The following is a 113,459-nucleotide window of genomic DNA, read 5'->3' on the forward strand; positions in this document are numbered from 1 at the left end:
CCGCTGGACGAGAATAGCGAGCGGCATCTGGTGCGCGAACTCAGCCAATGGCTGGGGGACCGCACGCTGAATCGTCACGACCAACCGGTCCGGACTGCTCGGACTGGTCGATCGCATCATCGTGATAGAGCGCGGTGCGGTGGTCATGGACGGCCCCAGGGACAAGGTGATCGCCACGCTGGCCGGGCCCAGGGCCGGCGCCCGCGTCACGGGAAGGGCACAGGCATGACGACGCAAACGAAGACGGCGTCCCCCCTGCTGCGCGATGCGGCCGGGAAGGAGAGCGACTGGCTGGCCTTCGCGGAGAAGCTGAGGGTCATTCCCATCATTTCCCTGGGCGTGACGGCCTTTCTGATCTGGGCGTGGTTCGGCACGCTGGACGAAGTCGCGGTCGGTCCCGGCAAGGTGACGCCTCCGTCGCGTTCCCAGGTCATCCAGAGCCTGGAAGGCGGCATCGTCGACGGCATCTTCGTCCATGAAGGGGACATCGTCCAGCCGCGCCAGAAGCTGGCGACGCTCGACCGCGCGCGGTTCAGTTCCACCCTGGGCGAGTCCGTCGCCAAGGCGCGCTCGCTGGAGGCCGCGGCAGCCCGGCTGGAGGCGGAGATCACTGGCGGAGAGCCCCGGTTCGGCGCGGAAGTCCGCCAGACTCCGGGACTGGTCGAGCGGGAGATGGAATTGCTCCGTTCCCGGCGCCAGAATCTTCAGGTCGCCACGGCCAGCCTGCGGGAATCGCTCGCGCTCGTCCGCCGCCAGCTTCAGATGACCACGCCACTGGTCGAACTGGGCGCGGCCAACAAGGTCGAGGTCATCCAGCTCCAGCGGCAGGAAAATGAACTGCAGGCCAAGCTCGATTCCCTGCGCAACCAGTTCATCATCGAGGCCAATGACGATTATGCGAAGACGAAGGCCGAACTGGAAGTGGTCGATCAGGTGATGAGCGGCCGGCGCGATCAGTTGAACCGCACCATCTTGACCTCTCCAGTGCGGGGGATCGTCAAGAATCTGGAGGTGACGACCATTGGCGGCGTGCTCCAGCCCGGCGGTTCGCTGATGGAGATCGTGCCGCTGGAGGACAAGCTGCTCATCGAAGCGCGCATCAGCCCGCGCGACATCGCCTTCATTCGTCCGGGGTTGCCCGCGACGGTCAAGATCACCGCCTATGATCCGTCCATCTACGGCACGCTGGACGGCACGGTCGACCGCATCTCCCCCGACACCCTGCAGGATGAGGTCAATCGCGATCAGGTCTTCTACCGCGTCTATGTCCGCACCCGGCATTCCAGCCTGCGGACCAAAGACGGCAAGGACCACGCCATCATGCCCGGCATGGTCGCGACGGTCGAAATCCGCACCGGCCGCAAGACCGTGCTCGATTATCTGATGAAGCCGATCAACAAGGCCAAGGAAGCCATGCGCGAGAGATAGGGTCGGAAAAAGGTCCTCCAAAAAACGACGGCACATGCACTTTCCCGTCATCTGGCCCTGCTATCGAGAAGCGGGGCCTGCCTGGACCTGCGCGGCAATGGTGCGGCCACCTGTCATCAAAATGAAATATTACTGTCATCCCATTGTCGCTGAAATGCCATAGCCGCCGCACCCAGTGGACATAGGGGGAGTCAGTCGGTGCGGGTGAAGATGTTCAAAAGCAGGGTTATGATGGTAAGCCTGCTGGCGCTGATGCCGGAGGTAGCGCACGCCCAGAGCAATGTGGAACTGCAACGCCAGATCGATGAACTGAAGGCGCAGGTGCAGGCGCTGACATCCGCGCTCGCCGCCAGCAGGTCCGCGCCCGCCGCCGCGGAGCCCGCTGCGGCCGTTCCTGTCTCTGCCGCTACGCCATCGGCCGCGCTGGCCAGTGCACCCGTCCAGCCGCCGGCCGCCGCGCCCGCATCGGCCCCGGAATCCAAGTCGAAGGCGTGGTACGAACGGCTCTCGCTTCGGGGCTATACCCAGATGCGCTACAATGCCTTCCTGTCGGGCGACGATAGCGCGCCTGCCGGCGTTTCCCGCCTTCGATCGGTCCATGACAGTTCGATCTCGGACCGAGGCAGCTTTTCGCTGCGTCGTGCGCGGCTGGTGCTCCAGGGCGATATTTCCGATCGCGTGTCGCTCTATCTTCAATCCGATTTCGCCACCGCGGTGAACAACCAGGCGGGGAGCGAGCGGCGGGAGGGCTTCGCTCAATTGCGGGACGCCTATGCCGACGTCTTCCTTGACAAGGGGAAGAGTTTCCGGCTGCGTTTCGGCCAGTCGAAGGTGCCTTTTGGCTGGGAGAATATGCAATCCTCGTCCAACCGCCTGACGCTCGATCGCAGCGATGCAATTAACAGCGCGGTGCCGAGCGAACGAGACCTTGGCATTGTCGGCTATTATACTCCACCTTCGGTGCAGAAGATCTGGGATCGGCTGTCGCATGACGGCCAGAAGCTGTTCGGCAATTACGGCGCATTCGGCATAGGCGCCTTTAACGGGCAGGGCACCAACAGGACGGAACAGAATCGGGGTCTGATGAAGGTCGCCTTCGCTACCTGGCCTTTCGAACTGGATGGCCTGGGCGAAGCTTTGGCCGGGCAGGTGTTCGAAATCGGCGGCTCTGCAATGATGAATGACGTGCAACCCGAACTGCGCAGCGGCTCGGTCAGTTCCGTGGCCTATGATGACGATCGCCTTGGCATCCACGCCATGCTCTACCCGCAGCCCTTTGGTATCCAGGCAGAATGGAATTGGGGCAAGGGGCCGGAATATGATCGCGCCAGCCAATCCATCCTGACTAGGAAGCTGAACGGCGGTTATGTCCAGATGATGTACCGCATGCCCACGGACTCGATCGGTACGCTGATGCCCTATGGCCGCTGGCAATATTATCGCGGCGGGTGGAAGGCGGGCACGAATGCGCCGCGTCTGGAAACCGACGAATTGGAACTGGGCGTCGAATGGCAGCCGTGGAAAGCGCTGGAATTCACCCTTGCCTTCGCCCGAATGAAGCGCGCCGAAGCCGACGAACGCCGTACAGGTCGTGCGGAAGGCAATCTTATCCGTACACAGGTGCAATGGAATTACTGAGGCATGGGGGAGGGTGCTCTTAAACGCTCTTCCTGCGGGATTAGAGGCAGGTGGGCGACGGACGCCGTATCTTGCAGCGCTCTATCTCACCATCTCACCATTGAAGCGACGCCAGCGCCCTGTTCCGGTTGAGCAAGTCCATGCCCGAACCGTAAGAGGGGAAGTCCATCCCATGTCCGATTTTCAGCTATGTGGCACGAGCGACTGACTGGCCCGACATGGTCGACTGCGGGGGCGATTGCTTTCTCGACAGGAATGGCGTCGTCGGTGAAGAGTGCCCATAACCCCTCAAAATAGCGGCGAAAGGATGAACTGCCGATCTGGAAGAGGGGTGCCGCGTTGCGACGGGGCGCTCCCGTTTTGCAATGGTGGTTCAGCGTTGGCGGTTCAAGACTGACCGCCTGAGCCGCGCACGCGCAGCGTTGGAAAAGCTGCCCCATGGAGCGTCCGCAACGCATGGCGGAGTTGACGGATGTTGAGAGGCAGTCGCTTCCTCATATTCTCCATCCCTTCACCGGATTTTTGCGATGGGAAGACGCGGGGTCGGGCGTCCCCTCATAAAGCTGGTCACGCCTGATGGAGAGTATCTGCAACGAGAAGCCTGATTGGCACCGCTCTCCGGCTTTCGGCATCGTCAGCGCTGCAGAACCCAGGAAAGGGTGGTGCCCAGGACGAATCCAAGCTCGCCGACTTATAACCTGAAATCCGTTCCATCGGCCTGGATGGCGGACAGATCGCTTACGACTATCGGCGCCCACCATTCTCACGAAGCCCGGCCGCTTTGCTATAAACGGCCGGGGATTCGCGAGCATAAGACCAAATACGGCCACCGCTCTGTCAAGCGGCAATCAACTCGGATTAAGGCCGATCATCGCCGTCACTTCGATCTCCACCAGCATCTCAGGGACTGCCAGGGAGGAGATTTCAAGGAAGGTATGTGGCGGGCGGGGAGCGCCGTCCAGTTCTTCGCCCTGAACCTCGAAATAGGTCCAAATATTCGCGCGATCGGTGACATAGGCCGTCATCCGCACGACATCGGCCAAGGTGGCGCCATGTGCCGCCAGCACGGTCTTGATCTTCCGAAATGCGATCTGGGTCTGCTTGCGGAAATCGCCATCACCCAGGATAGTCACCGAATGAAGATCGGTGGCTTCCGGATCCTCAGCCGACACACCTGACAGGAACAGGTACTTCGCGCCTGCCGGGGCCTCGACGATGGAAACGTCGCTGAACAAGTCGCGTGCCCAGCCCTTGTTATGATTGACGTTCGTCTTGTTGAAATTACGGTCGGTCATGATTTCCTCAACGAGCTCCAACAAGATCTTGCGGGTCGACTGCCGCGGCCAACGGCCGGAGCGCTTCGATGCAGTGGCGATATGCCAGGCACAGCGGCACCGAAAGTACCCCATGGCTGGATTGCTGCGCCTTGGCCTTCTCGACAAGCGGCGTTACCGCTTCCAGCGCGTAGAGCGCAGGTTCCAGCGGAAGTTCAGCGATCGAAGCGGCCATCGCACGCCGGACATTGGCGGGATCCAGACCGGCTTCCAGTCCGTCCTTGCCGGCAGACTGCAAGCCCGAACGCGTGGCGCTCAATGCGTCCACAAGCGCCCGCGAATGGGTTGCGACCGCATTGATCTCATCGGTGGTCAGGTCAGTGGCCGCCACCTGCTCGATCAGGATGTCGAGCTGCTGCGTAGCCTGTAGAAGCTGCCTTGAATACATCCTCAGGTCGATTGTCGTTGACATTGGGTACTCCGTAAATGCGGGGATCAGCGGGACGTGGCGTTCTCGAAGAAGGTCAGATATCTGATCATCTCCGGATCGTCATAGGTGAGGCTGGAAGTGTTCTCGCAGAAGAGAGTGGCGGCCGCGTCCATCGCCCATGCCGCAGACAGGAGCAGCTTTCCTGAAGCCGCACGATTCTTGCGGAGCGCAGCCGGCGCGAAGTCGACCTTCTCCAGATAGTCGCGTGCCGTCAGGAGCAGCTTGCCTGCCGTCAATCTCTGCTTCGCGCCGCGCCAGGTGTTGGAGATCACGGAGATCCAGGGCCATGCAGCGACGGTGGCGGGATCCAGCAGTTCCAGATCCTGCTTCCAGATCACTGCCATGATGTCGACGAGCCACTGCCCCTTATCGACGAATTGCTCGCCCCGGTACCTCAGTTTTTCCTTCAGCACCCGGATCTCTTCCGGCTCGCCCAGCCCTTCCATGAAGAGGATGCCCGCGCCGGCGACGGCGCTCAGGGGACTCAGATCGCCGCAACCGCATGCGGTGCTGCGCGGGTGGGAGGTGTCGAAGGGAGCAGTTGCGAGCGGCTCCGGCTCCCGCTGCCAATAGTCCCCGAAAACCTTCAGCCTGTTCGCCTCACGGCTGATGTCGGCCGCGATCTCGAGCAGCAGCGTCGCGTTGAACCGCATATGGTCGCGGTGATACAAGGCGATGTTGTGCCGAGTGTGCAGCGCTGAGTCCTCTCCTACGGCGTGATTCTCATTGTTCGGTTGCATTACAACTCCTTAGGGGGTGAAAGGATGGGAGGTGAAAGCTCGGAAGCTATTGGATTGCAGTATGAGCGATCGGTGTCCTGACGGGTTGGAATATGTTCACTACAAACGATTGCATATCGCCATTGCGTTGTCAACGAAAGCCGATTTTTGATCCGGTGCAGGCGCCTGCAATGAGGTTTCCGGCGAGCAAGAAGGGATTTCCGCTTTGGATCCCACTCATTGCCGGGCTGATTGGCCCTCGAGTGCCTCAGGCATCATCCGCATTCTTACTATAACAAACGATTGCAAAATTTTGATGGCAATCGATAAAAGCTGGATCGCTGGTCCCATATTACAGCGCGCGCGTAGGTCTTATCTGCTGACTTCCGCCAAATGCAGGTCGTGTCCCCGGTGATGGTGTAGCTCGACGGTTAGCGAAGCTGACCGGACGCGCGCTCATCGATTAAGCGCAGTAGCGGCCGGTCAGTTTCGCGGGTGGCCATCGGCGATCTCGGATAGATTTGGGTTACCACACTCAAAGCTACGGAGATTCCGATGACCAAGGAGATGATGGACGTTCAGGCACTTCTGGGGAAGAGTGCCGACAGCGATTTTCTGCGCGAGATGATTGGCTTTGCCGCGCAACGGCTGATGGAGCTGGAGGTCGGTGGGCTGACCGGCGCCGCCTATGGCGAGAAGAGCGCGGAGCGGCAGGCGCAGCGTAATGGCTACCGCGATCGGGATTGGGAGACGCGCGCGGGCACCGTCGAGCTGCGCATCCCCAAGCTGCGCACCGGCAGCTATTTTCCCGGCTTTCTGGAACCCCGCCGGCTGGCCGAGAAGGCGCTGACGGCGGTGATCCAGGAGGCGTATATTCAGGGCATCTCGACGCGCTCGGTCGATGATCTGGTCAAGGCGCTTGGCATGAGCGGCATCTCCAAGAGCCAGGTCAGCCGCCTTTGCCAGGAGATCGACCAGCGGGTGAAGGCATTCCTCGATCGGCCCATCGAAGGCGACTGGCCTTATCTCTGGGTCGATGCCACCTACCTCAAGGTCCGGCAGGCGGGGCGGATCGTCTCGGTGGCGGTCACCATCGCGGTCGGCGTCAACAGCGATGGCCGCCGCGAGGTGCTGGGCATGGCGATCGGTGCTTCTGAAGCCGAGACTTTCTGGACCGACTTCCTGCGCAATCTGGCGCGGCGGGGCCTGCGCGGCGTGAAGCTCGTCATCTCCGACGCCCATGAGGGTATCAAGGCGGCGGTGTCCCGCGTCTTCAATGCCACCTGGCAGCGCTGCCGCGTGCATTTTGCCCGCAATGCCATCGCTCATGCCGGGCGGAGCCGGAACCGTGTCGTCTCCGCGCTGATCGCCACTGCGTACGCCCAGGAAACCGCCGAGGCCGCCACGATCCAGTGGCGCAAGGTCGCTGATCAGCTTCGACCGGCGGTGCCCAAGCTGGCCAAACTGATGGACGACGCCGAGCAGGACGTGCTGGCTTACATGTCCTTCCCGCCGCAGCATCGCACGAAGTTGCACTCGACCAACCCGCTCGAGCGCCTCAACGGCGAAATCAAGCGGCGCACAGAGGTGGTCGGCATCTTCCCCAACGAGGATGCCATCACCCGCCTCGTGGGCGCTATCCTGCTGGAACAGAATGACGAATGGGCGGTCCAGCGCTCCCGCTACATGACACTGGAAAGCGTCGCCCAAATCGGCGATGATCCGCTCGTCACGCTGCCCCCCATGGCCGCGTGATCAACCCGGCTCTAGCCGGAGATCGCTATGGCTACGCCGGAGAACCTACACCACGCAGTGGGACACGATCCAAATGCACGCCAAATTGCCGTTGGGACCGTCTGCTGTTGTCCAACATCGAAAAGCCGCAAACTTCGCAGGATCTTTGGTCTGAGAGTTTGCTGGATGAGAGCTTCCTCCTCAAAGGCTCAGCGGAGCTTGGGAAGCTATCGATGCCAATGGTAAGTGCCGGCTTCTGGTGCTTCCACGGCAGTACATGACAGCGCTTCTTCGCTTCGCTGTAGCTGTATTAGCAGGAGTAAAGCAGCCAGCACGGACTTTGTGCTTTTTAGGAGGTTGGTGACCCCTACGGGCACCCGGCAATCGAGGCAAGGTATTGATTTGCAGTCAGTTTTTGACCTGACGAGAAAATTGTACCATCACAAGTGCCAACTGTCTATCGGGATCGGGTGGGTTTGGATGGTAGTTGATGGGCCAAATGCCTCAACCTGGCGATGGGGGCATTTCGCGATCGTGGGGAGCACATGATGCTGATCCGCCGGCATGGGAGGATTCTGCCAAACAGCTTGAGTACGCCACGGGCCTTGACTTTTTGACGGTGAAAGCGCATGTGAGCCCCTGCAGTACGGCTCTACACTTTTCTGTCGTGCTGCAACCTACAAGGGGTCCCTGCGGGGGCCCCTTACTACTTTCTAGGGTGCAAAATGACATATAGTGCTGTTTTTGTCGATGCTGGCTACCTGTTTGCGCAAGGCTCGGTAGCGCTTACCGGAGCGAAAAGACATCGCTCGGAGTTGAGGCTAAACGAGGCTGCTGCAATTGCAGCCCTCCAGAAGCTGGCACATGACAAGAGTGAGGGCGCGCGCCTCCTTCGAATATACTGGTATGATGCTCCCCTTCATAGGGGCATGAGCGCTCAGCAAAGCAGTTTGGCGGTTTTGGACCGAGTTAAGCTGCGTCTTGGTGTCTTGAATGGGCAAGGTGAGCAAAAAGGCGTCGATTCCCTTATCGTCACTGATCTCATCGAGCTAGCCCGCAACCGATCAATCACCGATGCTCTTCTCGTCTCAGGCGATGAAGATGTCCGTATTGGTGCTCAGATCGCGCAGAACTACGGCGTCAGCATTCACCTTCTTGGAATCCATCCGGCCCGAGGTTCACAGTCTCCTCTTTTGCGGCAAGAAGCCGATACGACAACGGAGTGGGACGGGGCTATGGTGGCGACTTTCCTTTCCACCGTTGCCGCACCAGCAGCGGCGGTAGCCGCTGTTCCCGCGCAAACTCAACCTGCTGGCCCCGATGGAAAGGCCGATGATGCCGCAGTCATTAGAGGCGTCATCGACGGCTTGCTTGCTGGGTTGAGCACGGATGACCTGAATGACCTTCGAACTTTTTGGATGTCTCGTCAGGGTTTGCCGCCAGAGCTTGATCGGCCAATGCTTGGTCGTTGCCGCGATGGATTGTCGCGCGATTTGACGCCTGATGAAAGGCGGTCGGCACGGGCTGATTTCGTCAAAGCGATTAAGGCACTTCCCGCTTACATCGCAACCGCAAGTTAATTTCGCAGAGCGAATCCGGATGGCGGCGCGCTTCTCATATAGCGCTGTAACAGCCAGCCGGGTTCGCACGGTTTTCCAAGCGCTCGGTCAGGGTTGCGACGGTCCTATCCTAATCGTGCATCGCACCGGCTTTTTGGCTTTTTCAGCGGTCTTTTCGCACGCAGCGATGGCATCCCGGTTCTCGCGGGCTAGGTTGGCAGCCTCCACGATCGCTTGCCAGCCTTCCGGGTTCCCAGCGCGCATGAGCCGGATACCAGCATCCCATAGGGTTGGTTCGCCCATAGTGCGGCGCGCGACCCGTTCGGGCCAGCGCCAGCCTTGCGGGCCTATATCCGCCGCCCAGCCCGGATATACCAGCCACAGGAGCGATACGGTCAGCGCGGTACCGATGCCGGTATAGAGCATGTGCCAGCGCTGCTCCGTTCGCGTGCGGACCTTGCCGATGGCCTCACCAAGATCGGCATGAGCGCGGCGATGAAGATCGAGCGATTGGCCGATGGTGGCCTTGTCTGTCTCTCGCGCGGCTTTCGCCGCCTCAGCGATCCGCCCGGCCATGCTCTCCGGCGTCAACTGCATGGTGGGTGCGTCCGCAAGTCTCTTCATCTGCGGCGCAAGCGTCGCCAAATGCCCGCCGATCTTGGCAAGGGTCGGGGTATAATCGGGTATTTCGATGCTCTGCCTCTCGATGGCGATATGCTCGAGCGCGCGGGTGATCATCGCCATGCGCCCATCCAGCCGTTCCTCCATCCCGGCCACGCGCTGCGACAATGCCGCGAACGCCTCGGCCGCCGCGTCAGGGCGGGCTACAGGTTCCGGGACATTGAGCAGTGATTGTTCTTCGTCGTCCATATCATCGTCTCCTTGGGGTTAGCGGCTCATGCCCAGACCGCGACTGATCTCGCGGGGAATGCTATCGGCAAGGGCGCTGGACAGGCTGCGACCGAAACGTTCGCTGGCTTCCAACCCGAGGTCGCGGCGGTCGCGACCTGACAGCACCGATTCAAGCTGAGGATCGCGCTCCAGACTTTTCGCCATGCCGGCCATCTGCTGCGCGGCACGCCCCGCACCCCGGAAATTGCCGTCGCGGACAAGCTCGTCATGGGCGCGCTGCAATTGCAGCCAGCCTTCCACGAACCGATCCGCGCGTTGGAACGGGTCCATCCGGATTTCCGTCTCCAACTGCATCGCGCGCATCGCGGCCTGGCCGCGCCCCTCGGCGGCCTCGCGGACAAGCTCTGGGCTGCCCTTAAACGCGCTGTCGAGGTCGGACGCGCCTTCGGGCCGCACGGCGTTCAGAGCGTCGCGCGCCCGGTCCAGTGCCTCGCGCTGGTGCGGCATGGCCTTCAATCCTTGCGCGCGGGTCTGCTGGATGGCGTCCACCGCCTTGGCGTAACGCTCGACAGCGCCGCGCACGCCGCCCACGCGCAATGGTTGCGGATCACGCTGCATGTCTGGCAGCTTCTCGCGTCCTCGGTCCTGTTCCGGGCGCTCCGCGCGCTCCGCGCTCGGGCGGAACCCCGCAAACATACCGCGCTCCCGCGCCGGGATCTCGGGCGTGACGTTGGGTCGGAAATTATCGAAGATCCCTCGCGCCTTCTCGACCACCGGACGGACGATCTCGGCGACACGCTCGCGGAAGGTGATGCCGCGCCGTTCGGCGAAGTCGCGGGCCGGGTCCGCCTTCTCGTAATCGGTCGCCATGTCCTTGGCGCGCTCGCGGCCGAGCACGGCGGCAAGGCGGCGCTCGTCCTTGAAGTCGTCGCGGCCATAATGAAGGTCCACGCCATCGCGGTGGCGCGACAGCGCGACATAGGAGCCGTGGCGATCCATCCCCGGCGTCGCCAAAACATGCGCCCGATCCACGGTCATGCCCTGCGCCTTGTGGATGGTGGCGGCATAGCCGTGGTCGATGGCGCGATAGTCTTTTGTGTCGAACGCGACGCTGCGCCCGTCATCGGTGCGCACCGCCATATGGCCTTTGTCCACCTGTTCGACGGTCGCGAGCGTACCGTTCTTTACTTCCATGCTGCGCTCGTTGCGCAGGAACATGATGCGGTCGCCGCTGGCAAAGGCGCGGTCGCCGCGTTCGGTTTTCACTTGGCTTTCGTCGCCCAACTCGCCTGCATTCCGCATCGCCTCACGCGCCGCGTCGTTCAAATCGCGCACCTCGGCATTGGTATGGGTGAGGATGATGCGGCTGGCGTCGGGGTCGGCCTGCCGTTCGCGGTCCCAGCGCTCGACAAGCTCACCGCGCGCCTGCTCGCGCGTCTCGGCCTGGTGTACCATCCCCTTGTCGGCATAGGCATGGATGGCCTCGCTGGTTCGGCCGGTGGCGAGATGGCGGGTGGCGTCGCGCTGCCATTCCTCATGCTGACGACGAACCTCGGTGATCTCGACGCCGCCATGACGCTCATGGACCGACCGGAACGCCGCGCCTGCCTCGATCGACTGCAATTGCTCAGCGTCGCCGACAAGAACGACCTTCGCGCCCGCATCGGCGGCGTGGGACAGGACGCGCTCTATCTGGCGCGTACCGACCATGCCCGCCTCATCGATCACCAGCACGTCGCCGGCGGAGAGAAGATCACGGCCCTGCGCCCAACCATGTTCCATGCTCGCGAGCGTGCGCGAGGCGATGCCAGAGCCGTTCTCCAGCCCTTCGGCGGCGATGCCAGCCAGTGCCGCGCCGCGCACGTTGAACCCGGCATCTTCCCATGCCTCGCGCGCCACCCCCAGCATCGCGCTCTTGCCGGTCCCGGCGTAGCCGACGACGACGCTGAGGTCGCGCCCATCGGTTGCATGGTCGAATGCCGCGCGCTGCTCGCCCGACAGGTCCAGCCCGCGCGCCGCCGCCGCGCGAAGCGCGCCCTCCCGGTCCCCCTCCGAAACGCGATGCCGCTCGCGCTCGGCCATCAACTCCGCCGCGAGCTGCAACCGCTGCTCGGCCTCTATCATCTCGCGCGACGTGAACCGATCCTCGCCGCGCCCGTCCTTACCCAGCGCGATCAGGTCGGGCGAGCCGCGCACCGCGCTCATCGCGGCGTTGAACTGGTCCTGTCCGTCCGAATGGCGATGCACGAACATCGCCATGTCGCGGGTGGTGAACGTGGCCTGCTGGTGGGTGATCGCGTCGAGCGCGATGCCGGGATTGGCGATGATGCGTTCCCCATTCTCCCGCGCGATCTCGCGATGAAGCTCGGCTCGGTCGGCAAGATGTCCCGCTTGCTCTATCCGCTGCGCGGGACCGCCGATCTTGCTTTGCGGTTCAAGGTCGATGCCCTGTTCCGCCAAGCTGCGATGGTCGATGCGCGCGTCTATGTCGAGTTCGGCAAGGCGGGCGTTGACGTAATCGGCCCAGCGTTCGCGCCAGCGCTCGACATTCTCATGGTCGTTCCAATCGCGGACCTTTGCCCCAAACCCCTCCGGGGTGGCTTCGCGCATGGTGAGCATGACATGGGCATGGGGTTTGGGCCGACCGTCCGCGCCTATGTCCCAATGCACGTTCAGGTCTGCGATCATGCCGCGATCGACAAATTCAGTCTGAACGAAATCGCGGGCAAGTTCGATGCCCTCGGCCTTGCTCATCTCGCGCGGGATGGCAAACTCCACCTCGCGGGCAAGCTGCGCGTCCTTGCGCTTCTCGAACTCCTCGACATCGTTCCAGAGGCGTTCGCGGTCGCGCCACTCTTCCGGCGCATTCTCCGGCAGCATGATTTCGCTATGCTCGACGCCAGCGCGAGCGCGGAAATCATGGTCGCGGTCAAGGCGTTCGTCGTGCAGCCGCTCGCCCGCGCGATAGGCCGCCGCCGATACGGCGGAGCGGCCGGAAGCGCGGCCGATGACTTGCACGCTGAAATGGTATATCGCCATAGCGGCATACCATTTACACTTCTGAGCGCACGTCGGAACGACGTATAAGCGCGCCCTTCTCGAATTTTTCTCGGAAGGGACTAGGTGGTGTCAGACTGTCCCGGCGACTCTACTGCGCGGTGGCGAGGTTTATCTTATCATCGCTCCATCGTCACTCAATGGAGACTTTGCGATGCGTAAGCCCCGCGATTTTGATTCGGAGATCAAGGCGCTGGCCGACAAGGCACGCCAGCTTAAGGAACGGCGCGTGCGCCAGCTGGGCGAACTGGTGGCGGCGTGCGGAGCCGATGCCCTCGACGCCGATCTGCTGGCAGGCGCACTGCTGCACGCCGTCGCGGTAAAGGACGCCGCCACAAAGGAGGGCTGGCGCAAGACGGGCGCGGCTTTCTTTCGCGGTGAAAAACGCCAGCCTGCGAGCGGAGTTGAACGCAGCCCGAGCGGCACTCTCCCGCTTGAAGGCGGCGCGGCATCGGCTTGAGGCACGAAAGGCGCGAACCGACATGCGCGAATGGGCCATCAAGCGCCGCGAACGCACGCGGCACCTGATCGAGCTGGGCGGCCTCGTCACCAAGGCCGGATTGGTCGATCTGACCGACGATGATCGCGCCATCCTCTACGGCGCCTTCCTCACCGTCGCCGACAGGTTGCGCGGGCCAGAGCGGAGCAACGCGCTGGCGTTGTGGCAACGCAAAGGCAAACGCGCGTTCGAGGCGGAGAAGCCATCGGCTAATTGATCGTCGCAGGTTCCGAGGCCCTATCGCGCAACCACTGTTCGAACCGGTCCGGGCCTCGCGCGATATGGCGAATGGCGCGGAGCATACGATGCCGCACTATCCATTGGAACGTCCCCATGCGTTCAGCAATCTGCACGTAGTTCAGTTGCTCGACGCGATTGAGAATAAAGGTGTCATGGACGCGGGGAGGCATGGCGGCGACAATCACCCGCATGAAGGTCTGGTCGTCGTCGCCATCCTCGGTCCATGGGATCAGATCGGCGATACGCAGTGCCTGCAAAGCTTCCTCGCAATAGGCGCGATGGCGCCGATGCAGATCAGCCTCGGCAGCGGCGATGCGCGGATCATCCCTGCGTGAGGGCGTGTTACCATCGAGCATCCTGCGGATCATGCCGAGCGCCTCGACGAGGCAGGATTCCACCGCCTGCGCGTCGATGGACAATCGGCGGGCGATTTCATCATAGGACAGGGCCTCCAGACGAACGAGCAGGAATATGACGCGCGTCAGGACCGGCAGGCGGTCGACGGCTTTCCGGTAGGCGGCGAGCCGCTCGGTGTCGGGGTCAGGCGCATCGGTCATGATAGGTCTCCTCATGACCGGGCGTCCCGATGTTCGCGGCGCCAGCCGTTCGGGCGGCGATGGCCGGTAACGTCATGGACGCGGTCGAGCAAGGCACGCAGCAGCGGGCGAACCTCGTCCACCGTGAACCCGCCATCATCGGGTTCCGGTTCCCCGAAGAGGCGAGGCTGGTTCCACTTCCAATAAGGGGTGAGAACCATCGCCAGCCGGGTCATGTCGGGGCAGTCATGCCCGAGGCCCGTGACGTTCGCATAGGCCAGCGATTTGGCGACGCGCAGACCGATATGACGGGCGCACCAGCCATCAGGAAAACCCACGTCCAGCAGATGGGAGGAAAGCCCAAGCTGGGCAGCGATCCCGGCGCGATAGAGAAATTGGTGCCAGTCACGGTTCAAACCCGGCTCGCGATCCGGCAAGAAGGACTCCGCATTGTGATAGCGGAAGCGGCTCAGGCTTCGTCCTTCCTTGGTCCGAACAAGGGTTGCCGGTGAATCGCCATAACGCTTGTGAAGATCGGCCAGGGCCTCACCCCATGGCGAAACGACAGCGGTAGAAACGGCGATTGGCGTGGCGGTCAGCGCCCGCAACAATGCGCGGCGCGATGTGACAGGAGCGGTCTTACCCATATGCACCTCCGGTCCGCATCCATGCGGGTCAGGCGGAAGTGGTGGGGCGGATGCGGCACGGTCCCGAACTCCCGCGCACTGAGCGCGGAAGTTGCCGGGGCTGGTAACATGCGAACACACATGCGCCGCCGTTTTTAGCCCGAGGGCTTGGACATATACGACGGCACCCCGGACAACAGGTGTTGCCGAGTTATCTGTGTTCGCGGGATTACCAGTCCCGGCACTGCCCTTTGCGCAGCGCCTGATCATGTTAGCAGAAAAGGGAGAGCTGCGCCAACCCGCTGGCGAATCAGTGGAAATCCAGACGTTCAGGTGTCGCGACTGACACAAAAGAACCGGAGCTACCGCCCCGGTTCCGGAAGTCGAACAAATAGTGAGGGCTGCTGGCGCGTCAGTCCTGTACAGTCTCCTGACCGGCTGGGGTGGTATCCGTCAGCCCCGCAACCGCGTTCCACTGCTCGACGCTGCCAACGCCGCCCCGGTCGGAATAGGCGCTGGGCGGAAAAGCCATCCAGCGCGGTACCCAGTTTTCTTGCCTTGCGCGCCCGCCTGTTCCCGCAAGGGTGTCCCGGACGATCTGGCGCTGCACCTTGACGCTTTCCTCGGCATTAGCCACCGCTACGGTCTTGCCCGCCACCTCCGCGACGAGATGACCGACCACCTCCCGGTCGCGGACAAGATCGAGCAGGACATCGTCGGCCTGCCAGACCTTTGCCATATCGACGTTGAGCAGCACGCCCAGCAATTCGACCGTGGCGCTGCCCGCTTCCAGCGTCTCGCCCATGACGATGGTGAGAATGTCCAGCACCGCGTCATCGGTCAACGCCATCAACTGGCGGAACAGGCCGGGCACGCCGTGATCGCCCGCATAACCGTTGGTGACGGTCGGCGTATTGGCATCGAAGTCCAGCAGGGCCAGCACTGCGCGGCGCTGGGTGTCGAACAGTGCTTCCGACGCGCTGCTTTCCATGCTCTCGGCAATCGCATCATTATGGGCACGCTGCCGCTCCACATCGATCCGCCATAGCGACGATCCGGCAATGGCATGGGCGACCATCAGGCGCAGAGCGGTGGAAGGCTGCGAAAGCAGCGAGGCGCGCACGGCGGCATGGCGATGGAGATCGACATAGTTCTGGATCGGGGCACTGATCTCCGGGCGAACCGGCTTGGCGATGGTCTCGCCTTTCTCCCGCTTCCGCGCCTCCTTGATGGTGATGTAGCCTTCATGGAAAGTCACCTCGCCGCGATGGCCGATCACGACATAGACCTTGCCGCCCTTCCTCTTGGGGCAGCGCTCATGTTCCCATGTGTGGAAATAGTCTCCCCGCTCCAGAATGACGACCTCCGGCCATCCCGCTTCGCGATAGGCTTCGGCGCGCTGCTCGACCGCCGCCATTTGCGCGGTCCAGAAATCGGAAGCGCTGGCGAAATAGCTCTCTTCCCCGAACAGGTCCGAGACAATCTCACCGCCATAGCTGGCGAGGTCGAACAGGGCCGCCTTGGTGGAGATGGTAGCACCACCAAAAAGCCATGCGCGCAAATTCTGGCCGACTGGCGCGTGACGGTCATCATCGTCCAGCAGGGCCAGCCACTCGCGTTGCTGTGCCTTGGAGGCGAGGGTCAGGTGGCGGACGGTGATCGCATCGATTGCCTCGGCCCGGTAGAGATTGCGGATGCGGGGCAGGAGATTGCCCAGCGCGAGGGTGCGCTTCACCTGTAGGACGGTGAGGCCGAAGGTCAGAGAAATATGCTCCACGCTTCGCCCCTCCCGGACCAGCCGGGTGAAGGTTTCGTGCCGGGTCATCTCATCGGGGTCCAGCCGGGCGATATTCTCGATCAGCGAGGCCTCCAGCGCCGCCGCGTCGTCGCCCGCCTCCATAATGGCGCAGGGCAGGGACGCGATACCATCAGTCTCCCCCGCGACAGCCAGCGCGGCATGGTAACGCCGCTTGCCCGCGACAATCTCGTAGGTCTCCGGTGATCCATTCTGCCGGACGATCAGCGGGACCAGCACACCCCGCGCGCGCACCGAGGGCAGGATGTTGGTGAGGTCAGGCGCCTTCTTCATGCCTCGCATGTTGACGGGCGAGACCGAGAGACGGGCGATATCGATATGCTTGAGTTCCATGTTTCTTCCTCCTTGCCAAGACACCGGCCCCGGACTGCGGGGTGGGCGGCAAGAGCGCACCGGCAGGCACGCCGGCGGAGGCGGGCTGCATCCGCAGGACCGCAACGCAAGTGGAGGACCCGGCCCGAAGGGACGGGTTGCGGCCCGCCGCGGCGGGCCTAAAGGGGAGCGTCAGCCCACACCGCTGGCCGGAGGCCGCGTAACCATCATCGCGCGTGGCGCGATGGCCATCAGGAGCGGCAGGCCGCTCCCCACGTCAATGATCGTCACGCCAGGAGCGACGAGACGGCGCATGGCACCGGCTCGGTGGAGCGCAGCGGAATAGAGCATGACCGCGCGGAATGCGCGGGGACGCCCGCTATTCTGTCGTGCCGGAGACAAGGCTGGGAACGATCCATTCAACCATCCCCGTCGTTTATCTCCTGCGGCCACATGCGTGCGCCATGAATGACGCGGAGCAAGCGCACCGTGTCTCCGACGATCTGGTAAGGAACGACATAGGGGGTCCGGGCCACCACGAGTTCCCGCGTGCCTTCGACCCGGCCAGGGCGGCCACTTTCCGGAAAGTCGATAAGCCGGCGTGCCGCATCCTCCAGCCGGTCATCGACAAGCGCGGCCGCTCGTGGATCGTCTTGCGCGATCCAGGTGAAAATGGCCAGGCGATCGGCGGCCGCGTGTTGCGACCAGGCCAGTTTCATTGCGGGGGAAGGCCCTTGCGCGCCTTCTCGCGAAGCGCCGCGAATGTCGCCGAGATTTCTTCATCGGGAATGTCGGGCCGTTCGTCGTCCAGCGCCTCCTGCACCCGTGCCCTGAACCACTCGTCATAGGCTTGCTTCTCCACGAGCAGTTCCATGGGGACGATGCCCTCGCGGGCCGTTCGGGTGAGCAGGATGCGGACGGCATCGGAGACGGTCAGCCCCATCTTTTCGAAGACGGCGGCGGCTTGCTCTTTCACGTCCGCGTCGATTCGCGTCTGGATCAGCGCATTATGGGCCATGGGGACACTCCTTCGCCCGAAATGTAATGCAATCGCATGACGATTGCCAACGAGAAGCGATGGGAGACAAGCAATCGGGCGGCACTGAAATGCCCAAACAGGCATGGAAATGCGCAAAGCGGCACTTCAGTGCCTCCCCCCTTGCGAGGCAGGATCGTTTGACGCAGGCTGATCATCGGCGGCCAGACCTTCGTAATTTGGAGGAGTTGCCATGAACGAATCGACCTGAACCAAGCGCTTGGTCGCATCAAATGCGACCCCGGCAAAACGTTGAGCGCTGTGTCCTTGGGACGCGGTGAGAAAAAATCTGCGCCGTCCATTTCACGTGGCTGGCCCTACGCCGATTTCCACCCTGTTCCGCTACGGACCGCCAGAGCCCGCCAGCGTTTGCCATCCTGAACCCCAACGCTCCCAATTGATCCGTTCTGCCCTCTTGCCGGGCGAACGGAGCCGCCCGATGCTGATCTTTGGGGGCCTGTGCAGCAACATGAACTGAAAGAATTGCCCCATGAACAATCCTGATCGCATCATCCGTATGAAGACCGTTCTGGCCCGCACCGGGCTTTCCCGTTCCACCCTCTATCGCAAGATCGCGGAGGGGACGTTCCCCAGGCAAGTGCCGATCAGCGTCCACGGCGCTGGCTGGCACGAATCTGCTGTCAATCGCTGGATCGCCAATCCGGCCGCCTACCGGGAGGAGGGCTGTACCTCAGGATGATCGGCCGTGAAATCTCGAGCGCCGGCACACGTCCGACGGATGATTACTCTCCAGGATCTCAGTTGCCGGTCGGCCATGGTCAGACAGGGGATCATCTTTAACGGGTGCTTTTCCGATTGCAGTGGAGCCCGAACTGCCCGTTCGTTTGCGGCAAGGGCTGGGACTTTGTGCTCGGTCCGGTTTGGAGATGCGTTAGCGGGATAGCGGACGCTCCAGACGGCGACCTGGCACGTCGGCTTCGCGCCCTCTTATCAGACGTCCAAGGGCCCCTCGACTCTGCCCGAAAGCGGACATCCAATTCGCTGCTCTACACCATCTTCCGGCTTCGCCGTTGTGGCACTCGACGAGCCGAAGGTTTCAAATTCATGAGCGAACAAGCGTTGCGCCTGTCGCGTTCGCGACGGGCATCTTGATACCCCATGGGTAGGTCGCTGGCGATCCATTCTCATATTGATAGACGGTGAGTGCCGGCAGATTGCGCTTGTCGTAGCTGCGGCCGAAGCTGATCACCACGCTGGTCGGCGCAACAAGCACAAGGTGAACTTGCCGGACATTGGTCGCACAAAGCTGGCGCGCCAAGTCGAAGAATTGCTGCGCCCATGCCGCCTGTTTCGCCGTTGACCAGTGATGATCGATTGTCGGAGCAAGTAGCCCTAGCCGAATGACCGGCAGGCCTGGGAAGCGATGTGCGATAGCAACCCGATCCTCCGGGTAAGACACCGAGACCGCGACCACAACTTCGCTGGCATCACCGACCGTCTCGAGCCCGGTCAGCCCCAATCGCTCGCCGTCGTCTGGTTCGTCGAGACCGCGCCAGCATTCTTGAGCCCGATCCCAGTCCAGCAGGGTCACACGGCCCTCATCATCTAGAAGAACCCCCATCAGAAAGGCGAACGGCACCGCGGCCATGCCGCCGGCAACGACCGTGAGATCGCGACGGTCCCGGCCTGTCGAGTTCTGATGGATCATGTGCGGTAGGCTCTCGAGCCTGGCCAACGCCTGCTCGGGCGAAAGCAAAACGCCGTCCGCACCCTGCCGGATATCGAGTAGGAGTGAGACGCGCCGGTCCATAATCCCTGTGGGGACCGCGAAGATAAGCGGTTGTCCGCTCATGTCCCGTAGCCCTCGCAGCTCGATCGCCAGCACTTGCTTGCGGCTCTCGCGTCGCAGATCGACAAACAGCCATAGTGCTCCACCGATAATCATTAGGGAGGCGAGCGTGAGGACGAGCGCCAAAACAAAGGCCGGTGTGCCGGCACCGGAATCGAAGGACACATCGATCCGGCCGTTCTCGGTCGGGATGCCAACCGTCAGCGCGAACCCGGCAAAGGTCGCGAGGTTCAGCGTCACGCCCCATTTGATGAGCCGCATGCCCGGCAGCGGGCGCAGGAAGATGAAATCGATCCAGGAGCGAATGAAATAGTCGAAATGCTTTTTCACGTCTGGTTCCCCTTCGCGCCGTCGATGATCTCGATCGGCTCCGGTGGCGCGCCGCGCTGGAACAGCGTCGCCGACAACAACAGCCGCCGCCACCAAGCCGTGCGCACGATCAGCAGCATGGCGAAGGGAATATCGCGCTCGCCCTCGACAAGATCTTGCATCGATGCGAGGTCGGTGGAGCTCGGAATGGGTAAATGGTTTGGGTGCGAATGCCATTCGCCGAGATAGTTGAACCGCGCGAAATCCGACCCGGTTTCCTCGTAGAATCGGTCGAGCGCGCGGTGGTGATGTTCGACCGATCGCACGAAATGAGCAGCGCTACCCGTCACTTCATCAATCGTAAAGTCGGCGAGCCTGAAATGGCCGGCCTCCACCTGTTCGGCCATGAGGATACCGCCGATCTCGCGCCGTCGCGCCTTGGCCAGCGCCTGGCGCATACGTGCGCGCAGCGGCTGCGTGAACTCAACCTTCATCCGCGGCCTCCTCGGCCTTGGGGAAAAACTCGCGCAGCAAACCGCCCAACTCGTCTCGCGCATTCTCGTCGGCGTCCGGACCCCATTGCCCCTCGGGCACAAGATCGATCGGATAAGTGTCGAATGGCGCTGCGAAGATCCACTCACGCGCCATCCCGATTGCATAAACCGAATTCGGAAAGGTGGTCGCGCCACCTTTGAGCAAGTCGATCGCCATGCGTCCGGCATGAGCGGCTATGACTGAGACATCCGCGTCGTCGGCGATCAGCGGTGGCTTTTCGGCATCGATCTGCAGGCTGTATTGCTCGCCATCGCCACCGGTCCAGGGAATGCCATTGTCGTCGCACCAACGCAGTATCTGCCGCCGCGCAGCGTACGGCGGCGGATCGAGATCGGGGCGCGAGCGTGCGATCATGCCACCAATGCCGCCGGCAAAGACTTCAGTCCAGATCAACGGCTTCCGTTCGGCACATGCCACCGAGCCACAAAGGTTGAAGATCTGCGCGTCTGCTGTCGCGTCGATGATCAGATCGCACTGGCCAATTTGCTGCAGCGCCGAGTCGGTCGATGCAGAACTTTCCTGTCCGCCGAGCAGCAATCGTCTTACGATCGTCTTGGTGGACGGATTAATGTCGCGAAGCCGCGCCGCCAGCGCATCAGGTTTATTGAGGCCGACCGCGCGCCAGTCGAGTTCATTGCGCACCAGATTGCCCGGTAGCAGCAGATCACCATCGACCAGCACCAGCGTGCCGACGCCTGCACGGGTAAGGGTTGCCGCGATCTTCGATCCAACCGATCCGCAACCGACGATCGCGACGGATCGGTCCGCAAGCACCCCGTGCTCGGCAGACAGGCGTTGCTCGTTCGCCGGCGCGACAATCGTGCGGTAGACATAGACATCGCGGCTGCCGGTGCCCTGCGCGAGCGAATAGAGCCGCGCCGTCCCGCGATGAACCAGCAGCAGCGGCATCTCGGCGTCGGAAGCTGTCATGCGCTCCAGCGCCGGGGCAAAGTTCAGCACGGTCAGAATGGTGTTCAGAAAGGCGTAACTTCCTTCGAACGAAACGTTAGTTTCGTCGGGGAGCCGGATGGCAAATCCCTCGCGCGTGCGCGGCTCCGTGAGCGGCGGCGCGGCGGCCCATATCGGCGGGGCGTCGGTCGATCCAAGTCGGCGTGGATGCGCAAGCCAATGTTTCGCGAACCAATGTTCGTCGAGGGTGAAAGGCTGAGCTTGCAAGAGCGGCTGCTCCACAAGGATATCCAGCAAGGTCGTGTTGAGGATCAGGCGCAGCTTGGTGTTGCGCACCTCCTGCGCGACAGTCTGGCGATGGGCGCTGGCGACATCGGCGACCTCACCGTCTGAGGGACTTTCCCCCGACAGCAGCCGATAAGCGCTTCCGATCATCATCGCGCCCGTGAACTGCGGTTCCCAATTGTCGGGACGATATTCGAGGCAGAGCTCGCCCCCTGCGCCATATTGGTGACCCGAGATTCTCGCGCCGTCGCGCGGCGTCACCTGCGGCGGCACCGCCGGAAAAAAGTGCGGATAGGTCAGGCTGAGCGGGTAACTGGCACCGAGATGGACGATGTCGAAATCCGCGACGAACTGGAGATCGTCGGTCAGCCGCCACTTGGCGGACTGGAGCCAGTCCGCTTCTTCAGCCAGCTCGGCGATCGCCTGCCGTTCGGCGCGGGCGCGGGACGGCAGATCGGTCCACCAGATCACGCAAAGCCTTGCGGCTTGGTCGGCGTGCGCGCGGTGTTGCTAAAGCTTGGGGTCGACAGCGCACCGGCGGCGGCCGCCGTCGCCCCGCGGAGCAGCCCAGCGGGCTTACTGGCGCTCCGATCGGCTGCGCGCTTGGCCAGCTCCTGCCCGAGATGCGGCGACAGCGAGTCAGTGATTGAGTGTCGATCGGCAAGGCTCGCTGCATGGGCGAAGTCCCGCTGCGCCTGGCGCAGCCACGCATAGAAAGCCCGTTCACGCTCAGGGCATTGGGCCCATTTGTCGGCAAAATTCTCGAGCGGGTCACTCGGATTCGCGATCACTGCACGACCGCGCGTGTCACGCGCGATATAGGCTTCCATTCCGCTCAGAATCGACAGCAGCGCGTCGGCGATCTCTTCCTCGCCCTGATAGGCATGCGCCGCGAGCGTGGTGATGATGATCGAGATCGGACAGCAGTTGAGCTCATCCTTTACATACATGATATCGCGGTGCCGCTTCAGGATCATGATCGAGGATTGCAGCGGCGTGCGCACCTTATAGTCCGGGATCGCCTCGACGCTGGCCTTGACTGCATCGGCCATGGCGCGGCGGCGCTTCTCGAGCACGACGCGCATGCGGCCCTTGAACCAATCGAGATAGCCCTTGGGGTTCGAGCGTGGCCAATCATGGGTGATCTGCTGATAATCCAGCCGCTCGTTATCGGTGATCGCGATCGCGGTTGCCGCCCGGCTGGCGTCGAGACCCTTGCTATCGAGCAGGATGCGAACGTCCTGCGCATTGGGCAGCGCAGGTACCACGTCCATGTGGAATTGCGCGCCATCGGCATAGTTGAGGGTCCAGCACCGGCGCCCCTCGCGGAGCGGCTTGGCCATCGCCTGAGAGCGGCGATAACCCTCCATTTCCGAGCCGACCAGTGCCTTGAGCGTCTCCTGTGAGAGTTGCGACTTGCTGAGCACCTTCAGTTCGCAAACTGCATCGACGTCATATTCCTCGTCGGCATGCAGCGGCTTGATTACCGTTCCGAGACCGAAGGAGCCTTGGACATACACGGCGGGATCATAGTCACGCAGCGTCGAGGCAGGACGATTGAACCATCGACCGAGCGACTGATAGCTCTCCTCCGCCTGCTCATAGCGCGTATCGCTGATCTTGAGCTCATCGGCAAGCGCATCGAGATAGGTCTTGGCAATCGAGGTGGCTCTGGTCGCCATGAAATAACCCCCAAAAAATATCGCCGGGCTATTCGCCCGCTATTGCCCCCGTGGGACGACAATGTAGTTACGCAGCATTAACGATCAAGGTTTGTCGGGAAAAGGTGCGCCAGAACATGCGATCGGGCGGGCGGCGCGTAAAGGGCTGCTGGAACGGCTTTTCGCTGCCACGGGGATTGCCGTGGGCGTTTACGTTGTAATGCGCGGCCTCTCAGTTCCCATTTATCGCGGCCGAATGTCGGTTCCGCTGATCCGGCCGTCGAGCATCGATATCTTCACATCGGCAGCGGCAGCGACGTCGGAATCATGGGTCACGCATACAACAGCACGGTCCTGGTTATGAGCCAGGGCACGAAACATCTCGACGACGCGGGTGCTGTTCTGGCTGTCGAGATTACCGGTCGGTTCATCGCATAGCACGCATGGGATTGTTTTGAATCGCCCAAGCGCCCGCGCTCGCGCGCGATACGCCCCGGGGAGTCGAGGTGCATGCGCTGTTCTAAGTCTGCGCCGACGATTTGCCGGCTTGCGTGACCGGGCGCCGCTGTCGGTTGCCCTGTGATACGCAACTGCGCGCTCCCGAACTGGCTCAGTAGGCGGGCCGGTTAGGCCGGGCTCTACAGCTCATCATTTCAACACGAAATGATCTTCCGGCCGGCTATAGGAAAGCCATAATAACGCTTCGCACCATCCCAGGCTACCGTTCCCCGATCGCACTCGATTTCGCCTGATACGACCCCGCTGCCGAAGACTACCGCATATGGTTGCTACGATTACCCTCTTGCTCCTCGCCCAATCTGCCAACGTCCCACGCGACGCTCAGCATCCCTATCCATCTGGTGCAGTGGTCCAGCCGCTGCCAAAGGAACAAAGCCCCTGGCAGCGCGCGCAGAGCAGTCTTGGAGTTGCCAAAGATGCAAGCGTCGCCGCGAGGATCAGCCAGTGGCGTGCGCTTCAACGAAGCGATGGTCTGGGATTCTCCGCTTATGCCAATTTCATCATGGCAAACCCGGGCTGGCCAGGCGAGAGCCGCATGCGGCGGCTAGCGGAAACCAGTATCAATCCCAACAGCTACGATCCTACGCAGGTCGTGGCCTTCTTCGCGCGCTTTCCTGCCCGCACCGCAGTTGGTCATGCCCGTGAGGCGTTAGCGTTGATCCAGACCGGTCGGATGAATGAAGCGAGGGAGGCTGCGCGGGGCGCGTGGCTGGGCGGATCGCTTGCTCCCAACGATGAGGCGCGGCTTTTCTCTCTGTTCGGTTCGGCCTGGACCAGTGCTGAGCATGACCAGCGTGCAGACATGCTGCTCTGGGCAAATGACATTGCGGGGGCGCAGAGAATGCTGGCCTATGTCTCGCCATCGCGCCGCCCCATTTATGGAGCGCGTATCGCCTTCCGCCGAAAGGCGGCGGATGCATCAAGAACCATGCAGTTGGCCGAAGCCGCAGGCGCGAGCGATGCCGGCTACGTGGCCGACAAAACGACATGGCTACTCAATAGCGGCAACTGGATCGCCGCGAGGCAATATCTCGCCAATCGTCCGATCCTGACGTCCCGACCCGGCAATGCTGAAAAATGGTTTGAAACGCTGCTGACCCATGCGCGGGCAGCCGCCAAAGATAGCCAGTGGAGCTTTACCTACGGCATCGCCAGCAAACTGGATGACGCCTATGCACCTGGCACCGATGTGAGCAGCCGCCCGATTGGCGAGAGGGACGATTATACGAGCCTCGCCTGGCTCGCCGGGTCTACCGCCTTCTACCATCTCGACAAGCCGCTGAATGCGATGGAGATGTTCCGTCTCTACGCGACGGCGGCAAAGTCGCCGCAGACGAGGTCCAAGGGCTTTTATTGGGCCGGCCGCGCTGCACTACAGGCCGGCAAGACAGCGAGGGCAAACAGCTATTTTGTTCAAGCAGCTGCCTTCCCTGGGCAGTTTTACGGCCAACTTGCTCTTGAGCGCATAGGTCGTTCCATCCCCGCGCCCGTTGCTACCGAGCGATCAATCAAAATCTCTGCGGCCGAACGTAGAGCCTTTGCCGACCGATCCGTGGTGCGCGCGGTCAAAGCATTGGGCGAGATGGGCTATTGGGAAGACGAGAGCAAATTTGCTCGCGCCATCGCCAATGATGCCAAGAGCGAGGTAGATCATTATCTGGCCGTTGAACTGGCGAACAGCATCGGGCGGCCTGACATGGGCGTGATGGTCGGCCGCCGTGCCGTGGCGAGCGGCCTGTCCGGCTATGGGCGAAGCGCGTTTCCACGCGTGCCGGTGCCGTCTGGCGCACAATATAATTGGACCATGGTGCACGCCATTGCGCGGCAGGAAAGCCAGTTCGACAAGAAGATCGTCAGTCGAGCCGGGGCTCGGGGGCTGATGCAGCTGATGCCCGGTACGGCGCGGGAACAGGCTGGCAAGCTGGGCGTGAGCTACAACGCCAGATCGCTGGATGATCCGAGCTATAATATCATGCTGGGTTCATCCTATTTCCAGCGCATGCTTCGCTATTATAGTGGCAGCTATCCACTGGCGGTGGCGGCCTATAATGCAGGGCCGGGCAATGTAAATCGCTGGATCCGCGCCAACGGCGACCCCCGAAAGCCTGGCGCTGATATTCTGCACTGGATCGAACAGATTCCGATCTATGAGACGAAGAATTATGTGCAGCGTGTCCTGGAGAATGCGGTTGTCTATGAAGTCATGAATCCTGAACGTGCGCGTTTCGCTGGATCGAAAATCCCGCTCTCCCGATATTTGGGCAAGCAATCCGCAGGGTGAGCTACACCTTCCGGTCGTCGGGTGGGCTGGTGCTTAGTCACCCGAATAGGTAACGATGATCAAATTGATCGCGCCGCTTTTCGTTATAGCGATCGAAGCCTTTTTCTTCTTGGCGACGGCGGACAACATACCTGTTCCTCCAGATTGGAAATCTGAGGTCTTCTGCAAGCCTGCAGCTGAGAATTTATCCCGATAGAAATCCATGATGGTAGGGGCATCGTCCGACGTTTCGAGGGTCACCTCATGCACATTTTGTACGGCTTGGGAGCTATTCACAGACCTTATCGTAGAGCCGGGATATTGCGGCGCGAATTCGGGCATGGCGATGCTGGGAACCTCCATGTTTTGCGGGGAAGAGGGCCCGCTCTCATCGGGAGTGGAAGGCGAGGCCTGGTCTTCGTTGCTTCCGACACTGTTGGACTGGGGTGTCTTGTTTTCACCCAGGTTGCAGGCTCCCAGCGCTGCTAGCCCAAGCATCAGGACAAGGCGCATGGCAATTACTCCTGTTGTGGTTCCTATGAACGCATCTCTCCTTGTGGAGGCCTGCCGATGTTAAATGCAGGAGAAGGCAAAATTCAACATCACGGCGCACGGCAATAAAATCACTGAACATGCGCTCCGGTGGTGGCCTGCCGTGCGCAACATGCTATTGCCAGGCACCGATTTCGTCCGCTAGGGCGGCGGCATTCGCAAGGACCCGGTGAAAATCCGGGTGGCTATTCCGGCCGCCGATCCGCCGGACAATATCACACATGACCTGAAATGATCCGCGCCTCCCGAGCGCCATGTGCCTTGTTGTGGAACTAAAATGATCAGCAAAATCACCCCGTATCGCGAGCAATGGTTTAGCGGCGCGGTCTCTATGCGCCGCGATATACTCGCGGGCGTCGTCGTCGCGCTCGCGTTGATCCCCGAAGCCATCGGCTTTTCCATTATTGCCGGTGTCGATCCAAGCGTTGGCCTTTACGCCTCGGTGGCAATCGCCATGACGATCGCCTTTATCGGCGGCCGACCGGGAATGATCTCTGCCGCGACGGCTGCGGTTGCGGTGTTAGTGACGCCGTTGGTGCGCGATCATGGGGTGCAGTATCTGTTCGCCGCCACCATCCTCATGGGCTTTATCCAGGTGGTAGCAGGGCTGTTGCGACTGGACCTGTTGATGCAGTTCGTGTCGCGATCGGTCATCACGGGTTTCGTGAACGCGCTGGCCATCCTGATCTTTATGGCGCAGCTGCCGCAGCTGACGAATGTCGGGTGGGAGACCTATGCTATGGTCTCAGCTGGTCTCGCCATCATCTATCTGTTTCCCCGTGTCACCAAGGCAATCCCGTCGCCGCTGGTGGCAATCCTGCTGCTGACGGCGATCAGCGTCAGTTTGGGTCTGTCGGTGCATACTGTGGGGGACATGGGGAAGCTGCCCGAAGGACTGCCGAGTTTCGCGTTGCCGCAGGTGCCTCTGACGCTGGAAACGCTGCGAATTCTGCTGCCCTATTCCATAACGATGGCGGCGGTGGGTCTCCTGGAATCGCTGCTGACCGCGCAGATCGTCGACGATATGACGGATACCGACAGTGACAAGCGGCGTGAATGCCTGGGGCAGGGCGGCGCCAACATCGTTTCGGCCATGATCGGCGGCATGGGTGGCTGCGCGATGATCGGCCAGTCGGTCATCAACGTTACGTCCGGCGGGCGCGGACGTTTATCCACGTTTGTGGCAGGCGCATTCCTGTTGTTCCTGCTCGCTGTCCTTGGGCCATGGGTGGGGCAGGTGCCCATGCCTGCACTGGTTGCGGTGATGATCATGGTGTCGATTGGCACTTTCAGCTGGAATTCGATCGCCAATGTTCGCCGGCACCCGCCGACATCATCGGCCGTCATGCTGGTGACGGTGGCGGTCGTCGTGGTGACGCGCGATCTCTCGCTCGGCGTGCTGTCCGGCGTCCTGCTTTCGGGCATATTCTTCGCCGGCAAGGTGCAGCGCATGTTCGCCGTAGAGCGCAGCCTGTCCGGCGATGGGACGCAGGCGACATATCGGGTGAGTGGCCAAATCTTCTTTGCCTCGGTCGATCGTTTCACGCGCGCCTTCATGAGCGAGCAGGGCGTGGCGAATGTCATGATAGATGTATCAACGGCGCACTTCTGGGACATCTCCGGTGTCGGCGCGTTGGATAAGATCGTGGCGCGATTGCGGCGTGAAGGATGCAGAGTCAATGTTGTCGGGTACAACAAGGCGAGCGCCGATCTCGTCGATCGCTTCGCACGGCACGACAAGACAGGCGTTGAAATGGGCACGGTCCCACACTGACGATCAGGCAAGCTTGCTCAATTGCTCGCGCAATCGAGCAAGGCGTCGCTTCGGGTGAGAACCATTAACGGAAGGTCCGCGGCACGGTCGCGGCTCAGGGCCAGACCGGTGGGCGCGCCGATATCGTCGCGCGCATGCGGCAGTTTGCCAATATTGTCCTTTCTACAAGACAAAGGAAAATCGCGAGGTGGAAAGCGAAGCCACCGTCCCAGCTATTCCCGATCTGAGCCAGGGAGCCGATCAGCTTGTCAAATGCATTACGCCGCCCCACATCCTCCGGCGCGTAGCGGTTGAGTTGCTCGCGCTCTACCAGGCGAGAAGAGCGAGGAAGATCGCGGGTTCGTTAGCTTCGGTCGAAGCCGTCGCGGCGGGGAGAGGCCGAAGGACCTGATCGAGATTTTCGATCCCGCATGAACCGCAGGAAGTGTCCGTAACACTGGGCCGCACGCGAGCACGTAGCCGCGTGGCATGATGATCTGCCTGGGTGAGATGAATGATCGCATCTTGTTCGCGGTCGAGAGCGAATCCAATTGTCAAATCCGCAAATCGCCGGGAGACGCGAGCAGTACGGCATAGCCAATTCCCGTTGATCTCTATCGCCACTGGCACTTCGGCGGCGATCCAGCGAGGATCAAGGTCACGCGACCCGTCCCTCGCCACGCGCAGGAGTGGCTGTGGCGGTGGAGGAAGGACGCACTCGGCTATGCTGAGGCGGCCTCTCGCGCAGGCTCCGGGCGTTCGCGGTGCGCGAGCCGGAGGGCGACGAAGCCTAATAACCCCGAAGCGAGTGAACCGGCCAATATGCCGATCTTCGCCTCTGCCACGAGTATGGGAGAAGTCGGGAAGGCGAGAAGGGCGATGAAGAGGCTCATGGTGAAGCCGATGCCGCAGAGGAGTGCGATGCCGAACATCTGCCATCTGCTGGCATGGGCGGGCGCATCGGCGAGGCGCAGGCGGATGGCGATGGCGGAGAGGCCGAAGACGCCGAGAGGCTTGCCCAGCAGCAGCCCGGCGGCGACGCCTAGCGTGACGGGAGCGGTGAGCGCTTGCGCCGGCAAATTGAGGAAGGAGACGCCGGCATTGGCGAGGGCGAACAGGGGAACGATCAGGAAGCCGACGGGCGCATGCAGGGCATGTTCCAGCCGGTGGAGGGGGCTGGTGGCGTCGCTGTCGGACTGGGCGGGGGTTGCGTCCATCGGGATGGTGAGCGCAAGGATGACGCCCGCGAGCGTCGCATGGATGCCTGATCGAAGAACAAGCAGCCAGAGCAGGGCGCCAAGCAGCAGATAAGGCAGGAGTCGGCGCACTCCCTTACGGTTCAAGGTGAAAAGCAGCGCAACGACGGCTGCGGCAAGGTCGACGAGCGACAGATTGGCCGTGTAGAAAAGGGCGATGATGATGACCGCGCCTAGGTCGTCGATGAAGGCGAGCGCGGCGAGGAAGATGCGCAGCGAGGCGGGAACGCGACTTCCCAGCAGGGAGATCACACCAAGCGCAAAGGCGATATCGGTCGCGGCGGGAATGGCCCAGCCGCGCGCAGTGGGCCTCATGTTGAACGCGAGGTAGATCACCGCGGGCACGGCCATGCCACCCAGCGCCCCGATGCCGGGGAGGAGGCGGCGCGACCAGGTGGAAAGCTGTCCGTCCAGCATCTCCCGCTTGATCTCTAGCCCGACGAGCAGGAAGAACAGGGCCATCAACCCGTCATTGATCCAGTGCATGACGGAGAGGGGGCCGAGATGGCCGTGCAGCAGCGCCTCATAGCCCGGACCGAGCGGCGAGTTGGCGATGGCGAGCGCAACGGCGGCCGTGGCGATGAGGATCAGCCCGGCGGCGGACTGGCTGCTCAAGAACTGGCGCAGGGCGCTGGGTGGGTGTGGCGGTAATCGGGCATGGGGCACTCCGGATGAGATTCAGCGGTGCTGGCGGCCCGACCAGCACAAGTGAACCTGCCCGCTTGAGTCCCTCAAGCGAACACCCGCTCGCGCTATTGCAATCGAGGAAAGGAAGCGCAACCCCGTCCGTGCCATGAATGGCAACAATGCATTATCCTCTGTTGGGGCTAGGTTCTTCGGCTTCCGTGAGTTTCCAACGGCGCAGTAGCGGGGGCATCGTTAGTCCCTGCACAAAGATCGAAAAGGCGACGACGCCGAAGGTCAGGACGACAATCTCGCGTTGTTCGGGAACGCTGGCCGGCACCGCAAGCGCGAGCGCCAGTCCCACGGCCCCGCGCAGTCCGCCCCAGACGAGCACATGCTGGTAGGTGGCTGGAAGGCGAAGCGCAGATCGGCAGAACAGAAAGGAAATCGGGTAAACCGCCACGGCGCGTCCAAGCAGCGTGAGCAGCACGACAACCGCCAACGCTCCAGACACCAGCGCCAAAGGCTGGTGCGCCTCATGACTGCCGATCAGCAGGAAAAGCACGGAGTTAGCTAGGAACGCGGCATATTCCCAAAATCCGAGCACGTGCGGCCTGCCTTCTTCCGAAATCGGCCCCCGCCAGCCATGATTGCCGACGATCACGCCAGCGGCGAGCGCCGCGAACACGCCTGAGGCCTCGATCCGCTCGGCGACGAGGAAGCTGCCCCAGGCAATGACGGTGGTGAGCGTGATCTCCACCAGATGATCGCTCGTGCGTCCGGCCACCTTGAGCACAACGAAGGCAATAATGCAGCCCACGACCGTCCCGCCGATCACGGTCCAAAGCAGCGATGCCAGCACCGATGCCGGTGCGAAGGCTTCGCCCCCGACCAATCCGATCAGGATCGCAAATCCGACGGCGGCGACCCCGTCATTGAGCAGACTTTCGGATTCGACGACCATGCCCAGACGTGGCTGCGCCCTCATCTCCTTGAATGCGGCGACGACGGACACCGGATCAGTCGCAGCGATCAGAACGCCGATGAAGGCCGCGCCCAGCCAGCTCCAGCCGAGCAGCCAATGGAGCCCTCCCGCAACGACAGCGGCCGAGACGGCGACCCCCAGAAAAGCGAGCGTGACAGTCAGCGGCAGCTGCCGGCGAAATTGGCTCCACGGCATCTGCAAGGCTGCCTCGAAGATGAGCGGGGGCAGGAAGATGTTGAAAATGAGGTCGCGGGACAGCGGCAGGTCGAGCCCGAACGGGAGAAGGGCAAGGCTGATTCCTGCGAGTACGAGCCCAGCCGTGTAGGGCAGTCCGATCCGCCGCGAGAGCATCGCCACCAGACAAGCGATCACGAGCAACATGCCGAAGTCCAGCAGGTCGAAAGCGGCCATGAATGCTCCTCGATCCCGGCGAATGGCTTCGGTGCGCCAGTCGTTCACTTTTTGGAGGACAAGAAGCAACTACCGAGACGGTTCCTCGTTCCGTCATCATCTCGCAACGGTCCGTAGGAGATTGCACCCATCATGAACGACCCTGCGCTCGCCGATGTTTCGAGAAGTCGCACCGGATCATGGATGCAAGTCAATCCGCCGGTCTTCTTTATCTCGGCCGGGCTGATCGTGATCTTCGTACTTTTCGGCGCGGCTTTCAGTGAGCAGGCGTCGCGCCTGTTCGCCGCCGTGCAGGCGACGATCACGGTCGATATGGGCTGGTTCTACGTCGTTTCAGTAGCCGGTTTCCTCCTGTTCGTCCTCTTCCTCATGTTCAGCCGATATGGCGACGTAAAACTGGGTCAGGACGAGAGCGAGCCTGAATATAGTTATATCTCCTGGTTCGCGATGCTGTTTAGCGCGGGCATGGGCATCGGGCTCCTCTTCTTCGGGGTGGCCGAGCCGACGCAGCATTACGCGCGGCCGCCGGTCGGTGACGGGCGAACGATAGAATCCGCTCGCCAGGCGATGGTCCTCACTTTTTTCCACTGGGGCCTGCATGCCTGGGCGATCTATATCGTGGTGGGGCTCGCGCTTGCCTATTTCGCGTTCCGGCGTGGGCTGCCGCTCACCATTCGTTCGGCGCTGTTTCCCCTGATCGGCCAGCGCATTCATGGCCCCATCGGGCATGCCATCGACATATTCGCCGTGTTGGGGACGATGTTCGGAGTCGCGACCTCGCTCGGCTTCGGTGTGCTTCAGGTAAACGCCGGGTTCAGCCATCTTTTCGGCCTGCCCACTGGGCCGATGGTTCAGATCATCCTGATTGCGGCGATCACCGGCATGGCAACCCTCTCCGCCGGAATAGGGCTGGACAAGGGCGTCAAACGATTGTCGGAACTCAACATCATCCTCGCGATCGCGCTGCTCGCTTTCGTCCTGCTGGCTGGCTCCACGGTGTTCCTGCTCCAGGCCTATGTCCAGAATGTCGGCGCCTATCTGGGTAATCTCGTGCAGCGCACCTTCCGCATGTACGCCTATGAGCCCAATGAATGGTTCGGCAACTGGACGCTTTTCTACTGGGGCTGGTGGATTTCCTGGTCGCCATTTGTCGGCATGTTTATCGCCCGCATCTCGCGCGGTCGCACCATCCGTGAATTTGTGACGGGCGTGCTGCTGGCGCCATCCCTGTTCACCTTTTTGTGGATGACGGTTTTCGGCAACACCGCCATCGACATGGACCTGCGCGGCGTTGCGGGTATCGCCACCACAGCGGTCAATAACATGCCCGTCGCCCTGTTCAAGACATTGGAGCATCTTCCCTTCTCCTCCATCGCTTCGGGGCTGGCGACGCTGCTCGTCATCACCTTTTTCGTGACCTCGGCCGATTCCGGAGCCTTGGTGATCGACATGATCACCTCGGGCGCGGAGGATAATCCTCCGGTCTGGCAGCGCATCTTCTGGGCGGTTAGCGCGGGCGTTGTGGCTGCGGTTCTGCTGGTCGCCGGCGGGCTGGAGGCGCTGCAGACTGCCGCCATCGCCAGCGCGTTGCCCTTCGCAGCGATCATGATCTTCATCTGCTACGGTCTGTTGCGCGCGCTGCAGATGGAGAGCGAAGGGTCTGCGATCGACTTGTCTGCCGATGCGCATGCCGCGCCCGCGGAAGGGCTTGGCTGGCAGCAGCGCCTTGCCAGTATCACGCGCTATCATGAAAAGGGGGAGATCGCCGGGTTCCTGACGGACACCGCGCGCCCCGCGCTCGAGGCTGTAGCCTCACAGATGCGTGACAGCGGCCTCGTGCCTGATGTGACACAGGACGGAACCCATGTCGAACTTCGCGTTCCCCATGGGGAGCGTGGCGAGTTTCGCTACGCTGTGCGCGCCCGCGCCTTTCGCGCGGCCAGCTTCGCCTTTGCCGAGACGCGGCGGCGCGAGACTGATGAGCACCGCCATTATCGGGCGATGGCGCAAAGCTCGCAATCGGATCAGCCGCATGACGTTACAGGCTATACTGGCGATCAGCTGATCAATGACCTCCTCAACCGTTATGCCCGCTTCCGGCACGCGCGCCGGCTTGCATGAATGACAGCGGCGATTTCATCTGGCCTTGGGCGGGACCATGATCAGAGTCCGGCCTTCCACCCGCCAGGACGCGAGCTGGGAGAGGAAGTTCATCCCCAGCACGTCGATATTGCCGATCGCGGGAGAAATGGCGACCTTCAGCCCATGTGCTTCGATGCCGCCAAGCACCATCCGCTCGATCGTGCCGGTTTCGGCTGGAACGATCCCGTTGGCGGTCCGCATGACGATGGGCAGCAAGCCGCTGCCGCGTTCGACCGAGGCGAGCCGCGCCGTCGCTTCTGAAATGGTGGTGACGGTCGCGCCGCTATCTATCAACAGCCTTCGCTCGACCCCGTTCATCTCCGCCCGCGCCCAGAAATGCCCATCGGGCGACATGCGCACATGAACCTCTCGCCCTCTCACCTGCTGGCCATCAATGCCAAGCCGCGAGGTGATCCGGGCCAGACCAGGATCGAAGGGCGCCTGCTGGATCAGCAGGAAAAGGCAGAAAGCGAGCAGCGCGAAGGAAAAGAGGGACCGCAGCAGCCGGCCAATATAGGGGATGTTGAACAACAGGATCAGCAGGATTGCCCCGCCCACTGCGTACATCGCCATCTGCTGCCATTCGGGATTGATGGAAACGGGCATGATTGGTTTTGAACCGTTGGGCGGCAGGTTCGATCCCCGCCTATTACCGGCCGATCAGCGCAACTCCTAAACGCAATCCCACGCGAAAGGAACAGAAGCTTCCGCTTCGCATTCTCTCAGAAACATTCCGGAAATAGAGGGGGCGAACGCGCAAATCTTTCCGCCAGCCGCCGATACATGGCTACGCCTTGGTCTTGCGGCCTTGGCGATAGCGGTGTTCGGCCTGGCGCTTGGGAGCTGGGATTATGCGAAGTCTTCTTATCAGTCGCAGGTTGGATGGGTGCAGGACCAGCCAGTTCCTTTCAGTCACAAGCATCATGTGGCGGACGACGGGATTGACTGCCGCTACTGTCATACGAGCGTGGAGGTGAGCCAGCGCGCCGGACTGCCCCCCACGCACACCTGCATGACCTGCCATTCGCAATTGTGGACCGGTGCGGGGGTGCTGGAGCCCGTTCGGAAAAGTCTGCTCACCGGCAAGCCCATCCACTGGCAGCGGGTGGCACAACTGCCCGATTATGTCCAGTTCGACCATAGCATTCATATCGACCGGGGCGTCGCCTGCGTCGAATGCCATGGGCGCATCGACCGGATGCCTCTTACCTGGCGGGCCAAGCCCTTCCAGATGCAATTCTGCCTCAATTGCCACCGCGATCCCGCGCCGCATCTGCGTCCGCCCGAACTGGTGACGCGGATGGAGCCGCTCGGCTGGAGCGAGGAGCGCAGGCGCGCCTATGGCGAGCGGGTGATGCGCGCGCATCGGATCGATCCCAAGACGCTCGACAATTGCGAGATATGCCACCGATGAGCGGCGCCACCGACATGGCGGCGCTGCGGTCGCTGACTGGCAAGCGCTTCTGGCGCGCGCTCGACGAACTGGTGGACCAGCCCGGCTTTCGCGAAAAGATTGGCGCAGCCTTTCCCGCGCTGGCGCAGGGTTCCGGTGACTGGCGACGGCGCGACATATTGAAATGTCTGGGCGGCGCCATCGCGCTCGCTGGTCTAGACGGCTGCGAGCGCGGGCCGGACGAGGAGGCGCTGCCCTTTGTCGAGCAGCCCGAGGGCGAGGAACCCGGCATCGCCCGCTATTATGCCACGGCGGTGGAGATGGACGGCGTGGCGCAGCCGGTGATTGGCAAGACGCGCGAGGGCCGTCCCATCAAACTGGAGGGCAATGGCGATCATGCCGCTAGCCGTGGCGCTTCCGATCCCTTCGTCCAGGCTGCATTGCTGGACCTCTATGATCCCGCTCGCTCGGCAGCGCCCCAATATAAGGGGCAGCCGACAAGCTGGGCGCGCTATGATGCGGCGCTTGCCGGACTGCGCCGCCGGTTGGACGGGCAGGGCGGAGCGGGCTTTCATCTCGTTACTGGGCCAGTCGGATCGCCAACGCTGCGCCGGCAGATCGCGGAATTGATGGACCGCTGGCCCGAGGCGCGGTGGCATGTGCATGCGCCTGTGGGAGACCCGGGCGCTAGCGGCGAACAGCTTCACCTCGACCGGGCGCATACGATCGTCAGCTTCGATGCCGATCTCCTTGGCCCGGGGCCGCTTCAGGTCTGGCATGCGACCAGATGGGGTGGACGGCGGCGCGCTTTCCAAACGGGTAACAGCGATGCACGCCTATTTGTAACGGAACCCAGTCCGACGATTACGGGCGTCACGGCGACCCGGCGGCTGGTTGCGGGCAGCGGGCGCATAGGGATGCTCATCGAAGCGCTGGCGGCAGAAGTCGGTATGCGGGCGGTCCCCGTCCATGGGTTGGCCTCGCCCGAGCGGGCGTGGGTGGCTGAAGCCGCCGCCGCGCTTGCGAGCAATGCGGGGCAGGGGCTTGTCGTGGCCGGATCGGAGCAACCGCCCGCACTCCATGCGCTCGCCCGTGCCATAGACGCGCATCTTGGCAATATCGGCGTGACGCGGAGTCATTTCGCCAAAGCGCCCGGACCGCAACCGTTGGACATGGCGTCGCTCGCCGAAGCGATCCGAGCCGACACCGTGGACACACTCTTCCTGCTCGACACCAATCCGCTCTACACCGCCCCCGATCTCAAGCCGCTGCTCGCGCGGGTCCCGATGCGCATCCACGCAGGGCTGCATGCAGATGAAAGCGCGGGCGTTGCCAATTGGCACCTCCCCATGCCCCATTTGCTCGAAAGCTGGAGCGACGGGCGCGCCGCTGATGGGTCCGCCATACTGGTGCAGCCGCTGGTGCGGCCGTGGCTCGATGTCCGTTCCCGCCATGCGTTGCTGGAAGGGCTGATGGAAGGAAGCCGCTCGGACCGGGAGATAGTGCGGGAAAGCTGGCGCGATGTGCTGGACAACGACGGCTGGTTAAAGGCGCTGGTCAGCGGGACTATCCCGAACAGCCAGCCCGCCGCCGCCGCGTTGCCGGAGGCCGCGCCTGTTCCGGGCGAAAACAGGCCCAGCGGCAACCTTTCCCTGCTTATCCGTCCCGACCCCACCGTCTGGGACGGCCGCTTCGCCAGTAACCCCTGGCTTCAGGAACTGCCCAGGCCGCTGACGAAGATCACATGGGGCAATGCCGTCCACATCAGCCCCGCTCTGGCCCGGGAGCAGGGCCTGGCCTCGGGCGACCGGGTGCGTCTGTGGGTAGGGGACCAAAGCGTCACCGGGCCGGTGTGGATATTGCCGGGGCAGGAACGGCGTACCCTGCTCGTCCATCTCGGCCACGGGCGGCGGAGCGGCGGGCCGGTGGCGAAGGATGTGGGGTTTGATGCCTATCCGCTGCTCGGCGCGAGCGGGGGAATACGACTTGAAAAAATGGATGGCAGCGAGGAAGTCGCCACTACCCAGCATCATTTCGCGATGCAGGGGGACGAGTTCATCCGCTTCGATACGCTTTCCGACGTCTTGCCCCCCGAGCCGCCGCCAGCGAATTTCTACCCGCCCCAGCGCTCCAGCCCGGCCTGGGGCATGGCGATCGATCTTGACCTGTGCATCGGCTGCAATGCCTGCGTCGTTGCCTGCGTGGCGGAAAACAACATTCCGATGGTCGGCAAGGAGCAGGTCGCCAAAGGCCGCGAAATGCACTGGCTACGCATTGACCGCTATTATGAAGGCTCGCCCGACGATCCGCAGCATGCATTCCAGCCGGTGCCCTGCATGCATTGCGAGGACGCGCCCTGCGAGATGGGATGCCCGGTCAACGCTGCCGTGCACAGCCTCGACGGGCTCAACCTGCAAGTCTATAATCGCTGCATCGGCACGCGCACCTGTTCAGCCTATTGTCCCTACAAGGTACGACGCTTCAACTGGTTCGACCTGACCGCCAAGGACCCGCCCGAGCTGCGCGCCGCTCGCAATCCCGAGGTTTCCGTCCGCGGGCGCGGCGTCATGGAAAAATGCACCTATTGCATCCAGCGTATCAGTGCCGCGCGCATCACCGCGAAGAAGGAAGATCGCGAGATCCGTGATGGCGAGGTGATGACCGCCTGCCAGGTGGCTTGCCCGACGCAGGCCATCGTCTTTGGCGACGTATCAGACGGCACCAGCCAGGTCAGCCGCCGTAAGGCAAGCGGGCGCGATTACGACCTGCTGCCCGAAACCAACACCCGGCCGCGCACCACCTATCAGGCGCGGATCAGACGCGGGGAGGGCAAGGTGTGAGCCAAGATCTAGAGGCCGCCGATCGCGTCCTGCGCCTGCCCCCGCGCTTTCCGGCGCGGCGGGCGTGGTGGATATGTTTCGGCTTCGCGCTGGCGCTGCTGGCGATGTTCTTGCTTTCCGTCGGCTGGCTGTTCGGCCATGGTCCCGGCATCTGGGGCAACAATATTCCGGTCGGCTGGGGCTTCCCCATCGCCAATTACATCTGGTGGCTGGGCATCGGCCATGCCGGGACGCTGATTTCCGCGATGCTGCTGCTTATGGGGCAGGACTGGCGCAATTCCTTGAACCGCTTCGCCGAAGCCATGACGCTGTTCGCGGTCACCTGCGCTGGACTCTATCCGATTCTGCATCTGGGGCGGCCGTGGCTCTTCTACTGGATGGCGCCCTATTTCAACACGATGAATGTTTGGCCGCAGTTCAAGAGTCCGTTGACTTGGGATTTCTTCGCGGTCCTCACCTATCTGATCGTGTCCCTCCTGTTCTGGTATATCGGCATTATCCCCGATCTGGCGGCGGCGCGGGACCGGGCGAGGAAGATGCGCTGGAAGATCTTTTTCGGCTTGGGGGCGCTCGGCTGGCGGGGGCAGGCAACGCATTGGGCGCGCTGGCAACAGGCCTATCGCCTGACTGCCGCCATTGCTGTGCCGCTGGTCGTCTCTGTCCACTCGGAAATATCGCTGCTGTTCGCCGCCGGACCGGTGCCGGGCTGGGTGTCGACGGTGTTTCCGCCATATTTTGTGCTGGGCGCGGCCTTTTCGGGTTTTGCCGTGGTGTCGATGCTGACGGTGTGGCTGCGCTGGATGCTGGGGCTTCACACGCTGGTGACGCCGCGCCACCTCAACATGCTGGGATGCCTGCTGCTGGCGACCGGCATGATGACGGCCTATGGCTATGCCGCCGAGATGTTCACGGCCGCCTATGCCGGGGGTAAGGAAGCCGAGACGTTGTTCGACCGCTTTGGCGGTCCTTATGCCTGGAGCTATTGGGGCGCGATCCTTTTCAACTTCCTGCCCTTGCAACTGCTATGGTGGCGGCGCTGGCGAGTGCAGCCGATCGTCCTGTTCCTCATCGGCCTCAGCGTCACTGTCGGCATGTGGATGGAGCGCTATATGCTACTGGTCAGCTCGCTCTATCGTGACTGGCTCGAAAGCTCGACTGGCTTTTTCCATCCGACCTTCTGGGACTGGAGCCTGTTCGCAGGCACGATTGGCTTGTTCCTGACATTGTTCCTGCTGTTCGTTCGCTTCCTGCCCGTGATTTCCACCTTCGAGGTACGCGAGGAGGCGGTAGATGGCTGAAAGCCAGCGCCTCTTCGCGGTGCTTGCCGCCTTCGATATGCCAGAGCGGTTGGTGGAGGCCGTTCGCACTATCCGGGGGCAGGGGTTCCGCAAGATCGACGCTTTCACCCCATTCCCCGTGAAGGGACTAGAGGAAGCGCTCGACTTTCGTGACCGCCGCGTTCCCGCGGCCATGCTGATCGGCGGCCTCATCGGCGCGGCAGGTGGCTTCCTGATGCAGGTCGGCACAAATCTGGACTACCCTCTGCGCATCGGGGGTCGGCCACTGGTCGCTGTGCCGGCCTTCATGATGATCACCTTCGAGCTTCTGGTGCTGGGCGCTGTGCTGGCCTGCTTGGCCGCGATGTTCATCGCCGATCGGCTGCCTCGTTTGCATCACCCGATCTTTGACACCGACGGCTTCGATCTGTCCGCCGACGACCGCTTCTATCTCGCCATCCTTGCCGACGAGCAGTTTGACCGGGATGAGGCAGGCAAGGCCCTCGCCGCGCTCGATCCGCAGGCGATCATCGACGTGCTGGAACGAGCCCGCTCATGATGCGCATGCTGCCTTGCATCCTGTTGCTCGCGGGCTGCAACAATATGGTGCAGCAACCGCGCTACGATGCCTATGAGGAGAGTAGCCTCTTCCCCGACGGCAAGGTGATGCAGGCACCGCCGGATGGCGCGGTAGCCCTTGATGAGCCGCTGCGCGCCGCCGCTGCCCGGCGCCCGGCCGCCATCACACTGGCGCTGCTCAAACGGGGAGAAGAACGCTACGGCATTTATTGCGCCATTTGCCATGGGCAGGACGGGCGGGGCAACGGATATGTCACGACGCGCGGCTTTCCGCATCCGCCAAGCTATTTGTCGCCCCGGCTGCGCGCCGCGCCTGCGTCGCATTTCTATGACGTCATCACCAACGGCTATGGCGTCATGTACAGCTACGCCGACCGGGTGCCGCCCGCCGACCGCTGGGCCATTGCTGCGCATATTCGCGTGCTTCAGACGGCCCAACCGTTCCGTGATGCGGAGCAGGAGGCCAGACGTGCCCGCTAGGATGCTGCCCCGCGAGCGGCTGATGTTGGCGGCGGGGGCGTTCATCTGCGGCGCTGTGCTCGTGAGTTCGCTCTGGTCGCCCCGGGCTGTGCTGACCGGCTGGCTGGGCGGAGCGGTGGCCTTCGGGGCGGTGCCGTCGGGCGCGTTGCTGCTCATGATGATGATGCGCCTTATTCCCGGCGCATGGGGTGACGAACTGCGCTTGAGTGCGGAGGCCGCGACGTTGCTGACCCCGTTGGCCGCCCTTTCGATGCTGCCCGTGCTGATCGGCATGGCGGCGATTTATCCCTGGGTCGGCGATCGGTCGCTGTATCACTTTCAACTGTTCTGGCTTAGCCCGATCCCCTTTGTTCTGCGTAGCTTGCTGCAGTTTGGGGCGCAATGGAGCCTCGGCCATCGGATGCGGAGGCGGCAGCGCCAGACCGTCACGGCGGGCGTGGGCGTCGTGCTGATGCCGGTCCTCACATCGCTGGTCGCGGCCGACTGGCTGATGTCGCTAGAGCCGCGCTTTGCCTCCTCCGCCTTCGGCCTTGAATTCCTTCAGCGCGAGGTGACTATCGCTTTTTGCGCGCTCCTTCTCCTGCGACTGGCCAGCGGGCGCGTGCCAAGGCGGATTGGCGTGCTGGGCGCGTTACTACTCACGCTCCTGCTGCTGTCGGCCTACTTCCTATTCCTGCCCTTCTTCGTCATCTCGTCGAGCAATCTTGCGCCCAATGTGGAATGGTATGCCCGGCGCTGGAGTCCGGAATGGGAGGCGGTCGCCTGGGGCTTTGGCTTGTTGGGCGGCGTGCCGCTGCTGGTGCTGCTTTTCGCCAAGGCGCGGGAAAGTGCGGGTTGGCTGACGCTGCTGTCGCTCGCCGTGCTGATGTCAGCGCTCCTCCAACTCGCCTGGGTTGCGCTGCCGAGGAGGGGAGGGTTGGCGGCGCTGGCCTTTTGCGCGAGCACGGTGGGCCTTGGCCTGATTGCGGCGGCGCTGCTGCCGACGGCGTTGCGGCATCGCATAAGGGCGCGCTTGCCACGGGAGGCGCGGCCATGACGCGCCAGCTCCATGTCGAAACCAAGGTACAGCGCGGCGACCACCCGTCGGATCAGCAGCGCGAGCACGGCTATGAACCCCGCGATGCCTCGCCCGGCAAGGTGATGCTGGGCATCGCCTGCTTTCTCGGGCTGATGCTGGTTGGGCTGGCCTTCGCGGCGGGCACGCTGCGCTGGCTGAGGACGCAGGACGACCAGCCGCGCGACCTTGCGCCGGTTATGGTTATATCTCCGCCGCTGCCCCATCTGCTGGCCGAGCCCCAGCCCGCGCGCCGCCGTTATGATGCGGCGATGGAAAGGCACCTGAAGAACGTCGCCCTTACTCGCGCCCGTAGAAGGATCATCGAGCGGGGCTGGGGAGAGTTGGAACCCGCGTCGCTGCCGGAAACGGTTGCGCGGCCGCATCGCGAGGCCGCTCGATGATACTGCGCCTTCTTTTCTTTTGCCTAGCGCTGCTGACCACCGGTCCAGCCTTCGCGCAGAGCGGCTTTGATCCCTTTGGCGAGGCGCGGATCGAGGAGCGGCCGGGCGCGCGCGTGCCCGTCGATGCACCGTTCCTTGATGCGCAGGGCCGCCGCACCAGCCTGCGCGCGCTGGCGGCAGGCAAGCCCTTGCTGCTGGTGCCGGTGCTGCACCATTGCCCCAACATATGCGGCGCGACGCTGGCGGGCGTGGCGCAGGCCATTGTCGGGCAGAAGCTGCGTCCCGGCGGCGACTTCACGCTTGTCGCCTTCGGCATCGACCCGCGGGAGGGGCCGCAGGCCGCGCGCGACGATCTCGCCCGGATCGGACAGCGCGCGGGCATCCACGCCCTCACCGGCGAGCGTAAGGCGATCCGCAGCGTCACCGACGCCATCGGCTATCATTATGCCTGGGACGATCGCATCGGCCAGTATGCGCATGCGGCGGCGACGGCGGTGATCTCGCCGGACGGTCGGCTGACAGGCTGGCTCTATGGCCTGACGCCGCGCCCGGCCGATCTGGAGCGTGCATTACGCACCGCCCAATCGGAACGGTCGGCCTCCTTTGGCGAGGCGCTGCTGCTGCTCTGCTACCATTATGATCCCGCGACGGGCCGCTATACGCCGGCCATCGAAAAGATATTGCGGCTCGCTGGCGGCATCACCGTCGCCGGTATCGGTCTGCTGATATTTCGGCTCAGGAAGCGGACGGCATGAGCCACCGCTTTTTCCTCTGGCCGGTGCAGGCGTCCGAGCATGCCGGAAAGGTCGATCTGCTGATCGGCTCCTTCGGGGTGATGGTCTGGCTGCTGACCCTGCCGGTGTTCGTGCTGATGGCTTTCTTTGCGATCCGGTACCGCACCGGCCGGGACGTCAATCGCGAACATGCCTCCAGCGGCAATGTCTGGATGGAGGTCAGCTGGTCGGTCATCCCCTTCCTGTTGACGCTGGGCTTTTTCGTCTGGGCGACCGCCTTATTCTTTGACCTCCGCCGGCCGCCGGCCGGGGCAATGACGATCAATGTCGTCGCCAAGCAATGGATGTGGAAATATCAGCATGGAGAAGGCGCGCAAGAAATCAACGACCTGCATGTGCCCGTGGGCCGGCCGGTCAAACTGGTCATGATCTCGCAGGATGTGATCCACAGCCTCTATGTGCCCGCGCTGCGCATCAAGCAGGATGTGCTCCCCAGCCGCTACACGACCATGTGGTTCACCGCCGACAAGCCGGGCGCCTACGCGCTGCGCTGCGCTGAATTTTGCGGCACCGACCACAGTGTCATGGGCGGAAGACTAATCGTCATGCGGTCACAGGATTATGCCGACTGGCTCGCGCGCAACCGCGACGGTGGCGAGGACGAAACGCTGGCTGCCACAGGCGCGCGGTTGTTCCGTTCTGCGGGATGCAGCGGCTGCCACGGTGCGGCATCCGCCGTTCACGCGCCGCCGCTGGAGGGGCTTTATGGACGTGCGGTCGGCCTGGCGGATGGGCGCACCCTGATCGCAGACGAGCAATATCTGCACGATTCCATCATGCTGCCAAACAAGGACGTAGCGGGCGGATACAGGCCGATCATGCCGACCTATGGCAATGTGTTGCAGCCTGAGCAGGTGAACGCACTGGTCGCATATCTGAAAGATATTGGCGCGGGAAAGCCGGGCAGCCGGCAGGAGGATCGCGATGAGTGACGCAGCGCTCGACATCTACAAGCCTGACGAGGAAGTGGAGGATGTCAGTTATCTGCGCGCCGGGCACAGTTTGCGATCCTGGTTCTTCACGACCGACCACAAGCGCATCGCCATCCTCTATCTCGCGTCGATCACCTTCTTCTTCCTGATCGGCGGCATCGCGGCGGCGCTGATCCGGCTCGACCTGCTGACGCCGGCGGGCGACCTTATGACCAATGAGGGCTATAACCGCGCCTTTTCTCTGCACGGGATCATCATGGTCTGGTTCTTCCTGATCCCGTCCATCCCCAACACCATCGGCAATTTCGTCATCCCGCTGATGATCGGGGCGCGGGACTTGGCCTTTCCCCGGCTTAATTTGCTCAGCTGGTATATCTACATCATCGCGGGGTTCATCACCCTGGCCGTGGTGCTGGGCGGAGGCGTGGATACGGGCTGGACCTTCTACACGCCGCTATCGACTATGTATGCCAACGGCATGGTGGTGGCGACGGTCATCGCCGTGTTCATCAGCGGCTTTTCGACGATCCTCACCGGCCTCAATTTCATCGCCACGATCCACAAGCTGCGCGCGCCGGGCATGACATGGAGCCGCCTGCCGTTGTTCATCTGGTCCCATTACGCCGTGTCGATCATCTTCGTGTTGGCGACGCCCGTGCTGGCGATCACGCTGCTGCTGGTCGCGGGGGAACGACTGTTCGGCATCGGTGTGTTCGACCCGGCGCTTGGCGGCGATCCGCTGCTGTTCCAGCATCTCTTCTGGTTCTACAGCCATCCTGCCGTCTATATCATGGTGCTGCCCGCGATGGGCGTCATCAGCGAGCTGATCACATCGGCGGCGCATAAGCGTATCTTCGGCTATTGGTTCGTCGCCATCGCATCCATCGCCATAGCGGTGATAGGCTTCCTGGTGTGGGGCCATCACATGTTCGTGTCGGGCCAGTCCATCTATGCCAGCGCGGTCTTTTCCTTCCTGTCGATCGCCGTCGCCGTGCCGTCCGCGATCAAGGTCTATAATTGGACCGCGACCCTCTACAAGGGCGACATCATGATCGACGCGCCGCTGCTCTTTGCGATGGGCTTCATCGGCCTGTTCGTCGCGGGCGGGCTGACGGGCCTCATGCTGGCGATGCTGGCGATCGACGTGCATGTCCACGACACCTATTTCGTCGTCGCCCATTTCCACTACATCATGGTCGGCGGCACGGTGACGGCCTTTTTCGGCGCGCTCCATTACTGGTGGCCCAAGATCACGGGGCGCCTCTATAATGAGATGCTCGCCCGGATCGCGGCGATCGTCATCCTGGTCGGCTTCAACCTCACCTTCTTCCCCCAATTCATGCTGGGATATGAGGGGATGCCGCGCCGCTATCATGTCTATCCGCCCGAGTTCCAGCTGCTTCAGGTCTTTTCCTCGGCCGGCGCGGGGCTGCTGGCGGTGGGCTACGCCATGCCGGCCTTCTACCTGCTCTGGTCGCTGCGCAGGGGAGCGCGCGCGCCCGCCAATCCCTGGGGCGCGACGGGCCTGGAGTGGACGACATCCTCGCCACCGCCCAAGCATAATTTCACGCAGCAACCGGTGGTCGTGCGTGGCCCCTATGACTATCCGCTCGAACATCCCGCGAGCCGCGCCAATGCCTGACCAGCGCGCCCTGCACGAACCCTTTCATGAGATGGCGCGCCAGCATGAGGCGGACCGGCTGGGCATGATCATCTTCCTGGCCAGCGAAGCGATGCTGTTTGGCGGATTGTTTGCGGCCGCCATGGCGCTGCGGTTCCTCCACCCGGCGGACTATGTCGCCTCCTCCGCGCATCTAAAGCTATGGCTCGGCACCGCCAACACGGCGATCCTCCTGACCTCCAGCCTGATGGCCGCTGTCGCGGTCGAGGCGGCGAGAAGCGGCGGAGCGCGGCTGGCAGGGTTGGCATTGGCAGCCGCTATCCTGGTCGCGCTGCTGTTCCTGGGAATCAAGGGCTACGAATATCTGGGTGAATATCGCGAAGGGCTGGTGCCGGGCCTTGCAAACTCACATTTCGAAAGCCGGACGCAGCAGCTGTTCATGAACTTCTATTTCGTGAGCACGGGCCTGCACGCGCTGCATGTCATCGGCGGGATCACGCTGCTCGGGCTTGCGGCGTTCCGCCGCGCGGCGCGGGAAGACCGAAACGCCGTGCTGATCGGCAATGTCGCGCTCTACTGGCACCTTGTCGATATCATCTGGGTCCTTCTCTATCCCACCCTCTACCTGCCGGGGGTTTCGTGAGGACGCCGTTCATCCGGCTCGCGCTCGTCTGGGCGGCGCTGCTGCTGCTGCTCGCCGCGACCGTGGTTGCCGCGCACCTGCCGCTTGGGGCCGCCAAGCCCTGGATCAGTTACGCCATCGCCTTCGCCAAGGCGGCACTCATCCTCTGGTTCTTCATGGAGATGCGCAAGGAAGGCGCGATCGCCCGGTTGGCCATGTTAGCGGCAGGCATCTGGCTGATCATGATGATGACGCTGTCGTCGTCGGATTATCTGACCCGCGGATGGATGGGCGGATAAATCGCTGCCGGGATATTTCTGAAGCCACGGGCATTGTCTGCTGGGCCAGAAGGCGATCGCGGTCCCGGCTTAACCATCAGGAGAGTGGATCATGAGCAAGCCCGAAGACGACACGGTGCATTATGATGGACCGGCAGGTGGCTGGGGCTCTCTCAAGGGCATCACGCGCATCTTCGGGAAGGAATTGGACTCTCCGGCAGTTCTTGAAACATTGCGGCGGCAGAACAAGCCCGGCGGTTTCATGTGCGTATCCTGCGCCTGGACGAAGCCCGCCCATCCGCACGCCTTCGAGTTTTGCGAAAATGGTGCGAAGGCGACCTTGTGGGAGTTAACAAGCCGCCGATGCACGCCGGATTTTTTCGAAAAACATAGCGTATCGGAGCTCAAGGAATGGCGCGATCATGATCTTGAGCAGCAGGGTCGGCTGACTCATCCTATGCGCTACGATCCGGTGAGCGACCGCTATTGTCCGGTCAGCTGGGCGGAAGCATTCCGCGAGATCGGCGCTGAGCTGCGCGCGCTCTATCCGAAATCCACCATATTCTACACATCGGGCAGGGCCAGCCTGGAAACCGCATATCTCTATGCCCTGTTCGCCCGTCTCTATGGGCATAATAATCTGCCCGATAGCTCCAACATGTGCCACGAAACCACTTCTGTCGGCCTCAAGAAGGTAACGGGTTCGCCGGTTGGCACCTGCGTGCTGAGCGATTTTGAGAAATGCGATGCGATTTTCTTCTTTGGGCAGAATACCGGCTCCAACAGCCCCCGCTTCCTCCATCCGCTGCAGGAGGCGGTGAAGCGCGGCTGCCGCATCGTCACCTTTAATCCGGTGCAGGAAGAGGGGCTGATCAGCTTCATCAATCCGCAGAGCCCGACGCAAATGCTGACCGGCAAGCGGACGCAGATTTCCGAATTGTATTTCCAGGTCCGTCCTGGTGGAGACATTGCCGTCATCATGGGCTTGTGCAAGCATGTGCTGGCGCGTGACGCCGACCTGTTCGCGCGCGACAAGCGCCACCTGATCGACAAGCCCTTTATCGAGCAGCATTGTCATGGCTTCGAAGAGTTCGTCGCCTGTGCCAACGCCACCGGCTGGGAAGAGATCGAGCAGGAGTCAGGCCTGTCCCGCGCGGATCTGGAGGCGGCGGCCGACATCTATTGTGACGCGGAGAAGGTCATCGGCATCTACGGCATGGGCGTCACCCAGCATGTGCATGGATCGCAGACCATCGGCATGCTGGTGAACCTGCTCCTGATGCGCGGTAATATTGGGCGGGAGGGGGCGGGCGTCTCCCCGGTGCGCGGCCACTCCAACGTGCAGGGGCAGCGGACCGTCGGCATCTCGGAGAAGCCGGAACTGGTGCCCAATGAGCGGCTGAAGCGGCTGTTCGATTTCGACCCGCCGATGGAAAAGGGCATGAACACGGTCGAAGCCTGTGAAGGGATCATCGCGGGCAAGGTAAAGGCTTTCGTCAGCCTCGGCGGCAATTTCGTGCGCGCCATTCCGGAACGGGAGAGGATGGAGGCGGCCTGGCCGACAATGCGCCTTACCGTCCAGATCGCCACGAAACTCAACCGCAGCCATCTCATCAATGGAGAGATCGCCTATCTGCTGCCCTGCCTTGGCCGGTCGGAAGAGGATATGCAGGCGAGCGGCCCGCAGACCGTGACGATCGAGGACAGCCTGTCCTGCATCCATGGCTCGGTTGGCAAGCGCAAGCCCGCAAGCGAGCATCTGCTTTCCGAACTGGCCATCGTCGCCGGCATCGCCAAGGAAACGCTGCCTCAAAACCCCCATGTCCAATGGGATGAATGGGTCGGTGACTATGGCAAGGTGCGCGACCTCATAGAGGCGAGCTATCCCGACAAGTTCACCGATTTCAACAATCGGCTGTTCACCCCCGGCGGCTTCTATCGCGGAAACAAGGCTCGCGAGCGCATCTGGAACACTGAGAGGGGCAAGGCGGAATTCACCGTGCCCACTACGCTCTCGAGCTGCGGCTTTGAAGACGCGCCGGGCCGATATCGGCTCATAACGCTGCGATCCAACGACCAGTTCAACACCACCATATATGGCTATTCCGATCGCATGCGCGGCGTTGAGGGCACACGCGACGTGCTGCTCATGAGCCCGGAAGAGATCACCCGCGCGGGCCTGACGGAAGGGCAGGTAGTCGCGCTGATCAGCGATGCGCAAGACGGGGTGCATCGGGAAGTGGGCGGCCTGACCGTGACGCCCTTTTCCCTGCCGCGCGGATGTGTCGCGGCCTATTATCCAGAGATGAACCCGCTTGTGCCGCTCTCCCACCACGACAAGCTATCAAAGACGCCCGCCGCCAAATCCGTGCCGGTGCGGATTCGTGCCAATGGTGGCTGAACCGTTGAGGGGGATGCGATCAGGAATGTTTGGCGAGGATAGGGGCAACCGGACAGGATAGTCGATCAGCGACCGCTGCCCGAACGGCGGCTGCGGCGGAGAGGGCACGCAAGGCAGTGTCATCCGACAGCTTGCTCAGCACCAGTTCCGCCGCACCCTGGTTGGTGATTGCGCTACGGCACAGCGACTGCCTGCCGCCCTCGCCGTCCGCCAGAAAAATCCCGTCAATGACGCCAGCTACGTACATGGAGCATTGGCCGTAATTGGGATTGGAGCATATCTCGAACAGTTGATTGCCTGAGAAAAAAGCGGGAATTTCTCGCGTCGGCTCTGCGGTGTGGCCGGGGATGGGCACCGCTCCCGCCAAGAGCATGAGAAAAAAAGGTCGGGCCATGATTACCTCCTTGTATGTCACTGGCGCGCTTTGATCCGATTGTAACGGCAGGGCTGCGCTACTGTCGAAATTCCGTTGAAGTACCCGCTCAAGGAGCCAAGCCAGTTCAGGTGGAAAGAAGCTGTTCCATCATGAGTTGCTTTACCTGATGCCGAAGCTTGCGCTGCTGCTCGACCTTAGCGCTGATCGCGTTGAAGTTCTTCAAATCCAGCCCATGTTTCTGCACGATGCGGATCATTTCGGCCTTCGCCTCGCTATTGAGCAGGGCAGCCTTGCCCGGCTCCAGTTTCGCCGCGCGTGCGGAGACGACCTGCCTCATCTTCTGAATCTCCAGCAGGGCAGATGCATAAGCATGAATTTGCCCGGGCGAAAATTCTGGCGCGGCAACGGTCGAAGCTGCGACCGATTGGCCACCGCTCGATGCGACGGCCGGGAATGCAGTCAGGAAAAGCAAAGGAGCGGCTGCGTGGAAAATTCTGGGCATGAGCTATCCTCGACAAATGAATGCGGATCTCGGCGGATAATGATCGGACAGGAGCCTCGTCGGGAACAATCTTAGGCCAAGCCATTGAAAAACTCCAGCATCAGGGTTTATCAGATCGTCTGCGCCACCGCGGACAAATCATCGCAACGGCGGCGATCCGTTCGGATCGATGGGCTTGCTTAGCCCGCTTCCTCCAACTTGCGCGAAGAGGGTTTACATTGCCGGTCGCTCATCCAAGCCGCTTTTTCACGGCTCCCTTGCTATTGTCTTTGCTCATAAGCTGCGCGCCCGGAGGGCGCCTCGAATCCGCGGCTCATGCCGCTTCTGTGAAACATATTGCGAAGGCGGCAGAGCCAACCGAACCGGAGCGTCCGCAGCCCCCCGCCAATCTTCTGAACGCGGTGCAGCGCCTGGGCGAAGCATTTGATGGGCAGGTCGGCATTTCGGTGCGCGACATGGATGAAGGCTGGACCGTGTCGTTCAACGGAGACCGGCTAGTCCCGCAACAGAGCGTCAGCAAATTGTGGGTCGCGATTGCGGTCATGGATGCAGTCGATCACGGCAAATTGTCCTTGTCAGATCCCGTGACGGTCAGGAGATCCGACTTGACCGTCTTCCATCAGCCCATTCGTCCCCTCGTGACGAAGTCCGGCTATCGCACGACGATCGGCCACCTGCTGAAAATGGCGCTGACGCGGAGCGCCAACAGCTGCAATGATGTTCTGCTTTGGAAAGTGGGCGGTCCCAAGGCGATCCGTGCCATGCTTGCGCGCAAGGGCGTAGACGATGTCAGCTTCGGCCCGGGAGAGCGAAAGCTCCAGGCGAAGACCGCAGGGCTGGAGTGGCGACCCGAATGGGCTGGCGGCTGGGGCTTTTTGAAAGCGCGCGCAGCCATGCCCTATGCCGCCCGCAACCGAGCCCTGAAGCGCTATCTTGCCGCTCCCTATGACGGAGCATCGGCCGACGGCATCACTAGGGGTCTGATGCTGCTCAAGAAGGGGAAGCTGCTGAGCGCAGGTTCAACGCGACATCTTCTCAGCCTGATGCGGGCGAGCAGGACCGGCCCGCTTCGCCTTCGGTCGGGGCTTCGCGACGGCTGGACGCTGGCGCACAAGACAGGGACGGGGCAGGAACTGGGCAACCTCTCCACAGGCTATAATGATGTGGGGATTCTCGTCTCGCCCGAAGGTCATCGCTATGCCGTCGCGGTGATGATCGCAACCACGCGCGTGCCGATCCCAACCCGGATGCGGCTCATGGGGAATGTCACGCGCGCGATCATCAGGACAGACTGAGGCGATGCCGATCCAGTCGCCTTAATCGTCCTTGCGCTTGTGCCCGGGCTTACCCTTGCGCTTGGTGGAGGCCAATTCCTCAAGCTGCTTTTCGGTCATGGATTTCTCCATGGATCGGGACGCGCCCTTGAGCTTGCCTTCGGGCGTGTCGCCGCGCTTGGCGGATAAGGCCGCTCCCGCCGCCTTCTGCTGAGCCGCCGACTTTGCTGGCATGTTGCGTCTCCTGTAACTGGTTGGTCGGTCTCAAGGATGCTCACTGGATCGTGGGCAGCGCCTTACGGCAATCCTCGGCGCATTCGCGGCACATCTCCGCGCAGAGGCGGCAAGGTTCATGCTCATGCCGCGCGCATTCCTCTGCGCACAATTCACAGGCGCGGATACAGGTTTCGATCATGGAACGCAGCACGGCCACATTCTGCGCACTCCTCCTCACGGCCAGCTTCGCGGTCGCCTCGCATATGTCAGCGCAGTCGAGGCAGCTGCGGATACACTGACGCATGTCCATCTGCTCGGCCGAGCAGGCGTCGGCGCAGGAAACGCACATGATGGAACAGAACATTGCATGGCGTGCGGCCGTCGCCAGTTCTTCATTGGCGTTTTTCACGTCGGGGTGCAGCGCGATCATCTTGTGAATGGACATGGCACGGTCTCCTGATCTCGTGATGCCTAGCTGCGAGAGTTCCGGGCGACGGCGATTCCATCGCTTGTCTGGGCAACGCCGGCTGGGTCCTGACGTTCCGTACCGCTCACCCATGTTAGCGTGCGTCCGTCCGGCGAATGATCGCAGGAAACATTTCAATTCTCGTGGGGGTTGGTGGAGTTGGATCGAGGAGATCAGGCCATGCCGCTCAAAGCCGTTGCCCTCAATTGCACGCTCAAGAGCGGCTCTGGCGGAGAGAGTTCGTCGACCGATCGAATGATTGGCCTGCTTGGAGAAGCCCTCTCGATACATGGCGCTAATCTTGCCGAAGTGATCCGGATCGCCGACCATCATATCAAGCCGGGGGTCACGTCAGATGAGGGGCCGGGGGACGAATGGCCCGAACTTCGCCGCCGCATCCTTGCGGCTGACATCCTGATATTCGGCACTCCGGTATGGCTTGGGCAGATGTCGAGCCTTGCCAAGCGGGTGCTGGAGCGAATGGACGCGTTCCTGAGCGAGACCGACGATCAGGGGCGCATGCCCAGCTACGGCAAGGTCGCGGTCGCCGCGATCGTCGGCAATGAAGACGGCGCGCACGGCATCAGTGCCCATCTTTATCAGGCTTTAAACGATGTCGGTTGGACGATCCCCGCTTCGGCGGTCACCTATTGGGTTGGGGAAGCGATGGGTTCAACTGATTTCAAGAAACTGGCGCAAGTGCCTGAGAAGGTATCTTCGACAGTGAAGCTGGCAGCTTCGAATGCAGCGCATCTCGCGAGGCTTCTTCGTAACGCTCCTTACACGGGCGCTGGGATGTAAAGTTCAAAGTTCGTTTTCATAGAAATCTCATAAAAACGCTTTCGTGACTATTCTGCTATTCTGCCCATGATGAGCGAAGAGCGATCTGCGGAGAAATGTTGTTGAGCGGTGGCGAAAAAATCCATCTTGCTTTCACTGAGGCAGGCGGCACCATCCCGGCGAATGAGCAGGGGGATAGGCAAGCTGTGCGCTCTGCTCAAGGACGGGTTCAAGCGCGGCTGGCGGGAGCCTTTGCAGAACTGGATTGTCAAACCGGTGATGTACACGTCCGCCGCCAACTGTACGCTGCCCTTGTGCAGACGGCGATTAGCATGGCGCGGCAGCGACTGCCCGAAAATCCCTTCCTCGAAAATTTGGTCGGCACCTTCCCTGGCGTAGATGCCGTCACGGCCGTGAAAGGAGCAACGAGCATTCCCGGCCCCGCCGGGTCATGATCTGATGGGGAGTGCTGCAGGCGCTGCGCTTAGGAAGGTGATGAACATTTTGCACCACCAGGCTGCATCCTGAGACCAGACGGCGTCGTTTAGTTGTCCCCAGCGTCGCTGGCGTTCCTGCAGGGGCATCGCCAGCGCCTGGATGATCGCTTCGGAAACCTCTTCGCAGCTATAGGGATTGACCAGCAGGGCCTCGGTGAGTTGCGCGGCGGCTCCCGCAAAGCGCGACAGGATCAGAACGCCGGGGTCGTCCGGGTCCTGGGAGGCCACATATTCCTTGGCAATGATGTTCATGCCATCGCGGAGGGGCGTGACCAGGCCTATTCGTGCGGCTCGGAACATACCTGCCATGGTAGCGCGGTCATAGCTTTGATTGACATAGCGTATCGGCACCCATTGGGGAGTGGCATAGGCCCCATTGATGTGACCCGACAACGCTTCGAGGCCCGATCGTATTTCCTGGTAGTGACCCAGTTCATCGCGCGAAGGAGGTGAAATCTGCAGGAGGAATAGTTTTTCGCGAAGGTCGGGGCGAGTGGAAAGCAGACGCTCGTAGGCCCGAAAGCGCTCCTGCACCCCCTTCGAATGATCGAGCCTGTCCGCGCCGACGATCATGGACCGACCGGCTGCGCTCTTGACCATATTGCTGTGTACTGCTTGCGCTGTTTCGCTTCTGCTGATGGTCTGAAAATTCTCTGCGTCCAATCCCACCGGGCAGACGATCAGGCGAATTGTCCGGCCATGCCACGCGACGCTGCCGTTTTCATCTTTTGCCAAACCAAATTGGTCGCGCAGGTAGTCGAGGAAAGACTCCAGCCAATCCTCCGCCTGGAAACCGATGACATCATATGCAAGCAGATGTTCGACCAACTGTCGGTGGCTGGGCAAGGAAAGGAGCAGGCGCATCGGCGGCCACGGTATGTGCAGGAAGAACCCCAGCCGGTTGCGCCGCCCCATTGTACGCAACTGGTTCCCAAGAGGAATGAGATGATAATCATTCACCCATATAAGATCGTCCCTTTCAATCAGGGGGATCAGGGTTTCGGCAAACCGCTCGTTAACCCGCTGATAGCCCTTCTCGAACGCCTTGTCGTAGTCGGCAAGATCCAGGCGGTAGTGGAACAGCGGCCACAAGGTACAATTGGCGTAGCCGCTATAATATTCCTCCACATCCTTGGGTTCGAGATCGACCGTGGCCGTCGTGATACCGTTTGCCTTTTCGAAGTGCATGCCCCCGGTGAAATGCTCGGTGATTTCGCCCGACCAGCCGAACGAAATCCCGCCAGCCTCTCGCAGCGCAGCTGCAAGCGCCACAGAAAGCCCGCCTTGGCTGCCGCCACCATCTTGAAGGCTCATCGGCTGGACCCGATTGTAAATGACGATCAGGCGACTCATTTCAACTGGCCGCGATCAGGCGGTATCCGACACCTGGTTCGGTAAGAAGGAGGCAGGGATCGGAAGGATCCTGTTCGATCTTCTGGCGCAGGAGGCCGATGTAGACGCGCAGATATTGGGTGTCGGTTGCCTCTGCTCCCCAGCCTGCTGCCAGCAATCGCTTATGGGTCACGACCTGTCCGGCCTTTCGCGCCAATGTCTGGAGAAGATCATATTCCTTCGGCGACAGCTTGACCGGTTCTCCCCACAGCGTCACCCGACGTGTGGGAAAATCGATTGCCAGCCCGCCGGCGCAATAGGTCGATGCCTCTGCCTTGGTCAGCGAATGCCTTCGGACCGCCGCACGCATCCGCGCCATCAGCTCGCCGATCTCGAAAGGCTTGTTGACATAATCGTCCGCGCCCTCGTCGAGAGCAGCGATCTTTTCCGCCTCCTGATGCCGCGCCGAAATGACAATGATGGGCACGTCGTGATCGAGCCGGATGCGCTGAAGGAGCGTCTTGCCGTCGATGTCGGGCAGGCCGAGGTCGAGCAAGATCAGGTCGAATTCCACGGATTCGATGGCGGACATGGCGCCCCGCCCGTCCTGCGCGACGGTAATGATGTAGCCAGCTGTTTCAAGAACGGGTTGCAGCACGTCGATCAGCGAGGGCTCGTCATCGACAACAAGGATGTGAGGGGTGGTCATGAGGTTGCGTTTTCTGTGGCGAGGGGGAGCATGATGGTGATGGTGGTGCCGCGGCCACCCCGACCGGGGGAGTCAGCCTTGATCCTGCCTCCAAACGCTTCTGTGAATCCCTTGGCGATGGCAAGGCCGAGCCCGCTGCCCCGTGGTGAGGCGCGAGGTCGGGAGACGCGGTAAAAGCGGGTGAACACGCGCTCGAGATCTTCGGGCGGTATGCCCTGGCCCTCGTCCACCACGGCAATCACGCAATAATCGCCCTCGCGGACGACATTGACCTGTATCCGCGTTCCATCTTCGCTGTAGATGATTGCGTTGTCGAGCACGTTCACGAGCACAAGTTCGAACATGGCTGCATCGACGGTGACCAGAAGATCATCGCCGCTTAACTGCCGCACGATATCGCGGCAGCCGGCTCGTGAACGGATCCTTTGCACTACCGCGCCGATGGTGTCGGCAACGCCCAACGTCTGCCTGCGAGCCAATGACTGACCTGCCTCCAAGCGGCTCATTTCCAGCAGATTGGAGGTGTAGCGGTTCAGACGCTCGCATTCATTTACGATGCCCCGCAGCAGGCGCTCGGCTGCGGCAGGCTCCAGCTTCTCGCGAAATTCGATGAGGCTTGATGCGGAGGCGCTGATCGCGGTCAGAGGCGTTCGAAAGTCGTGGCTGACAGAGGAGAGGAGCGCGGTCTTGAGCTCTTCGGTGCGGGCTTGCGCTCGGCGTTCGGCATGGCTTTCTGAAAGAGCGGCGCGTTCGACCGCCAGGACGATCAGATTGGCCAGCGCCGACATGAAAGCGCTCTCAAGCGGCTGTGAGGGGTCATGCTTAAAAAGAACGGCTCCCTCGAAACCGGCACTGCTGTCGAGGCGACAAACCGTGTAGGGACCATTTTCCCGCTGGCTATCGCGAAATCTGGCCGCCTGCTCGACAAGTTGAAGTCCGCCGCTGTCATCCGGTCGATCCGTGACTGCGTCGAACGAGCCGTCCCTGACCAGGAAGAGCGTTGCTGTCGTGCCGATAACTTCGGACAGATGTTCATTGAGCGCCGTGGCAATATCGGACACGCGCATTGCTGACTGAAGGGACTGGCTGATGGCGAGCAGACTGCTTAGTTGTCGGTTGCTGGAATTCGCCGCATTGGCCCGATCCTTGAGCCGGGCCGCGAGGACGCCAGCGACCACGGCGCACAGGCTGAACAGGAGCAAGGGAATGATGTCGCGGCCGGTGGAGATCTGGAAACTGAAGACGGGCTCGACCAGGTAGAAATTATAGAGCAGGAATGCCGCTGTCGCGGCCAAAAGCGCCGCGCCAAGCCCGCCCAGCGCACCGCAGATTACCACCCCAAGGACGAAGAATAACGCCGCCGCGACGCGCCCAAGCCCTGGCTGCGCATATATGGCGACGAACCAGGATGGAAGGACGATAGCGGCCGCCAGTATTAACGCTCGCCAGTCAAGCGTGCGCGGCGCGGCCCCCATGGACGAAGGCACCCCTGGATGTTGGCGGTCGATCATGGACACTGATCTGGTGATAAACGGCGGGGAGGAGGCATTTCCAAGCTTAGTCAGTCCCTACAGTTCGGTCCATGCATATAAAAGCTATAATAACGCTTTGCTGCACAGGGTGCTTAGATAGGTTAGAAGAATGCCTGGGCCAGCCGACCCGATGATGAGACCACTGAATTTTGTGCCGCCACTTATGCCTCAATCTCAGACCTCATCCTCCCGAGCCTGGGTTGGGGGATATTGCACTCATGAGACGCTGCGCAAAATCTGTAGGGATGGCATGAAGCCGGATGGTGGGTTTGCAATGGCAGGACTGACGGGCAGGCCCCGCTTCCCAAGGCCCGTTATCATCCTCGTCGTCGAAGACGAGGCTCTGGTCAGCATGAATGTGTGCGAATTCCTGATCGATCAGGAATTCACCGTCTTTGCAGCACAGGACGTTGAAGAGGCGCTCGGCATCCTTCATCGGCTGGATGGCTTGGTCGATCTGTTGTTCACGGACGTGAACATGCCGGGCCAGCAGGATGGGTTCGATCTGGCGCGGCAGGTCAGCAGTCGATGGCCCGGCACTCGAATACTGGTCACGTCCGGCGGATTGGAAGGCCAAAAGCTCCCCGACGACCTGCGGCAGTTTGGACCAGTCTTGCCAAAACCCTATCATCTGGACGCTCTGGCCTCGAAGATCATCGACGCCATTTTCCCGCCTTCGGAGCCGATCACCCTGTTGGCGACCTGAAATTTCTTGAAGCAACCGTGGTCGCATGTCGGAGTTGACACCCGTGAACGGCCTACCCACCTGGAGAAGAACAATGCATAAGGCTTTCCTTACCACCGTCTTCCTTTCCGCCGCTTTGCCGGCCGCCGCCCAGGAAACCGCCCCCGCCGCGCAAGCTCCTGCCGCAACCCCGGCTGCGAACCCCGCGCCCGCGCTCAGCCAAGCGCAGATTGCTGCCTTCAACAAGGCGGTTACGGACTTCACCGCAGGCCAGCAGGCGCAGCAAAAGGGCGACAATGCGACCGCTCTTGGGAAATATGAGGCGGCGCTTCCGGCGATCCGTGATGCGGTCAAGACCCAGCCCGGCAAGATCGAAAATGTCAATTTCCTCGCCAATGCGCTCTACGCAGCGGCGGCGGCTAATGCCGCCCTTCAGAAACTGGACGCTGTCGCGCCGCTCTATGAAGAGAGCCTGCCTTACTGGCGGCAGGTTGTGCAGGCCAAGCCCACCGACGCGCAGAGCAGGGGCGTGCTGACCGGTATCCTCATCCAAACGGCCAATTTCAAACTGAGCAAGCAGGACAAGGCAGGAGCCGCCCCGCTCTATGCCGAAGCGGTCCCCCTCGCCCGCAAGGCTGTCGCAGAGCAGGCCAATGCGGTAAACCGCAACCTTCTGCTCGCCGCGCTCATCGGCGCGAGCCAGACCAGCGAGGATGCCGCGCTCAAGGCTGAAGCAGCGACCATGTCGAAGGCGATGATCGCGGACGGTACGGTGGACGCAGCCAACAAGCCATCCGCTCAGGTTCTGGCGCAGAGCGCCAAGGCGGGTTGACGGCTGCCGGGTAGGCGCGCCTCAGCCCAGCAGGTTGATGGCACGTCACGTCTACACTTAACGCCACTCGACGATCGCATTGTCCTGACCGGGGGTGAAGAAGGCGACCCGCTCGAACTGCACCGCGATGAGGCAGCGGGGCGCGACGGCTGAATCCTGCTGCACGCAATGGACCGGCTGCCCGTCGGGGAAGCCGGAGAGCTTGCCTTCCAGCTGAATCTGATAACCGGCGGGGGAGGGGGATTGGCCCTCGTCCAGTTTCACCGTGGAGGAATAGGGGCGATCGCCTCGCCGTAAGGTGCGTGATCCTTCCGGGGAGTAGAATTGGGCGATCGCCAGCCGCTGGCTTGGTTCGCTCAGAACAATATCGGACGATGTGTTGTCGCCCGCCCCACATCGATCCGCGCTTGTCCACGGGCGCCCTATCCAGAAGCCTTCGACCGCATCAAAGGTCATTTCACCCGCGAGCTGCTTTACCCACTCTGCTCCCGCGAAATCGGACGCTCGGGCTGTCAGCTTTAGTGCACGGCTCTTGGGGTTGAATGTCCATCCCGCCCATCGTTCCTTCTTCTCCTCATCGCTCATCTCCCCTCCGCATCCGAACGGCATGCGGAGGATGAACGATCTTCCTACGAGCGCCGCGTTGGACTGCGGCAGGGCGGCGCCGCTCGCCACGGCATCCGTCGCGGCGGCGGCCGCCGCCAGCAATTCTGCACGGCCAAGCGGAGGCGGCGGGGTCGGAATGACCGGAATTTTCGGCACCTGGACGACCGGCTTGGGTTCCTCGACGGCTTGTCTGCTTTCGACCGTCTGATGCGCGGACTGCTGGTCGACGAGGATTAAGGTCAGCGCCGCACCAGCCGCAGCGGCGATCAGATGGGACAGGATGCGCAACCGGATATTCTGTTCTGCCATGGACCAGAGCTATCATATAGCGTCTGGTAAATTGACCCCTTGTACCTCAAATCGCCAACTTTTCTGCATTTTTTCTGCCTTGGCGGTCGCTTTATGCTAGCCGAAGCCGATGACGCTTGAGCAACTTGTCACCCTTTTCGTGCTCTGCGGCGTGGTCGCCGCACTGATCTGGGACAAGGTGCGCGCCGATGTGGTCGCTCTCGCGGGGGCGGCGCTGCTGCTGCTGACCGGCGCAGTGCGGCCGAGCGAGGTCCAAGGTGCGTTCGGCAGCCCAGCAATCATCGCTCTCGCTTCGCTTTTTGTTATTGCGCATGCGATGGAATTGTCCGGTCTGCTCGACTTGCTGATCGCCAAGGCGGTGGCGCTGTGCCGCCGCATTGGTGCGCTGGGCATCTGGCTGCTCATTGCGCTTTGCGGCGGCGCATCTGGCTTTCTCAACAACACGCCCATCGTAGTCCTTTCCGCGCCTGTGGTGCGCGACGTGGCGAAATCATTGAAGTTCGATCCCAAGCGCTTTCTGATGCCGCTTTCTTATGTCGCGGTTCTGGGCGGCTGCTGTACTCTGATCGGGACGTCGACCAACCTCCTCGTCGATGACATGGCGCGATCATCGGGGCAGCCGCCATTTTCGATCTTCGAGATCACGCCCGTCGGTCTTGTAGTCGCTGCGGCCGGGGGCCTTTACCTGTTCTTCTTTTCCGGCCGCCTGCTGGCCAGGCCGCTGCCGGTATCGCTTGAGCGGGTGGAGGCCGCGCTCCCGCACCATGTCAGTCACGTTGATCTTGCTGGCGACATGATCGGCGACGCGGAAGACTTCGCCGTGAAACGGCCGTTGGCGCCCACCAAGGCTGTGACTTCGACGGCGATCTTCGTAGGCGTCATCACCCTTGCCGCTCTCAACATTGCCCCCATCGCCGCATCGGCCTTCGCGGGCGCGGTACTTCTGATCCTTCTGCGCGTGATCCGCCCGGAGGAAGCCTATGGCGGGCTGCGGCCGGAAATACTGATGCTGATCGTGGGCATGGTCGTCATCGGGATCGCTCTTGAGCAGACTGGGCTTGCCGCCTCTGCAACCAACGCGTTGGTGGGCAGGGTTGGACTGTTCGGCCCACTGGGCGCGCTGATCCTTCTCTATGGAGCAACGCTTGTGCTGACGGAGCTGTTGTCGAATGCAACGGTCGCCGTGCTCGTCACGCCGGTCGCCGTTGCGCTGGCCGAAAGCCTCAGCGTCAGCCCGCGTCCGTTCCTCGTCGCGGTGATGATGGCGGGCAGCGCTGCCTTTGCGACGCCCTTCGGCTATCAAACCAATGTTCTAGTCTATCAGATGGCGGGATATAGCTATCTCGATTTCACCAAGGTCGGCCTTCCTCTCAACCTCATCACCTGGGCGGCGGCAGTGGCCGCGATCCACTGGTTCTTCCCCTTCTAGACTGAAGCGGCGCCTGCGCGTTGGAGGCGGAACGAGACCGGACGCGTTGCATCCCTCTCATGAGCAAGCTCACAGGGAGATGAGAATGGCTGACGCTCATGCCCATCGGCACGACCACGGCGAACATGTGCATTCGTCTGGCGCAGGGGAACATGCCCATGCACCCGCCACCTTCGGCAGGGCTTTCGCGATCGGCATTTGTCTCAACGTCGCCTTTGTGGCTACCGAGGTCATCTATGGTCTGACCAGCCGGTCGCTCGCCTTGCTCGCCGACGCGGGGCATAATCTGAGTGACGTCGCGGGCCTTGGCATCGCATGGGCAGCGATCATCCTCGCGCGGAAATTGCCCAACCGGCGGTTCACCTATGGATTGACTGGCACATCGATCCTGGCCGCGCTCGCGAACGGGATCTTGCTGATGCTTGCGGCAGGCGCAATCGCTGTCGAAGCGGTCCAGCGCTTTGGCGACCCTCAACCAGTTACTGGCAATATAGTGATGATCGTCGCGGGCATCTGGATCGCGATTAATACGGCGACGGCGCTGCTGTTCATGTCGGGCCGGAAGAGCGACGTCAACATCCGGGGCGCCTTTCTTCACATGGCGGCGGACGCCGCCGTTTCAGCGGGCGTGGTCATAGCGGGGCTTGCCATTCGCATCACCGGCTGGAACTGGCTCGACCCGGTGGTGAGCCTCGCCATCGTAGCCGTTATCGTCCGGACGACCTGGGGCCTGCTGCGAGAAGCCACAGCCATGAGCCTGAGCGCCGCACCGGCCACGATCGACACAGTGCAGGTGCGGCAACGCCTTCAGCAACTCGATGGGGTGGAAGCCGTGCACGACCTGCACATCTGGGCGATGAGTACGACGGAGACGGCGCTGACGGCGCATCTTGTTATGCCGGGAAAGCATGAAGGCGATCGCTTTCTGCACGATACCGCACAGATGCTGAAGACAAGGTTCAACATCGGCCATTCGACGCTGCAGGTGGAGCATGAAGCCGCAGCATGCGCCCTGCAATCCGACCGGGTGATCTAGAAGCTGATACTGTTCCGCTCTCAGCTCAGGGAAGAGAATAGGCGATGACGGAATCACCCACCGGAGTTTCCATGAAGTGGTGGCCGCCCGCATAGATCACGAGATATTCGCGTCCGCCCGCCTCATAGACGATCGGCGTTGCCTGCCCCCCAGCCGGCAGCTTGCGCTGCCACAGTGTCCTGCCGGTGGCGAGATCAATGGCGCGGATCAGATTGTCGGTCGCTGCGGCGATGAAGATAAGGCCACTCGCGGTGACGACAGCGCCGCCATTATTGGGCGTGCCGATGGTGATCGGCAGCATTGACGGGATGCCGAAGGGGCCGTTGGTCCGCGCGGTGCCGAAGGGACGGTCCCAGATCGTGCGGCCGCTCGCGATATCGATCGCCCTTAGGCCGCCATAAGGGGGCTGCTTGCACAACATGCCTGTAAATTTCAGACGCCAGCCCGCATTCACATCGATCGCATAGGGTGTATGTGCCTGCGGATCGCCTGCGCCCTCCGCCCCGCCTATATTGCCGCGCGCCTGCTGGCGCGGTGCCCAACCCCTTTCATTGGCCTCGGCGCGGGGGACGAGGCGGACATAATTGGGCATGTCGTTATAATTGGCGACAATCACGCCGCGCCGGGGATCGACAGCAATCCCGCCCCAGTCGGTACCGCCATTATAGCCAGGATATTCGATGGAGCGCCGATTACTCTCCGGAGGCGTATAGAAACCCTTGTAGCTCGCTTGCCGGAACTGGATGCGGCAGATCATCTGGTCGATCGGGGACATGCCCCACATGTCGCGTTCGGTCAGGTCCGGCTTACGTAACGTGTGCCAACGCGAATAGATCTGGAAGGGCGAACGCTGGCCGGGTTCGACGCCCCCGACCGGCGTGCTCATCACCCCGACCGGCGTGAGCGCTTTGCCTGTGCGCCGGTCGAGGATATAGATGTCGCCCTGCTTGCTCGGCAGGACCAGCGCGGGCGCGCCGCGATAGTCGACCAGCGTCGCCTGCGCGCCGAAGTCATAGTCCCACACATCCTTGCGCACGGCCTGGAAACGCCACCGCGGCTTGCCCGTGTTCACGTCCAGCGCCACCAGCGATGTGGCGTAGAAATTCTCGGGCGGACGGCGCAGGCCGCTATAATAATCGGCGGCGGCATTGCCCATCGGCAGATAGACTAGGCCTAGCTGCTCGTCGCCGCTGGCGATCGTCCACATATTGGGCGTGCCCCGCGCCCATGTCTGCCCCGGCGGCGGGTAGCCGTTCCAGTCCGGATGCATCATGTCCCACGCCCAGCGCAGCTTGCCCGTCACCGCATCGAACCCGCGGATCACACCGGAGGGCGCCCAGCGGTCCTGCCCGTCCAGCACCTGATGCCCCGTCACAACCACGCCCCTGACGATCGTCGGCGGCGAGTTGATCGAGACATAGCCCGGCGGGGTGTTGCCCATGCCGATCTTGGTGTCGACCTGGCCGTTCGACCCGAAATCCTGGCACGGCCTGCCCGTGTTTGCGTCGATGGCGAACAGGCGCGCGTCCAGCGTGCCCCAGATGATCCGCGTGGCGCAGGCTTGGTCCGGGCTCGCATCAGACAGGGCATAATAGCTGACGCCCCGGCAGGCGGCAGTGTAGGGAATGGCGGTGTCCGGCACGCGCGGATCGAACCGCCAGCGTTCCCGCCCCGTTGCGGGATCAAGGGCGATGACCATGCTTTTGGGCGTGCAGACATAGAGCATGTTGCCGATCTTGAGCGGCGTATTCTCCGCCCCATAAGTCCCTTTCGCGGCCTTCGACGGCAGATCGCCGGTGTGCGTCAGCCAGACCTGCTCCAGCGACGAGACATTGGCGGGCGTGATCTGGGCGAGGGGCGTGAAGCGCCGCGCGCTTTCCGATCCGCCATAAGCGGGCCAGTCGGCGCCAGCCTGGCGCAGCGCGGGATCGGCCATGGTGCCAGACGCCCCGGGCAGGGCCATCAATACCTCATGCTCATTGATCCGGCTCAGCGCAAAGCCGGTGATCGCAGTAAGGGCGATCACGGCGGTGATTGACGCACCCGCCAATCTCCAGCGATTTGCCCGGGCCGACATAAGCGGCATGACCAGCAGTACCGCGATCAGCAGGACCAGTGGCGCAATCACGCGCGGCACGAGCGCCCATCCATTCGCACCCACTTCCCAGAAGGCCCAGACGATCGTCGCTGCCACCACGGCTATATAAAGCCAAGCGCCCAGCATGCGGCGGCTGTAGATGAGCCAGCCGGACGCGATCATCGCGGCGCCTGCGATCAGATAATAGGGTGATCCCCCCACGACCAGCAGCCATGCCCCGCCGATGGCAAGAGCGAGTCCGATCATGCCGACAAGCCATGCGACGATCGTTGTGGCCCAGTGCAACCGGGCGCGGGAGGGCGGCGCAGCGTTGACCATGGCACATCCGCTTATCGTGGGAGGTGAAGAGCTAACGGAGGAGCGGCGCTCGATGTTCCGCCCGACATCGTCCCTGCTATCCTATATTGGCGCGGCACAGCGTTTCCGCCTGCCGCTTCAACGGCTACTCATGCCGAAAGCAGCTTTGCAACCCACCGGCTTCGGTCGAAATGATTGCAGATGATGACCATCGATGCCGTGAGCGGGACGGCAATCAGCGCGCCCGCTATACCCCAGATCCAACCCCAGAAGGTCATGGCGACGACGATGGCGAGCGGCGACAGCGACAGCGCCGCCCTTGCAGAATGGGATAAACGAAGTTGCTGATGATGATCTGCAACGCGGCGAAACCTGCGAACACCAGGATCGGCATGCCGACGCCGTGAAACTGAACCGCGGCATAGAGCGTCGGCGGGATGATCCCGACGATATTTCCAATCACCGGGATGAAGTTCAGCAGGAAATTCAGCAACCCCCAGACGATCGGCAGGTCGAGCCCGGTTGCGAGAGCCCACAGTGTCGAGGCGAGCCCGGTCAGCAGGCTAGTCGCCAAGTTCGTGCTGAAGTAACGCCTCACCTGCTCGGATATGGAGATCATCGTGGAGCGCAGCTGCCTTCGCGTCTCCTGCTCCATTTCGGCCCGCATCTTGTGCTGTGCGCGCGCTACTTCGGGCAGACCCAGGATCACGAAGAGGCCGATAAAGCCGACATAGGTGATGAAACTATATATGCTGGCCGCCAGCATCTGCGCGAAGGCGATCACGCGCTGCTGATCGAGCAGTCCGGCGTCAAGCGTGATGCCCCAGTCCCGCACCTTTCCGGCCACCGAATCATAAAGGGACATAAGCTTGGGCCAATGAGCGCCGAGCACGGTCATCAACTGTCCGAGCGAGAGATAAACCGCCGCAACAAACAGCGTGAGGATGATGACGAGCGTCGCCACGGTCAGCACATAGCTCAGCCAGCTCGGCAGTCGCCGGTCCAGCCACAGCTTGAGCGGCCACAGGGCGGCGACGATGACCCCGGCGAACAAAATTGGCATCGAGACGGCATAGCTTGCCCGCAGCGCCGCGACGCACAGGATCGACGCGATCACCCACAGCAGTCGGGTTGCATAGGGGCTGGCGACAGGCAAATTCATGCCGCGCCGCCCAGCCAGCTGACATCATCCCGCAGGCGGCGCTTATGTCCGGGCCGCTCTAGAGCCTCTCGCAGGATGTTAGCCCGGTTGATCACCGCCTGGCTGTTATATCCATCCAGCTTTTTTCCGGCCAGCTCTGCAAGCCTGCCGATATACTTTCCGATGACAGCAAGCCTGTCCCGATCATCGCAAGCGGTCGCCACTTCGCCAAGGGAGCTGAGGAAACTCAGCGCTGCCACCCCGTCGCCTGCGCAATATTGCGCCAGTGCGCCGAAGCTCCGGTTTAGAAAATCCGCAAAATCCTGCGGGTGTGCTATGACGCGCAGCGTCCCTTCGCTGTCTTGCCGCAAATGCGAAGGAATTTCGCGCCCTGACAGGTCCGACATGGTAGCGCCCAACCAGTCGAGGCAGGTAATCGCGGTGAATGGATCATTGATCCCGGGCGACAGGGCGCGCGCCGCGATCTCGACCAGCTCATCGATAAGGAAGCGCAGGTCCTGCAGCGCCGTGCGCTGCGATCCGATGGCGAAGGCGTCGGCCATAGCGCGGCAGGTTTCCTCATCGCAGCGTTCAGCGGGAAAGGCGACGATCAGCGCCCGCCCAGCGTGCGCGAAGTCTCCGGGCTGGTAGCGCAGGCGGATTACCAGATCATTTCGGGATGCCAATTTCAGCAGGTCCTCGTCACGGATCAGCTGAATATAGCCCGTGTGGTCCGCCGTCACCGTCCGCAGATCAGCCGCCGCCCCGGCATCGCCATCCTGCCGAAAGGCAGGGGGCAGAGCCGCCTCACCATCATGACAACCGTGATTGGCGGGATCGCCCAGGAAGCGCGGAAACCGATGGCCCACCTCTTGCATCAATCGCTGCCCGACATCCTCGATCACATTGTTGATGTGGATCTTGCTGGGGACGTGATGGATGAAGAAGATCAGCACCGCTATCGAGCAGAGCGCCAGCAAGACTGCGACCAGCAGCGCGATGCTGGGCACAAAGGCAACGCCGCCGGACTCCTCCGGCGATCGCACAGTGCGCAGCACGATCAGGCAGTAAAGGAACGTGGCGATGAAAGTGCCCAGCGTCACCTGATTGCCCCGGTCGCGCATAAAGTTGCTGAGCAGGCGAGGCCCATATTGGCCCGATGCATAGACGACCGCCGCGATCGTCACTGAAAAGACAGTGCCAGCGACGGTAATCATGGACCCGCCTATGGCCGAGAGCAGCTGTCGCGCCCCGCTGGGGCGTGAGGCCCGCAGCCAGGGGAGACGGTCCATCCACGCGGATCCTTCATAACTGTCCAGCCAGATCATGCCGCCGGCGAGCACTATCGCCGCGCAGGCCATAATCGATGGCAGGAACCAGTAGCTCTGCCGCAGCATGTCGGCGAGACGCAGGAGCCTCGCCTTCACGAATTGCGTTCCTGCGGCCATGCCGTCCGCGCGCCCGCACGCTCTTGCGCGATCACGCTGAGGCTGCCGTCGGTCTCAAGGACAACAGCGGCCACATCCGCAATATCGCCGATGCCTGCCCCGCGTACGGCCGCCTTGACCTCGTCCCGCGAGACACGTTCATCGTGGAGCGCCTGATTCAGCATGCGCCCATCGGCAAGCAGGATGCGCGGATCGGATTTTGCGAAGCGGGCGACCATGCGCGAGCGTCGCGCGCTCCACGCCACCAGAAATTGCAATAGCGCCAGCAGTACGAAGGACAGCACCCCTTCCAGGAATGCGACGTCCTCGGTGAGAAGTACCGTCGCCAGTGTCGATCCCAGCGCAACGGTCACGACAAGGTCGAAAGCGTTCAGCTTCGCCAGCGTCCGCTTCCCGCTAATGCGAAGTATGACAATGAGGATAGCGTAGGCGGCGGTGCCAACGAGGATCACGCGCAACAGACCCTGCCAGTTGTCGAAGAGCATAGAGGTCCTTTCGCTCTTAAGGGGTGCAAGGCCTCCTGCGTGACGTCGCATGGTGGCAGGACAGCCCACCGGTCCGGATCAGCGAGCACGCCTCTTCGCTTCCTGCGCGCCCCGGCACTCATTCTATAACAGGAAAGCCGACGGCTCGTTCCGCCGCGAAGGGAGCCAATTGACCGATGAGCCGTTCGTTGGTCATGAGAAAGTGCAAATTTCACGTCTCCCTTCTCCCGACCATCGTCGCCCCCGTCAGCGCCTTGGCTGCTGATCCGAGCCAGCATTTCCCTCCCATGCCGCCGGCGGCAGGCATCGCCGCCGAAGTGTCGGCCGATGATCTACGCAGCGCGGTTCAGGACGAGAATGTCCGGAAATTCTATGCGGACTCAGGGTGGAGGGCATTCTGGTCCCCGGTCGCCGAACAGGACCTCCTGTCGTCGCTCGACCGGCGTAAGGCGCATGGCCTCGATCATGTCGACTTCGGCCCCCGCCCGTCTGCCTCCGACAGCGCACTTGCCCATGAACTGAAACTTACGCGCCTCGCCCTCAACTATGCTTCAGCGCTTGCGCAGGGGATGGTCGATCCCACCAGCCTGCACAGCGTCTACACTTTGCCCCGGCCGGCTGTGGACCTGTCAGCCGGGTTGGCGCAGGCATTGGTGGCGAACCGGATAGGAGATTGGCTTGAAAGTCTTGCACCCGCCACGGGGGAATATAGCCGTCTGTCCGCCGCCTATCTCGATTATTCCCGCAAAGCGTTGGAGGATGCGCGCAAGTCCCTACCAGATAGCGGCCTTATCCATGTTGGCGACCGCGATCCCAGGGTGCCCGCCATTGTCAGGCAGCTGGCGGACAATGACTACCTCTCGGCAGAGACTCTGCCCGCCACAACGCAGGTAGGCCATAGCGAAAGCGTGAGCTACACCATCGCGATGAAGGACGCCGTCAAGCGGCTCCAGCAGGACTATGGGATCGCCGCGGACGGCATCGTCGGGCCTGACACCATCGGCATCCTCAACTTGCGGGCGAATGATCGGGCGCGTGCGCTTGCAGTGGCGATGGAACGCAGGCGCTGGATGGACCGGTCCCGGCCCGCAACCCGGATCGACGTCAATATCGCGGCTGCGCGGCTGCAATATATCCGCGACGGCTTGGTCGTCGATGAGCGCAGGGTGGTGGCGGGTCGTCCGGACCGTCCGACGCCCTTGCTGAGTTCGCCCATTTTCCGCCTGGTTGCCAATCCTACCTGGACCGTGCCGAAATCCATCCAGAATACGGAGCTGGCCAACGTCGGCGCTGCCTATCTCCAGCGTAACAACATGGTCATGCGAGGCGGATGGATCGTTCAGCAGCCAGGGCCCGACAATGCGCTGGGCCAGGTGAAGTTCGACATGCGCAATGGTCATGCCATCTATCTGCACGATACGTCGGCGCCTGCCCTCTTCGACAGGAGTGAACGCCATCTCAGCCATGGCTGCGTCCGGTTGGAGGACGCGCTCGGCTTTGCGCAAATTCTGGCGTCGGATGAAGGCGTACTTGATCAATGGCTGGCGGCACGCGAGACGGGGCAAGAGCAGTTCGTCTCCTTGCCGCGTGAAATTCCGGTGCGCCTGCTCTATCGCAACGTCTTCGTCCGATTCTCCGGCGAAATCGCCTTCCGCGTTGATCCCTATGGCTGGAACGATGCGGTAGCGCAGCGCCTGGGGTTCGGCGGCACGGGCCGCAAGTCCCAGCCGACCGGGATCGATATCGGCCCCTAAGCCGCAGCGAGCGCGGCCATATCTGCGCCTGCTGGACGCTGGAACAGGCGCAGGTCGAAATCGGACAAAATCGCGATCAGATGATCAAATATGTCCGCCTGTATGCCTTCATATTCAGTCCAGACGGTGCTTGTGGCGAAGGCGTAGATTTCCATGGGCAGGCCATTTTCGCTGGGGGCAAGCTGGCGAACGAGCAATGTCTTGTCCTGCGCAATGTCCTCGCGCGATTGCAAATAGGCCAGAACATAGGCGCGGAAGGTGCCGAGGTTGGTCAACCGTCTGCCATTGACGGTCCCATCCGCGCGGTGTGCCGCATTCCAGCGCTCAATCTCCTGGCGCTTGGCTTCGATATAGGGCCGCAGGACCAGGAACTGCGCCATCTTTTCCATGTCGCCGTCATTTAGAAACCGCACGCTGCGCTGGTCGAGCATCAATGACCGCATGATGCGCCGTCCGCCGGAATCCGCCATGCCGCGCCAGTTGCGGAAGCTCTCTGAAATCAGGCGATGGGTCGGGACGGTCGTGATCGTCTTGTCGAAATTCTGGATCTTCACCGTATGCAACGCGATGTCGATTACGTCGCCATCGGCGTTGAACTGGGGCATTTCGATCCAGTCGCCGACGCGCACCATGTCGTTGGATCCGATCTGCACCGACGCCACCAGAGACAGGATTGTATCCTTGAACACCAGCATCAGCACCGCTGCCATCGCGCCCAGGCCTGACAGCAGCAGCAGCGGTGATTGGTCCATCAGCGCGGCAATGATCAGGATCGCCGCCGCGCCGAAGAGCAGCAGCTTGCCCAGCTGCACATAGCCCTTGATAGGCCGGTTGGCGGCATTTGGGCGACGCTGATAGAGATCATTGAGCAGCGTCAACAAACCGCTGAGCGCGATGGCGATGGTCAGGATGATGAAGGCAATGCAAAGGCTGCGGACGAATGTGACGGCCGCCGCTGGCAGGTGCGGCACTGTGCCGATGCCGATCTGTATCACCAGCGCCGGAATGATGTTCGACAATCGGGCGACGATCGTTCCGATATGCTGTGCCTCGATGCGAAAGGGCAGGTGATTGAGCAGGCGGAGCAGCAGCCGCAGCACGATCCGCTTGGCAATCCAGTTGGCGATCCAGGCGAAAGCGCCGAGCAGAAGCAGCGCCAGCCCGCTCTGCACCCATGGCTCATCCACATAGCCACGCGTCAGGGTTCTGATGCTGTCGTTGGAGACCGGAAGGTTGGTGATCAAGCCTGCTTCTCCGCAAAGGGATCGTTATAAAGGGATTGGCCCGCCGTCTCGGGCATGAAGCGCAGCGCGATCAGGCCGACGACGCAGGCGAGCATCATGTAGAATGCGGGCATCAGTTCATTGCCGGTATAGCTGATCAGCCCGCTGCCGATCGCTGGGGCCGTCCCGCCAAAAATGCTGGTCGCGACATTGTAGGCGATAGCGAAGCCAGCAAAGCGCGCCTGCGTCGGGAACAGCGCGGGGAAGGTGGCGGATATCGTCGCCAGTTGCGGCACATAGAGCAGCCCCAGGAGGACAAAGCCCGCGATCGCTCCCGCCAGCCCCGTCGCCATCAGCATGTAGAGCGGCACAACCGCGAGCAGCAGTCCGACTAGCGAAACCCGCCACATCACTCGCCGCCCGACCTTGTCCGACAGCGCGCCGGCAAAGGGCAGGAACAGCATCATCAGCAGCATGCCGATGATCGGCACGATCAGCGCTTCGTCGTTCGACAGCCCAATCCGCCGCTGCAAATAGGTCGGCATATAACTGAGCAGCGTATAGTTAACGACGTTGAGCGCCACAACCAGCCCGCCGACCACCAGCATCGGTCGCCAGTGTCGCCGCATCAGCAGCGACAGGCTTGGCGAGGGCGGGCCCGCATCATGCAGCGCCGCCGCCGCTCGGAAGACGGGCGTATCCTCCATCTTTGATCGCAGATACATGCCGACCAGCCCCATGGGTGCGGCCACTAGAAAGGGCACGCGCCATCCCCAATCATGCATGGCCGCGTCGCCCAGCAGCAGCGAAAAGCCGAGCATCAACGCCGCGCCCAGCGAAAACCCGGCCAAGGTTCCGAATTCCAGAAAACTGCCGTAGAAGCCGCGCCGGCCGTCGGGCGCATATTCCGCCATGAATGTCGCGGCCCCGCCATATTCGCCGCCGGTCGAAAAGCCCTGCACCATGCGCAGCAGGATGAGCAGCAGCGGCGCCCAGAAGCCGATGCTCGCGTGATCGGGAATCAGCCCGACACAGAGCGTCGCTCCCGACATCAGCAAGATGGTCAGCGCCAGCACCGATTTGCGCCCGAGCCGGTCCCCGAGCGGCCCCCAGAACAACCCGCCCAATGGCCGCACCAGAAAGGAAATCGCGAAGGTCGCCAATGCGAATAGCACCGCTTCCTCCGTGTTGCCGGGGAACAGCGCGGCAGAGATATAGGTCACGCCGTAGGCATAGATGCCATAGTCGAACCATTCGGTCGCATTCCCCATGGCCGACGCGGCGATGGCGCGGCGCAGCGTGGCGTCCTGCTCCCTACGGGGAGCAGTCGGGGCTTCGGCGGAGATCGCGGTCATGTCGTCTGTCCTTCATCGACGCTGTTGGGATCGAGCAGCGCGGCCATCGGCGTCGTGCGGGGCATGATCTGAAATTCCTGCTGATACTGGTCCGGCACTGGCTCGGACGCGCGCTGCCGCCAAAGCCCAACCATCATCGCGAGCCCCGCGCAGCAGGCGATGAACAGGAACAGCCCGCCGGTGCCCGCCGCACTCATGAAGCCCGCCGCCAGCGTCGGTCCCAGCGCGGCGCCGATCGAATAGAGCAGCACCAGCCGCCCGCTCGCAGCCACCCGCTCAGTCTCCAGCAGTCGGTCGTTGCAATGCGCCACGCACAGCGGATAAAGCGCGAAGCTCAGTCCCCCAAACAATGCGCCAAGGCTCATCAGCAGCAGGCCGCCGCCGCCGATCATCGAGAGCGCCACGCTGACTAGTGCGGCGATCGCGAAGCTGCCGACGATCACGCGCCGCCGGTCATGGCGGTCCGACAAGCGGCCCAGCGGCCATTGCAGCGCCACCCCGCCCAGGATGACGATCATCATGAAGCGCGCTGTTTCGGCAAGGTCCAGCCCCAGCCGCCGCACATGGACCGCCGCCATCCCGTAGAAGGCGCCCAGCATCAGCCCCGTCGCCACCGCGCCCCACGCGCCCAGCGGCGATGCCGCCAGCAGGGAACGAATCGAAAAGGCGCTCGCCTCCACGGGGACAGGCGCGGAACTGCGCGTCAGGCAAAGGGGGACGATAGCCAGTGAAATTAGGATGGACGCAATCTGAAATGGAATGGCGGGCAGGGCCCCGCTCGCCCCCAGCAACAGTTGCCCGATCGCCTGCCCTGAATAGAGCGCGACCATGTAAGCCGCCAGCACGCTGCCCCGCATCTGCGGATCGGCCCGGTCGTTGAGCCAGCTTTCCAGGCAAACGAACACACCCGCGACGCAAATGCCGTCGATCAGTCGTAAGAGCATCCAGAACAACGGTTGCGTCCACAACGCATAGGATAATGTGCTGGCCGACAGCAGCGCGACGACAGCGGCAAATGCGCGGATATGGCCCACCCGCCGCACTATGCTGCCCGCGCGCAGCGACCCGATGATCAGCCCGCCAAAATAGGCGGTGGCGACGATGCCGATCGTCATCGTGCCGCTGCCCGCCCGGTTGAGCCGCAGGCTGATCAGCGTGGCCAGGAATCCGCTGCCCGCCATCAGCATGAAGATGGAAAGCAAAAGGCTACGAACGGGTTGGATGGCCAACAGCATGACGGTCGATCGGACGCCGCTCAGGCGGCGCGCCGTCCTTCAGACGCCGTCTTGTCGCGTTCAACCAGGGCGCTGTGCAGCGCCCGGACGGCGGCATCATAATGTTCGACATCGATGATGAACTGCACATCGACGTTGCGGATCTGGTGCTGCATCGCGATGACGCCGATCCCTTCATCGTCCAGCGCGCGCAACGCATCGGCGACCAGGGAAGGGCGCGATATGTCGCTTCCTATCACCGCCACCATCGCCACCGGATGCGCCGATATCGCGGCGTCGGGATAGGATCGCTGCAAATCTTCTATCACCCGCGTCACCGTCGCCGTGTCGGCCGACAGATAATGGGTGATGGTGTTGGCGTTGGATGACTTGCTGACGATCCAGGCGCCATGCCGCGTCAGCGCTTCCAATATCGCCGCGTCATAGCCCTTCACCCCGACCATGTCCTGTTCAAAGAACTGGAGCGCCTGCGCGTGGCAGATGCCCGTCACGATTTCGACGCGCGGGCTCTCCGACACATAATTGCTGCAGATCAGCGTCCCGCCATCTTCCCGGTCGAATGTGTTGCGCACGCGTAGCGGGATGTTGGACTGCCGCAGGCCCCGACCCGCGCCGGGATGGATCGCCTCCATGCCCAGATTAGCGAGCTGGTCGGCAACGTCATAATTGGTGCGACCGATCTTGCGTGCCTTTTCGATCCCCACCAGCTTCGGGTCGGCGCTCGACAGGTGAAACTCCTTGTGGATGATCGCCTCGCGCGCCCCGGTCAGCACCGCAATGCGCGAGAAGGTCATTTCCGAATAGCCGCGCGCATAGCGGCGCACCATGCCTTCGCGGCACCCGGCATAGCCGGTGACGATCGGCAGGGTGGAGGTAAGGTCGATGGCTTCAAGCGCCGTCACAATCCGCTCGTCCAGTTCCTGCATATCCTGCTGGTGCCACAGCGTCAGATCGACGAAGGCGGCGTTGACGCCCCGGTCGCGCAGCAACAGGGCGGTGCTATGGGCGCTGTGTGCCTCGCCCAGCCCAGCAAGCATTTCGCGCACCATTGTCAACTGTTCCTTGACGCAGAAGCGTCCATGGCTGCGCAGCCGCGCCAGATCGTTCAGGCATGCCGCCGCGGCATCGATCCGCATATCGACGAAGGCGTCGGCTTCCCGCTGACTGTCGGCGCGCGCGAACATCTGCGCGTTACGGGACTGCATCGCGGCACGCACCGCTTCCATCGCCTCGCGCCAGCCGTCCGTGCCTTCATCCGCGACAAAACGAGCATAGACGCCCGGCTGGCCGCTCTTCTTGTGCTCCAACAGCAGATCGGTCATCCCCGCATAAGCGGACACCACGAAAATGCGGTTGTACAGGTCCGCTCCCTTGCGCCCGCCGATCAGGACATTGTCGAACAGCGTGGCCGTTTCGGCCATGGATGTGCCGCCGATCTTCTCGACGCTATGGCGGTTCATATCAGCACCTCCTCGGCGAGCGGACCCGATACGGGCACGATCGGCTGTGGTTCGCCTCGCGCGGCGATGAATTCCGGGCGTGGCTTATCGACGCCAAAGGGCGTGACCAGCCGGTTGCTGACCGCATTGTAGACCAGGAATGCGTTGGCGCGGGGGAAGGGCGTAATGTTGCCGTTCGACCCATGCATGATGTTGCAATCGAAGATGACGACCGATCCCGGCTTGCCCGTCGGTGCGACAATGCCATGCTGGTGCGCCAGCTCGGCTAGGCTGTCCTCGTCGGGCACGCCATATTCCTGGCGCTTCAATGACGTGCGGTAATGATCCTCGGGCGTTTCGCCCACACAGGTCAGGAAGCTGTGGTGAGAACCCGGGACCAGCATCAGCGGCCCGTTATGCGGCGTGTTTTCCGCCAGCAGGACCGACATGGACAGCGCCCGCATGCGCGGCATGCCGTCCTCGACATGCCAAGTTTCGAAATCGCTGTGCCAGTAGAATTCCTTGCCTTGGAAGCCGGGCTTATAGTTGAGGCGCGACTGGTGAATATAGACCTCGTCGTCCAACAGGAATCGCGCCACATCGGCTAGCCGCTGATCGGCTGCGAGACGCGCGATGACTGGGCTTTGCGCATGAATACGGAAGATCGAACGAATTTCGCGACTTTCCGGTTCGCTGATGACTGTCTCTTCCTCCAATGCGTGGGGGTCTGACAACAGCTTGCCTGCTTCGCGCTGAAGAAAGGTGACTTCCTCATCTGAAAACAGGTTCTCCAGCACCAGATAGCCGTCACGGTCGAACTGTTCGGCTTGGCTCATGCTGATTGGCGCATCCTCATTCCAATCGCTGTGAACGACCGGGTCGAGGCGCGGCAAAAACTCCGCCACTTTCGCATGGCGGGATGGGTAGATGTCGTCCAAGGGATGACCCCTTTCGCTTTCGATTAATTACTCAGCGCGGCCTCGCGGATCATGTCCGCCTCGGTTGGGTAGGCGCCGTTTTCATCATGCACTTCCTTGCCGGTGACCGGCGGATTGAAAACGCAGGCGCACAATATGTCGGTCGTGGGCCGCACGACATGCTTGTCATGGGCGTTGAGCGCGTACATAACGCCCGACGCCAATTGATGGGTGATGCCGGTGCCCAGATCCTCGATCGTGCCATTGCCTTTGAGGACCAGCACGGCTTCCAGATGGTTCCGGTAATGCATGTGGATTTCCTCGCCCGCATACATGGTCGTGATGTGGAACGAGAATCCCATATCGTCGTCCTTCAGCAGCAAGCGCGCGCTTTCCCACTGCTCCGACTTCACATTCCTGTCGGATTTACGGATGTCCTGCAATTTGCGAACAATCATAATATCTCCTTTATTCCGCAGCGACGCCGTACGGGACGGTCAGCGCTTCGCGGACGCAAGTTTCCAATATGTCGATCCCTGCCAAGAGGTGGGCATCTTCTATGGTGAGCGGCGCGAGAATCTTGACGATCTCGTCATGCGCCCCGCTGGTTTCGATGATGAGGCCGCGATCAAAGCAGGAGGCGGTGACGGCGGCGGCGATTTCGCCCGATCCGACGTCGATCCCGCGCATCATGCCCCGACCACGGGTTGACAGGCCGTGTTCGGCTGCCATGGCTTCCAACCTGCGCTCGATCAGCGTTCCACGGCGGGCGATGTCCTGCTGGAACTGCCCGTCGCTCCAGAAATGGCGAATTGCGGCGTTGGCGGTCACGAAGGCGTGGTTGTTGCCCCGGAACGTGCCATTATGCTCGCCCGGCGCCCACCGGTCGATTTCGGGGTGGAACAGGGTCAGCGCGAAAGGCAATCCCATTCCGGACAGTGATTTGGCCATGGTCACGATGTCGGGCGTGAAGCCCATGCCTTCGAAGCTGAAGAAGCTGCCGGTGCGGCCGCATCCCGCCTGGATGTCATCCACGATCATCAACGCGCCGTGACGGTTGGCGATCGCGCTGATCTTGCGCAGCCATTCAGGGGACGCGGCGTTGAGGCCGCCTTCGCCCTGCACCGTTTCCACCAATATGGCGGCTGGCGCATCGAGGCCGCTCGACGGGTCGGACAGGCGCCGCTCCAGCAGGTCGGCCGTGTCCACGTCCGGGCCGTGATAGCCGTCATAGGGCTCATGCGCGACATGGGAAAGCGGCACACCCGCACCGCCCCGCTTGGCGGCGTTGCCGGTGCAGGCAAGCGCACCCAGCGTCATGCCGTGGAAGCCGTTGGTGAAAGCGATCACGAGTTCCCGTCCGGTCACTTTACGGGCAAGCTTGATCGCAGCCTCGACGGCGTTGGTGCCGGTTGGGCCGGTGAACATCGCCCGATAATCCAGTCCGCGCGGCTTCAGGATCAGGCGTTCCAGCGTCTCCAAAAACGCCGCCTTCGCGTCGGTGTGGAGGTCCAAACCATGAGCGATGCCGTCATCCTGGATATAATCCAGCAGCGCCTGCTTCAGCACGGGATGGTTATGGCCGTAGTTCAGCGTCGAGCATCCGGACAAGAAATCGAGGTAAAGCCCGCCCTGATTGTCGTGCATCCACACGCCTTTCGCCTTGTTGAACTGGCGGGGCATGGCACGGGCGTAGCTGCGCACCGCGGACTCGCGCCGCTCGTAGACGGACGTGTCAGGCTTTAGGCTTGTGGGTCGGGGACGTGTGCTGATCATGTCGCCAATTCTCCTTTTGTTGCGCCACCCGTCTTCCGGGGCAGGGGGCCGATACGCGCCAGCCATTCGGTTGCATGAGCGCCGGCAAAATGAGTTTCGCGGTGGAAAAGCGCGCTTTTCGCAAGGGCGGTGCTCCACTGTCTCGCCAGGCCTTCGAACAGGGCCCAGGATGCCAGATTGTCCTCCGTCACCGTGGTGATGAGATGGGTGACGCCTTCAGAAGATGGGCGATCCAGCAGCGCTTCGATCATTCGGCCGCCGAGCCGTTGCCCTCTGGCGGCAGGCGCGACGGCGACTTGCCAGACGAAGAAACATTCCGGTTCGGAAGGGGGGCGATATCCTGAGACCCATCCTGCTATCGCGCCTTCTCGCTCGGCGATGACGCAGCTTTCGGCGAAATGCGTGCACTGTAGAAGGTTGCAGTAGGCCGAATTGGGATCGAGCGGCGGGCATTGCGCGATTAGCGCGGTGACCGCAGGGCCATCGCCGGCCATAGGCCTCCGAAACAAAACCTTGGATGATCGCGCAGGCGAAAGGCGCGCAGACGTCCGTGGCGGCTTGCTGGCCGCATCGGATTTATACTCAAAGATGCTTTATCTCCTGAATTATAATTCTGTGCAGGATTGGTCCGCCCCCTCGTGTTGCGGCATGACATACGAGCTTCTCGCGCGTTTTTCAACCGGACAGCCAATTTCCGTTTCTTCGGCGCATAAAGAATCCATAAAAATACTTTGTCTACTGAAGGAATTTGCATGGCTTCAAACCCCTATCTTTTCTATGTTTCCTGCATGAGTTCCGATATCGCCTCCCTCACGCTCCGCGCGCTCCGCCGGGTCCTTCGCGCGACCGAAATCGGCAGCCGCCGCCTCGCCAACGCGACCGGCCTGACCCCATCGCAATGGCTCGTTCTTCGTGAGATCGCGTCGCGCGATTCGGTCACGCCCAGCGAGGTCGCCCAGGCGGTCAAATTTAGCCAGGCGACGATCACGACGGTTGTTGACCGGCTGCAGGAATTGGGGTTTGTCCAACGCCAACGAAGCGCGCGCGACAAGCGGCAATTTATCCTCTCAGTGCTGCCCCCGGGTATCTCCGCGCTCAGCGATGCGCCCGACTTGCTGCAGACGACGTTTACAGATCGGTTCGACCGCCTGCCCTCGTGGGAACAAGCCATGATCCTCGCGGCGGCGGAGCGGCTGGCGATGCTGATGGACGCGCAATACATCGACGCCGCGCCACTGCTCGACAGCGGCCTTATCGACCGATCCGAACCCGCCTGATCAGCCGCGAAAGGCGATCGTCGAAAGCAGCGCTAGCGCTTCTGGACGGGAATCAAGCCGTGTGTGCTGCACGACAATCGGAACGTCGGAACGGATAACGCTCGCATAATCGGTATCCAGCGGGACCGGCTCAGGACCGTCCAGATCGTTGAAACGCAGATGCAAAGTTCGTCGGGCTCCAACGCTGAAACGATAAGGACCCACAGGCTCCTTGTCCGTGAAATAGAGCATGACCTCCACATGTGCTTGCTCATCCGAGGTGTTGAGCATGTGCGGCTTCATGGCTTGTGAGCGCACGATCCGCGTGGATGCCTTCTCCTCCAGGAATATAGCCCTCTGGGATAACCCGGAGGCATGACCCTATCGCCTCGCTCATATCATCTCTCCCAGCGTATGCCGGGAACGCACCGGGAGCCAATCCGTTACCCAAGAACCGCCCCGACATAATTACCTGGAGAGCTGCCATGACGCAGACCGTAAGCGATTTCTTCTGGGAACGACTGCGGCAATGGGGCGTGCGCCGAATATATGGCTATCCGGGAGACGGCATAAATGGCCTGCTGGGAGCGCTCGATAGGGCAGGTGACGCCTTTGAGCTCGTACAGGTGCGCCATGAGGAAATGGCGGCCTTCATGGCGTCGGCTCACGCCAAATTCACGGGTGAACTAGGCGTTTGCCTGGCGACCTCGGGACCGGGGGCATCCCATCTGCTTACCGGGCTCTATGACGCGCGGTTGGATCACATGCCCGTGCTCGCGATTGTCGGCCAGCAGGCAAGAACCGCTATCGGGGCCCATTACCAGCAGGAACTCGATCTGGTTTCCATGTTCAAGGATGTCGCCGGCGCGTTCACCGGTATGGCGAGCGTTCCCGCACAGGTGCGGCATCTGGTCGATCGCGCGGTACGGATCGCGCTGGGCGAACGCCGGGTCACAGCTCTTATCCTGCCGAATGATTTGCAGGTACTGCCGATGGAGCAGCCCCCGCGCAAGCATGGCGCGGTCTTTTCCGGCGTCGGTTGGTCTCCTCCGGAGGTGGTGCCCCGGCAGGCTGATCTGGAACGCGCCGCCGAAATTCTGAACAGCGGCAGCAAGGTTGCCATGCTGGTCGGTGCAGGTGCGCGCGACGCGACAGATGAGGTCATCGCGGTTGCCGACCGGCTGGGCGCGGGATGTGCCAAGGCGCTGCTCGGCAAACAGGTGCTGCCCGATGATCTGAGCTGGGTGACAGGTTCGATAGGGCTGCTGGGCACGAAGCCAAGCTATGACCTCATGATGGAGTGCGACACATTCCTTATGCTGGGATCAGGCTTTCCTTACGCCGAGTTTCTGCCCAAGGAAGGGCAGGCGCGAGGCGTCCAGGTCGACATCGATCCGGGCATGCAGTCGATCCGCTTCCCGAGTGAGGTCAACCTAACTGGCGACGTCAAGGCGACGCTGGGGGCGATCCTGCCGTTGCTCCAACAAAAGGCTGACGAGACATGGCGCGAGCAGATTGCAAGCTGGAAGGCTGATTGGGAGGAGACCCTCCACGAGCGCGCGATGGTCTCCGCGAATCCGGTCAACCCGCAGCGCGTCTTCACCGAATTGTCGCCGCGCATCCCCGACCGCGCGATCCTGACCAGCGACAGCGGGAGCTGCGCGAATTGGTTCGCGCGGGACATCCGAATCCGGCGGGGCATGATGGCCTCCGTTTCTGGTGGTCTGGCGTCCATGGGCGCGGGCGTCCCTTATGCTATAGCTGCGAAATTCGCCCATCCCGAGCGGCCGGTGATCGCCAGCGTCGGAGACGGCGCAATGCAGATGAGCAATATGGCCGAGCTCATCACCATCGCCAAATATTGGCAACGGTGGAGCGATCCCCGCTTCGTCGTCTGCGTCCTCAACAATCAGGATCTCAATCAGGTAACCTGGGAACAGCGGGTGATGGAGGGTAATCCAAAGTTCGAGGCAACGCAGAATCTGCCTGACGTGCCCTATCACCGTTTCGCAGAGATGATCGGGCTAGAGGGCATTTTCGTCGATGATCCCGAAGCGTTGGGTCCTGCATGGGACAAGGCGCTCGCCAGCCGTCGTCCCGTCGTGCTGGAAGTAAAAACTGACCCTGACGTGCCACCCTTGCCGCCGCACATCACGCTCGAGCATGCAAAGAAATTCACCTCGATGCTGGCAAAGGGCGATCCCGATGAAACCAGCGTCATCAAGGGTGCGGTCAAGCAAGTGATGGCCAATGTGTTCGGCGACGATCGGAAGTGATGCAGGAAGATGGCGCAGCAGGATTGCGATTGACAGCGGGCGGGGCGGCGCTGCTCGCATGCTCCGTGCTCGCGGACAGCGCGATCGAACATTATCGAGGATCGTTCCATAATCCAGCGATGGTAGCGCCGCTGGTGGCCTCCTCCGTCAATATCGCGATGGGCGTCGTGCAGGCGGCGGGTGGGCGTCTGCCTCGGCCGGTTTCGCTTGGCGGTGGCGGCGCGGCGATTGCGGTCGGGGCCGCCGGGTTCGGGTTTCATGCTTTCAACATCATGCGCCGTCCCGGCGCGATCAGTTTCAGCAATTTCTTCTACGGCGCACCCGTCGGAGCGCCAGCCGGACTGATCCTGTCTGGATCGCTCGCCATCATGGCAAGCGCGGCGTCAGGCGCTATCCTTCGCGATTTCGGGCAGGGAAGGGCGATCGCCTCTGTTGCGGCCCTTGGCCTCGGCGGAGCGGTCGCCGAAGCGGGCCTGCTGCATTTTCGAGGGGCCTATCACAATCCTGCCATGTGGCTGCCCATCATCCTTCCGCCTCTTGGCGCCCTGTCGCTGGCATGGGATACGGTGAAAGGCTACGGATCGCGGCGGAGCATCCGACTGCTGCTGGGGACGGCGCTGCTGGGCCTGATTGGCAGCGGTTTCCACGCCCTCGGCGTGGTTCGTAACATGGGCGGCTGGCGCAACCGGCGGCAAAATTTGCTGGCGGGCCCTCCGCTTCCGGCGCCGCCGTCCTTTACGGGGCTCGCTGTTGCCGGGCTCGGCGCGCTGAAGATGGTGGGGAGGCGATCCAATGGCTGATGGCTTCCCCGACTATGATGTGCTTTCCAAGCGGGGCAGCCCGAGTTGGAACGTGCAGACGCGATCCGTGATCGACGAAAGGCTGGCGATGCGCGAGGCTGTCGAGGCGCTCGATCCGGTAGCACTCGACACGTTGCGCGCTTTGGTCGCGCATGTCACACCGGAGCCGGAAGGGCGTCCTCCAACCAATACGGTCGCGTTGCTGCTTCGGAAGATAGCCGACAATGACAGCGACGGCTATCGCCCCCCCGGGGTGCCGCAGACGCAAGCCGCTTGGCTCCTCGCGCTCTCCGGGTTGGAGGCAGAAGCACGGTCACGGTTTGATCTATCCTTTGCCAAACTCTCCGGCGAGCAGATCGACATGCTTCTATCGGGCATGCGCGACGGACGAACCGTCGGGGGCGGTTGGGGCGGCACCGACCCCTCGCAGATCTGGGCATGGCGCGTTCTGCCCGACATCGTCTCGGCCCATTGGGCGCACCCCTCCACCTGGAGCGCAATGGGTTTCGGAGGGCCTGCAAGCCCGCGCGGTTACGTCCGCCTTGGGGCCGGCCGGCGCGATCCTTGGGAGGCCGAGGAAAAGGGGGATGCGGCCGATGCGCGATGACCTGGCTCTCCCTCGCGCCAAGGCCGGGCAGGCGCCGGACGTATTCGCGCCTGGCGCCTGGCTGTCGATGCGCGAATATGGTGAGGATGAGGCGGTGGACTTCGCCATCGTTGGCACGGGTGCGGGCAGCGGCACTTTGGCCTGCCGTCTGGCTGAGGCTGGCTTTTCAGTGGTGGCCTTCGACGCCGGGCCTTTCTGGCGGCCGCTTGAGGACTTCGCCTCGGACGAAATGAGCCAATCGATGCTCTACTGGACCGATGAACGGCTGGTCGACGGCGCCAACCCGCTGAAGATGGGCTCCAACAACTCTGGCCGGGGCGTCGGCGGGTCCACCGTCCATTTCGCGATGGTCTCGCTGCGCTTTCGTCCCGAATGGTTCAAGTCCCGGACGAAGCTGGGCTATGGCGTCGAGTGGCCGATCGACTGGCGCGAAATGTGGTCCTATTATGATGAGGTCGAACGCGCCCTGTGCATATCAGGGCCTGTCACCTATCCCTGGGGACCAAGGCGGCCGCGCTATCCCTATCGCGCCCATCCTCTCAATGCCGCCGCCGAATATTTGGCGCGGGGTGCCGAGGCGTTGGAGATCGATTGGTCACCGACGCCGATCGCCACACTGTCGGCGCCGCGTGGGCGAGCACCGCCCTGCGTCAATCGCGGCTTCTGCGTGTCGGGATGCTCGACCAATGCCAAGCAGTCGGTGCTCGTCACATGGATACCGCGCGCGCTTCAGGCCGGAGCTGAAATCTGGGACCTTGCCATGGTCGGGCGGATCGAAATCGATGCAAGGGGCAAGGCGAGCGGCCTTCACTATCATCGCGAAGGCCAATGGCGTTCCCAGAAGGCGCGCAATGTCGTGGTCGCGGGCTATGCCATCGAAACGCCCCGTCTGCTGCTCAATTCCGCTTGCCCGCAATTTCCGGATGGGCTTGCAAACAGTTCGGGCCTCGTTGGGCGCAATCTCATGGTCCAGCTTAACCAGGCCGTCTGGGGTCAGGTCGCTGCCGAGGTCCGATCTTACAAAGCACCGCCGAGCCTCGCGCTCAGCGAGCACTGGAATTATGAGGACAGGGGCAAGGACTATTTCGGCGGCTGGTGTTGTATGAGCCAGGGTCCCCTGCCGATCGCCTGGGCCAGAACGCTCTCGGGTGCGCGCGGATTGTGGGGGCAGGCACTTGTCGACGAGATGGCTCGCGCCAATCACAATGTTGGCCTGAAGATGGTGGGCGAGGTCCTGCCTAATCCCGATAATCGCGTGACGCTGGCGGAGGAGAAAGACCGCTTCGGCCTCCCCATTCCGCGCGTCACCTTCTCGCTTAGCGACAATGAACGAGCGATGATCCGACATGCTCTCGGGTTCATGGAGGAAAGCCTGACGATGACCGGGGCCAAGGAGTGCTGGCGGGAAGAGGACGACACCTGCCATCTCAACGGGACAGCGCGCATGGGCGATGATCCGTTAACCAGTGTCGTCAACGCCGATTGCCGCAGCTGGGACGTCCCCAACCTCTGGATCTGCGACGGTTCGGTCTTTCCCACGGTCGGCGGGGCGAATCCGTCTCTTACCATTCAGGCGATCGCATGTCGGACCGCTGATCGCATCAGCCACCTTGCTCGTCGAGGAGAATTATGATGGCGCGTAGGCTTCCGGTCCCCGAAAGACCCGTTGTGGTCGTGACCGGCGCTTCGGCGGGCGTGGGGCGCGCCGTCGTCAGGCGCTTTGCCCGTGATGGCGCGCGGATCGGGCTGATCGCGCGTGGCCGGGACGGCCTTGAGGCGGCTGCGCGGGAGGTGGAGGAGGCAGGGGGGCAGGCGCTAGTCCTGCCGCTCGACGTCAGCGATGCGGCCGCGCTAGAGGATGGCGCCAGTCGAGTTGAAGAGGCGTTCGGACCGATAAATGTTTGGATAAACGCCGCGTTTGCCGGAATGCTCGCGCCCTTCCTGGAAATGACCGCCGAAGACTATCGGCGTGTCACCGACGTCACCTATCATGGGCAGGTCAACGGCACCCGCGCCGCCCTGCACCGGATGATGCCGAGAGGCGGGGGATCGATCGTGCTGGTGGGATCGGCGCTGGCCTATCGGGGCATTCCGCTGCAGTCAGCCTATTGCGGCGCCAAACATGCGATCCAGGGGTTCCAGGATTCGATCCGCGCCGAGCTGGACCACGCCGGCAGCGACATTCATGTAGCGATGGTCCAGCTGCCCGGCGTCAACACGCCGCAGTTCGAATGGATCAGGACTACCATGCCGAACCGGCCCAAGCCGGCTAGTCCCCCTTATCAGCCGGAAGTTGCCGCTCGGGCCATCCACTATGCCGCGCATCATCGGCGCAAGTCGCTATGGGTCGCGCTGCCGTCGGCCAAGGCGATCCTGGGTGACAGACTGGCATCGCCGCTGCTCGACCGATATCTGGGCGCGACCGGCTTCAAAGGGCAGCAGGGGGAGCAGCCTGTTCCCGAAGGCCGCCGCGACAATCTCTGGGAACCGCTTTCCGGTGATCATGGCGCTCATGGCCGGTTCGACGGGCAAGCGCGCAGTCACAGTCTCTGGCTGGAACTCTCGACGCGTCCGCACCTGACGGCATCTCTGTGCGGCGCAGCGGGAGCGTTCGCGGCGAGCCTGCTGCTCCGCAAGACAAGAAGATGAACCATTCAGACAAACAGATTGCCGACTATGGCTTGATTGGCGATGGCGAAACGGCTGCGCTGGTGGCGCGTGATGCCACCATCGAATGGTTGTGCATGCCGCGCTTCGATTCTGAAGCCTGCTTTGCCGCCTTGCTGGGCCATGAGGAAAATGGCTGCTGGCGCATGGGGTCCATCGACGCCGTGACCGGGACAAGACGCCGTTATCTCGGTGACAGCCTTGTCCTCGAAACCATCGTGCAGACAGACAGCGGCGAAGCGGCGATCATTGATTTCATGCCGCCGCGCGGGGAAGCGCCCGACATAGTTCGTATTGTCGAATGCAGAAAAGGCGCGCTCTCCATGCGCTCCGATCTGGCGCTGCGATTTGATTATGGGCAAGTGCATCCGCTGGTACGCAGGCATGGCGATGATCGGGTCGTCGCGATGGCGGGACCAGATGGCATCGTCATCGACAGCGACATCGCCATCCAGTTCGAGGACCGGCGCTTTACCAGCCAGTTCACCCTTGAAAAGGGTGAGCGCCACTGGTTCGTACTGACATGGTTTCCTTCCCACGAAAGACGACCCGAGCCGGTTGATCCGGACGTCGCCCTGCGACAGACACGGAATTTCTGGCACGAATGGGTCTCCAGGATCGATTACCGGGGCGAGTATCGCCATGCGGTGGTCCGCTCTCTGATCACCCTCAAGGCCCTGATCCATGAACCCACCGGCGGCATCGTGGCGGCGCCCACCGCCTCCCTGCCGGAGCGGCTCGGCGGGCAGCGCAACTGGGACTATCGCTTTTGCTGGCTGCGCGATTCCACCATGTCATTGCTCGCGCTTCTTCAGGCCGGCCTTACTGATGAAGCGCGATCGTGGCTCTTCTGGCTACGGCGGGCGGTGGGGGGAGAGCCGATCGACCTGCGCCCCTTCTACACTGTCAGCGGCGATCGCAGAGTGCAGGAATGGGAAGCCGATTGGCTCCCCGGCTTTGCCCAGTCCCGACCCGTCCGGTTTGGCAACGCCGCGATCGAGCAATTGCAGCTGGATAGCTATGGGGATGTGATCGGCACTCTGGCCGCGGCGGCGCGCCATGGGATAGAACCGAATGGAGACGGGGACGCTCTCGTCTGTCTGTTGGCGGATGCGCTGGAGGATAAATGGGAAAAGCCGGACGCCGGCATTTGGGAAAGCCGTGGGTCGCCGCTCCATCATGTCTATTCCAAGGCGATGGCATGGCTGGCATTCGATCAGGCGGCGAAATGGTTCGACCGCCGTGATGATGATCGGTCGCGGCGCTATCGTCACCTCGCGAGCAAGGTGCATGCGCAAGTGCTGGATTGCGGCTTCGATGCTGATCTGAACAGCTTTGTCGGCGCCTATGGCTGCAAGCATCTCGACGCGGCGTGCTTGCGCTTGCCGGCTATCGGCTTCCTTCCGGCCGATGATTCCAGGATCGTCGGCACGATCGCCGCCACAGAGCGCGACTTGATGCGCGATGGCATGGTTCGCCGCTATCGCACGGACGAGATGCGCGACGGGGTTGGCGGCGATGAGGGCGGGTTCCTGGCGGCGAGCTTTTGGCTGGTTGATGCGCTGGCTCTGCAAGGGAGGAGGCGTGATGCACGGGCCATGTTCGAGCATCTTTGCAGCCTCGCCAACGATCTGGGACTTCTTTCCGAAGAGGTTGATGGGACAATGCTGCTGGGCAATTTCCCGCAGGCTCTTTCCCACCTCTCCCTTGTTAGCGCGGCGATGAGCCTGGGCCGCACCGGCGGGCCGGCTCATGAAAGCGGAAAGGGGGATGCGCGGGAGTGAGGCGAGGCCCATCGATCCCGGTGCCGCAGGATTGACGTGCGCCCGACAAGGAACCGGGGCCGCCGCCACAGGTTGAAGGCAGGAGGGAGCATCGGCATGACGGGCATTGGCTGGACACCCTATTGCGGCGCTGCTCCCGCTCCAGCCGAACTCCTGGCGCGCTGGAATTGCGATCCGGTCCTTATCATGCTGCTACTCGGCCTTGCGGTTCTCGGCTGGCGATCGGATGGCTCCCGCGTTCACACGTTTGGCGGCCTATTGATTGCAGCTCTGCTCTTTATCTCCCCCTTCTGCGCGCTGACGTCGGCGCTGTTTTCGGTGCGCACTCTCCACCACATGCTGCTGATGCTGGCATTGGCGCCGATCCTGTCCCACTGGTTTACCGGTCGAGCGGTTAGCCTGGCAGCATCTAGCTTGTTGCAGGCTGCGCTGCTCTGGATCTGGAACGCTCCGACTGCCTATGCCGCTGCTCTGTCGCATGATGCTATATATTGGCTGATGCAGATCACATTACTCGGCAGCGCCGTTCTGTTCTGGTCGCGGCTGCGGGACGCGAGTTCCGTGGCGGCAGTTGGCGCCTTGCTCTTCTCGATGATGCAGATGGGCCTGCTCGGCGCGCTCCTGACGTTCAGCCCCTCTGCGGTGTATGCGCCGCACTGGCTCACTACGCAGGCATGGGGATTGTCGCCGTTGGAAGACCAACAACTTGCTGGCCTTATCATGTGGGTTCCGGCTGCGGGGGTCTATCTCGGGGCGGCGCTGCTCCGGATGAACCGGCTGCTGGCCGGTGTGGCCCGGAGCGCTTCCGCATGATCGGGGCGCTGCGCCGTTGGGCCTCACGACACACGGAACAGTCGCGCTATTCGCCAGTAGGCATCGCCTTCCATTGGATCATGGCGGTTCTCATCCTCGCCCAACTTTCCATCGGCTGGTACGCCAGTCTGCTTCCGTCGGGAGGCGACAAGCTGCTCACCTATGAATTACATAGCGCCGTTGGCTTGCCGATCCTTCTGCTGGCCATCGGTCGGCTTTTCTGGCGCGTGATCATTCCGGGGCCAATCAACGACGCTGACAGCGCTGGATGGCAGACGCAGGCGGCCTATTTGACGCACTATCTCTTCTACTTCTGCTTTTTCGGATTGCCGTTGAGCGGTTGGATCATGTGGTCGGCGCTCGGCGAACCAGCGCCATTACGGCTTGCTGGGTTTATTCCCTGGCCCTCCCTGCCGATGTATGAGGTGAGTCCCGAAACTCAATATCGGCTCCTCGCTGTCGCGGAAGAGAGCCACCATATCCTGGTGTTGTTGCTCGTTCTACTCATCCCCCTTCATATTGCGGCGGCATTGAAGCATCATTTCTGGGACCGGCACGATGTATTGCGGGGGATGCTGCCGGAAGTTCCGGACTGGGAGGACCCCCGGAAAGGGAAGCAGCATAGGCCGCGAGAGCCACGGCTTCATGAGCAGTAAGCTTGAGGCTGATCTGCTGCATGACATTGCCGGCGTCGCTGCGTCGGCGAGCCAGGCGCCACTGATGCAGCTGGTCTGTCAGATAGGCCGCAGGCTGGCCAGCGAGTGGAGGATTGCCGCTGCCGATACCCTCGCCCTGTCGCCCATGGCAACTGGCGCATGAGGGCAGGCCCCTCCGTGCATCGCCTTTTTCATAGAGGACGGGAGCGGCAGCCCAAGGCGGAGCAGTCTTTCGCTGAAATAGCATGGTCGCATAATAGTGCGAAACCAGCAGGCGCTGCCGCTCCGTCATCCGCCTGGCGATAGCCTGCATATGTGGATGTTGCCGCCGTCCATCCGCATAGGCATCAAGCTGCGCCACCAGATAGCCGCGGTCCAACCCCGCAAGGCGGGGAATCGCCATCCCGTCCCCGGCGCCATTAATGCCATGGCAGATTATGCACGCGCCTTTAGCGCCCGCGCCGCCGCCGCTCAGTGCCACCAACTCCCCAGTCCGGGCAAACTTTGCCGCGCCGCCACTATCATAGGCGCCGCATCCGGCGCTCATTAGGAGTAGCAGGAGCGGAAGCAAAAGCAGGCTTCGGCTGTCACATTGCATGATGATGGAACCGTGACGGTCACGGGCGGTTCCACACAAGGTGTGCGACAGGAAAGGGGCAGTGTCGTCTTTGCGTATCGGCATTATGCTCCTTTTGCTGCTTGGCGGGTGCAAGCCTCCGCCGGAAGGGCGCACGGCGTGGCCCGGCGCGGATGTGCAGCGCGGGAAACAGGTCATTCGACAGGCGGGTTGCGCCGCGTGCCACGTCATCCCCGGCATCGGTTGGCCGAAAGGCCGGCTAGGCCCGGACCTGACCGGATTCGCACGGCAGGGCATGATCGCAGGTCGCGTACCAAACCGTCCAGACGTGCTGACCGCCTTTGTCCGCAACGCCCCCGCCGTGACGCCAGGCACGACGATGCCAGCGATGCCGCTCAGCGAAGGAGAAGCGCGTGACGCGGCTGCCTATCTTCTCTCAGTCCACTAAGCAGGCGCTAGCGGGCTGGCCACCGCCGGTGCTCGACCCGGCGGGGCCATTCGCCTCCTCCGTCACTGCACTTTCCTGGATCCTGTTTGCCATCGGGGCGGCCATTCTGGCGCTGGTTCTTGTCGGCCTGTGGGTGGCATTGGTTGGACCGAACCGGCTGCGCTCGCGGCTCGGTGGAACACGTGTCATCTGGCTTGCGGGCATCGCGTTACCGGTGGTCGTGCTGACGGCGCTCCTCATCTACGGGCTGACCCTGACCAGAGGATTGCGGGCACCAACGCAGCCTTCGGACATTAAGGTGCGAGTCACCGGCGAAATGTGGTGGTGGCGTGTCGCCTACCTCGATGGGGAGGGGCGCGTCGCCGCGACGGACGCCAACGAAATCCACATTCCCGTCGGCAAGACTGTGACAGTGGAACTTGAATCGTCCGATGTGATCCACAGCTTCTGGGTGCCGCGCCTTTCCGGCAAGATCGATATGGTGCCAGGGCGGCGGAATGTGCTGCGGATGCAGGCTGATGCGCCTGGCGTCTATGCAGGGCAATGCGCCGAATATTGTGGCGGTGCGCATGCCCTGATGGGCTTCATGGTCGTCGCCCATGATCCTGGCGATTATGCCCAGTTCATGGCGGCAAGGAGCAACCCGGCTCCATCGCCCAAAGGCGAGGCAACGCGTGGCGCACAGCTCTTTCGGAACAGCGGGTGCGGCGCCTGTCATCGAATAGCCGGCACGGCGGCGAACGGTCTTGCAGGACCTGACCTCAGCCATGTCGGGTCGCGTCGTACGCTGGGCGCGGGGATATTGCCGAATAACAGGGGCACGATGATCGGTTGGATCGGTGATCCTCAATCCTTGAAGCCGGGGAACCGCATGCCCGCCTATTCGATGCTGCCCGGTCGCGACCTGACGGCGATCGCTGCCTATCTGGAGACGTTGCGGTGAAGTCCGAGACCGGCTTCGACCCGGCGCTCTACGAGAGATTTCCGACGCGGGAGGAGCGGCCCCAAGGTGAACTGAAGGAACTGGAACGCATCTGGTGCGCGCCTAGGGGATGGCAGTTCCTGACCGTCGTGAACAATAATTATGTCGGCGCCTTCTATGTTGGCGCTGCTTTCCTCTTCTTCCTGCTGGCGGGCGTGCTGGCGCTGGTCATGCGGGTGCAACTCGCATTGCCGCTGAACGGCATTCTGCCGCAGGAAACCTACAATCAGTTCTTCACCATGCACGGCACGGTGATGATGTTCCTCTTCGCCGTCCCAGCCGTAGAGGCGTTGGGCGTGTTGCTGTTGCCGCAGATGCTGGCGGCGCGCGACCTGCCTTTTCCGCGTCTCTCCGCTTACGCCTTCTGGGCGTATCTTGTGGGGGGCCTCGCATTCTTCGCTTCGATCTTCGTCGGCCTTGCGCCCGATGGCGGCTGGTTCATGTATCCGCCTTACACCAGCACCAGCTTTTCGCCCGGCATCAATGCGGATTTCTGGCTGCTTGGCATCGGCTTTATAGAAATCTCCGCCATAGCCGGAGCGATCGAGATCATCGTTGGTGTACTGCGGACCCGCGCGCCGGGCATGAGCCTCGACAAGATGCCGATCTTCGCCTGGGCCATGTTGGTATTTGCCGCGATGATCATCATCGGCTTCCCCGCCGTGATCCTGGGAACGCTGTTGCTGGAATTGGAACGAGCCCTGAACTGGCCGTTCTTCGATCCGACGCGCGGGGGTGATCCGCTTTTGTGGCAACATCTTTTCTGGTTCTTCGGTCATCCGGAAGTATACATCATCTTCCTGCCGGCCGCCGGCCTCGTTACCATGTTGGCGAGCGCGCTCGCCCGCACAGCCGTGGTGGGGTACCGGCTGATCGTGCTGGCACTTGTCTCGACCGGCTTCATCAGCTTCGGGGTCTGGGCGCACCATATGTTCACGACCGGCATGCCAACTCTCTCCGTGGGCTTCTTTTCCGCAGCCAGCATGGCCGTCAGCGTGCCCGCCGGCATCCAGGTCTTTTCCTGGATCGCGACGCTGGCGAGCGGCCGACCGAGGATGAACACGCCGACGCTCTTCCTGGTCGGCGGCATAGTCATCTTCGTGATGGGCGGGCTGACCGGGGTCATGGTGGCGCTCGTGCCGTTCGATTATCAGGCGCATGACAGCTATTTCATCGTCGCCCACCTTCATTATGTGCTGATCGGCGGCATGGTTTTTCCGCTGTTCGCGGCATTCTACAACTGGACACCGATGATGAGCCGTCGCCCGCTCTCGGAAGCCCTGGGCAAGTGGATTTTCTGGCTGATGTTTGTGGGCATGCATGTTACCTTCCTGCCCATGCACCTGACTGGCCTCATGGGCATGCCGCGCCGGGTCTACACCTATCTGCCAGACCGTGATTGGGAGGGGACGAACCTGATCTCCACCATCGGCGCGGGAATATTGGCGCTTGGCATCGGCCTCTTCGTGTTCGACCTCGCCCGCAATTTCCGATTCACCGCCGATGATGAGGCAGGCAACGTCTACGGTGGGGGCACTCTGGAATGGTTGCCGACCGGATTATATTCAACGCGCAGTATTCCGGTGATCCGCAGCCGCGACCCGTTGTGGGACGATCCCCAGCTGCCGGACGATGTCCAGCAGGGGCGCTATTTCCTACCGAACAGCGCCACAGGACTGCGCGAGACCCTCATCACCAGCCCGGTCCGCGCCGAACCCGAATATCTCCAGATCATGCCGGGTCCCTCGCCCTGGCCCGTGCTCGCGGCGCTGTTCACAGCCGGCTTCTTCCTGCTGCTGACGGTGCAGGCTTACTGGTCCGGCGTGGTGAGCGGGGTGCTGGCCATCCTTTTCGTGCTTCGCTGGCTCTGGGAAACCGACCGCCCCGTGCGCGAGCCTCGGGTGGACATCGGCGCGGGCATCATGGTGCCGACCTATGTCACCGGCGCGCGCACGCACGGCTGGTGGGCGATGGCGGTGCTGCTGACCGTCATCGGCATGATCTTTCTGATGGCCTGCTTCAGCTATCTTTATCTCTACGGCGTTCACCCTGGCCTGTGGGTCGCGCCGCCGGATGTGGCCTGGCTGGCGCCGATCCTGCTTGGCTATGCCGCGGGGCTGGGCCTTGCCTGGTTCGGCCGCCGGCTGCTCCGCCGGGAAAAGACGCGCCTCTGGACCCCCGGCGTGCTGCTGATGGCGGGAGGCGGCGGGCTGATCCTGGCCTATGCGACCGATTTCGTCGGCTGGCGGCTTCACGGCTTGTCGCCCGACGCGAGCGGGCAAGGGGCCACGGTCTATGCCTTCCTTAGCCTGCAGGGTCTGCTGGTCGCCATCACCTTCATCATGACCTGTTACATGGCCGCCCGTAACAGCCGGGGCCTCATCAACCGGCCGGCAGACAACAGCTATGACCTCGTCTTCCTCTTCACCGCCTACACCGTCGCTCAGGGCATCGCATCGGCATTGCTGGGTCGGCTCTTTCCCGGATCGCTGATATGATGAGCTGGCGCCTGCTTCTCGGCGGGATGCTGATATGGGCGCTGCACTTTTTCGCGCTTTACGGCATCGGCAGCATCTGGCTCTCCAGCTTTGCGCCGCGAGTGCTGACGATCCTGGTGACCCTGCTCTGCCTTGGCGGAGAGGCATGGCTGGTCGCGCGCCTTTCGCGTCGGACGGGGGATCATCTGGACGGGTGGATGCGCCATCTCTCCCTCGCCATGGCCGGTCTGGCGAGTGTCGCCATCCTGTGGCAGGCAATGCCTGCGCTGCTGGCTTGAAACTGCTCATGAGGACTAAACGTCCATGGCCAAATTCCTTTCACCCTACAGCGTTGCTCAACTGGATGGCAGCCCTCGGCGGGACTATTACACGGGTGCCAATCTGGACCGTGCCCTCAGCATTGCCGATCTCCGCGCCAGGTCTCACAAACTCATGCCGCGTTTCGTTCTGGAATATCTTGAAGCTGGCGCTGAGGATGAAACAACGCTCAACCGCGAGCGGGCCGCGTTTGAACAATGGCTGTTTCTTCCCCGCACGCTGGTCGACGTTAGCGGCCGGACGCTTTCGACTAATCTGTTGGGCAGGCCCACGCCCATGCCAGCAGCGATTGCGCCTACAGGCCTGAATGGGCTCTTTCGCCATCGTGCGGACGTGGCGCTTGCGCAAGGCGCGGCATCGGTAGGCATCCCCTTCATTCAAAGCGCTATGTCCACTGACCCAATGGAAGCCGTGTCCAAGGTGAGCGGCTTGCGCCACTGGTGGCAAGTCTATGTGTTCGGCGGTGAAGAGATTTGGCAGGAATTGGCCGACAGGGCGGAAAAGGTAGGGTGTGAGGCGCTCGTCCTCACCACCAATGCCCAGATCTTCGGCAATCGCGACTGGGATCGCCGGACGCGCACGAGCCGCACCATGCTATCTGTTTCCACCATGATCGATGCTGCCCTGCACCCCCGCTGGTGGATGACGACTGCCGCGCTTCGAAAATGTGATCGACTTTGTGCCAAAGGATCGTCAGGGCTTCTTCGACAGCGCCTTCTGGATCAGGGACAATATGCCGCGATCGCTGTCATGGAAGACGGTCGAACGGATTCGGGCGCGATGGAGGCGGCCGTTTTTCATAAAGGGCATCCTGCACCCCGTTGATGTGCAGCTGGCGCTCGATAGCGGCGTCGACGGCGTGATCCTCGGCTCCCATGGTGGCCGCCAGCTCGACGGGTCACTTTGCGCGCTCGATGTTGTGAGGCAGGCGAGGAAAATCGCGGACGGCAAGATGAGCGTCGCGCTCTCAGGCGGGATCAGGCGGGGAACGGATATGTTGAAGGTTCTCGCATTGGGGTCAGATTTTGTGCTTTGCGGAAGGGCTCCATTATACGGCCTGTGCGCCGCTGGGGATCGCGGTGTGACCAAAGCGCTGCAGATTCTCATGAACGAAGCCGAAAACGCCATGGGCCAAATCGGCGCGTCTTCTCTCGCTGATCTGCGCCCTGACATTTTGCGCAGGGCCCATGATTCGTAATCAGCTGATCGGCTTCAACGTGTTGATGCCAGTGCTCACGTCGGTCTGAGGAGCGGGCGGTGGGACCTGCCGGTCGCGGTAAGATGGAAGATCAGCCGCGCCAGCGGGCACCGGATGGTCTTCCAAGCGCGCGATCAGCTTCTTCATCTGGGCTATCTCCCGAACCTGCGCGTCGATAATGCCATCTGCCAGGCGGCGCACTTCCGGATCCTTGATATGGGCCCGCTCGCTGGTCATGATCGCAATGGAATGATGCGGGATCATCGCCTTCATATAGGAGACGTCGTCAACCGTTTCCTGGCTGCGGACTAGCCAGAGCGCAGCTGCGAACAGGAATAGGCTCGCTGCGATGATGGCGATCTTCACCCTTGTTCCCTTGTACATGCTCCACATGAATGACAGCATGACGATCGCCATGGAGGCACCCATCACGACGGCCATCCAGGTGCGTGTCTGACTGAAATCCACATGGCTGAGCGCGTAGGTATTGAGATACATCAGGGCGAACATGATGATGGTCGATGTGATGATCATCGCAGCAAAACGGCCATAATTCATACCGGAATGATCGCGATCTGGATGGCTTTCCTGCATGCCGTGCTCCTCAATTGTCCTGCTCATTCCCTCCGCAACTACCATTCCAACGTAGTCGCCTCTCGAATGATCCGTCGCGATGGAAGGGAACCGATGCATCGCCTGGCTGGTCCTCTAATTTTAGGCGGATACGGGAGGAGCAATGTCGGTGTCTCACAAGCGGAGCAGTGCGGCGGAAAAAGGAGCAACCGCGGATACGCCACGACAGATGAACTGGGCGGGATGGAAGCCTGTTCTAAAGCGGATATGGGTAAACAGCGGCCGGCATAATGTCAGCCTGCTCTCGGCCGGCGTGGCTTTTTTTGCCTTCCTGTCCTTTGTGCCTCTGCTCGGGGCTGTGGTCATGACCTATGGCCTCATCGCCGACCCGGGGACCGTTGCCATGCATATGCGCACAATTATCGATCTTGTGCCGGCGGACGCTGCCCGTCTCATCTACGAGCAGCTCACGCAGCTCACGCAAAGCGCCACCGACAAGAAAGGGATTGGATTGCTGGTGGCCCTGTTGATATCGATTTACGGCGCATCGCGTGCCTCGGGGGCCATGATCGGATCGCTCAACATCATCTATGAGCAGGAGGATCGGCGATCGCTTGTCCGCAGTTACCTCGTTGCCGCGGCATTGGCGGGGGCGGCCGTGCTGGTGGGGATAATCGGGCTCCTGGCGGCATCCATGCTCAGTTTCACGGAAGGGTTGGTGGAGGGGATCGGCCCCGTCGGGGCGTCCGCGGTACAAGCACTTACCTGGCTTGTTGCCGCGTCCCTATGCAGTAGTGCGATCGGCGGCATGTACCGCTTCGCACCGGACAGGGCGGATGCGCGCTGGCAATGGCTGAGTGTCGGATCATGCGCAGCCACGCTTCTCTGGCTTTTGGCGACGCTTGGCTTCGGCCTCTATGCCAGCTGGTTTGGCGACTATGACGCAACCTACGGCTCGCTGGGCGCGGTAGTCGTGCTGCTCATGTGGCTTTACGTCTCTGCTTATGCTGTACTTCTCGGTGGAGTGATAAACGCCGAGACAGAACGGCAGACGGCGCGCGATACGACGACCGGGCCGGAAGAACCGATGGGACAGCGTGGCGCGGCGATGGCCGATACCAGCGCAGCGCTCCAACAATAGACGCGCACTTGGTTGCGCGGCTTCACGTGATATGAGAGCCAGCGGCATTGAGATTTTGCTGCCTGATGTGCGGCAATTCGAAGTAAAGGGGATAGATGGCCGATATGGATCTAGGCGGGACGATCAGCTCGTCGGTTCACGGGCGCTTGGACCGCATGGCGCTCTATCGATGGTGGCGGCTCAGGCTGGTCGGCAGCGTCGAGCATGAGAAGGTCATCGGAAAGATCGTCGAGGAAAGCGGGTGGTCGCCGCGCTATCTCTTCATGACGATCATGTCGGCCGGGATTGCGGTCCTTGGCCTTCTGCTCTCGTCTCCAGCGGTGGTCATCGGCGCCATGCTAATTTCCCCGTTGATGAACCCCATACTAGGTCTGGGGTTCAGTCTGGCGCTGTTCGACTTCAGCGAAATGCGTCGCGCCTTGATCGCTCTTGCGGCAGGATCTGCCTGCGCCGTTTCGTTTACGGCTTTGATCGTGGCACTCTCGCCGCTGCAGGCTCCCACGGCCGAAATCATCGCGAGAACCCGCCCCAATCTGTTTGACCTTGGAGTGGCACTGTTTGCGGCGCTGGCTGGCACCTTTGCTATCATCAGAGGAAAAGGCGGCACGATCGTGGGTGTGGCGATTGCAACCGCGCTGATGCCGCCGTTAGCGGTGGTCGGCTATGGGCTCGCAACTTGGAATTTGCCGGTGTTATGGGGCGCACTCGCCCTGTTCGTGACCAACTTCGTCACGATAGCCTTGTCCGCAACCGTGATGGCGCGCTTCTATGGCTTCGGGCACTTCCTCTCAAGTCAGCAGAGTTGGGCCCAAACCATTGTGCTGATCATGGTCTTCGTGGTGATGGCAGTCCCGTTGGCATTGTCCTTGAAACGAATCGCGACTGAGGCTCTAACGGTCACGCAAGTCCGTACTTTTCTGGCGGATCGGTTCGGAAACAGCGCCCGCGTAACGCAGCTCGATGTCGAGTTTGATGCCGAGCCCATCGCTATCCGATCCGTGATTATTGCGCCCCGCGCTCGCGCGCGAAAAACCCTCGCGCTGCAAACGGAGTTGTCCCGTCAACTTGGCATGCCGTTGCGCCTGCAGCTTGATCAGGTCCTGCTGGAGCTGGGGGCCGGTGCTTTGGAAGCTCAACGCGAGGAACTGCGCCAGGCCAGCACGCCTGCTGCCGCCGAAAGCGCCCGGATCGCTGCCCTTGCCCAAATAATTTCGCTCGCTGCCGGCGTGCCGGCGGAGGCAGTCACCGTCGATCGCGACCATCGACGTGCCAGCGCCCTGGCCACGCCGCTGGCGGGAGCTACTGTCGCTACCTACCATATGCTCGAGCAGCGAGCGCGCAGTCAGGCAGGTGATTGGGACATTGCGATCATTCCTCCACAGGTCGATTTCCCGCAGATCAGCTTTGCCGATGGTGCCGATGAACTCGATCCCGCCGCGCGGGAGTCGACGCTGGAATCTGTGTGGGCGGCTCACCGCTGGAATATCCGCGCGCTTGCGGTGCCTGGTTTGACCGCAGACTTGCCCGCTGCGCCGTCTCTTGCTGAGCGACGCGCTGCGGCAATCGCGACCATTCTTCGCGAGAACAACATTCGAGCCGTTCCCGCGCGCCCCGCCGGTCAATTCTTCAGACTAGCCCCGCCCGTTGGAGACGGCGCGCGCTGAAGCCTGTCAGGCAATCTCGTCATCCTTTTTCTGCCCGGCGTGATACCGGTCCGTGAACGGCCGGCCCAGCAGGAAGAGAATAAGGATTGCGCCCGCGACGATTGCCCCCAACCAGAGGAGGCCAAGCCCACAGACTATGCCGATGGCGCCCGCGGCCCATATCGCTGCAGCCGATCCGGCTCCCTGGACGATGTGGCTTTCCCGAAAAAGGGCTCCCGCACCAAGAAAGCCGATACCCGTCATCACCCCGCTCATCACCCGGCCAACGTCAATGGACAGTCGAGGGTCGGTGATCGCGAAACTTCCTTCGATCAACCCGATGACGAGCGAGCAGGACGTGACCGCCACGATGACGAATGGCCGAAAATCGACCGGTCTGCGATTGAGGAAGCGCTCCAGCCCGATCATCAGCGAAAACGCCACGGCAGCTCCCAATCGCGCCAGGATATCGATCCAGGCGAAGTGGTGAGGCGAGAGACTGGTCATGCTCCAAGAACCGCCCTGGCCGTTTCCCGATCCGTCCTGTTAAGATTTTGGAGGCAATCTTAGAAGGCACGATTGATACTGGATCACTGTGCGTTAGGGGAGGGGCTCGCCTTGGCGCGCGCGCTTCGCCCTTCAGTTGCTTACCGGAGCTCAGCTTTGATCATAACCTTCATCGCCTTGGCCTGCGCCTTTCTGGTGACCGGGTTTCTGACATTTGGTCGGTTCGCGCGGTCCGATAGCTGGCGCGCGACGGTGACGCCGCTCGCCTCCATTATCGGCAGCGGCTTCCTGATCTGCGGTCCCATATTAGCGCGCGAGTTCGGCCGAGCGGCGATCATGGCAGAGGCAGCGCTGCTGTTGATCGCCTACGCCGCTGGCGCTGTCATTCGCTTCAACATCGTGCATGTCGAAAATTATCTGGCATCGGCGCAGCGCAATGATCCGGTAGCCTGGCTGGCCCGCGTGACCCAGGGCGTCCTTGCGATCGCCTATGCGATTTCGGTGGCCTACTATCTGAAGCTGCTCGCGGAATTTCTGCTGAAGCCCTTTGAGCCTGATCCTTCCTGGCACATGCTGGCTTCAAACGGCATTGTCACCATCATCATTCTCGCGCTCAGCGCGCTCGCTTTCGGCAAGGGTTTGCGTCGGGTCGAGCATCTTGCCCATGGCACAGTCGCGCTCAAGATTGGCATTATCGCAGGGCTGCTGGCGGGGCTTGGCAGTTGGTGGCTGACCAATGAAGCAGCAGATCCTCTTCCGCCCGCGCGGCTTAGCTGGGATAGCATCCCTCTGCTACTGGGTCTTGTCATCACGGTTCAGGGCTTCGAAACGTCCCGTTACCTGGGGCATGCCTATGATCAGTCGTTGCGGATCAGAACAATGCGGCATGCGCAATGGATCGCGTCCGCTATCTACCTCGCCTTTTTGGCGCTCCTTACCCCCTTTCTTGGCCGCGCGGCCCAAGCGGAGGGGGTCGCAGGTATTCTCGACATCATGACGATGGTCGCACCGGCGCTGGCGCTATTCGTACTCGTTGGAGCGGTTTCGAGCCAACTCAGCGCAGCGGTCGCTGATTCCATTGGTTCCGGCGGACTGATGAGTGAGGTAACGCAGCGCCGGCTGAGCGTCCCGGCAGCTTTCGCGCTGGCGGGCGTTCTTGCGGTCGCCGTAGTCTGGTTGACGAATCCTTTTGAGGTCGTCGCCATATCGTCGCGCGCTTTTGCCTTGTTCTATGCGCTCCAATGTGGCTTGGCGTTCAGCGTCGCCAGAAAAACCGCGTCGGCACGGGCCCTGCAACAAGTCGGTTTCCTCATTGTAGGGCTGATCTGTGTCGTCGCGACGCTCGTCGGCGCGCCAGCTGAAGGATAATAAATGGCAGGGTCGAGGCTTTCATCGCGTTATCTGCGCCTTCTCTTGCGGCGGCACGGCCCGGAAGCGCTCGTGTGGCGCCGACGCATCGCTATTTTGGGCGGCGCAATCCTGACCGGCCTTGTCGCACTTTTATTTGCCCATCTCGCGGACGAGGCAAGCGAACTCTTTCTTGAACTGACGAAGCTACGGCCAGAAGCGCCTCTGCTGCTCACCCCGTTGGGCTTCGCCGCCATCGTATATGTGACCCGCAAGTGGGCGCCGGCGGCGAGTGGATCCGGCATCCCGCAGGTCATGGCCGCTTCTCGAGACCCGGACCACGGGCTGAAGCGGCTGGTGTCGGCCCGGATCGTATCCGTAAAGTTCGTGATGACGATCCTCGCCCTACTACTGGGCGCCTCTGTCGGACGAGAAGGCCCGACAGTGCAGATTTCGGCCTCGATCACGGCCTATGCCCACAGGCTCATGGCCATCCCATTGCGCGCTTCTGTCTATATTGCCGGCGGAGCAGCGGGGGTGGCAGCCGCCTTCAATACGCCACTCGCTGGCGTGGCGTTCGCCATCGAGGAACTCGCAGCGGCCTATGAACAGCGCATGGCCGTGCTGGTCATGGCCGCCGTTCTTATCGCCGGTATGGTAAGCTTGGGGCTGGCGGGAGATTATGTCTATTTCGGTGTGATGCGCGAGACCTTGAATGTCCATCAGGCGCTCGTGGCGGCTCCAGCCGCCGGGGTGATCGGCGGCTTGGCGGGAGGTTGTTTCTCGCGCCTGATGCTCTCTGTCGCCAAGGGCACGACCAAACCCGTGCGCTGGTTGCGCGAACGCCCCATCCTGTTCGCGACCGGCTGCGGTTTCGTCGTTGCGTTCCTCGGCACCGTCACGGGTCTCACCTGGGGCACCGGCTATCAGACTGCCAATGCCGTCATAGCGGGCGGAGACGTCCCGATCTGGTTCGGCGCAGCCAAGTTCATGGCGACGCTCGCGACAGCGGTGTCTGGGATCCCTGGCGGCATCTTCGCGCCATCGCTATCGGTCGGCGCGGGTATAGGTGACCTGCTCCGCAGCATATTCCCGGATCATCCTTCGGGGGCCATCATCCTCCTGGGGATGGTCGCCTATTTCACGGGTGTGGTCCGCGCGCCACTAACCGCTGTGATCATCATTTCGGAGACTACAGCAAGCCGTGGTCTCATGATGCCACTGCTCGGCTCAGCTCTCATCGCCGATTTCGCAGCGCAGCTTATCAGCAAGGAGCGTCTCTACCACGGCCTTTCTAAAAAGTTTGAGGGAGGGGTTGACCGCAAAGCGAGCAACTAGTGCGGCTTGCACGCTTCTTGGCTGCCGTAGCGACCTTCATTTTGCAGCCTTGGCCTGTTCGACCCGCAGCATCGGCAGTCCCGTGAGTTCATAGGTCGCCGAAGCAATTTCTGGTGTTGCCCCGACCAGCTTGACACCAAACAGGTGGATTGCTTCTCGGCTGTCCAGCTTCGACCTCTTGCTGACGCAAAGACGGCTCAGGGCGCTTTTGGTTTCGTGTGGCGAACTGCGCCTGTGCAGGAACTGAGCCCCCGTCTTGCCTCACGGCTGCTCATCCGCTCGAGAAGTCGGGAGAGAGGCTTGCAATAGGGTTAATAAAGCATCTAAAATTCTGCCCCAGCTGTCTCTCCGGCGGCTGAAGCAACTCATCGGCCGAATGCAGGAGAATGCCAGTGCCATCAACTTGGCGTATTCTTATCGCAAGTGCTTCGGCAGCCGCATCGGTCTGCCTCCCCGGGCGCGGGGAGCGGATATGCCCGTTTCTATATCGAAGCCCAGGCCAAGAACCTGCTTGTCAGCAAGAAACCCCTCGGACGACCGGTTAGATACTTGGTCGATCTGCCACTTGATGAGCGTGGCCGAACTGAAAACCTGGAAGGCGAGGTGGTTTTCATCTTCGCCCGCAATGTAGCCGGAAGGCCTGGAGAACTCCAACTGGTCACGCCTACGGCGCAATTGCGCTGGACGTCATCGAGGGAAACTCGGCTGAGGAGCATTTTACGTTCTGCAGTTTCGCCAGATGCACCTCCGCCTTTGACAGGCATTCGGGCCTTGCTGCATGTACCCGGCGCATTACTGGGGCAGGGCAGAACGCAAATTTTCTTAAACACGCAAGATGGCTCCTTCGCATCTATCACCGTTCGTCATCGCCCCGGCACCCCGCTGAGTTGGAATATTTCTTTTTCCGAACTCATTGCGGATGCAGGAAAACCACCCGCACGCGATACTCTCCAATGGTACCGACTGGCCTGCTCGTTACCGGCGGAGCCACCCTTGAGCGCCAGCATCTCGCCAACCGAGGAGGCGCGTGCGGCCGCCTTGGCGGATTACCGGTTCGTGCTTGATTCTCTCCGCCCATGCAGCCGAAGCTTACATTTCAAACCGCAGGTGACGCCTCAGTCTTTCCTCGCATAAAGCAGAGCACCAATTTGATTTCGACCCTCCTTCTTAATATTGGGGGTGAATGACAAAGCTTTGGCCATAGACTTGGCGGAACTTCGAGGAAGAATGCTACGAAGTCGCCGACATCGGGAATAGCAATGGGATCGTGAACGGATGTCGCCATCGAGAGCGCCGGTGTCACCCTCCCGAACCGGAATCGTGCGTGCGAGGTGGCTGAGCGAGGCGACCATGGCGAAGATTCGCCAGAAATCTGTTCTTTGCTTTTATCTACAATGCTGCTGGTATTCCGTAAGCGCTAAAACACCCCCACTGGACGGCGTTACGCGCTCGCCGAAGGCGTCGACGTCATCCTGTGGTCCAGGAACCGTCGTCATGGATGGGTTTGAACATCAAGTGAAATGCGCCCTCGATAGTTGCGTAAACTCCTTTATATAGACTTCACTTAGGCCGTAAATCTGGTTACTCGAAGGAACGGCTGCTTTCGAGATTCCCAGCATCTTTCTTGAATGACCGAGATTGGGGCGCAAAGCCGACCGGCCGGTTTGCGCAACCCGAATGGCGGGTTTCAGAAAAAGCCGATGCTCACATCAACGCCGCTGAATGTCTCGAGCTGGTCGCGAGCTGAAGGAACCGGACCGTCTGCACCTTGGGATCCGCTTCCGACGATTGAACGTCAAAAATGGGTCGAACATGCCGCCTATTCCGCTTTTTTGAACGGACCCTTGAGAACCTTCGCGCCATCGCGCAGGAAGTCGATGTGATCGGACCAATGCTGCATCATGCGGACCCGCTCCTCCCAATATTCCCCTCGTGTGTAGGCGCGACGCACGGCATTATTGTCGCAATGAGCCAACTGGCGTTCGATCGCGTCAGGATGCCAGAGGCCCATCTCGTTGAGCAGCGTGGCCGCCATCGCTCGGAAGCCGTGGCCGGTCATCTCGTCCTGCGCATAGCCCATGCGACGCAGGGCAGCATTGATCGTGTTCTCCGACATGGGGCGATCGACCGAACGCAGGGACGGGAACAGGAAGCGGCTATACTCCGCGTCATGCTCGATGGTGGCGAGGATGGCGAGCACCTGACGGGAGAGGGGGATCGTATGCGCCCTGCGCATCTTGGTCTTGTGCGGCGGAATGGTCCACAACGCCTTGTCGAAATCGAAATCGACCCATTCGGCGTATCGCAGTTCGCCAGGACGGACGAACACATGCGGAAGCAAGCGCAGGGCCACCTTGGTGTTGGGATGGCCTTCGAACGCATCCAGGGCACGCAAGAGTCCACCAGCCTCATGGGCACCGGTAATGGCGGCGCGATGGACAGGTTTGGGTGCGATCAGTGCGCCGCGCAGGTCGGCAGCCACGTCGCGTTCAGCGCGGGCCGTGGCGATGGCGTAGCGGAATATCTGTGAACAGGTGCTGCGCAGGCGCTTGGCCGTCTCATATTTGCCCTTGCCCTCCATCTTGCGGAGCATCACCAGCAATTCCTGCGCGGATATGGAGGCGATGGGGCGTTTGCCGACCGATGCGTTGATGAAATCCAGCAGCCAGCGCAGCTTCTTCATGGTGGCGGCGGAGCGGTCCTCCAGCTCAACCTTGACCAGCCATTCGTCGGCCACCGCCTTGAAGCTGTTGGACGCCGCTACCGTCGCGGCGATGCGATCCAGCTTGATTCGCTCGGCTGGATCTTCACCCCGCGCCAGCAGCTTACGGGCGGCATCGCGTTGCTCGCGCGCATCGGCGAGGCCGGTGTCGGGATAGACACCGAAGGCCAGGGTCTTCTGCTTGCCGAGATGGCGATAGTTCATTCGCCAGTAGCGCCCGCCATTGGGGGTCACATAGAGGAACAATCCGTCGCCATCGGTGAGCTTATAGGGCTTGTCGCGACCCTTGGCCGCCTTGATGGCAACAGCAGTCAGACCCATGATGGTATCTCCCGTCAGGGGAGCAAGGGCCTACCATCATATCTACCATCGGATTGTTGGTATGAGGTGGTATCTGCCTGCTCCGTCTGAGACGAGCATACCACAAAAATCCGCAGAAAACAGCCATTTACGAGACGGTGTGGTACCTCCCGGGAGAGGAAGGTGGTGACCCCTACGGGAATCGAACCCGTGTTTCAGCCGTGAGAGGGCCGCGTCCTGACCGCTAGACGAAGGGGCCACAGGCCGCGCTGGGCGGCGAGTAGGGAGCCGCCTTTAGGAGGGCGCGTCGGCGTCGTCAAGCGAAACCCGCGCCATTTCCTTCAGCCAATAAAAAACCACCCCATGCGATTCGCATGGGGTGGCCAAGGTTCAGGGAGGAGACGCCTCCAAAGGGGGAGGCGCCCATACGACACACCCGAAAGGGGGGCAGGTGCGCCGTATGTTCAGTAAATAGAGAAAGCCGCGCGGAGTTTCAAGTGGCACCGCGCAACCTTTTTCCTTAAATATCTGTCATGAATGCTTAATTTGGTTGGGCATTCGCTGTCTGGGGCGCCGCCGGGACGGCGATCGGGCCCTTGCCCTGCGAAACCTGCGCCTCGAACAGTTCCCGCATGAGCTGCAGCGAGAAGAGATGCGCGTAAATGAGCGGCAGCATGCCGTTCTGGCTGATCTTGCGAAGCTGGTCGCCGCGCATGTCGCGCAGCTTTTCCTCGTTCACCATGCGGAAGCCGCGATAGACGAAGGGTTGGTCATTGCCGGGCACCTGGATGGCGACTTCGCCGTCCATCAGCAGGTCGAGATCCTTCAGATCCTTCATGAACTGGCCGGTACGCGCCGCTGCCTGTTCGAAATCCTCGCAGAATTTGAGCACGCCCTGCGTCAGTTCGCTGGGCTTGCCGTCTTCGAACAGCGGCTGGCCCTCCTCGAACGTGCCGAGCGCGTCGCTGGTCGGATCGAAGCAGAGCGAGAGTTCGTCGCTGTCGGGGCGCAACTTCGCCAGCATCCAGGGATAGCGGCGGACATAGGCGGGGACATAGGCCGGGCCACGCAGCTTGCCATCATCGTCGAGGAAGGTGTTGACGCCCTCGTTGAGGCCCATCAGCGCCAGGGGAACGGGCTCGTCCCCGGCGGAGAAGATGATCGGCACGAAGCGCTGGGCGGCGACGAATTCGTCCACGGTCAGCGGAATGGCGTGCTGGGTCGTCAGGAACGGCGCCGAATCGACGGTGCGGCTCCGCCAGGCGGCGTGATCGACGCTGCTCAGCGGAATGAGATCGTTGTAGAAGACGGGAAGGCCGTTCGCGGGCGCGCTTGCCATGATGTGCTAGTCCATTTCCAACAAAAAGCGGCGCATTTTCCCTTGCGCCGCTAGCCTGATACTGGGCCGAGGGGGATAAAGCCCTTGGACGCGGGAGGCAATCGCTTTGTCGATGCCCTGTGCTGCGGCCGGGGCTGGCTTCAGCCTTCCTCCGGACGGGGGATCAGCTTGTCCGGATTCATGATGCCCTGCGGATCGAATGCGGCCTTGACCGCGCGCAGGGCGTGGAGGCGCGCGGGGCTGGAGAGGCGGCCGAGTTCGGCGCGCTTCATCTGGCCGATGCCATGTTCGGCGGAGATGGAGCCGCCCGCCGCGACCACTGCATCATGGACGAAGCTGTTGATCGCCTGACCCTCCGCCGCGATCCATGCCGGACCGTCGGTCGTGCCCCTGGGCGCGCGGACATGGAAATGGACGTTGCCGTCCCCCAGATGACCGAAGGAGGAGGCGGTGGTGCCGGGAAAGGCCCTTTCCGCCGCTGCCGCGGCTTCGATCATGAAGGCGGGCATCCGCGCAACCGGCACGCTGATGTCATATTGCAGCGCCGGTCCCTGCGCCCGCTCGGATTCGGAGAGCGATTCGCGGATGCGCCAGAAGGCTTCCGCCTGCGCTTCATTGGCGGCGATGGCGGCGTCGACGGCGAGGCCCTGTTCCAACGCATCGGCCAGCGCGCTCTCCAGCCGGTCGGCGGGCGTCGGATCGCGCGGGTCGCCATGGTCGACCTCTACCAGCACATGCCAGGGCGTGCGCGTTGCAATCGGGCAGCGGGTGCCGGGAACATGCGACAGGACATGGCCCAGGCCGTCGTCCGCGATCACCTCGAACCCTTCGACACTGTCGCCCAGATGGGCTTCGCAAAGCCGGAGCAGGGCAAGCGCATCGGCAGGGGAGGAGACGCCGATCCAGCCGACGGCGCGAGCCGCAATGGCGGGCACCAGGCGCAGCGCGGCGGCGGTGACGATTCCCAAAGTCCCCTCGGCGCCGATCAGCAATTGCTTGATGTCATAGCCGCGATTGTCCTTCTTGAGGGCATCCAGGCCATGGAAGATGCCGCCGTCCGGCAGGACAGCCTCAATCCCCTCGACCAGCGCGCGCATCGTGCCGTGGCGCAGCACCTGGGTTCCGCCGGCATTGGTGGAGATGAGCCCGCCGATGGTGGCCGAACCCTTGGCCCCAAGGCTCAGTGGAAAGCGGCGGCCAACAGCGGCGGCGGCATCGTGGAGGTTGGAGAGGATGACCCCCGCTTCGCAGACGGCAAGATTGTCGTGCGGAGACAGGCTGCGGATATGGTTCATCCGGCGGAGCGACAGGATCAGCGCAGAACCGTCCGCCGGGGGCGTGGCGCCGCCCACCATGGAAGTGTTGCCACCCTGCGGCACCAGCGGCACGCCAAGGTCTGCGGCAAGGCGAACCGCAGCGGCGACCTGGCCGGTCGATTCCGGCTGAAGAATGGCGGCGGCAGCGCCGTGATAGCGTCCGCGCCAGTCGCTGACCCACGGGGCGATGTCGTCCGCATCGGTCACGACGCGCTTTTCCCCCAGCAGGGCCGTGAATCGGGCGATAACATCTTGTCCTATCATGGGACTGTCCTATGCCTTGGAATTCATCGACGGTTCAACCTTTGGCCCATAGCGTCCGCGTCCCAAAAGGGGTTCGACTTGTTTCATTCCGTCCTGCTGCTGTTGTCCGCGTCAGCCGCCGAGCCCGTGCAATGGGCGCAACTGACGATCGAGCAGCGTGTCATCATCCGCGTGCCGATGGCAAGGAAGGGGCGTGCGCCCGCGCGTCCCACGCCGGAGGCGCGGAATGACTGGAAGGAGAAGAAGGGGCCGCGCTGCATCGCGCTGCGATCGATTCGGTCGGCAAGCATAGTGATGGACAATGCCATAGATCTGCTGCTGGCTGATAATCACCGCTATCGCGCAAGGCTGGAGCGCGGGTGCAACAGCATGGGTTTCTATTCCGGATTCTATGTCGAGCCCGATGAGGACGGCTCGCTCTGTTCCGGGCGCGACGAATTGCAGGCGCGGAGCGGGGCCAGTTGCGCGATCGAGGGTTTCCGCCGGCTGGAGCAGGCCGAACCGGACGATTGACCGCATCATCTTCGCGATTTTCTTGACAAGAGGCCGATATTTCCGCAAGGCGCGCCCGATTTCCCTGCGCGTTTTCGTGCGGTGGAGAGCCTCCTGTCCCGGACATCTGAATGACTTTTGCCGATCTCGGCCTTTCCGACGAATTATTGAAGGCCGTTACCGAGGCCGGATATGACACGCCCACGCCGATTCAGGCGCAGGCGATCCCGCCCGTGCTGATGATGAAGGACATCATCGGCATCGCGCAGACGGGAACGGGCAAGACCGCCAGCTTCGTGCTGCCGATGATCGACATCCTCGCCCATGGCCGCGCACGCGCGCTGATGCCGCGATCGCTGATCCTGGAGCCGACGCGTGAACTCGCTGCCCAGGTGGCCGAGAATTTCGAGAAATACGGGAAGTATCACAAGCTCAACATGGCGCTGCTGATCGGCGGCGTGCAGATGGGCGACCAGCTCAAAGCCCTGGAAAAAGGCGTCGACGTGCTGATCGCGACGCCGGGGCGGCTGATGGACCTGTTCCAGCGGGGCAAGATACTGCTCAACGGCTGCAGCATGCTGGTGATCGACGAAGCCGACCGGATGCTCGACATGGGCTTCATCCCGGACATCGAGGAGATTTGCACCAAGCTGCCTGCCCAGCGGCAGACGCTGCTGTTCTCCGCGACCATGCCGCCGGTGATCAAGAAGCTGGCCGACCGGTTCCTCAGCAATCCCAAGTCGATCGAGGTGGCGCGGCCCGCCACGGCCTCGACCAACATCACCCAGCGTCTGGTGAAGGTCGATTCGCGCAAGAAGCGGGAGGCCCTCCGCGCGATGCTGGATGCCGAGGACGTGCAGAGCGCGGTGATCTTCTGCAACCGCAAGACCACGGTGCGTGAACTCAACAAGAGCCTTCAGCGCCATGGCTTCAAATCGGGCGAGATTCACGGCGACATCGACCAGTCGGCGCGCATCGCGGAACTGGAGCGGTTCCGGGCGGGGACGGTGAACATATTGGTGGCGTCCGACGTTGCGGCGCGCGGACTGGACATCAAGGGCGTGAGCCATGTGTTCAATTTCGACGCGCCCTGGCATCCCGACGATTATGTCCATCGCATCGGCCGCACGGGCCGCGCAGGGGCGAAGGGCGTAGCCTATACCTTCGTGACGTCGGACGATGCCGAGGCGATCGACAATATCCAGAAGCTGATCAAGCAGAAGATCGAGACCATCGACGCACCGGTCGCTGCTGCTCCCGCTGAAAAGGCGAAGGAGGAACCGCGCCGTTCGGGCCGGGATCGGAAGGACGACCGCAAGTCCGACAAGCGCCGCGACGACCGCCGCCGGGAAGAACCGCGTGCGGCCCGGCCGGAAGGCAATGGCGCCCGGCCGCGGCGGCCTGAACCGGTGGACGATGGTCCGGACGAAGGCTGGAACGGACCGGTTCCGGAGTTTCTTTCGGTGGGGTTTGGCGCTTAGTTGCCGTTGCGGGCCAGGCGTGGCCTGTTTTCGGCCCTCCTAAGACATCCCTTCCCGGCTGCTTCGACGCACGGTCCCTAGATCAGCCCTTTCGCACGCAGGCTGCTGTGCCCCTGTGTCCCTATGATGATATGGTCATGCACCGCGATGTTGAGCCGCTTGCCCGCTTCCGCGATCTGCCGGGTGATTTCTATATCCTGACGGCTTGGTTCCGGCGATCCGCTGGGATGATTGTGGACAAGGATCAACGCTGCCGAGCCAAGGTCGATCGCCCGTCGAATAACCTCCCGGGTATAAATCGCCGCCTGGTCGATCGAACCGTCGCCCATATGCTCGTCGCGGATCAGCATGTTCCGGCTGTTGAGATGCAACACCCGCACCCGCTCCACCGTCAGAAAGGCCATGTCGGCGCGCAGATAGTCGAGCAGCGCCTGCCAGCTGGCCAGCACCGGCTTCTCCGCCACCTCGTTGCGTAGCGTCCGCAGCATCGTCGCCTGGACGATCTTGATCGCGGCGATGCTGGTGTCGCCCATGCCGGGAACGCGGGCAATCGCCTGCCAGTCAGCCGCCATCAGCCCACCGATGCCATCGAATTCCCGCAGCAGCGCCTTTGCCAGTGGTTTCGTGTCGCGACGGGGTATGGCCAGTGCCAGCAGATATTCGATCAGTTCATGATCATGCAACGCTTCGCCGCCGCTCTCCGCCAGTTTCCGGCGCAGCCGGGCGCGATGCCCGACGCCGTCGTGCGCAGCCTTCAAATCCTGGTCCGGCAAAGTCTTACCTGTCCCCCGCATGCGAAGGGGGACGCTATTCATTGCGGATTTATCGGGCAAGGATATTTAGGAGCGATCGGACGTTATGCAGGCGTTACGGACTTGAGCACGCGGGTTTGACCAGAAGCATGGAAGATGAAGACGGCGAAAAGGAGATTCGCCGGGGCTGGCTCCGCTGGCTTGGAGTGGGCACGGGGTCGCTGGCGCTGATCCTTGCCGCGCTGTGGACGCAGCGCGCGCCCATCGCAGAAAATTTCATCAGCCGCGAACTCAACCGGCGTGGCGTGCAGGGCAGCTATGATCTGACGGACATAGGCCTTCGCACCCAGCGGATCGAGAATATCGTGCTGGGCGATCCCGCTCGTCCCGATTTGACGGCGCGCTGGGTGGAGGTCGACATCGCATTCACAGGGCTGACCCCGCAAGTGGCGGCGGTGCGGGCCGGCGGCGTCAGGATGCGGGGGTCGTTGCACAATGGCGTGCTGAAGCTGGGAGAGGTCGACAAATTCCGCGACCCGAAATCCACGGCGCCCTTCAGCCTGCCGGACATTCTGCTGGCGCTCAGCGATGCGCGACTGCGGCTGGACACCGATGCCGGCCCGATCGGCATGCAGATAGAGGGGAAGGGGAATCTGCGATCGGGCTTCCGGGGCAGGCTGGCGGCGGCGATGCCGAATGGAGGCGTCGAGGGATGCGGGCTGGCCGACCTGCGGGCGATGCTGGATGTTGCCATGCAGGACGGACGCCCGCATCTCTCCGGCCCGTTGCGCGGCGCAGCGCTGGCCTGTCGCGATGCCGGCATCGCCGTGGCGAAACCGGCTGCGGATGTGGATGTCTGGCTTGGCAAGGCGTTGAATCGCTGGACCGGCCGCGTCGACCTGACGGGGGAAGCGCTCAAGTCCGGCGGCATGGTTCTGGCGCGCCCCTCAGGCCGGATCGATTTCGACGGAACGGCTGCCAAGACCGCCGGGCGAGCGCGAATCGGGGCGGCGGCTCTGTCGGCCGGCGCTGCATTGACCGGACCTGCCGACTTTCAGGGCGCCTGGCATGTCGGCAAGGGCGATATGGGTCTTGAGGGGCGGTTGTCCGTTCGGCAGTTGCGGTTCGCCGGCCGCGATCCCCTTGCGGCTGCGCGCGAATCTACGGCCGGGACGCCCGTTGGGCCGCTGGTTGCACGGCTGGCTGACGCCGCGCGCCGCGCAGGCGCGGACAATGTCCTGCAAACCACCCTGGCCTTCGCTCAGCAAGGGAAGGCGGGCAGTCTGGCCTTGACCGACACCCGCTTTTCGGCGCGCAGCGGTGCGCGGATCGCCATAGCAGGGGAAGGTCGCGTGACCATTGGCTGGCCTGGCAGGGCCGGGCAGGCGATCGACTGGGCGCTCGACGGAGCGATCACGACGGAGGGCGGCGGATTGCCGAGGGCGGCGCTGCGGCTGGGGCGGAGGCCGGGTGGCGGCTTTGGCGGACAATTGTTCCTTGAGCCCTATGCGGCGGGCGATGCCAGGTTGAGCCTGGAGCCGGTGCGGTTCGTTGCGGGGCCGAAGGGCGATACGCGCTTCTCGACGCAGGTGCGGCTCGACGGGCCGCTTCCCGGTGGAAGGCTGCGCGGGCTGGTGGCGCCCGTTGAAGGGCAAATGAACGCCAAGGGTCTATTGGCGATCAACCCGCATTGCGTGCCCATCTCGCTGATCGAGGCGCGCTATGGCAATTTTTCGCTGGGGCGGACCCGGCAGACGCTGTGCCCCGTCGGGCAGGCGCTGCTTGCCGTCGGGCCGGGCGGTGTGAGTGGCGGCGCTGAAATCCGCAAACTCGCATTGGCGGGGAAAAGCGGCGACAGCCCGATGCGCCTTTCCGCCGATAGCGCTCGTTTCGCCCTGGGACAGCAGGGTTTTGCACTTGCCAATGCCGATCTGGCGATCGGTCCGCAGGATTCGCCTGTTTGGTTGAGCGCGGCGACGCTGACCGGCAACGCCACGGCCAAGGGCTTGGGCGGCAGGTTGACGGGGGCAGGCGGCCGGATCGGGTCCGTGCCGCTGATCGTCGAAAATGGCGCGGGCGACTGGAGCTTCGCCGGGGGCGCGCTGAGGCTGACGGCCGGGATGACGGTGCGCGATGCGCAGGCGCCGGGCCGGTTCGAACCGCTGAATGTTCCCGACTTCGCGCTGACGTTGAAGGATTCGAAGATCGCAGCGACAGGATCGTTGCGGGCGCCGCGCAATGATGCGCTGGTCGCCCGGGCAGTCATCGCGCATGACCTGAGCAGTGGGCGAGGCAAGGCGGATCTGGCGGTTCCGGCACTGTCCTTTGGTCCTGGTCTCCAGCCGGAGGATGTGACCCGCCTCGCCCTTGGCGTGGTGGCCAATGTGACGGCGCAGGTCAGCGGGGAAGGGCATATCCGCTGGAACGGGACGCATGTGACCAGCGATGGCCTGTTCCGGACCGACAATGCCAGCCTGGCGGCGGCTTTCGGCCCGGTGGACGGATTGTACGGCGAACTGCGTTTCACCGATCTGCTCGGTCTCGTCAGCGCGCCGGGGCAGGAAGTGCGAATCAGGTCGGTCAATCCGGGTGTAGAGGTTCGCGACGGCCTTGTGCGCTATCGGCTGGAGGCGGGGCAGAAGGTGCGGATCGAAGGGGGCGGCTGGCCCTTTTCCGGCGGGGAGCTGGTCCTGCTACCGACGACGATGGATTTCAGCGCAGATGTGGACCGTTATCTGACCTTCCGCGTCATCGGTCTGGATGCGGGCGCCTTCATCCAGGCGATGGACCTCAAGAATATTTCCGCCACGGGTACGTTCGACGGCATCATGCCTCTGATCTTCAACGCGCAGGGTGGGCGCGTGGCGGGGGGCGTGCTGACCGCGCGGCAGCAAGGCATGCCGCCGCTGATGATGCCCGAAGGCGTGCTGCCCACCATCCCCTGCGATCCGACGCGCCAGTCGGGGACCCTTTCCTATGTGGGGCCGGTATCGAACGAGCAGTTGGGCGCGATGGGGCGGCTGGCCTTCGATGCGCTCAAGAACCTCCAGTATAAATGCCTCACCATATTGATGGACGGCGCGCTGGATGGAGAGATGGTGACGAACGTCGTCTTCAACGGCGTCAATCGCGGGCAGATCGGTGGGGCGCCGGCGGGTCTGGCGCGGAATTTCACGGGCCTGCCCTTCATCTTCAACGTGCGGATCGCCGCTCCCTTCCGGGGCCTTCTGGGAACCGCGCAGTCCTTCATCGATCCGTCAACGCTCATACAAAACAGCATAGGCGACCAGATGCAGGAGAAGATGCGGGCCACGATCGGCCAGGAGGGGGTTGCAGTTCAGCCTGCCGAAAGCGAAACTATGCGAAATGGGGAGCAGAAATGAAGAAGCGAACGATCATCGCGGCGGGCTTCGCCGGTCTGGCCTTGGGAGGCTGCATCCAGGTGAAGGCGCCCGACAAGCCGATAGAGATCAACCTCAACGTGAAGGTGCAGCAGGAGGTCGTTGTTCGCCTGCAGCGCGATGCGCAAGATTTGATCGAGAATAACCCGGAGTTGTTCCCGCAATGACACGCAAATTTTTGATGATCGCCGCCTCTGCCGCGGTGGTGCTGGCGACCGGCCTGGCCATGACCTCTCCGGCGCGGGCGCAGTCGGGCGCGGTCGCCGCCGCGATGAGCGCGGGGGCGGTGGGCGAGCAGGCCGACGGCTATCTCGGCATTGCCGGTTCGGTGAGCGACGCGGTGCGGCAGGAAGTCGAATCGATCAACATCAAGCGCAGGGCCGCCTATACCGACCTTGCCGGCAAGCGCGGCGTGACCGTGCAGGATGTGGCGGCGGCGACCGGATGCCAGACGCTCAGCAGCAGGGTGAAGCCCGGGCAGGTCTATCGGATCGGCGCGGGCGCGTGGCAGACCAAGGGCGCGGGCCCCATCGCGCTGCCGGGCTATTGCGCCACGGCGGGGTGATTTACCTCAGGCCGGACTTGCCGGGCTAGTGGACTTTGGACCCAGCTTCGTTCGGACAGGAAATTCTCCTGCCCAACGACGGTTGACACTCCTGAAAGCCCTTTCTAAACGGGCCGCGCCTTGACGGGTGCAGCCGCAAGCGCCATGCCGCCTGACGTTGGCTTTTAAAGCCTTGACGGAAAGGATGGCTGGATGGCGGCGGATGCACCGGGGCAGGACCCGGCGGGTGAAGATGCGCGCATCGCTTCTTTGGAGGAGCGGATCGCGCAGGCCGAACATGCCGAAAAGGTCAGACAGGGGACACAGGTGCAGCAGGCGGACGATGGGTCGCGTCTCGGCAACAGGGTTCTCGCGGAGCTGATCGGCGGTCTTGCTGGCGGTGCCGTGGTTGGTGGGACTCTGGACTACTTTCTGCGGACATCCCCATGGCTCCTGCTGGCATTCCTCGGTCTCGGGATCGTGGCGGCTTTCAGGAACATCATCAGATTGACGACGACGAAGCGTCCCGACCGATAGGGACGCTTTTATCTTAGTCCGAAGGCAAAGACGTTACAGGGGTCCAGCGTGGCAGAATCCGGCAAAATCGATCCGATGCACCAGTTTGCGATCGAACCGCTGTTCGGTACGGATCATCTGTCGATCGGCGGCTTCAACATCGCTTTCACCACCAGCGCGCTCTATATGGTGGCGGCCGCCGTGGTGCTTTGGATCTTCGTCGTCGGCGGCATGAAGCGCGAACTGGTTCCCGGTCGCTGGCAGATGGCGGTCGAATATATGACCGGCTTCATCAAGAGCCTGCTGATCGCCAATGTGGGCGAGGGCGGCAAGAAGTACATTCCTTACGTCTTCTCGCTGTTCATGTTCATCCTGCTGGCGAACCTGCTGGGCCTGCTGCCGCTGGGTCTGGTCGGCCTGCATCCCTTCACCTTCACCAGCCATTTCACCGCGACCGGCGTGCTCGCGATCATGAGCTTCTCGATCGTGCTGGCGGTGGGTTTCTACAAGCATGGCCTGCACTTCTTCTCGCTGTTCGTGCCGCACGGCACCCCGGCGCTGATGGTGGTGCCGCTCTTCTTCATCGAACTCGTTTCCTTCATGGTGCGTCCGTTCAGCCTTGGCCTGCGACT

General features: G+C 62.3%; 102 protein-coding genes, 1 tRNA gene, 1 pseudogene and 1 other annotated feature (2 of these 105 running past the window's edge). Of the genes and pseudogenes, 57 read left to right on the plus strand and 47 right to left on the minus strand.

The window, feature by feature from the left end:
- Both EGM87_RS02650 and EGM87_RS02655 read left to right on the plus strand, forming a co-directional pair.
- Positions 1-1,428: the 3' end of an HlyD family type I secretion periplasmic adaptor subunit gene (locus EGM87_RS02650; RefSeq protein ID WP_253719120.1), read on the plus strand. 1,932 nt of this gene lie to the left of the window's left edge; the window shows 1,428 of its 3,360 coding nt (coding positions 1,933-3,360); the start codon falls outside the window, past its left edge; the stop codon is at positions 1,426-1,428.
- A gap of 228 nt (positions 1,429-1,656) precedes the next feature.
- The gene (locus EGM87_RS02655) at positions 1,657-3,066 is read left to right on the plus strand and encodes a porin (RefSeq protein ID WP_137709974.1); all 1,410 of its coding nucleotides are present in this window, start codon (positions 1,657-1,659) and stop codon (positions 3,064-3,066) included.
- 848 nt (positions 3,067-3,914) lie between these two features.
- Here the strand turns inward: EGM87_RS02655 and EGM87_RS02660 are convergent.
- The 3 genes from EGM87_RS02660 to EGM87_RS02670 are packed head-to-tail and all read right to left on the minus strand — an operon-like array spanning position 3,915 to position 5,570.
- Positions 3,915-4,361 (minus strand): RidA family protein, encoded by a 447-nt coding sequence (locus EGM87_RS02660; protein ID WP_044663103.1) that lies wholly within the window; start codon positions 4,359-4,361, stop codon positions 3,915-3,917.
- A gap of 7 nt (positions 4,362-4,368) precedes the next feature.
- Positions 4,369-4,812: a hypothetical protein gene (locus EGM87_RS02665; protein WP_137709973.1), complete on the minus strand. Its 444-nt coding sequence runs from the start codon at positions 4,810-4,812 to the stop codon at positions 4,369-4,371.
- Between the two features lie 23 nt (positions 4,813-4,835).
- Positions 4,836-5,570, minus strand: a complete 735-nt coding sequence (locus tag EGM87_RS02670; protein WP_130030048.1) for a hypothetical protein — start codon at positions 5,568-5,570, stop codon at positions 4,836-4,838.
- Positions 5,571-6,104: 534 nt separating this feature from the next.
- Between EGM87_RS02670 and EGM87_RS02675 the strand changes: the two genes are divergently transcribed.
- Together EGM87_RS02675 and EGM87_RS02680 are read left to right on the plus strand one after the other, a co-directional pair.
- Positions 6,105-7,304 carry an IS256 family transposase gene (locus EGM87_RS02675; protein WP_137708825.1) on the plus strand — a complete coding sequence of 400 codons (1,200 nt, stop codon included), beginning with the start codon at positions 6,105-6,107 and terminating at the stop codon, positions 7,302-7,304.
- 704 nt (positions 7,305-8,008) lie between these two features.
- A complete protein-coding gene (locus EGM87_RS02680) occupies positions 8,009-8,863 on the plus strand; it encodes an NYN domain-containing protein (RefSeq protein WP_137709971.1) in 855 nt (284 codons plus the stop codon).
- An 87-nt stretch (positions 8,864-8,950) separates the two neighbouring features.
- On the opposite strand, the gene EGM87_RS02685 is transcribed toward EGM87_RS02680, so the two are convergent.
- Both EGM87_RS02685 and traA read right to left on the minus strand, forming a co-directional pair.
- Positions 8,951-9,712: a DUF6118 family protein gene (locus EGM87_RS02685; protein ID WP_137709970.1), complete on the minus strand. Its 762-nt coding sequence runs from the start codon at positions 9,710-9,712 to the stop codon at positions 8,951-8,953.
- Between the two features lie 18 nt (positions 9,713-9,730).
- A complete protein-coding gene (traA, locus tag EGM87_RS02690; protein WP_137709969.1) occupies positions 9,731-12,733 on the minus strand; it encodes a Ti-type conjugative transfer relaxase TraA in 3,003 nt (1,000 codons plus the stop codon).
- 172 nt (positions 12,734-12,905) lie between these two features.
- Between traA and traD the strand changes: the two genes are divergently transcribed.
- Entirely contained in the window at positions 12,906-13,211 is a 306-nt protein-coding gene (gene traD / locus EGM87_RS02695) for a conjugal transfer protein TraD (RefSeq protein ID WP_137709968.1), read from the plus strand.
- Between the two features lie 22 nt (positions 13,212-13,233).
- On the plus strand, positions 13,234-13,467 hold the full coding sequence (locus tag EGM87_RS02700; RefSeq protein ID WP_137709967.1) for a conjugal transfer protein TraD: 234 nt from the start codon (positions 13,234-13,236) through the stop codon (positions 13,465-13,467).
- Here the strand turns inward: EGM87_RS02700 and EGM87_RS02705 are convergent.
- The 5 genes from EGM87_RS02705 to EGM87_RS02725 form a co-directional block, all read right to left on the minus strand.
- Positions 13,460-14,047, minus strand: coding sequence for a sigma factor-like helix-turn-helix DNA-binding protein (locus EGM87_RS02705; RefSeq protein WP_171010039.1), 588 nt, complete (start codon positions 14,045-14,047; stop codon positions 13,460-13,462). The genes EGM87_RS02700 and EGM87_RS02705 overlap by 8 nt on opposite strands.
- 11 nt (positions 14,048-14,058) lie before the next feature.
- Entirely contained in the window at positions 14,059-14,673 is a 615-nt protein-coding gene (locus EGM87_RS02710; RefSeq protein ID WP_137709965.1) for a hypothetical protein, read from the minus strand.
- Positions 14,674-15,064: 391 nt separating this feature from the next.
- Positions 15,065-16,801 carry a ParB/RepB/Spo0J family partition protein gene (locus EGM87_RS02715; RefSeq protein WP_137709964.1) on the minus strand — a complete coding sequence of 579 codons (1,737 nt, stop codon included), beginning with the start codon at positions 16,799-16,801 and terminating at the stop codon, positions 15,065-15,067.
- Between the two features lie 398 nt (positions 16,802-17,199).
- Positions 17,200-17,499: a type II toxin-antitoxin system RelE/ParE family toxin gene (locus tag EGM87_RS02720; protein WP_137709963.1), complete on the minus strand. Its 300-nt coding sequence runs from the start codon at positions 17,497-17,499 to the stop codon at positions 17,200-17,202.
- A complete protein-coding gene (locus EGM87_RS02725) occupies positions 17,496-17,798 on the minus strand; it encodes a type II toxin-antitoxin system RelB/DinJ family antitoxin (protein WP_137709962.1) in 303 nt (100 codons plus the stop codon). The genes EGM87_RS02720 and EGM87_RS02725 overlap by 4 nt, the downstream gene beginning before the upstream one ends.
- 508 nt (positions 17,799-18,306) lie before the next feature.
- On the opposite strand from EGM87_RS02725, the gene EGM87_RS02730 reads away from it, so the two are divergent.
- Entirely contained in the window at positions 18,307-18,516 is a 210-nt protein-coding gene (locus EGM87_RS02730; protein ID WP_137709961.1) for a helix-turn-helix transcriptional regulator, read from the plus strand.
- Between the two features lie 363 nt (positions 18,517-18,879).
- Here EGM87_RS02730 and EGM87_RS02735 read toward each other — a convergent pair whose 3' ends face one another.
- From EGM87_RS02735 to EGM87_RS02750, 4 genes are read right to left on the minus strand one after another with little or no spacing between them, the layout of a single operon-like run.
- Entirely contained in the window at positions 18,880-19,956 is a 1,077-nt protein-coding gene (locus tag EGM87_RS02735; protein ID WP_137709960.1) for an SAVED domain-containing protein, read from the minus strand.
- Complete coding sequence (locus EGM87_RS02740) at positions 19,953-20,429, minus strand: Mov34/MPN/PAD-1 family protein (RefSeq protein ID WP_137709959.1); 477 nt, start codon at positions 20,427-20,429, stop codon at positions 19,953-19,955. The genes EGM87_RS02735 and EGM87_RS02740 overlap by 4 nt, the downstream gene beginning before the upstream one ends.
- On the minus strand, positions 20,419-22,155 hold the full coding sequence (locus EGM87_RS02745) for a ThiF family adenylyltransferase (protein WP_137709958.1): 1,737 nt from the start codon (positions 22,153-22,155) through the stop codon (positions 20,419-20,421). Before EGM87_RS02745 ends, EGM87_RS02740 begins: the two co-directional genes overlap by 11 nt.
- Positions 22,152-23,366 carry a nucleotidyltransferase domain-containing protein gene (locus tag EGM87_RS02750; RefSeq protein WP_137709957.1) on the minus strand — a complete coding sequence of 405 codons (1,215 nt, stop codon included), beginning with the start codon at positions 23,364-23,366 and terminating at the stop codon, positions 22,152-22,154. The genes EGM87_RS02745 and EGM87_RS02750 overlap by 4 nt, the downstream gene beginning before the upstream one ends.
- 760 nt (positions 23,367-24,126) lie before the next feature.
- Between EGM87_RS02750 and EGM87_RS02755 the strand changes: the two genes are divergently transcribed.
- A complete protein-coding gene (locus tag EGM87_RS02755) occupies positions 24,127-26,145 on the plus strand; it encodes a lytic transglycosylase domain-containing protein (RefSeq protein ID WP_137709956.1) in 2,019 nt (672 codons plus the stop codon).
- A 33-nt stretch (positions 26,146-26,178) separates the two neighbouring features.
- Here EGM87_RS02755 and EGM87_RS02760 read toward each other — a convergent pair whose 3' ends face one another.
- Complete coding sequence (locus EGM87_RS02760) at positions 26,179-26,637, minus strand: hypothetical protein (RefSeq protein ID WP_137709955.1); 459 nt, start codon at positions 26,635-26,637, stop codon at positions 26,179-26,181.
- Between the two features lie 198 nt (positions 26,638-26,835).
- Positions 26,836-26,891 (plus strand) — a sequence feature (sul1 is cis-regulatory element that is thought to sense ions involved in sulfur or methionine metabolism; They are found in Alphaproteobacteria).
- Positions 26,892-26,953: 62 nt separating this feature from the next.
- Between EGM87_RS02760 and EGM87_RS02765 the strand changes: the two genes are divergently transcribed.
- Positions 26,954-28,450, plus strand: a complete 1,497-nt coding sequence (locus tag EGM87_RS02765) for a SulP family inorganic anion transporter (RefSeq protein WP_137709954.1) — start codon at positions 26,954-26,956, stop codon at positions 28,448-28,450.
- A 701-nt stretch (positions 28,451-29,151) separates the two neighbouring features.
- Here EGM87_RS02765 and nhaA read toward each other — a convergent pair.
- On the minus strand, positions 29,152-30,351 hold the full coding sequence (nhaA, locus tag EGM87_RS02770; protein WP_216614571.1) for a Na+/H+ antiporter NhaA: 1,200 nt from the start codon (positions 30,349-30,351) through the stop codon (positions 29,152-29,154).
- A gap of 145 nt (positions 30,352-30,496) precedes the next feature.
- On the minus strand, positions 30,497-31,705 hold the full coding sequence (locus EGM87_RS02775; protein ID WP_137709953.1) for a cation:proton antiporter: 1,209 nt from the start codon (positions 31,703-31,705) through the stop codon (positions 30,497-30,499).
- 132 nt (positions 31,706-31,837) lie between these two features.
- Here EGM87_RS02775 and EGM87_RS02780 point away from each other — a divergent pair, with 132 nt between their 5' ends.
- Complete coding sequence (locus EGM87_RS02780) at positions 31,838-33,826, plus strand: BCCT family transporter (RefSeq protein WP_253719122.1); 1,989 nt, start codon at positions 31,838-31,840, stop codon at positions 33,824-33,826.
- A 15-nt stretch (positions 33,827-33,841) separates the two neighbouring features.
- Here EGM87_RS02780 and EGM87_RS02785 read toward each other — a convergent pair whose 3' ends face one another.
- A complete protein-coding gene (locus tag EGM87_RS02785; protein WP_137709952.1) occupies positions 33,842-34,453 on the minus strand; it encodes a retropepsin-like aspartic protease family protein in 612 nt (203 codons plus the stop codon).
- Between the two features lie 367 nt (positions 34,454-34,820).
- Here EGM87_RS02785 and EGM87_RS02790 point away from each other — a divergent pair, with 367 nt between their 5' ends.
- The 13 genes from EGM87_RS02790 (at position 34,821) to EGM87_RS02850 (ending at position 48,522) form a co-directional block, all read left to right on the plus strand.
- Positions 34,821-35,261: a cytochrome c3 family protein gene (locus EGM87_RS02790; RefSeq protein WP_253719124.1), complete on the plus strand. Its 441-nt coding sequence runs from the start codon at positions 34,821-34,823 to the stop codon at positions 35,259-35,261.
- Positions 35,258-38,080, plus strand: coding sequence for a TAT-variant-translocated molybdopterin oxidoreductase (locus tag EGM87_RS02795; RefSeq protein ID WP_137709950.1), 2,823 nt, complete (start codon positions 35,258-35,260; stop codon positions 38,078-38,080). Before EGM87_RS02790 ends, EGM87_RS02795 begins: the two co-directional genes overlap by 4 nt.
- Positions 38,077-39,378, plus strand: a complete 1,302-nt coding sequence (gene nrfD / locus EGM87_RS02800; RefSeq protein WP_216614573.1) for an NrfD/PsrC family molybdoenzyme membrane anchor subunit — start codon at positions 38,077-38,079, stop codon at positions 39,376-39,378. The genes EGM87_RS02795 and nrfD overlap by 4 nt, the downstream gene beginning before the upstream one ends.
- Positions 39,371-39,916, plus strand: a complete 546-nt coding sequence (locus tag EGM87_RS02805; RefSeq protein ID WP_137709949.1) for a DUF3341 domain-containing protein — start codon at positions 39,371-39,373, stop codon at positions 39,914-39,916. The genes nrfD and EGM87_RS02805 overlap by 8 nt, the downstream gene beginning before the upstream one ends.
- Entirely contained in the window at positions 39,913-40,416 is a 504-nt protein-coding gene (locus tag EGM87_RS02810) for a c-type cytochrome (protein WP_137709948.1), read from the plus strand. The genes EGM87_RS02805 and EGM87_RS02810 overlap by 4 nt, the downstream gene beginning before the upstream one ends.
- Positions 40,406-41,452 carry a hypothetical protein gene (locus tag EGM87_RS02815; protein WP_137709947.1) on the plus strand — a complete coding sequence of 349 codons (1,047 nt, stop codon included), beginning with the start codon at positions 40,406-40,408 and terminating at the stop codon, positions 41,450-41,452. The genes EGM87_RS02810 and EGM87_RS02815 overlap by 11 nt, the downstream gene beginning before the upstream one ends.
- Positions 41,449-41,874, plus strand: coding sequence for a hypothetical protein (locus EGM87_RS02820; protein ID WP_137709946.1), 426 nt, complete (start codon positions 41,449-41,451; stop codon positions 41,872-41,874). The genes EGM87_RS02815 and EGM87_RS02820 overlap by 4 nt, the downstream gene beginning before the upstream one ends.
- Positions 41,871-42,629 carry an SCO family protein gene (locus EGM87_RS02825; RefSeq protein ID WP_137709945.1) on the plus strand — a complete coding sequence of 253 codons (759 nt, stop codon included), beginning with the start codon at positions 41,871-41,873 and terminating at the stop codon, positions 42,627-42,629. Before EGM87_RS02820 ends, EGM87_RS02825 begins: the two co-directional genes overlap by 4 nt.
- Positions 42,626-43,600: a cytochrome c oxidase subunit II gene (gene coxB, locus EGM87_RS02830; protein ID WP_137709944.1), complete on the plus strand. Its 975-nt coding sequence runs from the start codon at positions 42,626-42,628 to the stop codon at positions 43,598-43,600. The genes EGM87_RS02825 and coxB (EGM87_RS02830) overlap by 4 nt, the downstream gene beginning before the upstream one ends.
- The gene (locus EGM87_RS02835) at positions 43,593-45,242 is read left to right on the plus strand and encodes a cytochrome c oxidase subunit I (RefSeq protein WP_137709943.1); all 1,650 of its coding nucleotides are present in this window, start codon (positions 43,593-43,595) and stop codon (positions 45,240-45,242) included. The genes coxB (EGM87_RS02830) and EGM87_RS02835 overlap by 8 nt, the downstream gene beginning before the upstream one ends.
- Positions 45,235-45,864: a cytochrome c oxidase subunit 3 gene (locus EGM87_RS02840; RefSeq protein WP_137709942.1), complete on the plus strand. Its 630-nt coding sequence runs from the start codon at positions 45,235-45,237 to the stop codon at positions 45,862-45,864. The genes EGM87_RS02835 and EGM87_RS02840 overlap by 8 nt, the downstream gene beginning before the upstream one ends.
- Positions 45,861-46,142, plus strand: coding sequence for a cytochrome C oxidase subunit IV family protein (locus tag EGM87_RS02845; protein ID WP_171010038.1), 282 nt, complete (start codon positions 45,861-45,863; stop codon positions 46,140-46,142). The genes EGM87_RS02840 and EGM87_RS02845 overlap by 4 nt, the downstream gene beginning before the upstream one ends.
- Before the next feature lie 91 nt (positions 46,143-46,233).
- Positions 46,234-48,522 carry an FdhF/YdeP family oxidoreductase gene (locus EGM87_RS02850; protein WP_137709940.1) on the plus strand — a complete coding sequence of 763 codons (2,289 nt, stop codon included), beginning with the start codon at positions 46,234-46,236 and terminating at the stop codon, positions 48,520-48,522.
- A gap of 19 nt (positions 48,523-48,541) precedes the next feature.
- Here the strand turns inward: EGM87_RS02850 and EGM87_RS02855 are convergent, their stop codons facing one another.
- Positions 48,542-48,916, minus strand: coding sequence for a Rap1a/Tai family immunity protein (locus EGM87_RS02855; RefSeq protein WP_137709939.1), 375 nt, complete (start codon positions 48,914-48,916; stop codon positions 48,542-48,544).
- Positions 48,917-49,022: 106 nt separating this feature from the next.
- Positions 49,023-49,400: a DUF4168 domain-containing protein gene (locus tag EGM87_RS02860; protein ID WP_137709938.1), complete on the minus strand. Its 378-nt coding sequence runs from the start codon at positions 49,398-49,400 to the stop codon at positions 49,023-49,025.
- 20 nt (positions 49,401-49,420) lie between these two features.
- Here EGM87_RS02860 and EGM87_RS02865 point away from each other — a divergent pair, with 20 nt between their 5' ends.
- Positions 49,421-50,695 carry a serine hydrolase gene (locus EGM87_RS02865; RefSeq protein ID WP_137709937.1) on the plus strand — a complete coding sequence of 425 codons (1,275 nt, stop codon included), beginning with the start codon at positions 49,421-49,423 and terminating at the stop codon, positions 50,693-50,695.
- A gap of 21 nt (positions 50,696-50,716) precedes the next feature.
- On the opposite strand, the gene EGM87_RS02870 is transcribed toward EGM87_RS02865, so the two are convergent.
- Positions 50,717-50,908 carry a DUF3008 family protein gene (locus tag EGM87_RS02870; RefSeq protein ID WP_137709936.1) on the minus strand — a complete coding sequence of 64 codons (192 nt, stop codon included), beginning with the start codon at positions 50,906-50,908 and terminating at the stop codon, positions 50,717-50,719.
- A gap of 40 nt (positions 50,909-50,948) precedes the next feature.
- Positions 50,949-51,335, minus strand: coding sequence for a four-helix bundle copper-binding protein (locus EGM87_RS02875; RefSeq protein ID WP_137709935.1), 387 nt, complete (start codon positions 51,333-51,335; stop codon positions 50,949-50,951).
- A 201-nt stretch (positions 51,336-51,536) separates the two neighbouring features.
- Here EGM87_RS02875 and EGM87_RS02880 point away from each other — a divergent pair, with 201 nt between their 5' ends.
- Both EGM87_RS02880 and EGM87_RS02885 read left to right on the plus strand, forming a co-directional pair.
- Positions 51,537-52,157, plus strand: a complete 621-nt coding sequence (locus tag EGM87_RS02880; protein WP_137709934.1) for a flavodoxin family protein — start codon at positions 51,537-51,539, stop codon at positions 52,155-52,157.
- A gap of 101 nt (positions 52,158-52,258) precedes the next feature.
- The gene (locus EGM87_RS02885) at positions 52,259-52,591 is read left to right on the plus strand and encodes a hypothetical protein (RefSeq protein WP_253719125.1); all 333 of its coding nucleotides are present in this window, start codon (positions 52,259-52,261) and stop codon (positions 52,589-52,591) included.
- Here EGM87_RS02885 and EGM87_RS02890 read toward each other — a convergent pair.
- Genes EGM87_RS02890 through EGM87_RS02900 form a run of 3 tightly spaced genes read right to left on the minus strand, consistent with a single transcriptional unit; the run spans position 52,586 to position 56,185 of the window.
- Complete coding sequence (locus EGM87_RS02890; RefSeq protein ID WP_137709932.1) at positions 52,586-53,986, minus strand: alpha,alpha-trehalose-phosphate synthase (UDP-forming); 1,401 nt, start codon at positions 53,984-53,986, stop codon at positions 52,586-52,588. The genes EGM87_RS02885 and EGM87_RS02890 overlap by 6 nt on opposite strands.
- Position 53,987: 1 nt before the next feature.
- Positions 53,988-54,674, minus strand: a complete 687-nt coding sequence (locus EGM87_RS02895) for a response regulator transcription factor (RefSeq protein WP_137709931.1) — start codon at positions 54,672-54,674, stop codon at positions 53,988-53,990.
- Positions 54,671-56,185: a sensor histidine kinase gene (locus tag EGM87_RS02900; protein WP_137709930.1), complete on the minus strand. Its 1,515-nt coding sequence runs from the start codon at positions 56,183-56,185 to the stop codon at positions 54,671-54,673. Before EGM87_RS02900 ends, EGM87_RS02895 begins: the two co-directional genes overlap by 4 nt.
- Before the next feature lie 271 nt (positions 56,186-56,456).
- Here EGM87_RS02900 and EGM87_RS02905 point away from each other — a divergent pair, with 271 nt between their 5' ends.
- Together EGM87_RS02905 and EGM87_RS02910 are read left to right on the plus strand one after the other, a co-directional pair.
- Positions 56,457-56,912, plus strand: coding sequence for a response regulator (locus EGM87_RS02905; RefSeq protein WP_253719126.1), 456 nt, complete (start codon positions 56,457-56,459; stop codon positions 56,910-56,912).
- 73 nt (positions 56,913-56,985) lie between these two features.
- Positions 56,986-57,723, plus strand: coding sequence for a hypothetical protein (locus EGM87_RS02910; RefSeq protein ID WP_137709929.1), 738 nt, complete (start codon positions 56,986-56,988; stop codon positions 57,721-57,723).
- A gap of 57 nt (positions 57,724-57,780) precedes the next feature.
- Here EGM87_RS02910 and EGM87_RS02915 read toward each other — a convergent pair whose 3' ends face one another.
- Positions 57,781-58,638, minus strand: a complete 858-nt coding sequence (locus EGM87_RS02915) for a hypothetical protein (RefSeq protein WP_137709928.1) — start codon at positions 58,636-58,638, stop codon at positions 57,781-57,783.
- A gap of 109 nt (positions 58,639-58,747) precedes the next feature.
- Here EGM87_RS02915 and EGM87_RS02920 point away from each other — a divergent pair, with 109 nt between their 5' ends.
- Both EGM87_RS02920 and EGM87_RS02925 read left to right on the plus strand, forming a co-directional pair.
- Positions 58,748-60,067, plus strand: a complete 1,320-nt coding sequence (locus EGM87_RS02920; protein ID WP_137709927.1) for an SLC13 family permease — start codon at positions 58,748-58,750, stop codon at positions 60,065-60,067.
- Positions 60,068-60,152: 85 nt separating this feature from the next.
- A complete protein-coding gene (locus tag EGM87_RS02925; RefSeq protein ID WP_137709926.1) occupies positions 60,153-61,103 on the plus strand; it encodes a cation diffusion facilitator family transporter in 951 nt (316 codons plus the stop codon).
- Between the two features lie 25 nt (positions 61,104-61,128).
- Here the strand turns inward: EGM87_RS02925 and EGM87_RS02930 are convergent, their stop codons facing one another.
- The 4 genes from EGM87_RS02930 to EGM87_RS02945 all read right to left on the minus strand — a co-directional run bounded on the left by EGM87_RS02930 (position 61,129) and on the right by EGM87_RS02945 (position 66,572).
- Positions 61,129-63,519, minus strand: coding sequence for a membrane-bound PQQ-dependent dehydrogenase, glucose/quinate/shikimate family (locus EGM87_RS02930; protein ID WP_137709925.1), 2,391 nt, complete (start codon positions 63,517-63,519; stop codon positions 61,129-61,131).
- A gap of 253 nt (positions 63,520-63,772) precedes the next feature.
- Positions 63,773-64,660: an AI-2E family transporter gene (locus EGM87_RS02935; protein ID WP_137709923.1), complete on the minus strand. Its 888-nt coding sequence runs from the start codon at positions 64,658-64,660 to the stop codon at positions 63,773-63,775.
- Positions 64,657-66,066: a DUF2254 domain-containing protein gene (locus tag EGM87_RS02940; protein WP_137709922.1), complete on the minus strand. Its 1,410-nt coding sequence runs from the start codon at positions 66,064-66,066 to the stop codon at positions 64,657-64,659. Before EGM87_RS02940 ends, EGM87_RS02935 begins: the two co-directional genes overlap by 4 nt.
- Positions 66,063-66,572, minus strand: coding sequence for a DUF421 domain-containing protein (locus tag EGM87_RS02945; RefSeq protein WP_171407188.1), 510 nt, complete (start codon positions 66,570-66,572; stop codon positions 66,063-66,065). Before EGM87_RS02945 ends, EGM87_RS02940 begins: the two co-directional genes overlap by 4 nt.
- 287 nt (positions 66,573-66,859) lie before the next feature.
- Here EGM87_RS02945 and EGM87_RS02950 point away from each other — a divergent pair, with 287 nt between their 5' ends.
- Entirely contained in the window at positions 66,860-68,326 is a 1,467-nt protein-coding gene (locus EGM87_RS02950) for a L,D-transpeptidase family protein (protein WP_137709920.1), read from the plus strand.
- Here EGM87_RS02950 and EGM87_RS02955 read toward each other — a convergent pair.
- From EGM87_RS02955 to ectA, 8 genes are read right to left on the minus strand one after another with little or no spacing between them, the layout of a single operon-like run.
- Entirely contained in the window at positions 68,323-69,570 is a 1,248-nt protein-coding gene (locus EGM87_RS02955; protein WP_137709919.1) for a mechanosensitive ion channel family protein, read from the minus strand. The genes EGM87_RS02950 and EGM87_RS02955 overlap by 4 nt on opposite strands.
- On the minus strand, positions 69,567-70,904 hold the full coding sequence (locus EGM87_RS02960; protein WP_137709918.1) for an MFS transporter: 1,338 nt from the start codon (positions 70,902-70,904) through the stop codon (positions 69,567-69,569). The genes EGM87_RS02955 and EGM87_RS02960 overlap by 4 nt, the downstream gene beginning before the upstream one ends.
- Positions 70,901-72,139 (minus strand): MFS transporter, encoded by a 1,239-nt coding sequence (locus EGM87_RS02965; RefSeq protein WP_137709917.1) that lies wholly within the window; start codon positions 72,137-72,139, stop codon positions 70,901-70,903. The genes EGM87_RS02960 and EGM87_RS02965 overlap by 4 nt, the downstream gene beginning before the upstream one ends.
- 20 nt (positions 72,140-72,159) lie before the next feature.
- Entirely contained in the window at positions 72,160-73,599 is a 1,440-nt protein-coding gene (locus tag EGM87_RS02970) for an aspartate kinase (protein ID WP_137709916.1), read from the minus strand.
- Entirely contained in the window at positions 73,596-74,516 is a 921-nt protein-coding gene (thpD, locus tag EGM87_RS02975) for an ectoine hydroxylase (RefSeq protein WP_137709915.1), read from the minus strand. Before thpD ends, EGM87_RS02970 begins: the two co-directional genes overlap by 4 nt.
- Before the next feature lie 23 nt (positions 74,517-74,539).
- Entirely contained in the window at positions 74,540-74,953 is a 414-nt protein-coding gene (locus tag EGM87_RS02980; RefSeq protein WP_137709914.1) for an ectoine synthase, read from the minus strand.
- Between the two features lie 10 nt (positions 74,954-74,963).
- Positions 74,964-76,271, minus strand: a complete 1,308-nt coding sequence (gene ectB, locus EGM87_RS02985) for a diaminobutyrate--2-oxoglutarate transaminase (RefSeq protein WP_137709913.1) — start codon at positions 76,269-76,271, stop codon at positions 74,964-74,966.
- The gene (ectA, locus tag EGM87_RS02990) at positions 76,268-76,765 is read right to left on the minus strand and encodes a diaminobutyrate acetyltransferase (RefSeq protein ID WP_137709912.1); all 498 of its coding nucleotides are present in this window, start codon (positions 76,763-76,765) and stop codon (positions 76,268-76,270) included. Before ectA ends, ectB begins: the two co-directional genes overlap by 4 nt.
- 258 nt (positions 76,766-77,023) lie before the next feature.
- On the opposite strand from ectA, the gene EGM87_RS02995 reads away from it, so the two are divergent.
- The gene (locus EGM87_RS02995) at positions 77,024-77,548 is read left to right on the plus strand and encodes a MarR family winged helix-turn-helix transcriptional regulator (protein ID WP_137709911.1); all 525 of its coding nucleotides are present in this window, start codon (positions 77,024-77,026) and stop codon (positions 77,546-77,548) included.
- On the opposite strand, the gene EGM87_RS03000 is transcribed toward EGM87_RS02995, so the two are convergent.
- Positions 77,549-77,818 carry a sensory rhodopsin transducer gene (locus EGM87_RS03000; RefSeq protein WP_216614574.1) on the minus strand — a complete coding sequence of 90 codons (270 nt, stop codon included), beginning with the start codon at positions 77,816-77,818 and terminating at the stop codon, positions 77,549-77,551.
- 194 nt (positions 77,819-78,012) lie between these two features.
- Between EGM87_RS03000 and EGM87_RS03005 the strand changes: the two genes are divergently transcribed.
- From EGM87_RS03005 to EGM87_RS03040, 8 genes are all read left to right on the plus strand, one after another.
- Positions 78,013-79,803: a thiamine pyrophosphate-requiring protein gene (locus EGM87_RS03005; protein WP_137709910.1), complete on the plus strand. Its 1,791-nt coding sequence runs from the start codon at positions 78,013-78,015 to the stop codon at positions 79,801-79,803.
- Between the two features lie 23 nt (positions 79,804-79,826).
- Positions 79,827-80,603, plus strand: a complete 777-nt coding sequence (locus tag EGM87_RS03010) for a hypothetical protein (RefSeq protein ID WP_262857204.1) — start codon at positions 79,827-79,829, stop codon at positions 80,601-80,603.
- A complete protein-coding gene (locus tag EGM87_RS03015) occupies positions 80,596-81,210 on the plus strand; it encodes a gluconate 2-dehydrogenase subunit 3 family protein (RefSeq protein WP_137709909.1) in 615 nt (204 codons plus the stop codon). The genes EGM87_RS03010 and EGM87_RS03015 overlap by 8 nt, the downstream gene beginning before the upstream one ends.
- Positions 81,200-82,843, plus strand: a complete 1,644-nt coding sequence (locus EGM87_RS03020; RefSeq protein WP_137709908.1) for a GMC family oxidoreductase — start codon at positions 81,200-81,202, stop codon at positions 82,841-82,843. The genes EGM87_RS03015 and EGM87_RS03020 overlap by 11 nt, the downstream gene beginning before the upstream one ends.
- Positions 82,843-83,859 carry an SDR family oxidoreductase gene (locus EGM87_RS03025; protein ID WP_137709907.1) on the plus strand — a complete coding sequence of 339 codons (1,017 nt, stop codon included), beginning with the start codon at positions 82,843-82,845 and terminating at the stop codon, positions 83,857-83,859. Before EGM87_RS03020 ends, EGM87_RS03025 begins: the two co-directional genes overlap by 1 nt.
- Positions 83,856-85,661, plus strand: a complete 1,806-nt coding sequence (locus EGM87_RS03030) for a glycoside hydrolase family 15 protein (RefSeq protein WP_137709906.1) — start codon at positions 83,856-83,858, stop codon at positions 85,659-85,661. Before EGM87_RS03025 ends, EGM87_RS03030 begins: the two co-directional genes overlap by 4 nt.
- Before the next feature lie 96 nt (positions 85,662-85,757).
- Complete coding sequence (locus EGM87_RS03035; RefSeq protein ID WP_137709905.1) at positions 85,758-86,474, plus strand: cytochrome c oxidase assembly protein; 717 nt, start codon at positions 85,758-85,760, stop codon at positions 86,472-86,474.
- Positions 86,471-87,130 (plus strand): cytochrome b, encoded by a 660-nt coding sequence (locus EGM87_RS03040; RefSeq protein WP_253719128.1) that lies wholly within the window; start codon positions 86,471-86,473, stop codon positions 87,128-87,130. The genes EGM87_RS03035 and EGM87_RS03040 overlap by 4 nt, the downstream gene beginning before the upstream one ends.
- A gap of 13 nt (positions 87,131-87,143) precedes the next feature.
- On the opposite strand, the pseudogene EGM87_RS03045 reads toward EGM87_RS03040, so the two are convergent.
- A pseudogene (locus EGM87_RS03045) lies at positions 87,144-87,905 on the minus strand (c-type cytochrome); the annotation flags it as partial.
- On the opposite strand from EGM87_RS03045, the gene EGM87_RS03050 reads away from it, so the two are divergent.
- From EGM87_RS03050 to EGM87_RS03075, 6 genes are read left to right on the plus strand one after another with little or no spacing between them, the layout of a single operon-like run.
- Positions 87,814-88,155, plus strand: coding sequence for a c-type cytochrome (locus EGM87_RS03050; protein WP_137709903.1), 342 nt, complete (start codon positions 87,814-87,816; stop codon positions 88,153-88,155). The pseudogene EGM87_RS03045 and the gene EGM87_RS03050 overlap by 92 nt on opposite strands.
- Positions 88,121-89,098 (plus strand): cytochrome c oxidase subunit II, encoded by a 978-nt coding sequence (gene coxB / locus EGM87_RS03055; RefSeq protein ID WP_253719130.1) that lies wholly within the window; start codon positions 88,121-88,123, stop codon positions 89,096-89,098. The genes EGM87_RS03050 and coxB (EGM87_RS03055) overlap by 35 nt, the downstream gene beginning before the upstream one ends.
- Entirely contained in the window at positions 89,095-91,635 is a 2,541-nt protein-coding gene (locus tag EGM87_RS03060; protein ID WP_137709902.1) for a cbb3-type cytochrome c oxidase subunit I, read from the plus strand. The genes coxB (EGM87_RS03055) and EGM87_RS03060 overlap by 4 nt, the downstream gene beginning before the upstream one ends.
- A complete protein-coding gene (locus EGM87_RS03065) occupies positions 91,632-91,913 on the plus strand; it encodes a hypothetical protein (RefSeq protein WP_137709901.1) in 282 nt (93 codons plus the stop codon). Before EGM87_RS03060 ends, EGM87_RS03065 begins: the two co-directional genes overlap by 4 nt.
- A gap of 25 nt (positions 91,914-91,938) precedes the next feature.
- On the plus strand, positions 91,939-92,778 hold the full coding sequence (locus EGM87_RS03070) for an alpha-hydroxy acid oxidase (protein ID WP_137709900.1): 840 nt from the start codon (positions 91,939-91,941) through the stop codon (positions 92,776-92,778).
- Positions 92,687-93,151, plus strand: coding sequence for an alpha-hydroxy acid oxidase (locus tag EGM87_RS03075; protein WP_137709899.1), 465 nt, complete (start codon positions 92,687-92,689; stop codon positions 93,149-93,151). Before EGM87_RS03070 ends, EGM87_RS03075 begins: the two co-directional genes overlap by 92 nt.
- Here EGM87_RS03075 and EGM87_RS03080 read toward each other — a convergent pair whose 3' ends face one another.
- Positions 93,152-93,745, minus strand: coding sequence for a DUF305 domain-containing protein (locus EGM87_RS03080; protein WP_216614576.1), 594 nt, complete (start codon positions 93,743-93,745; stop codon positions 93,152-93,154).
- A gap of 142 nt (positions 93,746-93,887) precedes the next feature.
- Between EGM87_RS03080 and EGM87_RS03085 the strand changes: the two genes are divergently transcribed.
- Together EGM87_RS03085 and EGM87_RS03090 are read left to right on the plus strand one after the other, a co-directional pair.
- On the plus strand, positions 93,888-94,865 hold the full coding sequence (locus EGM87_RS03085; protein WP_137709898.1) for a YihY/virulence factor BrkB family protein: 978 nt from the start codon (positions 93,888-93,890) through the stop codon (positions 94,863-94,865).
- 95 nt (positions 94,866-94,960) lie between these two features.
- Positions 94,961-96,529 carry a DUF389 domain-containing protein gene (locus tag EGM87_RS03090; protein ID WP_137709897.1) on the plus strand — a complete coding sequence of 523 codons (1,569 nt, stop codon included), beginning with the start codon at positions 94,961-94,963 and terminating at the stop codon, positions 96,527-96,529.
- A gap of 6 nt (positions 96,530-96,535) precedes the next feature.
- On the opposite strand, the gene EGM87_RS03095 is transcribed toward EGM87_RS03090, so the two are convergent.
- Entirely contained in the window at positions 96,536-97,015 is a 480-nt protein-coding gene (locus tag EGM87_RS03095) for an MgtC/SapB family protein (protein WP_137709896.1), read from the minus strand.
- A gap of 156 nt (positions 97,016-97,171) precedes the next feature.
- Between EGM87_RS03095 and EGM87_RS03100 the strand changes: the two genes are divergently transcribed.
- Together EGM87_RS03100 and EGM87_RS03105 are read left to right on the plus strand one after the other, a co-directional pair.
- Entirely contained in the window at positions 97,172-98,383 is a 1,212-nt protein-coding gene (locus EGM87_RS03100; RefSeq protein ID WP_137709895.1) for an Aq_097 family APC-type transporter, read from the plus strand.
- A gap of 3 nt (positions 98,384-98,386) precedes the next feature.
- Positions 98,387-99,700 carry a chloride channel protein gene (locus EGM87_RS03105; protein ID WP_137709894.1) on the plus strand — a complete coding sequence of 438 codons (1,314 nt, stop codon included), beginning with the start codon at positions 98,387-98,389 and terminating at the stop codon, positions 99,698-99,700.
- Between the two features lie 1,819 nt (positions 99,701-101,519).
- Here EGM87_RS03105 and EGM87_RS03110 read toward each other — a convergent pair.
- The 4 genes from EGM87_RS03110 to EGM87_RS03125 form a co-directional block, all read right to left on the minus strand.
- Positions 101,520-102,743: a tyrosine-type recombinase/integrase gene (locus EGM87_RS03110; RefSeq protein WP_137709893.1), complete on the minus strand. Its 1,224-nt coding sequence runs from the start codon at positions 102,741-102,743 to the stop codon at positions 101,520-101,522.
- Between the two features lie 163 nt (positions 102,744-102,906).
- A tRNA-Glu gene (locus EGM87_RS03115) sits at positions 102,907-102,981 on the minus strand.
- Positions 102,982-103,263: 282 nt separating this feature from the next.
- Positions 103,264-104,061: a SapC family protein gene (locus EGM87_RS03120; RefSeq protein WP_137709892.1), complete on the minus strand. Its 798-nt coding sequence runs from the start codon at positions 104,059-104,061 to the stop codon at positions 103,264-103,266.
- Between the two features lie 140 nt (positions 104,062-104,201).
- Positions 104,202-105,641: an FAD-binding oxidoreductase gene (locus EGM87_RS03125; RefSeq protein ID WP_061938771.1), complete on the minus strand. Its 1,440-nt coding sequence runs from the start codon at positions 105,639-105,641 to the stop codon at positions 104,202-104,204.
- A gap of 78 nt (positions 105,642-105,719) precedes the next feature.
- On the opposite strand from EGM87_RS03125, the gene EGM87_RS03130 reads away from it, so the two are divergent.
- Positions 105,720-106,154: a hypothetical protein gene (locus EGM87_RS03130; RefSeq protein ID WP_044661938.1), complete on the plus strand. Its 435-nt coding sequence runs from the start codon at positions 105,720-105,722 to the stop codon at positions 106,152-106,154.
- A 110-nt stretch (positions 106,155-106,264) separates the two neighbouring features.
- Positions 106,265-107,614, plus strand: coding sequence for a DEAD/DEAH box helicase (locus EGM87_RS03135; protein ID WP_044661939.1), 1,350 nt, complete (start codon positions 106,265-106,267; stop codon positions 107,612-107,614).
- A 77-nt stretch (positions 107,615-107,691) separates the two neighbouring features.
- On the opposite strand, the gene radC is transcribed toward EGM87_RS03135, so the two are convergent.
- The gene (gene radC, locus EGM87_RS03140; RefSeq protein ID WP_137709994.1) at positions 107,692-108,387 is read right to left on the minus strand and encodes a RadC family protein; all 696 of its coding nucleotides are present in this window, start codon (positions 108,385-108,387) and stop codon (positions 107,692-107,694) included.
- Between the two features lie 128 nt (positions 108,388-108,515).
- Between radC and EGM87_RS03145 the strand changes: the two genes are divergently transcribed.
- From EGM87_RS03145 to EGM87_RS03165, 5 genes are all read left to right on the plus strand, one after another.
- Positions 108,516-111,749 (plus strand): intermembrane phospholipid transport protein YdbH family protein, encoded by a 3,234-nt coding sequence (locus EGM87_RS03145; RefSeq protein WP_137709891.1) that lies wholly within the window; start codon positions 108,516-108,518, stop codon positions 111,747-111,749.
- Positions 111,746-111,934, plus strand: coding sequence for a YnbE family lipoprotein (locus EGM87_RS03150; RefSeq protein WP_137709890.1), 189 nt, complete (start codon positions 111,746-111,748; stop codon positions 111,932-111,934). The genes EGM87_RS03145 and EGM87_RS03150 overlap by 4 nt, the downstream gene beginning before the upstream one ends.
- Positions 111,931-112,332 carry a YdbL family probable chaperone protein gene (locus EGM87_RS03155; RefSeq protein ID WP_025546504.1) on the plus strand — a complete coding sequence of 134 codons (402 nt, stop codon included), beginning with the start codon at positions 111,931-111,933 and terminating at the stop codon, positions 112,330-112,332. Before EGM87_RS03150 ends, EGM87_RS03155 begins: the two co-directional genes overlap by 4 nt.
- A 192-nt stretch (positions 112,333-112,524) precedes the next feature.
- Positions 112,525-112,848 (plus strand): AtpZ/AtpI family protein, encoded by a 324-nt coding sequence (locus EGM87_RS03160; RefSeq protein WP_025546506.1) that lies wholly within the window; start codon positions 112,525-112,527, stop codon positions 112,846-112,848.
- A 75-nt stretch (positions 112,849-112,923) separates the two neighbouring features.
- On the plus strand, positions 112,924-113,459 hold the 5' portion of the coding sequence (locus EGM87_RS03165; RefSeq protein WP_503345423.1) for a F0F1 ATP synthase subunit A. The gene runs 223 nt beyond the window's last position; the window shows 536 of its 759 coding nt (coding positions 1-536); the start codon lies at positions 112,924-112,926; its stop codon lies beyond the right edge, outside the window.

Origin of the sequence: Sphingobium sp. RSMS (assembly GCF_005406185.4) — a bacterium.
In the GTDB taxonomy this organism is placed as follows: Bacteria; Pseudomonadota; Alphaproteobacteria; order Sphingomonadales; family Sphingomonadaceae; genus Sphingobium; species Sphingobium fuliginis.

What these genes read in the sequence shown, in the direction of transcription:
- EGM87_RS03015 (WP_137709909.1), top strand. Translation starts at nt 80,596, where the DNA reads ATGGCTGATGGCTTCCCCGACTATGATGTGCTTTCCAAGCGGGGCAGC.
- EGM87_RS02980 (WP_137709914.1), bottom strand. Translation starts at nt 74,953, where the DNA reads ATGATTGTTCGCAAATTGCAGGACATCCGTAAATCCGACAGGAATGTG.
- EGM87_RS02730 (WP_137709961.1), top strand. Translation starts at nt 18,307, where the DNA reads ATGAACAATCCTGATCGCATCATCCGTATGAAGACCGTTCTGGCCCGC.
- EGM87_RS03035 (WP_137709905.1), top strand. Translation starts at nt 85,758, where the DNA reads ATGACGGGCATTGGCTGGACACCCTATTGCGGCGCTGCTCCCGCTCCA.
- EGM87_RS02655 (WP_137709974.1), top strand. Translation starts at nt 1,657, where the DNA reads ATGATGGTAAGCCTGCTGGCGCTGATGCCGGAGGTAGCGCACGCCCAG.
- EGM87_RS02660 (WP_044663103.1), bottom strand. Translation starts at nt 4,361, where the DNA reads ATGACCGACCGTAATTTCAACAAGACGAACGTCAATCATAACAAGGGC.
- EGM87_RS03050 (WP_137709903.1), top strand. Translation starts at nt 87,814, where the DNA reads ATGCTCCTTTTGCTGCTTGGCGGGTGCAAGCCTCCGCCGGAAGGGCGC.
- EGM87_RS02900 (WP_137709930.1), bottom strand. Translation starts at nt 56,185, where the DNA reads ATGATCGACCGCCAACATCCAGGGGTGCCTTCGTCCATGGGGGCCGCG.
- EGM87_RS02675 (WP_137708825.1), top strand. Translation starts at nt 6,105, where the DNA reads ATGACCAAGGAGATGATGGACGTTCAGGCACTTCTGGGGAAGAGTGCC.
- EGM87_RS02945 (WP_171407188.1), bottom strand. Translation starts at nt 66,572, where the DNA reads ATGCTCTTCGACAACTGGCAGGGTCTGTTGCGCGTGATCCTCGTTGGC.
- EGM87_RS03145 (WP_137709891.1), top strand. Translation starts at nt 108,516, where the DNA reads ATGGAAGATGAAGACGGCGAAAAGGAGATTCGCCGGGGCTGGCTCCGC.
- EGM87_RS03025 (WP_137709907.1), top strand. Translation starts at nt 82,843, where the DNA reads ATGGCGCGTAGGCTTCCGGTCCCCGAAAGACCCGTTGTGGTCGTGACC.
- EGM87_RS03160 (WP_025546506.1), top strand. Translation starts at nt 112,525, where the DNA reads ATGGCGGCGGATGCACCGGGGCAGGACCCGGCGGGTGAAGATGCGCGC.
- EGM87_RS02950 (WP_137709920.1), top strand. Translation starts at nt 66,860, where the DNA reads ATGCCGCCGGCGGCAGGCATCGCCGCCGAAGTGTCGGCCGATGATCTA.
- traD (WP_137709968.1), top strand. Translation starts at nt 12,906, where the DNA reads ATGCGTAAGCCCCGCGATTTTGATTCGGAGATCAAGGCGCTGGCCGAC.
- EGM87_RS02850 (WP_137709940.1), top strand. Translation starts at nt 46,234, where the DNA reads ATGAGCAAGCCCGAAGACGACACGGTGCATTATGATGGACCGGCAGGT.
- EGM87_RS02785 (WP_137709952.1), bottom strand. Translation starts at nt 34,453, where the DNA reads ATGCCCGTTTCCATCAATCCCGAATGGCAGCAGATGGCGATGTACGCA.
- EGM87_RS02740 (WP_137709959.1), bottom strand. Translation starts at nt 20,429, where the DNA reads ATGAAGGTTGAGTTCACGCAGCCGCTGCGCGCACGTATGCGCCAGGCG.
- EGM87_RS02775 (WP_137709953.1), bottom strand. Translation starts at nt 31,705, where the DNA reads ATGGCCGCTTTCGACCTGCTGGACTTCGGCATGTTGCTCGTGATCGCT.
- EGM87_RS02920 (WP_137709927.1), top strand. Translation starts at nt 58,748, where the DNA reads ATGACGCTTGAGCAACTTGTCACCCTTTTCGTGCTCTGCGGCGTGGTC.
- EGM87_RS03065 (WP_137709901.1), top strand. Translation starts at nt 91,632, where the DNA reads ATGATGAGCTGGCGCCTGCTTCTCGGCGGGATGCTGATATGGGCGCTG.
- EGM87_RS03095 (WP_137709896.1), bottom strand. Translation starts at nt 97,015, where the DNA reads ATGACCAGTCTCTCGCCTCACCACTTCGCCTGGATCGATATCCTGGCG.
- EGM87_RS02810 (WP_137709948.1), top strand. Translation starts at nt 39,913, where the DNA reads ATGATGCGCATGCTGCCTTGCATCCTGTTGCTCGCGGGCTGCAACAAT.
- EGM87_RS03105 (WP_137709894.1), top strand. Translation starts at nt 98,387, where the DNA reads ATGGCAGGGTCGAGGCTTTCATCGCGTTATCTGCGCCTTCTCTTGCGG.
- EGM87_RS02930 (WP_137709925.1), bottom strand. Translation starts at nt 63,519, where the DNA reads ATGGTCAACGCTGCGCCGCCCTCCCGCGCCCGGTTGCACTGGGCCACA.
- EGM87_RS02895 (WP_137709931.1), bottom strand. Translation starts at nt 54,674, where the DNA reads ATGACCACCCCTCACATCCTTGTTGTCGATGACGAGCCCTCGCTGATC.
- EGM87_RS02905 (WP_253719126.1), top strand. Translation starts at nt 56,457, where the DNA reads ATGAAGCCGGATGGTGGGTTTGCAATGGCAGGACTGACGGGCAGGCCC.
- EGM87_RS03000 (WP_216614574.1), bottom strand. Translation starts at nt 77,818, where the DNA reads ATGCTCAACACCTCGGATGAGCAAGCACATGTGGAGGTCATGCTCTAT.
- EGM87_RS02840 (WP_137709942.1), top strand. Translation starts at nt 45,235, where the DNA reads ATGCCTGACCAGCGCGCCCTGCACGAACCCTTTCATGAGATGGCGCGC.
- EGM87_RS02865 (WP_137709937.1), top strand. Translation starts at nt 49,421, where the DNA reads ATGCGGATCTCGGCGGATAATGATCGGACAGGAGCCTCGTCGGGAACA.
- EGM87_RS03155 (WP_025546504.1), top strand. Translation starts at nt 111,931, where the DNA reads ATGACACGCAAATTTTTGATGATCGCCGCCTCTGCCGCGGTGGTGCTG.
- EGM87_RS02780 (WP_253719122.1), top strand. Translation starts at nt 31,838, where the DNA reads ATGAACGACCCTGCGCTCGCCGATGTTTCGAGAAGTCGCACCGGATCA.
- EGM87_RS02855 (WP_137709939.1), bottom strand. Translation starts at nt 48,916, where the DNA reads ATGGCCCGACCTTTTTTTCTCATGCTCTTGGCGGGAGCGGTGCCCATC.
- EGM87_RS03125 (WP_061938771.1), bottom strand. Translation starts at nt 105,641, where the DNA reads ATGATAGGACAAGATGTTATCGCCCGATTCACGGCCCTGCTGGGGGAA.
- EGM87_RS03070 (WP_137709900.1), top strand. Translation starts at nt 91,939, where the DNA reads ATGGCCAAATTCCTTTCACCCTACAGCGTTGCTCAACTGGATGGCAGC.
- EGM87_RS02970 (WP_137709916.1), bottom strand. Translation starts at nt 73,599, where the DNA reads ATGAACCGCCATAGCGTCGAGAAGATCGGCGGCACATCCATGGCCGAA.
- EGM87_RS02825 (WP_137709945.1), top strand. Translation starts at nt 41,871, where the DNA reads ATGATACTGCGCCTTCTTTTCTTTTGCCTAGCGCTGCTGACCACCGGT.
- EGM87_RS02755 (WP_137709956.1), top strand. Translation starts at nt 24,127, where the DNA reads ATGGTTGCTACGATTACCCTCTTGCTCCTCGCCCAATCTGCCAACGTC.
- EGM87_RS02880 (WP_137709934.1), top strand. Translation starts at nt 51,537, where the DNA reads ATGCCGCTCAAAGCCGTTGCCCTCAATTGCACGCTCAAGAGCGGCTCT.
- EGM87_RS02750 (WP_137709957.1), bottom strand. Translation starts at nt 23,366, where the DNA reads ATGGCGACCAGAGCCACCTCGATTGCCAAGACCTATCTCGATGCGCTT.
- EGM87_RS03135 (WP_044661939.1), top strand. Translation starts at nt 106,265, where the DNA reads ATGACTTTTGCCGATCTCGGCCTTTCCGACGAATTATTGAAGGCCGTT.
- EGM87_RS02705 (WP_171010039.1), bottom strand. Translation starts at nt 14,047, where the DNA reads ATGACCGATGCGCCTGACCCCGACACCGAGCGGCTCGCCGCCTACCGG.
- EGM87_RS02835 (WP_137709943.1), top strand. Translation starts at nt 43,593, where the DNA reads ATGAGTGACGCAGCGCTCGACATCTACAAGCCTGACGAGGAAGTGGAG.
- EGM87_RS03110 (WP_137709893.1), bottom strand. Translation starts at nt 102,743, where the DNA reads ATGGGTCTGACTGCTGTTGCCATCAAGGCGGCCAAGGGTCGCGACAAG.
- EGM87_RS02670 (WP_130030048.1), bottom strand. Translation starts at nt 5,570, where the DNA reads ATGCAACCGAACAATGAGAATCACGCCGTAGGAGAGGACTCAGCGCTG.
- EGM87_RS03005 (WP_137709910.1), top strand. Translation starts at nt 78,013, where the DNA reads ATGACGCAGACCGTAAGCGATTTCTTCTGGGAACGACTGCGGCAATGG.
- EGM87_RS02805 (WP_137709949.1), top strand. Translation starts at nt 39,371, where the DNA reads ATGGCTGAAAGCCAGCGCCTCTTCGCGGTGCTTGCCGCCTTCGATATG.
- EGM87_RS03090 (WP_137709897.1), top strand. Translation starts at nt 94,961, where the DNA reads ATGGCCGATATGGATCTAGGCGGGACGATCAGCTCGTCGGTTCACGGG.
- EGM87_RS02765 (WP_137709954.1), top strand. Translation starts at nt 26,954, where the DNA reads ATGATCAGCAAAATCACCCCGTATCGCGAGCAATGGTTTAGCGGCGCG.
- EGM87_RS02875 (WP_137709935.1), bottom strand. Translation starts at nt 51,335, where the DNA reads ATGTCCATTCACAAGATGATCGCGCTGCACCCCGACGTGAAAAACGCC.
- EGM87_RS02700 (WP_137709967.1), top strand. Translation starts at nt 13,234, where the DNA reads ATGCGCGAATGGGCCATCAAGCGCCGCGAACGCACGCGGCACCTGATC.
- EGM87_RS02965 (WP_137709917.1), bottom strand. Translation starts at nt 72,139, where the DNA reads ATGCTGTTGGCCATCCAACCCGTTCGTAGCCTTTTGCTTTCCATCTTC.
- EGM87_RS02710 (WP_137709965.1), bottom strand. Translation starts at nt 14,673, where the DNA reads ATGGGTAAGACCGCTCCTGTCACATCGCGCCGCGCATTGTTGCGGGCG.
- EGM87_RS02665 (WP_137709973.1), bottom strand. Translation starts at nt 4,812, where the DNA reads ATGTCAACGACAATCGACCTGAGGATGTATTCAAGGCAGCTTCTACAG.
- EGM87_RS02995 (WP_137709911.1), top strand. Translation starts at nt 77,024, where the DNA reads ATGGCTTCAAACCCCTATCTTTTCTATGTTTCCTGCATGAGTTCCGAT.
- EGM87_RS02680 (WP_137709971.1), top strand. Translation starts at nt 8,009, where the DNA reads ATGACATATAGTGCTGTTTTTGTCGATGCTGGCTACCTGTTTGCGCAA.
- EGM87_RS03150 (WP_137709890.1), top strand. Translation starts at nt 111,746, where the DNA reads ATGAAGAAGCGAACGATCATCGCGGCGGGCTTCGCCGGTCTGGCCTTG.
- EGM87_RS02725 (WP_137709962.1), bottom strand. Translation starts at nt 17,798, where the DNA reads ATGGCCCATAATGCGCTGATCCAGACGCGAATCGACGCGGACGTGAAA.
- EGM87_RS02915 (WP_137709928.1), bottom strand. Translation starts at nt 58,638, where the DNA reads ATGGCAGAACAGAATATCCGGTTGCGCATCCTGTCCCATCTGATCGCC.
- EGM87_RS03085 (WP_137709898.1), top strand. Translation starts at nt 93,888, where the DNA reads ATGTCGGTGTCTCACAAGCGGAGCAGTGCGGCGGAAAAAGGAGCAACC.
- ectA (WP_137709912.1), bottom strand. Translation starts at nt 76,765, where the DNA reads ATGGCCGGCGATGGCCCTGCGGTCACCGCGCTAATCGCGCAATGCCCG.
- EGM87_RS02685 (WP_137709970.1), bottom strand. Translation starts at nt 9,712, where the DNA reads ATGGACGACGAAGAACAATCACTGCTCAATGTCCCGGAACCTGTAGCC.
- EGM87_RS03080 (WP_216614576.1), bottom strand. Translation starts at nt 93,745, where the DNA reads ATGCAGGAAAGCCATCCAGATCGCGATCATTCCGGTATGAATTATGGC.
- EGM87_RS02935 (WP_137709923.1), bottom strand. Translation starts at nt 64,660, where the DNA reads ATGAATTTGCCTGTCGCCAGCCCCTATGCAACCCGACTGCTGTGGGTG.
- EGM87_RS02795 (WP_137709950.1), top strand. Translation starts at nt 35,258, where the DNA reads ATGAGCGGCGCCACCGACATGGCGGCGCTGCGGTCGCTGACTGGCAAG.
- ectB (WP_137709913.1), bottom strand. Translation starts at nt 76,271, where the DNA reads ATGATCAGCACACGTCCCCGACCCACAAGCCTAAAGCCTGACACGTCC.
- EGM87_RS03030 (WP_137709906.1), top strand. Translation starts at nt 83,856, where the DNA reads ATGAACCATTCAGACAAACAGATTGCCGACTATGGCTTGATTGGCGAT.
- EGM87_RS02820 (WP_137709946.1), top strand. Translation starts at nt 41,449, where the DNA reads ATGACGCGCCAGCTCCATGTCGAAACCAAGGTACAGCGCGGCGACCAC.
- EGM87_RS02910 (WP_137709929.1), top strand. Translation starts at nt 56,986, where the DNA reads ATGCATAAGGCTTTCCTTACCACCGTCTTCCTTTCCGCCGCTTTGCCG.
- EGM87_RS03040 (WP_253719128.1), top strand. Translation starts at nt 86,471, where the DNA reads ATGATCGGGGCGCTGCGCCGTTGGGCCTCACGACACACGGAACAGTCG.
- EGM87_RS02760 (WP_137709955.1), bottom strand. Translation starts at nt 26,637, where the DNA reads ATGCGCCTTGTCCTGATGCTTGGGCTAGCAGCGCTGGGAGCCTGCAAC.
- EGM87_RS03075 (WP_137709899.1), top strand. Translation starts at nt 92,687, where the DNA reads ATGCCGCGATCGCTGTCATGGAAGACGGTCGAACGGATTCGGGCGCGA.
- EGM87_RS02960 (WP_137709918.1), bottom strand. Translation starts at nt 70,904, where the DNA reads ATGACCGCGATCTCCGCCGAAGCCCCGACTGCTCCCCGTAGGGAGCAG.
- EGM87_RS02715 (WP_137709964.1), bottom strand. Translation starts at nt 16,801, where the DNA reads ATGGAACTCAAGCATATCGATATCGCCCGTCTCTCGGTCTCGCCCGTC.
- EGM87_RS03020 (WP_137709908.1), top strand. Translation starts at nt 81,200, where the DNA reads ATGCGCGATGACCTGGCTCTCCCTCGCGCCAAGGCCGGGCAGGCGCCG.
- EGM87_RS02870 (WP_137709936.1), bottom strand. Translation starts at nt 50,908, where the DNA reads ATGCCAGCAAAGTCGGCGGCTCAGCAGAAGGCGGCGGGAGCGGCCTTA.
- EGM87_RS03120 (WP_137709892.1), bottom strand. Translation starts at nt 104,061, where the DNA reads ATGGCAAGCGCGCCCGCGAACGGCCTTCCCGTCTTCTACAACGATCTC.
- traA (WP_137709969.1), bottom strand. Translation starts at nt 12,733, where the DNA reads ATGGCGATATACCATTTCAGCGTGCAAGTCATCGGCCGCGCTTCCGGC.
- EGM87_RS02925 (WP_137709926.1), top strand. Translation starts at nt 60,153, where the DNA reads ATGGCTGACGCTCATGCCCATCGGCACGACCACGGCGAACATGTGCAT.
- EGM87_RS02890 (WP_137709932.1), bottom strand. Translation starts at nt 53,986, where the DNA reads ATGAGTCGCCTGATCGTCATTTACAATCGGGTCCAGCCGATGAGCCTT.
- EGM87_RS02720 (WP_137709963.1), bottom strand. Translation starts at nt 17,499, where the DNA reads ATGAAACTGGCCTGGTCGCAACACGCGGCCGCCGATCGCCTGGCCATT.
- EGM87_RS02860 (WP_137709938.1), bottom strand. Translation starts at nt 49,400, where the DNA reads ATGCCCAGAATTTTCCACGCAGCCGCTCCTTTGCTTTTCCTGACTGCA.
- coxB (WP_137709944.1), top strand. Translation starts at nt 42,626, where the DNA reads ATGAGCCACCGCTTTTTCCTCTGGCCGGTGCAGGCGTCCGAGCATGCC.